This is a genomic window from Promicromonospora sp. NPDC050262 (assembly GCF_040655935.1).
In the GTDB taxonomy this organism is placed as follows: Bacteria; Actinomycetota; Actinomycetes; order Actinomycetales; family Cellulomonadaceae; genus Promicromonospora.
Genome location: NZ_JBFAKX010000005.1, coordinates 281691 through 370821 on the forward strand (window position 1 = coordinate 281691; position 89131 = coordinate 370821).

An 89131-nucleotide genomic window follows, 5' to 3' on the forward strand; every position below is an offset into this window, starting at 1 on the left:
TGTGCCCACTGGTGGGCGAGCCACGACTCGCCCACGTCGTTGCCGTCGCACGCGGGTGCTACCAGCAGCACGCTGGCCACGCGGGAGGGTACGACGGGTTCGTTGACAGCCACCCACCGATAGTGACTGCTGCCGCCCGTCGGACGCAGCCCCCGGCGGGGTGAGAACAGGGGTGAGAAATGCGCCTCCGGCAATCATTCGGGAATGACCGGATGAAATCAGGGGGCGCCGCCCCTTTCACCCCGGCCACCCCCGCCCGGGGACCCATTCCGGGGTCATACTCGCCGACGTGGCACATTCGAAAGATGTCGAGCTCGCTCCCGTCACGACGGACGACCTGCCGCGTGTGGGCGAATTCCTGAGCGTTTACCTCGACGATTCCCTCACCCCCGGGCAGTGGGCGCGGTCCCTGCGCCCCACCTGGACCACGAGCCACCCCGACCACGGGTTCCTGCTCACCTCCGAGGGCCGGGTCGTGGGCGTGTACGCGGCCCTCTACGCGGAGCCGGACGGCCCCGGCGGGCCGCGCGCCGTCTGCAACGTCGCGGCCTGGTGCGTGCTGGACGAGTACCGCCACCACTCGCTGCGGCTGCTGCGCGCCATGCTCGCCCAGCGCGACCGCGAGCTCACCGACCTGTCCCCCAGCGGCACGGTGGTGCCCCTGAACGAACGGCTCGGGTTCCACCACCTCGACACGGCGGGCGCGCTCGTGGTCAACCTCCCGCTGCCCTCGCCGGGCGTGCGCCTGCTGACGGGGCGGGCCGACATCGAGGCCGTGCTCTCCGGCGCTGACCTGGCCGCCTACCGCGACCACGCCGACTCGGCCGCCGCGCGGCACGTGGTGGCGGTCGTCGACGGGAAGCCGTGCTGGGTGGTGTTCCGCGCCGTCCGGCGCAAGCGGATGCGCCTGTTCGCCTCGGTGCTCCACGTGAGCGACCGCGAGCTGTTCCGCGCCGCCGCGCCCGCGGTGTACCGGCACGTCCTGCTCGCGCACGGGCTGCCGTTCACGCTGCTGCAGAACCGGGTCAGCGGGCCCCGCCCGTGGCACTCCGTGCCGCTGTCGGCGCAGCGGCCGACGATGTACCTGAGCCGCACCGGCCAGCCGCCGGAGTCGGTCAGCTACCTCTACAGCGAGCTGACCCAGGTGCCGTGGTGAGCGCCCGGCCGAGGTGAAACCGCCGTCGCGCGAGGCAATTCACCATTCCCTCACCGGCGGGCCGGGGATGAGTTTTGTTGTCCGCCCGGGAATTCACCTACGCACCTGATACGAAGCGATTGGCCCCGCCGCCCGTACGGCACCCCGCGATCCTTTTTTCACCCATTCTGGGTTCACCCGCTTTTTGGCCCTATTCACCCGTCACCGACCTGACGAGAATCGTCGTTCGCGCTTTACCGTGATCTTCGTGACGACCATCCATCAGCACCTCGAGCAACAGGCGCGCCTGCGGCCCGGCGCCCCCGCGCTGTCGGCCCGGGACGCGACCCTGACGTACGCGCAGCTGTGGCAGGGCGTGCGCCGGGCGGCGGCGCGCCTCGCCGGTCTCGGCGTGGCCCGCCACGACCGGGTGGCCGTCTTCCTGGAGAAGAGGTTCGAGACGGTCGAGGCCCTGTGGGGGACCTCCGTGGCCGGCGCCGTCTTCGTCCCGGTCAACCCGCTCCTGAAGGGCAGGCAGGTCGCCCACGTCGTGCGCGACTCCGGCGCCCGGGTGCTCGTCACCTCGCCCGGCCGGCTGAGCGCCGTCCGCGACCACCTCGGCGACACCGCATTGACCACCGTGCTGCTCGTGGACCCGGCCGACGGCAGCGTGCGGGACGAGCTGCCCCGCCTGCCCGGCCTGACGGTGCAGCGCTGGGCCGGGGCGTCCGACGGCACGGTGCCCGACGACGCTGTGCCTGACGCCGAACCGGTGCCCGCCGACCCCGCGCCGTCCGGCCCCGACACCGACATCGCGGCGATCCTGTACACGTCCGGCAGCACCGGCGCCCCCAAAGGCGTGGTCCTGTCGCACCGCAACCTGGTCGTGGGCGCCACCAGCGTCTCCGGCTACCTGCACAACACGGCCGACGACGTGCTGCTCGCCGTGCTGCCGCTCAGCTTCGACGCCGGCCTCAGCCAGCTCACCACCGCCTTCGCCGTCGGCGCCCACGCGGTGCTGCTCGACTACCTGCTCCCCCGGAACGTCACCGCCGCGTGCGAGAAGTACGGCGTCACCGGCATCACCGGCGTGCCGCCCCTGTGGACGCAGCTCGCGGCCGTCGAGTGGCCGTCGGCCGCCCGCTTCGCGCTGCGCTACTTCGCCAACACCGGCGGGCACATGTCCGGCGCCCTCCTGCGCGAGCTGCGCGACCTGTTCCCCGCGGCCGCGCCGTACCTGATGTACGGGCTGACCGAGTCGTTCCGGTCCACCTACCTCGACCCGACGCAGGTCGACGCGCGCCCCGACTCGATCGGACGGGCGATCCCGAACGCGGAGGTGCTGGTGCTCCGCCCGGACGGCACTCCCTGCGCTCCCGACGAGCCGGGCGAGCTGGTCCACCGCGGCAGCCTGGTCGCGCTCGGCTACTGGAACGACCCGGAGCGGACGGCGGCGCGGTTCCGCCCCGTGCCCGGGTACGACGAGCCGTGGCGTGCCGTGCCGGAGCCCGCCGTGTGGTCGGGCGACACCGTGGTGCGCGACGCCGAGGGCTACCTGTACTTCGTGGGCCGCGCCGACGAGATGATCAAGACCTCCGGGTACCGCGTGAGCCCCACCGAGGTGGAGGAGGCGGCGCTGGCCACCGGCCTGGTGCGCGAGGCGGTCGCCGTCGGCGTGCCGGACGCCCGGCTGGGGCAGCGGATCGCGCTCGCCGCGCTGGCTCCGGAGCCCGTCGACACCGACCGGCTGCTCAAGGAGATGCGGCAGACGCTGCCCACCTTCATGCTGCCGGCGGAGGTCCACGTGGCCGCCGCGTTCCCCCGCAACCCCAACGGCAAGCTGGACCGCCCGGCGATCCGTGCGGGGCTGGTCGCGGAGGTGGCCGAGTGACCGCGCAGCCGCTGGTCGCGCCGCACCCCGCCGTGGCGGCCGTGCCCGTCTCGGGCGACGAGATCCTCGTGGGCGGGGTGCCCCTGACGCGCCTGGCCGCCCGGGTCGGGTCCACGCCGTTCTTCGCGTACGACCGGCAGCGCATCACCGACCGGGTCCGCGAGGTCAAGGCCGCGCTCGGCGACGCGGTGCGGCTCGGGTACGCCGTCAAGGCCAACCCCATGCCCGCCGTGGTGCAGCACCTGGCCGGCCTGGTCGACGCGCTCGACGTCGCCTCCGCGCACGAGATGCACACCGCCCTGGACACGGGGACCGACCCGCACCGGATCAGCTTCGCGGGTCCGGGCAAGACCCCCGAGGAGATCCGCTCGGCGGTCGCGGCGGGCGTGCTCGTCGAGCTCGAGTCGCAGACCGAGGCCCGGCGGGTCGTCGCGGCCGGGGACGCGCTCGGCGTCGTCCCCCGGGTGGCGATCCGCGTGAACCCCGACTTCGCGGTACGCGGCTCGGGGATGCGCATGTCCGGCGGCCCGCAGCAGTTCGGTGTGGACGCCGAGCAGGTCCCCGACCTGCTCCGGTACCTCGGCACGACCGGCGTCGACATGGTCGGGTTCCACGTCTTCGCGGGGTCCCAGAACCTCGACGCGGAGCTCATCGCCGGCGCGCAGCGCGCCACGGCCGACCTGGTCGTCGCGCTCGCCGAGCACGCGTCCGGGCCGGTGCGGTACGTGAACCTGGGCGGCGGCCTGGGCATCCCGTACTTCCCCAAGGACCGGCCCGTCGACCTCGCCCGCGTGGGCGAGAACCTCGCGGCCGTGGTCGCCGGGCAGATCGCCCCGGCGCTGCCCGACGCCGACGTGCACATCGAGCTGGGCCGCTACCTCGTGGGCGAGGCCGGCAGCTACGTGACCCGCGTGATCGACCGCAAGGTCTCCCGCGGCCGCACCTACCTGGTGGTCGACGGCGGCATGCACCACCAGCTCGCCGCGTCCGGGAACCTCGGGCAGGTGATCCGGCGCAACTACCCGGTCCTCGTCGGCAACAGGATGGCGTCGTCGGAGACCGAGCAGGCGACCGTCGTCGGCTGCCTGTGCACCCCGCTCGACCTGCTGGCCGACGACGTCCCCCTGCCCCGGGCGGAACCCGACGACCTCGTGGTCGTGCTCCAGGCGGGGGCCTACGGCCTCACCGCCAGCCCGACCGCCTTCCTGGGCCACCCGGCACCCGCCGAGGTCCTGGTCTGATGCCTGGCCCGAGGCCCGGCACCAACCCCTGACAGGAGAGACATGATGAGCAGCGACGTGACAGACGACGCCACCGGCGAGGTGACCCTCTCCGACGTGCTCGAGGTGCTCGGCAAGGTGCTCGGGATCGAGGACCGCGTGAGCACCTTCGACGCCGGCACCCCCCTCTTCGGCGACCTGCCCGAGCTCGACTCGCTGGCCGTCCTGGAGCTCGTGACCGCCCTCGAGGACCGGTTCGGGATCACCGTGGACGACGACGAGCTCGCCGGCGGGCTGCTGGAGACCGCGGGCAGCCTGCACGCGTTCGTCGGCGCGCGGGCGCGGTGACGGGAACGCCATGAGCACCGGTGAGCAGGGGGCAGCGCGGGTCCTGGACACCGCGGACGTCGACGAGCGCGCCACGATCGGCGACGGCACCACCATCTGGCACCTGGCCCAGGTGCGCGAGGACGCCGTCGTGGGGTCCGGCTGCATCGTGGGGCGAGGCGCCTATGTAGGGCCCGGCGTGCGCGTCGGCGACGGTTGCAAGCTCCAGAACTACGCCCTCGTCTACGAGCCGGCGGTCCTGGAGGACGGCGTGTTCGTCGGCCCCGCCGCCGTGCTGACCAACGACCTCTACCCGCGGGCCATCACGCCCGACGGGACCGTCAAGACCACCGACGACTGGCAGGCCGTCGGCGTCACGATCCGCACCGGCGCCGCGATCGGCGCCCGGGCGGTGTGCGTGGCGCCGGTGACGGTCGGCCGCTGGGCGACCGTCGCGGCGGGTGCCGTCGTGACCGCCGACGTGCCGGACTTCGCGCTCGTGGCCGGGGTGCCGGCGAGGCGCATCCGCTGGGTCGGCCGTGCCGGCGTGCCGCTGGAGCGCACCACGGGGGACGGCTGGCGATGTCCCGTCACCGGGGACGAGTTCACGGAGACCGGCGGGACGCTCCGCGAAGCGCCGTCGAACGCTTCTTTTCGCCACTGAACGATGCTCAGTTATTTCTTTCCCAGCCCACCGTCTCACCCTTTCATCGAAAAGGGTGAAGTGACGGGTGAAGGCCTCGGAAAATGGCACCTGGGGCACGACAGAATACGGTGACCCTCATATTATCGTGATCAAGGAATAGCAACGAGAACCGGGCACACACAACGCCCCGAGGCTGCTGTTGCAAGGCCCGGACCACCACCCCCCGGCTCCACCAGGGCGCGTCGACGCGTCGCGATCGACTGCGCCCGAAACTCATTCCTGGCCAGAGGGAAGGAAGGAATCGACGTGGCGAGCCAGACGATAGGTGGCGGTTTCGAAATTCGCCCGCAGACCACCGAGAAAAGGGTGAAGAATGCGACGTCGCGCGGTTTTCACGACGTCCGCGCACGGCGCGCTCACCCGCAGTGGCAGGTGCGATATCGCGCACGGCTGCGCTACACGGACACGGCCGTCGTCCTCGCCTCGGTGATCCTCGCGTCGGTGCTCGACGCGACTCTCCTGTCCGGCTCCCCCGGGCACCCCGGACCGCTCCGGTCCCTCGCCGTGTCAGCCCTGGTCGCTGTGGTCTGGATCGGGGCGGTGGCCGCGCGCAGCTCGTACGACCTGCGGGTGGTGGGCCGCGACCACACGGAGTACCGGCGCATCTTCGGCGCCACCTGCACGGCGGTGAGCCTGCTCGTGCTCGCCGCCTGGCTCACCGGGTCGGTCGAGCCCCAGGACGTGCTGGCGCAGGCCGTGGTGCTGCCGCTCGGCCTCGCAGGGCTGATCGGCTCGCGCTACGCCTGGCGCCAGTGGGTGGCCCGCACGCGGCGACGCGGCACGGGCTGCATGACGCCCGTCCTGGTGGTGGGGCACCGTGAGCAGGCCGAGCGCGTGATCCGCCGGCTCAACGGCTCACCGCACAAGGGCTTCGTGGTGGTGGGCGCCTGCCTGCCGTCCGCCGAGACCCCGGCCGGTGAGACGGCCCCCGGCGGGACGCCGCCGCGCGACGGGCTGCCCGGCGACGAGGTGGGCGGCGTGCCGGTGCTCGGTGACCTGTCCCGCGTCGGCGAGGCCGCCGCCCTGGTCCGCGCGAGCGCCGTGGCGGTGAGCGCGTCCGGCAGCATCACCACGGACCTGGTGCGCCAGCTCGGCTGGCAGCTCGAACGGGTCGGCGTCGACCTCATGCTCACCACCGAGCTCGCCGACGTCTCGGCGGCCCGGATCAGCGTCTCCCCGGCGGCGGGCATCTCGCTGCTGCACGTGGCCGCGCCGCGGTTCCGGGGGCACAAGTTCCGCGTGAAACAGGGCATCGACTGGGTGCTCGCCGCCGCGATCACGGTGCTCGTGTCGCCGGTGCTGCTCGGCGTGGGGCTGGCCGTCGCGCTGACCAGCAAGGGCCCCCTGTTCTACCTGTCGGAGCGCGTGGGCCGGGACGGCAAGATCTTCCGGATGTTCAAGTTCCGCACCATGCGCGTGGGCGCCGACCGGGAGGTCAAGGCGCTGACCGCGGACAACGAGGCGGCGGGCCCCTTGTTCAAGATGCGCACCGACCCGCGCATCACCCGCGTGGGCCGGGTGCTGCGCCGGTACTCGCTCGACGAGCTGCCCCAGCTCCTCAACGTGCTCGTCGGCCACATGAGCCTCGTGGGGCCCCGGCCGGCCCTGCCGCACGAGGTCGCGGCGTACGAGGAGCGCATGCGGCGCCGGCTGCTGGTCAAGCCCGGGATGACGGGCATGTGGCAGGTCTCCGGCCGGTCCGACCTGCCCTGGGAGGAGGCGGTCCGCCTCGACGTCTACTACGCCGAGAACTGGACGCCGCTGCAGGACCTGGCGATCCTCGGGCAGACCGCCCGCGCCGTGGTCTCGGGTCGCGGAGCCTACTGAGGCCCCGGGACCCGGCCCGCTCGGGTCAGGCCTTCTCCCACACCGAGACGTGGTTCTCGGAGTCCGCGGTGAACGGCGACCGGTCCCAGCCCGCCCAGCGGTGCCGGAGCCGGAGGCCGGCGATCCGCGCCATGAGGTCCATCTCGGCGGGCCAGGCGTACCGGAACGGCACCGAGCGGAACTGCCCGGTGCCGTCGGGCCGCACGGTCACGTGGTTGGACGTGAAGAGCTGGGTCGCCACGTCGTACCGGTCGAAGCCCACGTAGCCGGTGTCCCCGGCGGCGGGTGCGACGGCGAACGGGACCGTGTCCTGGCCGGGCGGCAGACGGCGCAGGCCCGGCACGCCCACCTCGATCAGGAACAGCCCGCCGGGCCGTAGGTGCGCGGCGGCGTTGACGAAGACGTCGACCTGCCCGTCCTGCGTGGTGACGTTGCTGATCGTGTTGAAGACCAGGTAGGCCAGGGAGAAGTCGCCCGGCCGGACGGCGCCGTCGAACCCGTCGAACCGGGTGGTGGTCATGTCGCCGATGGTGACGCCCACGGCGTCGCCGCCGGGCTTGCCGGCGATCCGCGCGGCCATGGCGCGGCTCAGCTCGATGCCGCCCACCCGCACGCCGCGCGCGGCCAGCGGCGCCGCGATGCGCCCGGTGCCGACCGCCAGCTCCAGCACGGGACCGCCGGCCGCGAGCTCCTCCAGCAGGTCCACGGCGGGCGTCACGACCGCCGGGTCGTTCGCGCCGCCCGGAGCGTCGTAGCCCACGGCCACGCTCTCGGGGAACTGGCCGTCGCCGGGATCGTCGCCGGGGTGGTGGGCACGGAGGTCGGGGATGTGCTCTGCGGGGTGCGCGTCGTCGGTCACGCGCCAGACGCTATGCCCGACGGCGGCGCCGGCCCAGTCCTTTTGGGTGCGCCCTCCAGCCGGTGAACCCTCGGGCCGGTGCGCCGCTCAGGCGTGCACCCGCACGAGCCGCATCGGCGTGTGCGGGATGCCGTCGTCGAGAAAGTCGTCGCCGTCCGCGACGAACCCGTGCTTGCCGTACCAGCCCGTGAGCGGCGACTGGGCGTCCAGCACGACGTCCCGGTCGTCGCCGGCCTCGTCGATGTACTTCAGGGCCGTGCGCATGACGTCGTCGGACAGGCCCTTGCCACGGGCCTCCTTGGCCAGCGCGACCCGGCCGATCCGCCACACGTCGCCGTCGTCCAGCACGCGCGCCGTGCCGAGCACGCGGGTCCCGCCGTCGGACACGGAGTCGGGCGCGGCCTCGGCCAGCAGCACGACCTGCACGGCGCCCGGCTCGACGTCGCGGCCGTCGAGGTCGTGGTACGGGCAGTCCTGCTCCACGACGAAGACGTCCTGACGCAGCTTCCAGACCCCGTAGGCGATGGTGCTGTCGAGCCGGGCGAGCGGGGCGGTGATGATCTGCACGGGATCGATCCTCGCACGCCCCCGCCGCATCCCCACCGTGCCGCCGCGGACGAGCCGCCGCCGAGTCGGGGACCGCACGGGTGACACCTCCGCCGCGGAAACGATTTAAAAGGCCGCGTGAATACCTCGGCTCACCCATCTCACGGGTTTGTGTGCCACACCCGGACCCCCAAGTATCCCAAGAGGCCCAAGGAAGATCTTGAGCCTTTCTTGAGGGTCTTCGGCTGGGCCTTGAGTTCTGGGAAGCATGCTGAGAAAGGCCAATCAGACAGCCGCGAGAGGCATCTGGATGGCGGAGATACACGACATCACCAAAGACCGTGCATTGCCACGGGTCTCGTGATGAGCCGTACCGCACCACGCATTCCGGAAATCATCCGGAGGCGTCTTGGCGGTCATTGATCGCCCGCTGTTCAGAAGCCCTTCCCGGAGAGCATCGCAATGACCCACGTAGAAGCCCGCCAGCCGGCTCGTACCCGTCCCGTGCTCGCCGAGGCCCCGACGAGCCGCCCGACCCCCAGCCGCGTCGTGGTCCTGATCCCGGCGCACAACGAGTCAGAGGGCATCACCGAGACCGTCACGGCACTGAGCCGCCAGACCCGGCCGCCGGACGAGATCCTGGTTGTCTCGGACAACTCGACCGACGACACCGTCGACCTCGCGAGGCGCACCGGCGCCCACGTCACCGAGACGGTCGGGAACACCCACAAGAAGGCCGGGGCCCTGAACCAGGCCCTGTCCACGGTGCTTCCTCGGCTCGAAGACGACGACTTCGTGCTGGTGCAGGACGCCGACAGCGTGCTGGACCCCGGGTTCGTCGAGAGCGCGCTCGCCCACCTCACCGCCGACGACCAGCTCGGGGCCGTCGGCGGGGTGTTCCGCGGACAGGACGGCGGAGGGCTGGTCGGTCACCTGCAGCGCAACGAGTACGCGCGATATGCACGGGACGTACGGCGCCTGAAGGGGAAGTGCCTGGTCGTCACCGGCACCGCCGCGGTGTTCCGCGTCTCCACGCTGCGGCGTGTGCGGGCGGCGAGGCTGTCGCACGAGATACCCGCCGGCGATGGACGCGGCGGCGTCTACGACACGACGGTGCTGACGGAGGACAACGAGATCTCGTTCGCCCTGATGCACCTCGGCTACAAGATCCTGTCGCCCCAGGGATGCACGCTCACGACAGAGGTGATGTCGACCTGGCGGGACCTCTGGAACCAGCGCCTCCGGTGGAAGCGCGGCGCGATCGAGAACTGCGTCCAGTACGGCCTCACCCGTGTCACCGCGCCCTACTGGGGCCGACAGCTGGTGACCATGCTGGGAGTCCTGGTGACCACGGCCTACCTGGCGACGATCATCTGGTCTCTCGTGGCAGTTGGGGCACTCAACGTCCAGCCGTTCTGGCTGGCACTGACCGGCATTTTCGTCGTCGAGCGAATTATCACTCTGCGCGACCGTGGACTGGTCAGGCAGATGATCGCCGGCACACTTTACGAGCTGCCGTTCGACATCTTTCTGCAGGCATGCCACGGAAAGGCATATCTGGACACCGTGATGAACCGAGAAAGGAGATGGTGACATGTACAACGGAGCAGCACTGAGCACAATTGGAGGCGGCGGTGCGGCAGCCCTTGCCGCCACAGGCCCCGAGCATCTGCTGTGGCTCGGACTGGCGTCGTTCGCGCTCGTCGCAGCCGGAGCAGCCCTACGACGGATCGTGCCCCGCAGGGAAGCGTGACCCCTGCGCGGCCACGGGTGCCCGCCACAGGTCTCTCTGTGGCGGGCACCCGTGTGCGCGGCGCGCCAGGACCCCGCACGTGCGGCCCGCGGGCGACCGCCGCAACTCCGCGTCAGGCGACGGGCAGGTACCGCCTCCACCAGTCGAGGATGATCTCGAACCGCTGCTGCCTGTGGCGCGGGCGCCCGGAGCGGGACAGCTCGTGGTTCTCGCCCGGGAAGACCACCAGCTCCGTCTCCACGCCGTTGCCCTTGAGCGTCGAGTAGTAGCGCTCCGCCTGCGGCAGCGGGCAGCGCAGGTCCAGCTCGGAGTGCAGCACGAGCGTGGGCGTCGTCACCTGCCCGACGACGGCCTGCGGCGACTGCGCGGCCACCTGCTCGGGCTTCTCGCCCACGTACTCCAGGCCGAAGAACGAGCCGATGTCGCTGGTGCCGAAGAACACGTCGGGGTCGAGGAACCCGCGCTCCACGACCGCGCCCGCGAACCGGTGGTCGTGGGCGATGGTCCAGGCCGTGAGGTACCCGCCGTACGAACCGCCGAGCACGCCCACGCGGGACCCGTCCAGCCGCCCGTCCGCGGCGACCGCGCCGTCCAGGAAGTCCAGCACGTCGTGCAGGTCCACGGTGCCCATCGCCTGCTTGATCGTGCGTCCGTGCGCCTGCCCGTAGCCCGCCGAGCCGCGCGGGTTGCAGTAGACGACGGCGTACCCGGCGTCGACCAGCACCTGCGTCTCGTCGAACAGCCGCACGTCGTAGGACGCGTAGGGACCACCGTGGATCATCAGCAGGGTCGGGTGGGTGCCCGTCCCCTCGGGCACCGCGACCCAGCCGTGCACGGGGTACCCGTCGCGCCCGGTCACGGTCAGCTCGGTGGGGGTCACGACGCCGGCCGCGCGCAGCGGCGCGGAGAAGTCCGTGCGGGGGCGGATCTCGCCGTCCACGACGACGCCCACCTCGCCGTAGGTGCCCGCGTCGCCGTAGGCGACGGCGAGCGTCCCGCCCCCGACGCCGATGTCGGAGATGAGCACGTCGCCGCTGGTCAGCTGGGTTGTGGTGCCGTCGTCGGCGATGCGGACCACCTGCTGGGTGCCCCGGGACGCGAGCACGAGCAGCACGCCGCCGTCGGCCAGCGGCACCGGCTCGTGACCCAGCTCCTGCGTCTCCGGGTCGGTGAGCCGCCGGGGCTCCGGGTCGGCCCACGCGGACAGCACGTACAGCGCGGCGTTGCGGGCCACGAAGTCCTTGCCCTCGGGGCCGTGGTCCTGGGCGAGCACGTACAGCTCACCGCCCGGGCCGAACGCGACCGCCTGGGGACCGAGGGTCCCGAGCTCGACCTCGGAGCCGCCGCCCGCGGCCCCGGCCGCCAACGGCAGCACGCGCAGGATGCTGCGGCCCACCTGGCCCGCGCCCTGCTCACGCTCGGCGAGCACGGCGATCGAGCCGCCGTCGGGCGTGAAGGCGATCCCGCTGTGGTCGACGTCGTCCGTGGTCACCCTCCGGGGTTCCGGCACGGTGGGCCGTGGTTCGGCCGGGCCCTGCGGGGTCGCGACGGGCTGGACCACGGGCTCGGCGTCGACGTCGGGCACGTCGACGAGGTACACGTGCTGCGGGCGGTCGCGGTGGTAACCCAGGCCGTTGCGCGTCCAGCTCCACTCCGTGATGCGGCGCGGTCCCTCGGCCCCCGGCGCGATGCCCTCGACCGAGCCGTAGCGGCCCGGCTCGGGCTCGCGGCTCAGGAACGCGAGGCGCCTCCCGTCGGGCGACCAGCGGAACCCGCTCACGCCGAGCGTGCGGTCCGTGACCTGCACGGCCTCTCCGCCCCCGACCGGGAGCACCCAGAGCTGCGGGGCGCCCTGCGGCTGCGCGCGCAGGAAGGCGACCAGGGCGCCGTCGGGCGAGAAACGCGGCTCGGTGTCGCGGAAGCCGCGGGTGAGGCGGCTGGGCTCGGCACCGGCGCCGGTGGCCGGGGCCAGCGGCACCCGCCAGAGCTGCCCGACGACGGCGTCCGCCTCCAGGTCGGGGCGGGTCACCGACACGACGGCCCACATACCGTCCGGGTGGACGGCGGGCCGGGAGACGGTGCGGATCAGGGGGAGGTCGGCTGCCTGCATGAGCCGGACACTACCCTTGCGAGCATGTCCGAAACACAGCAGACCGATGCGCCGGGCGCTCACGAGGCCGCGACCGCGCACGAGGCCTGGGGCGAACCCCGCAGCCGCGACCTGACCTGGTACGACCCCCTCCGGACCGCGGCACAGGCACCGCTGACGTCCGGCGTCGAGTTCCTGCGCCGGATGCGCGACGGCCTCATCCCGCCGCCGCCGATCGCCTCCCACTTCGGCCTGGACATCGACGAGGTCGAGGAGGGGCGCGTGACCTTCCGGTGCACACCGGACGAGTCCGGCTACAACCCGATCGGCACGATCCACGGCGGCGTGCTCTGCACGCTGCTCGACACGGTGTGCGGCTGCGCCATCCAGTCGGTGCTGCCGCAGGGCAAGGGCTACACCTCGATCGAGATCAAGGTGAGCTACGTCAAGGCCGTGCGCGGCGGCGGCGGGCCGCTCACCGCCGAGGGCACGGTCGTCAAGGCCGGCTCCCGCGTGGGCTTCACCGAGGGCGTGGTGCGGGACGCGACGGGTGCGGTGGTGGCCACGGCGTCGAGCACCCTGCTGGTCTTCGACCTCCCGACGCCGGGCGCCTGACGCCGTCGACCCACCCCCTGCCGCGGCGTAGCCCACCCGCGCGCCCCGGCACGAAGTGCGCTTCTACCCAGCCATTGGGCCCGAAAACACGCTGTTTTCGGGCCCAATGGCTGGGTAGAAGCGCACCTTCGCGGCTCGGCCCGACGTTCGCCCGGCCCGACGCTCACCCCGGTGCGGCCGACCCGGCCGCGGCGTCAGCCCGTGATGAAGAGGCCGACCACCCACGCGCCCGTCGCGATCAGCGAGCCCACGAGCTGGACGCCGATCGTGATCAGCGTGGCCTGGACGGCGGCCTTGGTGGCGCCCCACGCGGCCGACACGTCCTTACGGCGCGCCCACTCCAGCAGGAAGATCGCGGCGACGAAGAACAGGAACAGGCCGATCACCGGCACCACGAAGAAGCCGATGATGCCCGCGATGCCGCCCACGGCGAGCGTCAGCACCGGTACCTCGGCCTTGCGCATGTGCTTGCCGGCCAGGATCCACTGGAACACCTCGGCGACGGCGATGGCGACGGCGGCGATGCCGAACACGACCCACGCCTCGACGCCGCCGGTGAAGATGGCCCACACGAGGATGCCGCCCAGCACGAGCACGGCGCCGGGCAACACCTGGACGACGATGCCGATCAGCCCGACCAGGATTGCGACACCGACGAGTACCTCTGCCCAAACGTCCACGGCCGCACACTAGCCTGCTGGTGCAAATCGGACACCGAGCCCGGATGGATATCCTGCTCGCCATGGAGCACGAGGCGGCCGGCTACCTGGCCCGGCTGGGCCTGGAGGCGCGGCCCCCGGCGACGGTCGGGACGCTGTTCGAGATCCACCGGCGGCACGCGGAGCGCATCCCGTACGAGAACCTGCACACCATGCTCGGCGACCCGCCCGCGATCGGCGCCGCCGCGACCCTGGCGCGCGTGGCCACGGGCGGCAACGCGGGCTACTGCTTCCACCACAACGGCGTCATGACGACGGCGCTGCGGGCGCTCGGCTACGACGTCGTCCCCGCGTGGGGGCACAACTGGGACTCCGAGGCCGAGCGTGCCGACGTGTACGTGGGGCACCTGGCACTGTCCGTGCGGGGGCTGCCCACCGCGGAGAACCCGGGCGGCGTCTGGTGGCCCGACGTCGGCTGCGGCGACGGCCTGCACGAACCGTTGCCGCTGGCCGCGGGCGAGTACCGGCAGGGCCCGTTCACCTACCGGCTCGACGTGCGCGACGACGGCTGGACGTTCCACCACGACGCCCAGGGCAGCTTCGGCGCCGTCGACCTCTTCGACGAGGCGCTCACGCCCGAGCAGGCCGACGCCGCCCACCGCCGGCTGACCGCGCCGGACGGCGGGGCGTACGCCCGCAAGCTGGTGGTGCAACGCCGTCTGCCCGACGCCGCGGAGACGCTGCGCGGCTGCCAGTTCACGCGGACCGGGTCACGCGCCGAGCAGGTCGAGCTCACGACGTACGACGACTGGCGCGACGGCCTGCGGACGCTGGGCATCACGCTGCGGGGCATCAACGACGACGCCCTGCGGGGACTGTTCGACCGCAGCCTGGCAGCGCACCGGGACTGGGTGGCGACGCGCTAGCGACGCCGTCCTGCCCGGTGCGCGCCCGGTGTCAGTTCCAGAAGACCGCGACCCCGATGTTCACCAGGGTGAGGCCGAGCACGGAGCCCTTGAGGCCCTGCGACACGTTCTCGCCCTTGCGCACCGCGATCACGGCCAGCACGGCGACGGCGAGTGCGATCACGAGCTTGACGCCGATCTTCGCCATCGACGGGCCACCGTCGTCCCAGAGGCCGCCCATCTCGGCGATGCCGACCATGATGACGCCCGCGACGACGGCCCCCATGGCACCGTGCGAGACACCCTTGTAGAGAGCCTTGGTCCGCAGCGACGCGATCGAGCCGCCGAAGACGAGAGCCCAGCTCGCGAAGTGCAGGAACACGAAGACGTTGTAGAGGAACTCCATGGTCGGCAGCCTATCCGCGGCAGGGGTTCGAATCGCCCGAATACCGCGCGACGCGCGCGGTCGTGACAATTTTCACAAGGTCTACCAGGACACACCCCGGCCGTGTTTCCCGACCGGTTAGGTCGGGAAATGCATAGGCAACATTGATGCACCCAATAGACATCCACTATATGGACATGGTCTTCCACCCGTCCGAACCCGCGGTTACGGTCTTCGCCATGACCAAGGCAGCGCGCATCTCCCTCGTGACAGCTCGTCACGAGATGCCCATGTGTGCCATGCCGACCTGTGCCTGCGACCGCTGTCGCAGCTGTCAGCCCTGACGCGCCCCTCGCCCCCTGCAAGGTCAGCGCGCGCCGCCGGCCCGCAGCGCTGAGTCCCTGGTCATCCCCGGGAACCGGCCACCTGTGCCCGCACGACGCGCACCACTCCCCCCAGCACGCCCCACGCCCGCGCGCCCCGCACCGAACAGGACCCCGCACATGGTGAACACGGCCCCCACCCCGCCCGAGACCCGTACCCCTGCACGGCGCACGCCCACGACGTCGAAGCGCCCGGCCCGGCCGAACGGCCAGTGGAAGGTCGACGGCACCGCGCCGCTGAACCACAACGAGGAGTTCAAGCAGGAGTCGGACCCGCTGGAGGTCCGCGACCGCATCGAGCGGATCTACGCCAAGGAGGGCTTCGACGCCATCCCCGGCGACGACCTGCACGGCCGGTTCCGCTGGTGGGGCCTGTACACGCAGCGCAAGCCCGGGATCGACGGCGGCAAGACCGCCACGCTGGAGCCGCACGAGCTCGAGGACAAGTTCTTCATGCTGCGCGTGCGGATCGACGGCGGCGCTCTGACCACCGAGCAGCTGCGCACCATCGCAGGCATCAGCACGGAGTTCGGCCGCGGGTCGGCGGACATCACCGACCGGCAGAACCTGCAGCTGCACTGGATCGAGGTCGAGTCGGTGCCGGAGATCTGGCGGCGGCTGGAGGCCGTGGGGCTGAGCACCACGGAGGCCTGCGGCGACGTGCCGCGCGTCATCCTCGGCAGCCCCGTGGCGGGCGTCGCCAAGGACGAGCTGATCGACCCGACGCCCGTGATCGAGCAGATCCAGGAGCGCTTCATCGGCGATCCCGCCCTGGCGAACCTGCCGCGCAAGTTCAAGTCGGCGATCACCGGCCACCCCAGCCTCGACGTCGTGCACGAGATCAACGACATCTCGTTCGTCGCCGTGGACCACCCCGAGCTGGGGATCGGCTACGACCTGTGGGTCGGCGGCGCGCTCTCGACGGCGCCGCGCCTCGCGGAGCGCCTGGGCGTGTTCGTCACGGAGGAGCAGGCGCCCGACGTCTGGCACGGCGTGGTCCGGATCTTCCGCGACTACGGCTACCGCCGGCTGCGCAACAAGGCGCGCCTGAAGTTCCTGCTGGCCGACTGGGGCACCGAAAAGTTCCGCGAAGTTCTCGAGTCGGAGTACCTGGGCTACCGGCTGCCCGAGGGCGTCGCCCCGCCGTCGCCCGCCTCGCTGGGGCTGGACGAGCGCGGCGACCACGTCGGCGTGCACGAGCAGCACGACGGCCGGTTCTACATCGGCGCCGCGCCGACCGTCGGCCGGGTGTCGGGCGAGACCCTGGCCAGGCTCGCCGACCTCGCCGAGGCCCACGGCAGCAGCCGGGTGCGCCTGACGCCGCAGCAGAAGCTGCTGGTCCTCGACGTCGCGCAGGAGCAGGTCGAGCCGCTGGTGGCCGGCCTGGCCGAGCTGGGTCTCCAGGCCCGGCCGAGCCCGTTCCGCCGCAACACCATCGCCTGCACGGGCATCGAGTACTGCAAGCTCGCGATCGTCGAGACCAAGGCGACGTCCGCCGCGGCGATCACGCAGCTCGAGGAGCGCCTCGGGGACCTGACGCACCTCAAGCCGCTGAGCCTGCACGTCAACGGCTGCCCCAACTCCTGCGCGCGGATCCAGACGGCCGACATCGGCCTCAAGGGCCAGCTCGTCATGGACGACGACGGCAACCAGGTGCCCGGCTTCCAGGTGCACCTGGGCGGCGGCCTGGCCTCGACGGACCGGGACGACGCCGGGCTCGGGCGCACCGTGCGCGGGCTCAAGGTGACCGCCGACGGCATCGGCGACTACGTGGAGCGGGTCGTGCGCCGGTTCGACGCCGACCACGACGGCGACGAGACCTTCGCCCAGTGGGCGCACCGCGCCGACGAGGAGGCCCTCCGATGACGGCCACCGACGAGGCGCCCGCCTCCTCTCTCGCGCTCTCCGGGCTCGGCCCGGGCGACAACCCGCGCCTGGCGCGGGTCCGCGCCCGCGCCGCGGCCCGCGAGAGCACCCGTGACGCCCGCCGGGCCGCCCGGGCCACGCGCCGCCGTCGGACGCCGGAGGAGCTGCGGGCCGTCGTGGAGCGCGGCCAGGCCCAGCTGCACGCCTCCCCGGGCAGCCCCGAGGCGGACGCCGCGGCCGTCATCGCCTGGGCCGTGCGCGAGTTCGGGCCGTGGATGGCCGTGGCCTCCTCGATGCAGGACACCGTGCTGTCGCACCTGGTGGCGCAGCAGCTCCCGTTCGTCGACGTGCTGTTCGGCGACACCGGCTACCACTTCGCGGAGACCCTGGGCACCCGGGGCGCCGTGGAGATCGAGCTGGACGTGAACGTCGTGGACGTGCGCCCCGAGCTGACCGTGGCCGAGCAGGACGCCGCCTACGGACCCCGGCTGCACGACACCGACCCCGAGGCCTGCTGCGCGATGCGCAAGGTCGCGCCGATGAAGAAGGCGCTGGAGGGCTACGAGGCGTGGGCCACCGGCGTGCGCCGCGAGGAGACGGTGGCGCGGGCCAACGCGCCCCTCGTGTCCTGGGACGAGCGCAACGGCGTGGTGAAGATCAACCCGATCGCGGCGTGGACGGACGACCAGGTCGCGGACTACGCGGCCCGGCACGGGCTCATCGTGAACCCGCTGCTCACCGACGGCTACCCGTCCGTCGGCTGCGAGCCCTGCACCGCGCGCCCGCTGCCGGGCCAGGACGCGCGCTCGGGCCGCTGGGCCGGCCGCGACAAGGACGAGTGTGGTCTCCATGTCTGACATCTACCCGCTGGGGCTCAAGGTCGCGGGCCGGCTCGTCGTCGTGGTCGGCGGCGGGCCCGTCGCCACACGCCGCGTCCGTTCCCTGGTCGACGCCGGCGCGCGGGTGCGCGTGGTTGCGCCGCATACGGTGCTCGGCGAGCAGGGGATCGCCGTCGCGTCGGAGACGCTCGACCCGGTGGACGAGCCTCAGCCAGGAACGATCGAGTGGGTGCGGCGCGAGTACCGCACGGGCGACCTCGACGGCGCGTGGCTCGCGCACACAGCCACGGGTTCCGCGGTCACGGACCAGCAGGTGGCCGACGACGCCGAGCGCGCCCGGGTCTTCTGCGTCACCGCGGGCGACGCGTCCGTGGGCAGCGCGTGGGTCCCGGCCGTGGCCCGGACCGCCCTGACCGACGGCGCCGAGGTGACCGTCGCCGTGACCGCCGGCCGGGACCCGCGACGTGCGCGGGCGATCCGGGACGCGGTGGCGGGCCAGCTCCAGTCGGGCGCGCTGCCGCTGCGGCGTCAGCGGGCTCGGGCAGATGCGGATGCGGACGGCGCCGCGCCCGGCCGCGTCTGGCTCGTCGGCGGCGGCCCGGGCGACACCGGCCTCATCACGGCGCGGGGCAGGAGCGTCCTGGCCCAGGCCGACGTCGTCGTCGTGGACCGGCTCGGCCCGCGTGCCCTGCTCGACGAGCTCGCGCCCGAGGTCGAGGTGATCGACGTCGGCAAGACCAGCGGGAACCACCCGGTGCCGCAGCACGAGATCAACGCGCTGCTGGTCCAGCACGCGCGGGCGGGCCGCGACGTCGTGCGCCTCAAGGGCGGCGACCCGTATGTGTTCGGCCGCGGCGGCGAGGAGCTCGCCGCGTGCCGTGCGGCGGACATCGCGGTCGAGGTGGTGCCGGGCGTGACGTCGGCGGTCTCCGTGCCGGCGGCCGTCGGCATCCCGGTGACCCACCGCGGCGTCGCCCGCGGCTTCAGCGTCCTGACCGGGCACGACGGCGCCGCGCAGGTGCCGGGCGGCCCCGACCACACGCTCGTGCTGCTCATGGGCGTGACCCACCTGGCCGACACGGCGACGGCACTGATCACCGCCGACCGCCCGGCCGACACCCCGGCCGCCGTGGTCGAGGACGGCTACGGCCCGCGCCAGCGCGTCACGGTCGGCACCCTGTCCACGATCGCGGCCCGCGCCGCGGCGGCGGGCGTCAAGCCCCCGGCCATCATCGTGGTCGGCGACGTGGTCCGCCTCAGCCCGGCCTGGCCAACCCCCTAGCTCGTTGAGTGCTGGATCTTCGCCTGCGCGAAGGCCATCAACCGGACGAACATCCAGCACTCAACGGAACCACTACAGCAGGCGGCGGGCCACCGCCCAGCGGGTCAGCTCGTACCGGGACGAGAGCTGCAGCTTGCGGAGCACCGCGCTCACGTGCGTCTCGACCGTCTTGATCGAGATGAACAGCTCGCTCGCCACCTCGCGGTAGGAGTACCCGCGCGCGATGAGCCGCATGACCTCCTGCTCGCGCTTCGAGAGGCGGTCGAGCTCGTCGTCGGCCACGGCGATGTCGTTCGCGGAGGCGCCGAACGCGTCCAGCACGAACCCGGCCAGCCGCGGCGAGAAGACGGCGTCACCACCGGCCACCTGCACCACCGCGGACGACAGCTCCGACGGCGCGATGTTCTTCGTGACATACCCTCGGGCACCCGCCCGGATGACGGAGACGACGTCCTCCGCGGCGTCGGACACGGACAGCGCGAGGAACCGGACGCCGTCCGTCAGCAGGTCGGCGCAGCGCTGCACCACCTCGGCACCGCCGCCGCCGTTGCCGCCGGGCAGGTGCACGTCGAGCAGCACCACGGGCGGGCGGTGCTCGTGCACCTGCGCCACGGCGGTGTCCACGTCGGACGCCTCGCCGACCACGGTCACGCGGTCGTCCAGCGAGGCGCGCACGCCCGTGCGGAACAGGTGGTGGTCGTCCACGAGCACCACCGGTACCGGGAGCGGCACCAGCCCGCCGCCCGACGCCGTCGCCTGGGTTGTCATCTCGTCGCACCTTCCGCTGTGGTGGGCACGGCGTCGGGAGCCGTCTCGGCCCGCGCCCTGCCGTTCTTCTCGGTCTTCTTCTCGCCGCCCGCGGGCTTGCGGTCGCCGTTCGCCGGCTTCCGATCGCCGTTCGCGGGCCGACGTTCGCCGTTCGCGGGCTTCTCCAGCGGCATCCGCAGCCGTACCTCGGTACCCCATCCTTCCCGGCTGACGACCTCGGCGGTGCCGCCACGCCGACGCACCCGCCCGAGGATCGACTCGCGGACGCCGAACCGGTCGACCGCGATCTCGTCGAGGTCGAAGCCGTCGCCGCGGTCGCGGACGAACACCTCGGCCACGGCGTCCGTGACCTCCAGGTACACCGACACGGGCGGCTTGCCGTGCTTGAACGCGTTGAGCAGCGCCTCGCGCGCGGCCTGCAGCAGCGCGGCGGTGCACTCGGTGGGCGGGCAGTCGCCCACGACCACGGTCTCGACGGTGAGCGGCGCCACGGCGTCCTCGATCTCGGCGACCAGGTCCTTCAGCTCGGCGGCCACGGACGTGCCCGGCTCCCGCCGGTCGTCGTAGAGCCAGCCGCGCAGCTCGCGCTCCTGGGCGCGGGCCATGCGGGAGACAGCCTCGGGGTCGTTGGCCTGCGACCGGATCAGGGCGAGGGTCTGCAGCACAGAGTCGTGCAGGTGGGCGGCGATGTCGGCGCGCTCGGACTCGCGGGCGCGGGCGGCGCGTTCGTCGCCGAGCTGCCGCACGAGCCGGATCCACCAGGGCACCGACACGAGCACGAGACCCGCCACCATCGCGACCGACGCGACCGTGGCCTGCATCAGCACGCTCACGGGCGTGTCCTGGCCCACGAGCATCAGCACGCCCAGCATGGTCAGCACCACGCCGCCGGCGAGCCGGAGCAGTGCCGTCCGCGAGCGCAGGAGCGAGCCGGTGCCCGACCCGCCCACCCAGCGGTCCCGGTCGGTCGCGTCGATCTGGCTCCAGGCCAGGGCCACGCCGCCGAGCCCGATGAGGGCGGGCAGCACCCAGGACGCGACCGGGTCCCAGCCCGCGCGGTACGCGACGAGCAGCGCCGCGCCGGACAGCAGGGCCACGCCGAGCCAGATGTCGCGCGCCGCGAGCCGGGAGACCGGCCCGGACAGCCGCATGCGCTCGGCGAGGGAGGCGGCGTTGCGTTCCTGCGCACCCGCGTCGGCGTCCGCGTCGGTGGTCAGGCGCGGCGCGAGACGGGCGCGGTCGGTGGGCACGGCGGCGACGGGCACGGTCGGGACGCCCGCGGGGATCGTCACCCACCAGAAGACATAGGCGACCACACCGGCCCCGGCGAACCCGCTGAGCACGACGAACGCGACCCGGACCAGCCACACCGGCAGGCCGGTGTGCGCCGCCAGGCCGGCGGCCACGCCGGCCAGCCAGCGGCCGCTGTGTCCCGGCCCGGCCTTGCCGGGTCTGCGGAGGGTGAGTCTTTGGTTCACACCCTGATCGTCACATGTCCGCACTCCCCTGAACATGGCTGAGCCTGGATCTCAGGGTCCCGCGCGGGGGTAACCAGGGTCGGTTCAGGGCAGGTCCCGATGCCGGATCCGCCGCCGGTCGACAAGCATGGATGTCATGAGCACCGACGAGACGCGTCCCGAGGACGCCACGAGAGAGCCGGGTGGCCCGGCCGACGCCAGGTCTGTCGGCCCGGACCCCGCAGACCCGGCGACGAGCCCCGCACCTGACGCAGCCGCCGACCCGAACGTCGGCCCTGCACCGGCCGCCCCCGGCCAGCAGCCCTACCCGGAGACCGGCTTCTTCGCCTCGATCCGCCGCGGCCTGTTCCCCCGCTCCGACCAGCGCTGGGTGGGCGGCGTCGCCGGCGGCGTCGCCGAGCGCATCGGCTGGGACCCGCTGCTGGTGCGCGGCCTGCTGATCATCAGCTTCTTCCTCGGCGGCCTCGGCCTCGTCGCGTACGGCGTCGCCTGGGCGCTGCTCCCCGAGCGCGACGGGCGCATCCACCTGCAGGAGGCGATCCGCGGCAACTTCGACGTCGCGATGCTCGGCGCGGTGGCCGTCTTCCTGGTCGGGTTCGCCTGGGGCGGCCCGCTGGGCTGGTGGGACGACGGCGGCTGGGAGTGGCTCGCCGTCATCTTCTGGCTCGCCGTGGTCGGGGTGGTGCTCTACCTGATCGTCCAGGGCGTGCAGCGCTCGCGGGACAACAACGTGGCCCGGCGCCAGGGCACCGCCCCCGGCGTGCCGGGGGCACCGACCCCGGGTGCGCCCACGGCGGGTACCCCCGTCGGTACCCCGACGCCGGGCACCCCGACCCCGGGCGCGCCGTCCGGCACCACCGCCCCGTTCGCACCGGCGCCGCAGGTCGACTACCGCCGCAACGAGGGCCTGGTCTACGCGAGCGGCGCCGGTCCCCGGCACCAGGGCCAGTCGCTGCAGTCCCCGAACCGCCCGGCCGCGACGCACCCGCCGCAGCCGGTCTACACCGCACCGCCGGTGCGCACGTCGCGGGGTCCGGGTGGCACCGCCGTCGGCATCACGCTCGGCGTGATCCTGCTGGCAGGCGCGCTGCTGCTGGCGGTCGAGCGCCTGGGCGGCGGCGGCTACCTGATCGACGGCGGCGTGGGGTTCCTGGCCGCCTGGCTGGGCCTCGGCACCGTGGCGCTCGGCGTCGCGATCCTCGTCTCGGGCCTGCGCGGCCGCACCAGCGGTGTGCTCGGCTTCTTCGCGATCGTCGCCCTGCTGTTCGGTGTCACGTACGTGGGCGTCGCCGGCACCCCCACCCGTGACTGGGTGGACGACGCCGTGGTGAACGGGCAGGAGATCGAGGGCATCATCACCGAGAACGACAACCCGGACGCCGCCTCGATCACCGAGGGGACGATCGCCGTCCAGACGGTGCGCGAGGCAGAGAACGGCTTCTTCGTGCAGTGGGGCGACCCGACCATCGACCTGTCGGAGCTCAACCTGTCCCGGGTCGAGCCCGGCGACCCGGTCGTGGTGCCCATCCAGCTCGGCGCGGGCCAGACCTCCGTGATCGTGCCGAAGGACGTGGCGGTCGAGGCGAACGCCTACGTCGCCGCCGGGGTCGTCCAGTGGAACGTCGACGACCAGGACCGCTCCACGAGCGGCGTCGGCTCCGACAACTACTTCGCCAGCGACGAGGTCGGCGACGACGGCGCCGTGCTCAGCCTCGACATCGAGGCCGGCGCGGGCGAGGTCATCGTCTCCGAGAGCAACTGAGGGAGCACGCCATGACCGACCAGACGAACGACCGGAAGAACCCGAGCGAGACCACCGGCGGGCCCGAGGGCCAGGACACGAGCGAGAACATGGACCACACGACCACGAACGACCCGGACACCGAGGTGCTGCCGGCCCAGGCCACCCCGCCGACCCAGAAGATCGCGCTGGACGACACCCAGCACGTGCCCGAGGCCGCCGCACCGGAGGGCGAGGTGCACCCCGCCTACGGCATCGCCGCGGCGCGGGTCGAGGCGGAGGCCGCCGCGGCCGAGGTCCACGACGCCCCCGTGCGGGACGACTCCGACCCCCTCGCGCCCCTGCGCGAGCCGGCGCCCGGGGCGACCTCGGCGCAGAGGGCGACCCCTCCGCCGTCGGGCAGCGGCCCGGCCACGGCACAGCCGGCGCCGGCCCGCCCCACCCCGGCGGTCCAGCCCGGGCAGCCGTCGGCTCCCGCCGCCCCCAGGCGCGGCCCGCGCGTGGGGACGGCGGTGTGGGGCCTGATCGTCATCGCGGTCGGGCTGGGGATCCTCGCGGTCGCGGCCGGCGTGGTGTTCGACCTGGGCGTGGCCCTGATCGTGCTGCTCGGCGCCGCGGGCGTGATCCTCGTCGCCGGTTCCGTGATCTCCAGCGTCCGACGCCGCTAGGGGGTCCGGGCCAGTCTCTGCAGTGCTCCCCCGATCACGCCCAGGACGATCCCGAGCCCGACCACCAGGGCACAGACTCCGAACGCGACCACCGAGGTGAACAGCGACGCACGCAGGAACGACGCGTCCATCACGGTGTCGCGGACGGGGTCGTCCTGCTCCAGCTCGGCGTACGTCGCCCCGCCGGACGCCTCGAGGGCGTGGTGGTTGATGATGTCCGCCTGGGCGTAGGCCGTGAGCGGTCCCTGCACCTGCTGACCTGCGAAGACGCCTCCCATGAACGTGGAGTCGTCGGAGACGGTGATCTTCTCTGCCGAGAGCTGCGTCGCGACGAGAATCCACACGGCGATCCCCGCCACGATCATGATGATCGCGGCGACGATGACGAACACACCAGCACCCTTGACCCCTCTGACGGGGACTTTCGTGTAGTCGCTCATCCTGCAACGCTAAGTACGGACCACGCGCCGCGCGCGGCGTGGCACCAGGTAGGAGGCCCGCCGGTGCGAGGATGGCGGGCGTGCGCATCACCCACGTGTCCGACACGTACCTTCCGCTGCTGGGCGGGATCGAGTCCCAGGTGAGCCGCCTGGCCGCGCAGCAGGTCGCGGCGGGGCACGACGTCGAGGTCATCACGACCACCCCCGCGGTGCCCGGCGCGCACGGAGTGAGCACCGCCGTCGAGGACGGCGTCGTCGTGCACCGGATCGCGGCTCGCATCCCGGGCGGGTGGCCGATCCACCCGCGCTCCACCGCGCACGTGACCACCCGCCTGCGGGCGGCGGTCGCCCGGGGCGAGCGACCCGACGTCGTGCACCTGCACATGGGGGTGCTCGCCCCCACCGCGCAGGCCGCGCTGCGGCCCGTGACCCGGCTGGGGCTGCCAGCGGTGCTGACCGTGCACAGCGTGTGGGGCAACGCGTCGCGTCTCTTCGCCGCCGCCGACGCCGCGGCGGGCTGGTCCCGCTGGCCCGTGCGCTGGTCGGCGGTCAGCGGGATGACGGCGGAACCCCTGCGCCGGCTGCTGCGCACCGGGGCCGACGTCGTGATCCTGCCCAACGGCCTCGACCTGGACGCCTGGCGGGTGCCGCGCACCGAACGCGCGAACCGGCCCGAGGGCGCGGCCGTGCACGTGGTGTCGGCCGCGCGGTTCGCGCCCCGCAAGCGCATGCTGCCGCTGCTCGCCGCGATCGCCGACGCCGTGGGCCGGCTCCCGGAGGGCGCGCTGTTCGTGACGCTCGCCGGTGACGGCCCGGAACGCGGCGCCGCCCGGAAGTTCGTCGCGGAGCACGGCCTGCGCGACGTCGTCTCCCTGCCCGGACGCCTCACCGCGACCGAGCTGAAGCGCCTGTACGCGCGCGCCGACGTGTACGCCGCGCCCTCCTCCGACGAGGCCTTCGGGATCGCCGCGCTGGAGGGACAAGCCGCGGGGCTGACCGTGATCGCCCACTCCCGGTCGGGCCTGGCCGAGCGCGTGGTCGACGGCGTCACCGGCCTCCTGGTGCCCGACGACGTGGCGCTGACCGCCGCGCTCGTGCGGCTCGCGGCAGAGCCCGGCCTGCTCGACGGGCTGCTCGCCGCCGCCGCGACCCCGCCGGCGGGCGTGGGCTGGCCGGACGTCCTGGCCACGACGGACCGGGTCTACGCGGAGGCGGCGACGCTGGCGCGCCGATAGCCTCCCCGGGTGAGCCCCTCCGAACCGGCCCCGACGAGCCCGGTGGAACACTTCGCCGTCCGGCACTACCGGCGCGCGCGGACCGAGGTGGCGCCCTGGGCGCGGAGCAGCGGCGTCGTCTCCCTGATCGCCGCGGTGTGGGCCGTCTGGGCGAGCGGGCCGGGCTGGCTCACGCCCGCCTACCTGGTGCTCGCGGTCGTCGGCGCGGCGCTCGGCGTGATCGACGCGCACACCCACCGGCTGCCCGACGCGCTGGTGTTTCCGCTGACCTGGGCGACGGCGGTACTGCTCGCGGTGGCCGCCCTCGGCACCGGGTCGTGGGGCGACCTCGGCCGCGCGGCGCTGGGCGGGATCGCTTTCTTCGCGCTCTACCAGGTGCTGTACCTGGTGTCCCCGCGCGGCGGGATCGGGTACGGCGACGTCAAGCTCTCGCTGAGCCTGGGCGCGTTCCTGACGTGGCACTCGTGGGGCACGCTCCTGGTCGGCGTCTTCGCCGCGCACCTGGTGGCCGGCGTGGTCGCGATCGTGCTGCTGCTGGGCCGGCGCGCGGGCTGGAAGTCGGGCATCGCGTTCGGCCCGTACCTGCTGCTCGGCACGGCGATCGGCCTGACCTGGGCCCGGCTCACCGCCTGGTGACAGACCACGGCCCCACCCCGGTGACCGGGGCGGGGCCGCAGGACGTCACTCCCACTCGATGGTGCCCGGCGGCTTGCTCGTCACGTCGAGCACCACGCGGTTGACCTCACGCACCTCGTTGGTGATGCGCGTCGAGATGGTCGACAGCACGTCGTAGGGCAGCCGGGTCCAGTCCGCCGTCATCGCGTCCTCGGACGAGACCGGGCGCAGCACGATCGGGTGGCCGTAGGTACGGCCGTCGCCCTGGACGCCCACCGAGCGGACGTCGGCGAGCAGCACCACGGGGCACTGCCAGATCTCGTTGTCGAGGCCGGCCCTGGTCAGCTCCTCGCGGGCGATCGCGTCGGCGCGGCGCAGGATCTCCAGGCGCTCTGCCGTGATCTCGCCGACGATCCGGATGCCCAGGCCCGGGCCGGGGAACGGCTGACGCGAGACGATCTCCTCGGGCACGCCGAGCTCGCGACCCACCGCGCGGACCTCGTCCTTGAACAGGGTGCGCAGGGGCTCGACCAGCTCGAAGTCCAGGTCGTCGGGCAGGCCGCCCACGTTGTGGTGGCTCTTGATGTTGGCCGCGCCCTCGCCGCCGCCGGACTCCACGACGTCCGGGTACAGGGTGCCCTGCACCAGGAACTTGACCTCCTCGCCGTGCGCGCCGGCCTCGGCGACGATGTCCCGCTGCGCGTCCTCGAACACGCGGATGAACTCGCGGCCGATGATCTTGCGCTTGGTCTCCGGGTCGCTGACGCCGGCGAGCGCCGTCAGGAAGCGCTCCTTCTCGTCGCGGACGATCAGGCGGACGCCGGTCGAGGCGACGAAGTCGGTCTCGATCTGCTCGACCTCGCCGGCCCGCATGAGGCCGTGGTCCACGTGCACGCAGGTGAGCTGGTCGCCCACGGCCTGCTGCACGAGCGCGGCGGCGACGGCGGAGTCGACGCCGCCGGACAGCGCGCAGATGACGCGGGCGTCGCCGATCTGGGCCTTGATGGCCGCGACCTGGTCGGCGATGACGTTGCCGGGGGTCCAGTCGGGCTTGAGCCCGGCGCCCTCGTACAGGAAGTGCTCCAGCACCGTCTGGCCGTGCGCCGAGTGCCGCACCTCGGGGTGCCACTGCACGCCGAACAGGCGGCGGCGGGTGTCCTCGAAGGCGGCGACGGGCGAGCCGTCCGACGTCGCGAGCACCTCGAAGCCGACCGGCGCGCGGTGCACGGCGTCGCCGTGGCTCATCCAGGCGGTCTGGTGCTCGGGGGTGTCGGCGAGCAGCACGCCCGAGGCGCACACCTCGACCTCCGTGCCGCCGAACTCGCTCAGCCCGGTCTGCGCGACCTCGCCGCCGAGCGCCTGCGCCATGGCCTGGAAGCCGTAGCAGATGCCCATGACGGGCACGCCGGCCTCGAAGAGCTTGGGGTCCACGAACGGGGCGCCGGCCGCGTACACGGACGAGGGGCCGCCGGACAGGATGATGGCCGCGGGGTCCTTGGCGAGCATCTGCTCGACCGTGAACGTGTGCGGCACGATCTCCGAGTACACCTTGGCCTCGCGCACGCGGCGCGCGATCAGCTGGGCGTACTGCGCGCCGAAGTCGACGACGATGACCGGGCGGGGGGTCTGCGGCTGGTTCTCAGGGGCAGTGGACGACACCCGGCAAGTCTATGTGCCCGACGGCGGCCCGGCGCCCCACGGCGGAGTTGGGCTCACCACTCCGCGAACGAGCCGTCCTCGTGCCGCCAGACCGGGTTGCGCCACCGGTGCCCCTCCGCGGCGCGCTCCCGGACGTAGTCCTCGTTCACCTCGATGCCCAGGCCCGGCCCCTGCGGGATGGCGACGGAGCCGTCCTCGTAGGCGAAGACGCCGGGGTCGACGATGTAGTCCAGCAGGTCGTTCGCCTTGTTGTAGTGGATGCCCAGGCTCTGCTCCTGGATCACCGCGTTGTACGCGACGGCGTCGAGCTGCAGGCAGGCAGCCAGCGCGATCGGGCCGAGCGGGCAGTGCGGCGCCATGGCGATGTCGTAGGCCTCGGCCATCGCCGCGATCTTGCGCACCTCGGTGATGCCGCCGGCGTGGGACAGGTCGGGCTGGATGATGTCGACGACGCCCGTGGTGATGACGTTCTTGAAGTCCCACCGGGAGTACAGCCGCTCCCCGAGCGCGATGGGCGTGGTCGAGTTCCGCAGCACGTCGGCGATGCCGTCGACGTGCTCGGAGAGCACGGGCTCCTCGACGAACATCAGGTGGTAGGGCGCCAGGGCGTCGAGCAGCACGCGCGCCATCGGGCGGTGCACGCGCCCGTGGAAGTCGACGCCGATGCCGATGTTCGGCCCGACGGCGTCGCGCACCGCCGCCACATTGGCGACCACCCGCTCGACCTTGTCGCGGGAGTCGACGTACTGCAGCTCCTCGGGACCGTTCATCTTGACCGCCGAGAAGCCGCGTTCGACGGCCTCCCTGGCCTGGTCCGCGGTCTCGGCGGGCCGGTCGCCGCCGATCCACGAGTAGACCTTGATCCGGTCGCGCAGCCGGCCGCCGAGCAGGTCGTGCACGGGCACGCCGAGCGCCTTGCCCTTGATGTCCCACAGCGCCTGGTCGATGCCGGCCAGGGCGCTCATGTGGATGCCCCCGCCGCGGTAGAAGCCGGAGCGGTAGAGCACTGTCCAGTGCTCCTCGATCCGGCGGGGGTCCTTGCCGATCAGGTAGTCGGACAGCTCCTCGACGGCGGCGGCGACGCTGGCCGCGCGGCCCTCCAGGACCGGCTCGCCCCAGCCGACGACGCCCTCGTCGGTCTCGATCTTGAGGAAGAGCCACCGCGGCGGCAGGACGAATGTCGTCATCGACGTGATCTTCACGGCATGCCTCTCAGTCGTTGCAGTTCTGGTGCCAGATCCGGACGAGCTCGGCGGCCCGCGCCGCGACCGACTCCGAGGTGTCGCCCGGGCGGTACAGCGAGGTACCGACGCCGGCGCCGGACGCGCCGGCCCGCGCCCAGTCGGCGAGGTTTCCGGCGTCGACGCCGCCGACCGGGACCAGCGCCGTGCCGGACGGCAGCACGCTGGCCCAGGCCCGCATGCCGTCGGTGCCGACCGCCGAGCCCGGGAAGAGCTTGATCGCCCGGGCGCCCGCGTCGAGCGCGGCGAAGGCCTCCGTCGGCGTCGCCGCCCCGGGGTAGCTCTCCAGCCCGAGCCGCACGGTCTCGGCGATCACGTCGGGCCGGGTGTTGGGCGAGACGATGAGCGAGGCCCCGGCGTCGGCCGCCCGGCGCACGTCGTCCGGGCCGAGCACGGTGCCCGCCCCGACGCGCCGGTCGGCAGGGCCCGCCGCGCGGATCCGGCGGACGGACTCCAGCGGGTCCGGGGAGTTCAGCGGTACCTCGACGGCGTCGAAGCCCGCCGCGAGGACCGCCTCCGCGACGGCGACGGCGTCGTCGGGCGTCACGCCGCGCAGGATGGCGATCAGGCCGGTGGACCGGGTGTTCATGCGTGCTGCTCCTCGGCGGGGTCGAGCGAGGCGGGGTCGAGCGAGGCGGGGTCGAGCGAGGCGGGGTCGAGCGAGGCCAGGCCCGCGTCGACGGCGACGCGCCACAGGCCGCGGGCGGTGACGTCCTCGCCGACGGAGCGGACCGTGACGCCGGACCGCTCCAGGGCGAGGCGGTAGCGGTGCGTGGTGGACGGCGACCCGCACAGGACGACGACGTCGGCCGGCTCGGCGCGCAGCGCGTGCCGCACCTCGCCGCCGATCAGCAGCCCGGACAGGTAGTCGGCCACCTCCGGGCCGGCGAGGCGACCCGCCAGCACGAGAGTGCGCGCCGTGAACAGCAGCGCCGGAAGGCCGCGCTCGTCGCCGTGCTCGGCCTCCGCCTCGAGACCCCAGGTGAAGGCGTCCGAGGCCTCCGTGCCGGGCTCCCCCTCCGCGAGCCGACCGAGGATGCTGTCCCGCAGCAGGAGGCCGTAGAGCTCTCCGGTCATGGCGGTGGTGAAGCCCGCGACGCAGCCGCCGTCGAGGCGCACCCACTTGGAGTGCGTGCCGGGCAGCACGACGGTCTGCTGGCGGTCGGGGGCGGCCGGGTGCTCAGGAGCGGGCGCGTGCTCGGGAGCGGGCGCGTGGTCCGGGGCGGGCGCGTGCTCGGGAATGGTCGTGGCCAGCGCGCCGACAAGCTGCACCTCCTCGCCACGCATGACGTCCGGGAGGGGCCCCGTGGCCCGCAGCCCCGGGACGAGGTGGACCACGGAGTCGCCCGCCGGCACCACCGTCAGCCGGTAGGCGAGGCCGCCGAGCTCCGCCGGCACGTCCAGGTACCCGGCGTCGGCCCAGCCGAGGTTCGACCCGGCCATCCCGGAGCACAGCACGGGGATGCCAGGGTGCTCGTCGAGCCAGGGCCGGCACAGCCGGGAGAACGTCGCCTCGAAGGCGGCGGCCCGCGCCCGGGCCGAGTCGGCCCGCTCCGACAGCGAGAGCGCGCCGTCCGCCGTCCGGACGCCGTCCACGACCGCACCCGTGGCGTCCAGGAGCCAGGCCCGGAACGTCGTCGTGCCCCAGTCGAGGGCCACCAGCGCGGCGTCGCGCCTCGGTGCGTCGTCAGCCATGTCCTGGACGGTAGACCCGGGTCCCGATAATCCGAACCTCATCCCTATTATCGGGACTCCGTGGCTGCTCGGGATAGCGTGGCGCGATGACCGCTCCGTCCGACTCCCCCGTGCCGCGCGTCCGGGACGAGTCCGCCGACGCCCCGCCGGGAACGCAGACCCTCGCGCGGGGCATCGCCGTCGTGAACGCCGTCGCCCGCGGCCGCACGCGCCTGCGGGACATCTCGGCGGAGACCGGGGTGGGGCGCAGCACCACCCACCGCCTGCTCCAGCTCCTCCTCGCCACCGGCTACCTGCGCCAGCACGACGACGGCGCCTACGCGCTCGGCCCCGCCCTCATCGAGCTCGGCTACCAGGCCCTCCAGGAGAACCCGGTGACCGGGGTGGGTGCGCCGGTGCTGCGCGCGCTCGCCGAGCGTGTCCACGACACCGTCCACCTCGCCATCGAGGACCGCGGGCAGGTGCTCTACCTCGACAAGATTCCCGGCACGCGCGGTGCGGTGATGCGCTCGCAGATCGGGCACCGCATGCCGCTGACCCGGACCGGGATCGGCAAGGCGCTGCTCCTGGACGAGCCGGGGCGCTGGAGCGAGCAGTTCCTTGCCGAGCGACCCGTCGGCGCGGCAGACGGACTGACGCGGGACGTGCTCACCGTCGAGGCGTTCGTGCAGGTCATGGAGGCTTCGGCGGGCCGGGGCGTCACCTTCGACCTGGAGGAGAACGAGCCGGGCATCCTCTGCGTCGCGGCCCCGGTGCGTGACACGTCGGGCGCGATCGTCGCCGCGATCAGCGTCACGGCGACCCGCCCCTACATGCCCCCGGAACGCCTGGAGACGCTGACCCCGATCGTCCGCGACGCGGCGGGCCGCATCTCGGCCGCCCTCGGCTGGCGCCCTCGTTGAGTGCTGGATATTCGCCCTTTTCTCGGCCAGGAAAGGGCGAATATCCAGCACTCAACGGAACGGGTTATTCGTGCTGCCAGCTGTGCCAGAGCTTGGCGTAGTCGCCGCCCGCGGCGACCAGCTCGTCGTGCGGGCCGATCTCCGTGATGCGGCCGCCGTCGAGCACCGCCACGCGGTCGGCGTCGTGCGCCGTGTGCAGGCGGTGGGCGATCGCCACGACCGTGCGCCCGTCGAGCACCGCGTTGAGCGAACGCTCCAGGTGCCGGGCCGCGCGCGGGTCCAGCAGGGAGGTCGCCTCGTCGAGCACGAGCGTGTGCGGGTCGAGCAGCACGAGCCGCGCGAGCGCGATCTGCTGCGCCTGCGCCGGGGTGAGCTTGTACCCGCCGGAGCCGACCTCCGTAGCGAGGCCGTCCTCCAGCGCCTCCACCCAGCCGTGCGCGTCGACGGCGCGCAGCGCGTCCATCAGCTCGGCGTCGTCGGCCTCGATCTTGGCCAGCCGCAGGTTGTCCGCGAGCGATCCCACGAACACGTGGTGCTCCTGGGTCACGAGCGCGACGTGCTTGCGCAGGTCCTCCAGCGGCAGGTCGACCAGCGGCACGCCGCCGACCTCGACCCTGCCGCCCGTGGGCGGGTGGATGCCGGCGAGCATGCGGCCGAGCGTCGACTTGCCCGAGCCGGACGGACCCACGATCGCCAGCCGCTCACCCACCTTCAGGTCGAGGTCGATGCCGTGCAGCACGTCCGTACCCGCGCGGTAGGCGTAGCGCACGTCGGTGCCGCGCACCTCCTCGTCGTCGGGCTCGGCGTCGCCCGCCGTGCGGTCCGCCGGCACGAGCCGGACACCGATGATGCGGGACAGGGACGTCGCGGCCACCTGGATCTCGTCCAGCCAGAAGATGAGCTCCCAGACCGGCCCCTGGAGCTGGTAGGTGTACATGACGATCGTGGCCACCACGCCGATGGTCACCACGTTCTCGGAGGCCAGGAAGACGCCCCACACGAGCACCGCGAGCGGCGCGACCATGAACGCGAAGTCCACGCCCGGGAACAGCACGGTCCGCAGGTTGAGCGTGCCGCGCTCGGCCTGGAAGGCCTCGCGCAGGTCGTCGTCGCCGCGCGCGGTGCGCCGGCGCCCGATCTTGAGCGCGTCGATGGTGCGCGCGCCCTCGACGGACTCGGTGACGGTGCCGTCGAGCAGCGCGTACGCCGCGGACTCGCGCTGGTAGGCCGGTGCGGCCCGCTTGAGGTACCAGCGGGCGACCGCGACGAGCACCGGCACGCCGACGAACATCGCGATCGCGACCAGGGGCGAGACCACGAGGCTGACCGCCGACGTCAGCACGAGCGTCACCACGGCGATGACCAGCCGCGGCACGCCGAAGCGCACGGCGTTCTGGATGCGGCTGACGTCGCGGGTGGTGCGCGCGATGAGGTCGCCGGTCCCCGCGGTCTCGACCGTGGACAGCGGCAGGGCCGTGACGGTCTCGACGAACTCCTCGCGCATGTCGGCGAACACCGTCTCGCCGAAGACCATGGCGCGACGCTGCGCGAACCGGGTGATCAGCGACTGCAGCACCACGGCCGCGACGGCGGCGAGCACCAGGTTGCGTGCCACCTCGAGGGTGGTGCCGTCGGTGACGGCGTCGACCAGCCTGCCCAGCACGAACGGCCCGGCCAGGCCCGCGATCGCGGCCACGGTGTTGGCCACGGTGATGATGATCAGCGGCCTGCGGTGCCGGCCGAGCAGCGTGCGCGTGTACCGCCAGGTCTCGGCGGCGTCGGCGATCGGCAGGATCTTCCCCGTGCTCATGCCTTGCCTCCTTCCCCTGCATTGGTGGTGCCTGCGTTCGTACCGCCCAGCAGCTCGTCGAGCTCGGCGTCCAGGTCGTCGTCGTCGATCGAGCGGCCCACCACCTTCCGGTAGCGGGCCGCCTCGCGCCCGCCCTCGACATGGGTGGGCAGGTCGAGCAGCTCGCGGTGGGAGCCGTGGGTGACCACGCTCCCGCCGTCCAGGAAGATCACGTCGTCCACGTGGTCGAGCACCAGCGGGCTCGCGGTGACGATCAGCGTGGTCCGGCCCTGCCGCCACTGGGTGAGCCGCTGCGCGATGCGCGCCTCGGTGTGGGCGTCGACCGCGGAGGTGGGTTCGATCAGCACCAGGATCTCCGGGTCGGTGAGCAGCGCCCGCGCGAGCGCCACCCGCTGCCGCTGACCGCCGGACAGCGAACGCCCCTTCTCGGGGATCTCGCCCTCGATGCCGTCGGGCAGCGACTCCAGCACGTCGTGCGCGTCCGCGATGTGCATGGCCCGCAGCAGCGCCTCGGCGTTCGCGGAGTCGCGCACGTCGAGCTCGCCCGCGAGGCGGCCGGAGAACAGCGCCGGCGTCGCGTCCGCGACGACGATCCGTTCGCGCAGCTCCTGCTTGTCGAGGTCGGCCAGCCGGACGCCGCCGAGCATGACCGGGGTGGCGGTCTCCGCGTCGTCGTCGAACCGGCCCATCCGGACCGCGACCTGCGCCGACTCGTCCGGGTCCGCGCTGACCAGCGCGACGACCCGGCCGGGCCGGAGCGTGACGCCCGTGGTCTCGTCGACCAGCGGCACGCCGGCCGGCGGCATCTTTGCGGTGGACCCCGCAGCGCCGGTGGCGGGCACGACCTGCAGCACCTTGACCACCTTGCCCGCCGCGACGTGGGCCTTGGTGACCACGTTGACCGACTGCACCAGCAGGTGCACCGGCCAGGACAGGAACGACGCGTACCCGTAGAACGCGACGAGCTGGCCCGTGGAGATGCGCCCCGCGATGGCCTCCGCCGCACCGAGGTAGACCACCAGCGCGATGAACAGCCCGGGCAGGAGGACCTGCAGGGCGTCGAGGATCGACTGCGTGCCGGCCACCGCGACGCCCGCCTGCCTGACCTTCTGCGACTGGTCCTGGTAGCGGCCGGTGAAGACCTTCTCGCCGCCGATGCCGCGCAGGATGCGCAGGCCGGAGACGGTGTCCGCGCCGAGCGTGGTGAGCCGGCCCTGCGCGTCGCGCTGGTTCTTCTGGTGCCTCTGGAGCGGCTTGACCAGCAGGGCGAGGATCGCCGCCACGACCGGCAGGCCGAGCGCGATGACGAGCCCCAGCGTGACCGACTGGTCCAGCATCAGCACCACCACGATGCCGTAGGTGGCGACGCTGCCGATGGTCTGCGCCGCGATGCCGAAGACCTCGCCGATGCGCATGGTGTCGTTCGCGACCGAGGACACCACCTCACCGGTGGGCAGCTCCTTGGTGATGTTGTGCCCCGACCGGGCCACGGTGCGCGTCACGAGCTGTGACGTACGGAACGCGGCGTGCATCCACGCGGTGATGTCCCACCGGTGGCCGATCGCGTTCGAGGCGATCCAGACGATGCCGACGCCCATCATGACGGCCGCCCACGTCCACGTGGTGCGGTCGAGCCCGGACGCGGAGGCGCTGTCGATGATGCGGCCCAGCAGGAACGGCTGGAAGGCGCTGCAGGTGAACGAGAGCACGCCGAAGAAGATCGCCACGAGCAGCACACGGAGCTGCTTCCTGGCGAGCCACAGGAGCAGGGTGAGCGGACCGCGCAGCGGCGGGGTGCCGGGATCGGCAAAGGGGAGGGGGCGCACGACAACCACCGTACGGAGCACCACTGACATTAATCCACGCTTTATCCACAGGGTGCGGATGGCACCCCCGCGGACGGCATATCCTCATTGGTTGTGAGCACCCCTCAGACCACTCCCGAGATCTCCGCCGAGGCGGCGGCCACCGCGATCCGCAAGGCCCGCGGCGCGATGTCCCGCTACCGCTTCATGGCTCTGGTCACCGGTGTCATGCTGCTGATCCTCTGCGTCGAGCTGGGCATCAAGTACGGCCTCGGCGCGCTGACCGACGTGGACGGCGTCATGCCGTTCATCGCGTGGGTGCCGTTCGCGCACGGCTGGATCTACGTGGTGTACCTGGTCACGGTCGCCGACCTGTGGTCCAAGATGCGCTGGGGCTTCGGCCGCCTGGTCACCATGGTGATCGCGGGCGTGATCCCGGTGATGTCGTTCGTGCTGGAGAAGAAGGTCCACGCCGAGGCCGAGGCGAAGCTCGCCACGCTCGAGGCGCGCTACCTCTCCTGACCGCGTGGGAGCGTAGAGCCATGGGCCGGAAGATCGTCATCGTGCTCGGAGTGCTCGTCGTCGTGCTGGGCCTCGGGTTCCTCGCCACGCGCATCTACGCGGCGATGCAGACGGGCGACGACGTGCCCGCGCCCGCCGTCGGCTCGTCCGCGCCCGCTGCGACGGCGGACCCCGCCGACCTCGACGGCGACTGGACCGTGGCCGACGGCTCCGAGGCCGGCTACCGCGTGGACGAGGTGCTGTCCGGCCAGGACGTCACCGTCGTCGGCCGCACCGGGCAGGTGGCGGGCTCCGGCACCGTGACCGACGGCGAGCTCACCGCCGCGGCCGTCGAGGTCGACCTCGCGAGCATCACCACCGACGAGTCCGCCCGGGACAGCCAATTCCAGGGCATCCTCGACACCCGCACCTACCCCACGGCGACCTTCGAGCTCACGGACCCCGTGGACATCACGGCGGTGGCCGACGGCGAGACCGTCTCCGTGGACGCGCCCGGCACGATGACCATCAAGGGCGTCGCCCAGGAGGTCACCGCGGACCTGGAGATCCGGCTGGCGGACGACGGCGGCGACGTCGTCGCCGAGCTCGCCGCGACCGTGCCCGTCACGTTCGCGGACTACGGCGTCGAGGCCCCCGACCTGGGCTTCGTCACGGTGGAGGACGACGGGTTCGTCGAGGCCGAGCTGACGCTCACGCACTGACCGCAGGGCCCCAAGCACTGGTCGCTAAGCACTGGTCGCTGCGCCGCCCCCGTTCGGCCTCCGGGCACCCGGACGGCGCCCGCGCCGCACCTGGTTCAATGCGAACGTGAACGCCCACCCCTTCGACGCCCTCACCGCCGACCGCCTCCGCGCGAACGGCAGCCTCAAGTGGACGGCCTTTCCCGGCACGATCGGGGCCTGGGTCGCGGAGATGGACTTCCCGACCGCCCCGCCGATCGCCGCCGCGCTGCACGACGCCGTGGACCGCAGCCTGCTCGGCTACCTCCCGCCGGCCCTCGTGACGGGCATGTCCGAGGCGTACGCGGGCTTCGCCGCCGACCGCTACTCCTGGACCGTGGACCCGGCGCGGGTGCGGCCGGTCTCCGACGTGCTCACCGCGCTGGAGCAGACGGTGGCGCACTTCAGCCGGCCCGGGTCGCCGGTGATCGTGCCCACGCCGTCGTACATGCCGTTCCACACCCTGCCCGGCGAGCTGGGCCGCAAGGTGATCCAGGTGCCGATGGCGCGGGACGCCGACGGCCGGTACTCCTACGACCTCGACGCGCTGGACGCCGCGTTCGCCGCGGGCGCGCACCTCATGATCCTGTGCAACCCGCACAACCCGATCGGCCGGGTGCTCGAACCCGCCGAGATGCTGGCCGTGGCCGAGGTCGTCGACCGGCACGGCGGCCGCGTCTTCGCCGACGAGATCCACGCCCCGCTGGTCCACCCCGGCCGCCGGCACGTCCCGTACGCGTCACTGAACGAGACGACGGCGGGCCACACCGTGACCGCCACGTCCGCGTCGAAGGCGTGGAACCTGCCGGGCCTCAAGTGCGCGCAGCTCGTCCTGTCCAACGACGCCGACGTGCGGCTCTGGGACGAGGTCGGCGAGCGCGTCGAGGAGGGCGCGTCCACCCTCGGCATCCTGGCCAACCAGGTCGCCTACACCGAGGGCCGCGACTGGCTGGACGACGTGCTCGGCTACCTGCGCGGCAACGTCACGCGGCTGGGCGAGCTGCTCGACGGGAGCGGCATCGGCTACCGCGCGCCCGAGGGCACGTACCTGACCTGGCTGGACTGTCGGGGCCTCGACCTGCCCGGCGCGCCCGCGAGCGCCGCCGCCTGGTTCCAGGAGCACGCGGGCGTCGTCCTGGTCGACGGCGCCGAGTGCGGCGACGCCGGCCGCGGCTTCGTGCGGTTCAACGCGGGCATGCCGCGCCCGCTCGTCGAGAAGGCGGCGCAGCGGATGCTGGCGGCCCTGAACGGCTGACGCTCCTCACGTTTGAGGCCCCGGATTTCTTCGCTTTCAGGGGTCTGAAAGCGAAGAAACCCGGGCCTCGAAGGTGAGGGTGCGGCTCACGCCGCGGGCAGCCCCGCGATGCCCGTGTCGGCGTCGGTCGGCGCGCCGCCGCGGCGTCCGCCGGCCATCTCGTCGCGCACGAGGCGCACCCACAGCAGCACGGCGAACCCGCCGAACAGCCACCACTGCAGCGCGTAGAAGATGTTCTGCAGGTTGGCGCCCGAGCCGCCGTCGATCGTGGGGCGCGGCAGGGCGGCGACCCCGCCCTCCTCGGGCGACCCCGGACCCGACGTCAGAACGGCGTACCCGGTGTAGATGGGCCCGCCCCACTCGTTGACCAGGGCGCTCAGGGCGATCTGCTCGGTCTGCCCGTCCTGGACGGCGGCGCTGCCCGACGTCGACTCGCCCGCCTGCAGCCAGCCCGTCACCGTGACCTCCCCCTCCGGCAGGGCCAGCGCCGCGGCGTCGGCGGGCGCGGCCACCCAGCCCTGGACGAGCGCGAGCACCGGCGCGCCGGACAGGTCGGCCCAGGACGCGCCGTCAGTGCCGTCGTCGGACACGCGGAAGGGGGTCAGGACGAGGTAGCCGACCCGGCCCTCCAGCACCCGGCCCGGGACGAGCAGCGTGCCGGACGGCTCGTACTCGCCGGCCACCCGGACCTCACGCCCGACAAGCTCGCCGGGAAAGGTCTCCTGCGGCGTGAGCACGTCGCCCAGCCAGGCCGGGCCCGCGGCGGCGGCCTCGGCCGCCTCCTGCTGCGCGGCCAGCTCCGCCCGCTCGTAGGCGCGGTCGAGCTGCCAGGCGCCCAGCCGGCCGCACACGAACGCCGCCAGCACGAACACGAGCAGCAGCCCGATCATCCGGGGCTGCCGGGCCACCTGGAGAAAGGTACGGCGCTCGGTGACGGGTTCGACGTCGATCACCTTCGAGGGGGATGTGCTGGGGGCACTGACGGGCATAGCCTCAACGGTAGCCGCCGTCGGCGGGTCAGCGGCACAGGTCACCGGGACGTTCTGTCGGACGCGTCACAGATCACCGGGCCGGGCGGTCGTCTCGCGTGTATGGCGGTTGTGCGTTCGAATGAACGGGCAGCAGACCGGCACGGATCCACACGTAACCCCAGCAGGAGCGTGAGCGATGACGACGACCACAGTCCCCGACTCCCCCGCCACCGGATGGCGCACCTCCGGTGTCGCCGAGCTGGCCCCCGCCGACCTGGAGCGCATCGACGCCTGGTGGCGGGCCGCCAACTTCCTCTCGGTGGGCCAGATCTACCTCCTGGACAACCCGCTCCTGCGTGAGCCCCTGACCGCGGACCACGTGAAGCCGCGCCTGCTGGGCCACTGGGGCACCACACCGGGGCTGAACTTCCTGTACGCGCACCTGAACCGCGCCATCAAGGAGCGTGAGCAGCAGACGGTCTACGTCACGGGCCCCGGCCACGGCGGCCCGGGGCTGGTCGCCTCCGCGTACCTGGACGGCACGTACTCCGAGGTCTACAGCGACATCACGGAGGACACGGAGGGGGTCCGGCGCCTGTTCCGGCAGTTCTCCTTCCCGGGCGGCATCCCGAGCCACGTCGCGCCCGAGACGCCGGGGTCGATCCACGAGGGCGGTGAGCTCGGCTACGCCCTGAGCCACGCCTACGGCGCGGTCTTCGACAACCCCGATCTGCTCGTCGCGGCCGTGGTGGGCGACGGCGAGGCCGAGACCGGCCCGCTGGCCACCTCCTGGCACTCGAACAAGTTCGTCAACCCGGCCCAGGACGGCGTCGTCCTGCCGATCCTGCACCTCAACGGCTACAAGATCGCCAACCCGACCGTCCTGGCGCGCATCTCGCACCGGGAGCTGAACGACCTCATGGTCGGCTACGGCCACAAGCCGTACTTCTTCGACGGCGGGTACGACGAGAACGAGGCGCCGCTCGACACGCACCGCCGGTTCGCGGCGCTGCTCGACGAGGTGCTCGACGAGATCGCGGCGATCAAGGCCCGGGCGGCGCAGGGCGACCTCAGCCGCCCGATGTGGCCCATGATCGTGTTCCGCACGCCCAAGGGGTGGAGCGGCCCGGCGGAGATCGACGGCAAGAAGACCACGGGGTCGTGGCGCGCGCACCAGGTGCCGCTCGCGAACGCGCGGGACACCCAGGAGCACCTGAAGGTCCTGGAGAACTGGCTGCGGTCCTACCGGCCGGAGGAGCTGTTCGACGCCGACGGCCGCGTGCTGCCCGAGATCACCGCGCTCGCGCCGGAGGGCGCGCTGCGGATGAGCGCCAACCCGCACGCGAACGGCGGGCTGCTGCTCAAGGACCTGCGCCTGCCGGACTTCCGCGACTACGCGGTGGACGTCCCGGTCCCCGGCGGGTCGACGTCGGAGGCGCCGCGCGTGCTGGGCCAGTGGCTCACCGACGTGATCCGGCTCAACCCCGACAACTTCCGCATCTTCGGGCCGGACGAGACGGCGTCGAACCGCCTGCAGGCCGTGTACGAGGTGACGGACAAGCAGTGGAACGCCGAGTACATCGGGCCAGAGGTGGACGAGCACATGGCCCGCGCCGGCCGGGTCATGGAGATGCTGAGCGAGCACCAGGTGCAGGGCTGGCTGGAGGGCTACCTCCTGACCGGCCGGCACGGGCTGCTGACCAGCTACGAGGCGTTCATCCACATCGTCGACTCGATGTTCAACCAGCACGCCAAGTGGCTCAAGGTCACCAACCACATCCCGTGGCGGCGGCCCATCGCGTCCCTGAACTACCTGCTGTCCAGCCACGTCTGGCGCCAGGACCACAACGGGTTCAGCCACCAGGACCCCGGGTTCATCGACCACGTGGTGAACAAGAAGGCCGAGATCGTGCGGGTGTACCTCCCGCCGGACGCCAACACCCTGCTGTCCACCTACGACCACTGCCTGCGCAGCCGCCAGTACGTCAACGTGGTGGTGTCGGGCAAGCAGCCGGCGCCGAACTTCCTGGACATGCCCACCGCGATCGAGCACTGCACGCGCGGCCTCGGCATCTGGGAGTGGGCGGGCACGGAGGTGGCGGGCGAGCAGCCCGACGTCGTCCTGGGCTGCGCGGGCGACGTGCCCACGCTGGAGGTGCTTGCCGCGGCCGACATCCTGCGCCGCGAGCTGCCGGACCTCAAGGTGCGTGTGGTCAACGTCGTGGACCTCATGCGGCTGCAGGACGCCAAGGAGCACCCGCACGGTCTCACCGACTCCGAGTTCGACGGCCTGTTCACGGCGGGCCGGCCCGTCGTCTTCGCGTACCACGGCTACCCGTGGCTCATCCACCGCCTCACCTACCGGCGCACGGGCCACGTGAACTGGCACGTGCGCGGGTACAAGGAGGAGGGCACGACGACGACGCCGTTCGACATGGTCATGCTGAACGACCTGGACCGGTACCACCTTGTGATCGATGTCATCGACCGGGTGCCGCAGCTCGGCAGCGCCCAGGCCGGGCTGCGCCAGCGCATGCAGGACGCGCGGCTCCGTGCGCGTGCCTGGACCCGGGAGCACGGCGACGACCTCCCCGAGGTGCGCGACTGGGTGTGGCCCGACGCCCAGGACCAGTCCGACGCCGGTCAGGTTGACGCTACGCTCGGCACTGGTGGAGACAACGAGTAGCAGCAAATCCCACGAAGTGAACACGGAGCGACACGTGACCGGCGCAACCCGCAGCATCGTCATCGCGAGCCCGGAGGGCGAGAGCGGAAAGTCGACGGTCGCGCTCGGCGTGCTCGACCTGCTGGTCCGCAAGGGCCAGCGGGTCGGGGTCTTCCGGCCCGTCTCGCGCGCGACCGAGGCCGAGGACTCGAGCGGCGAGCGCGACCATGTGCTGGAGCTCCTCCTGGAGCACGACGGCGTCGACATCTCGTACGACGACGCCGTCGGCGTCACCTACGCCGACCTGCACACCGACCCCGAGGACGCGCTGAGCCGCATCGTGTCCCGGTTCCACGACCTCGCCGCGCGCTGCGACTCGGTGGTGATCCTCGGCACCGACTACACCGACGTCGCCGGGCCCACCGAGCTCTCGTTCAACGCGCGCATCGCCGCGAACCTGGGCGCGCCGGTGCTGCTCGTCGTCTCGGGCCGCGAGCGCACCCCCGAGGGCGTGCGGGCCCTGGCCGACGTGAGCCTCGCCGAGCTGGCGGCGCACCACGCGCAGGCGATCGGCCTGGTGGTGAACCGCTCGGACACCCACAGCGCACGGGAGATCCGGACCGTGCTGGCCGAGGCCCAGCCCGACCTGCCCGTGTGGACCATCCCCGAGGAGCCGTTCCTGCAGGCCCCGACCGTGAGCCAGCTCCTGGAGGCCGTGGACGGCACGCTCGTGCTGGGCGACCCCGAGCTGCTCGGCCGCGAGGCCCTCGACGTGCAGGTCGGGGCCATGAGCTTCGAGCACCTCTTGGAGCGGCTGATCGACGGCGCCGTCGTGATCACCCCGGGCGACCGCACCGACCTGCTGATCGGGCTGCTCGCGACGCACATGACGCCGTCGTTCCCGTCGCTGGCCGGCATCATCCTGAACGGCGGGTTCTACCCGCAGGGCCGCCCGGCGCAGCTCCTGGAGGCCATGCGCCCCAAGCTGCCGATCATCACCACGGACCTGGGCACCTACCGCACGGCCCGCGCGGCGGCGACCACGCGCGGGCGCGTGGACAAGAACTCGGTGCGCAAGGTCGAGACGGCGCGCGCCCTGTTCGAGCGCAACGTCGACTCCGCCGCGCTGGCCGCACGCCTGGACCTGCCGCGGCCGGAGGTGGTCACGCCGCTCATGTTCGAGTACCAGCTCATCGAGCGGGCCCGCGCCGACCGGCGGCACATCGTGCTCCCGGAGGGCGGCGACGACCGCATCCTGCGCGCCGCCTCGACCGTGCTGGCCCGGCAGATCGCGGACCTGACGATCCTGGGCGCCGAGGAGCCGATCCGCGCCCGCGCCGCCGAGCTGGGCCTGGACATCGAGGCCGCGCGCGTCCTGTCGCCGCACGACCCCGAGCACGTCGAGAAGTTCGCCGCCGAGTACGCGCGGCTGCGCGCCCACAAGGGCATGACGGTCGAGCGGGCGCGAGAGATCGTCACCGACGTGTCCTACTTCGGCACGATGATGGTGCACCTGGGCCTCGCCGACGGCATGGTGTCGGGCGCGGCCCACTCGACGGCGCACACCATCCGGCCGTCGTTCGAGATCATCAAGACCAAGCCCGGCACGTCGTCGGTCTCGTCGGTGTTCCTCATGTGCCTGGAGGACCGGGTGCTCGTGTACGGCGACTGCGCCGTCATCCCCGACCCGACGTCGGAGGAGCTCGCCGACATCGCCGTCTCCTCCGCGGCCACCGCCCGCCAGTTCGGCGTGGAGCCGCGCATCGCGATGCTCTCCTACTCCACGGGCGAGTCCGGCACGGGCGCCGACGTCGACAAGGTGCGCACCGCCACGGGGCTGGTGCGGGAGCGCACGCCCGAGCTCGACGTCGAGGGCCCCATCCAGTACGACGCCGCCGTGGACGCCTCGGTCGCGGCGTCCAAGCTCCCCGGGTCCGACGTCGCCGGGCGCGCGACCGTGTTCGTCTTCCCCGACCTGAACACGGGCAACAACACGTACAAGGCGGTGCAGCGCTCGGCGGGCGCCGTCGCCGTCGGGCCGGTGCTGCAGGGCCTGAACAAGCCGGTCAACGACCTGTCGCGCGGGGCGCTGGTGCAGGACATCGTGAACACCGTGGCGATCACGGCGATCCAGGCGCTGACCAAGGAGTCCGCATGAGCACCGTCCTCGTCCTCAACTCCGGTTCCTCGTCGCTGAAGTACCAGCTCGTCGACCCTGACTCGGGCGAGGCGGTCGCCGGCGGCATCGTCGACCGGATAGGCCAGTCCTCGGGCACGGTCAAGCACGAGACGGGCGGCGAGAGGGTCGTGCGCGACCTCGACGTGCCCGACCACGGCGAGGCGCTGCGCGTCGTCAAGGGCATGTTCGACGAGGTGGGGCCGTCGCTCGCGGAGGCAGGCATCGTCGCCGTCGGGCACCGGGTGGTGCACGGTGGCGACGTCTTCTCGGCCCCGGCCCTGCTCGACGACGACGCCGTCGAGGCGATCCGCGCGCTGATCCCCCTCGCCCCGCTGCACAACCCGGCCAACGTGACCGGCATCGAGGTGGCGCGGGAGCTGCTGCACGTGCCGCACGTCGCGGTGTTCGACACCGCGTTCTTCGCCTCGCTGCCGGCCGCCGCCTCGGCGTACGCGCTGGACCGCAAGGTCGCCGCCGAGCACGGCGTGCGCCGGTACGGCTTCCACGGCACGTCGCACCAGTTCGTGTCGACGGCGGTGGCCGCGCACCCCGCCGTCGTCGCGAAGCTCGACGCCGAGGGGCGCGGCCCGGAGACGCTGCGGCAGGTGGTGCTGCACCTGGGCAACGGCGCGTCGGCGTCGGCGATCCTGGACGGGCGGCCCCTAGACACCTCGATGGGCCTGACGCCGCTGGAGGGCCTTGTCATGGGCACCCGGTCGGGCGACATCGACCCCGGCGTCGTGTTCCACCTCATGCGGGGCGGGATGTCCGGGAGCGACGTCGACACCCTGCTCAACAAGAAGTCCGGCGTGCTCGGCCTGTCCGGCGTCAGTGACATGCGCGAGCTGCGCAAGCTCGTCGCCGCCGGTGACGCCGACGCGCGCCTCGCCCGCGACGTCTACCTGCACCGGCTCCGCAAGTACGTGGGCGCGTACGCGGCGGTGCTCGGCGGGATCGACGTGCTGACGTTCACCGCGGGCGTCGGCGAGAACGATCACACGATCCGCTCGGGCGTGGTGCGGGAGCTGAAGTTCCTGGGGCTGACGATCGACCCGGCCGCCAACGAGGCGGCGTCGGGCGAGGCGCGGGTGATCTCGGCCGGGTCCGGCGCGGAGGCGCCGTTGGTGATGGTGGTGCCGACCAACGAGGAGCTGGCGATCGCGCGGCAGGCGGCTGCGCTGGTCGCGGCGGGCTAGGTCGCGGCCGGTGAAGGCACGACCGGTGGGGGCGCGGACGTCGGCGTCCTCGGCGCCGGACTCTTCCCGTCGGTGGCGATCGGGGGAAGGCCGAGGTGCGCGCGCAGCGCAGCGGTGGCCTCGCCCAGGACGTCGAGCTGCTCGTCGGTGAACGCGTCGAGGAAGGTCTCCTTGATCGCCTGCAGGTGCGGCACGGTGCTCGTGCGGAACGCGCGCTCACCCTCGTCGGTGAGCACGACCTGCGACCCGCGGGCATCCTCGGCGCACGGCTCGCGGCGCACCAGCCCGCGCTTCTCCATCCGCCCCAGGTGGCCGGAGAGCCGGCTGCGCTCCCACTCGATGTGCGCGGCCAGCGTGGACGAGCGGAGCGTGTGGTCCTCCGCCTCGCTGAGCGCCAGCAGCACCCGGTAGTCGCCGTTGGAGAGCTCCGAGTCCTGGTGCAGGCGCGCCTCGAGCCGGTTGCGGAGGATGTCGTAGGTCTCGATGTATCCCCGCCAGATCGCGAGCTCACGTCGCGTAGGCATGCTCCGGCGCTTCGACGTCGCCATCGCCCCTCCTCCGTGGGTTATTGACATGTGAACTATATGGCGAGATGATTCACGTGTCAATCAAATGAGCACCCAGAAGGGGCTGGTCATGGTGGATGTCTCGCAGATCGAGTTCGGTATCGACAGCTTCGGCGACCTGCCGCGCGACGAGCACGGTGATGTCGTCTCGCACGCGGAGGCGATCCGCGCCGTCGTCGCCGAGGCGGTCCTGGCGGACCAGGTGGGCATCGACGTCATCGCACTGGGCGAGCACCACCGCCCCGAGTACGCGATCTCCAGCCCGGAGACGGTCCTCGCCGGCATCGCGACGGCGACCGAGCGCGTCAAGCTCGCGTCGGGCGTGACCGTGCTGTCGTCGGACGACCCGGTCCGGGTCTTCCAGCGGTTCGCGACCGTCGACGCACTCTCGAACGGGCGCGCCGAGGTGATCCTGGGCCGCGGTTCCTTCACCGAGTCGTTCCCCCTGTTCGGCTACGACCTGAAGGACTACGACACGCTGTTCGAGGAGAAGATCGACCTCTTCAGCCACCTCCTCGACGAGAAGCCGGTCACGTGGGAGGGCACGATGCGCGCGTCGCTGCAGGAGGCCGACGTCTTCCCGAAGACCGAGTCCGGGCGGCTCAAGACCTGGGTCGGCGTGGGCGGGACGCCGCAGTCGGTGCTCCGCACCGCCTACTACGGTTTCGGTCTCATGCTCGCGATCATCGGCGGGCCGCCCGACCGGTTCGCACAGTACGTGGAGCTCTATCGGCGGGCGCACGAGAAGCTGGGCACCACGCCGCAGCCCGTCGGCATGCACTCGCCGGGCTTTGTCGCCGCCACGGACGAGGAGGCGAAGGAGCTGTACTACCCCGGGTACCGGGAGATCCGCGACCGGATCGGCGCGCTGCGCGGCTGGCCGCCCCTGCGCCGGGACGAGTTCGAGGCCGACGTGGAGCAGGGCTCGCTGTACGTCGGGTCGGTCGACACGGTCGCGCGCAAGATGGCGCGAGCGATCCGCGTCCTGGATGTCGGCCGGTTCGACATGATCTACTCCTCGGCCGGCTCGGTGTCGGCCGACGCGCGGCTGCGCTCGGTCGAGCTCTACGGCACCCAGGTGATCCCGCGGGTCCGGGAGCTGCTGGCAGAGCAGCCCAGCACCGCCGGGGCGGCGCTTTGAACGCCGGGACGACCATCGGAATCCTCGGGGCCGGCAAGGTCGGCACCGTCCTCGCGCGGCTGGCCGTAGCCGCCGGTTACCGCGTGCTGATCTCGGGGTCGGGCGATCCCGAGCGGATCGCGCTGACCACCGAGGTGCTCACCCCCGGGGCGTCGGCGGTGTGGCCCGCCGAGGCCGCGTCCGCCGACGTCGTCGTCCTCGCGCTCCCCCTCGGCAAGCACGACGGGCTCCCGGTCGCGGACCTCGCGGGCCGGCTCGTCGTCGACGCGATGAACCACTGGTGGGAGGTCGACGGCCCGCGCGAGGAGATCGTCCCGCGTGACCTCTCGTCGAGCGAGTTCGTGGCGCGGCTGCTGCCCGGCGCGCGGGTCGTGAAGGCCTTCAACCACATGGGCTATCACGACCTCGAGGACGGCTCCCGCCCCGCGGACGCCGTCGGGCGCAAGGCCATCGCCCTGGCCGGCGACTCCCCCGACGACCTCTCCGTCGTTGCCGAGGTAATCGACGCGCTCGGGTTCGACCCGCTCGTGATCGGTGACCTCGGAGCGGGCGCCCGGCTCGAGCCGGGTACCCCGGCGTTCGGCGCGAACGTAGGCCTCGACGAACTGCGTACGCTGACCGGGACGCCCGCGCCCACGACCGTTCTGGAGGCCTCATGAAGGACAGGACCGGCGAGTCCGTCAGCGTCACGCTGAACACGGGTCGCCCGATCGGCGCGTACGCCGTCCATGTCGACGGCGGGGCCGCGGTGGGGCGGGCCGACTTCGTGGACCCGCTCGACGGCGGTGCCGTGGGTGAAGGCGTGGGCGACGACGGCGGCGTCGGCCACGACCGGATCTTCTTCCACACCGAGGTCGACGACGCGTACGGCGGGCGCGGCCTCGCGGGCATCCTGGTGCGCGAGGCCCTCGCCGACAGCATCCGCAGGAACATCGTCGTCGTCCCGGTGTGCCCGGTGTTCGCGGCACACCTGGAGAAGCACGGCGACGAGTACGTGGCGGCGGGCGGGGCGTTCCGCCAGCCGACCAAGGATGACATCGCGCAGGTCACCCAGGCGGTACGGGAGCACCGCGCGACGTCGCAGCAGGTGGAGCGGCCGAGCGAGTAGGGCGCGGCGGACGCCGCCGGCATCGTCGACCGCGTCGTCGAGCTACGGCTTCATCACCGACAGGCCGCCTACCGGCAGCTTCTCGACGAACCAGTGCTCGCGCGCCTGCGGGATGACGATGACCGCCCACCCCTCCCAGGAGCGCTAGCCTCACCCCGTGACCCTCTTCATCGACCCGCCGGCCTGGCCCGCGCACGGGACGCTCTTCTCCCACCTGGTCTCGGACGGGTCGCTGCACGAGCTCCGGCTCTTCGCCCGGGCGGCGGGCGTGCCCGACCGCGCGCTCGACCTCGACCACTACGACATCCCCGCCGAGCGGTACGACGACCTGGTCGCTGCGGGTGCGGTGCCGATCGGGGGCAAGGAGCTGGCCCGACGCCTGGCCGAATCTGGCCTGCGCGTCTCCGGCGCCGAGCGGAACCGCTCCAAGCGGGCGGCGCTCCTGAGCCGGTGGGACGGGCTGTGGGCCGACCCGAGCCTGGCCCGCGACGCCGGCACGGACCTGGTCGACCGCTGGCGCGAGCCGCACCGGGTCTACCACACGACGTTCCACCTGGCCGCGGCCCTGGACGCGCTCGACGTCGTCGCGGCCGAGAGCCGCGTCGCCGACCGAAGCCTCTGGCGCGCTCGCCTCGCCCTCTGGTTCCACGATGCCGTGCACGACGGCGTGGCGCAGCAGGACGAGGAGCGGTCCGCCGAGCTCGTCGCCGAGCTGCTCGGCCCGCTCGCCGGCGCCGGCGTCACCAGCGCGGACATCGACGAGACCGCCCGCCTGGTCATGGTGACCGCCGACCACGCCCCGGCCGACGACGACGTCATCGGCGGCCTGGTCAGCGACGCCGACCTCGCCGTGCTGGGCGGCAGCCCGACCGTCTACACGCGGTACGCCCACCAGGTCCGCGCCGAGTACTGCGACGTGCCCGACCCCCTGTTCCGCGCCGGCCGGTCCGAGGTGCTCCGCACCCTGCTGGCGGGCGGCCCGCTCTTCCGCACCGCCCCGGGCACCACGCGCTGGCAGGACGCGGCACGCTCCAACCTGACGGCCGAGCTGGCGACCCTCGCGGCGTGAGCCGGGTACCGGCCCGGAGACGGTAGCGTTCCCCGACGTGACTCCCCTCAAGGTCTCCGCGATCGTCGCGGGCGTGCTCGCCGTTGCCTTCACCGTCCCCGTCGTCGCAGTTCAGGCCACGGGGCACGCCCGCGTGCGCAGCGACGCGAGCGAGATCGAGAAGGCCGACGCCGTCATCGTGCTCGGGGCCGGGCTCCGCAGCGACGGCACGCCGTCGACCTACCTGCGCCGCCGGGTCGAGGGCGGTGCCGAGCTGTACCGCGCGGGCGTCGCGCCCACGGTGATCCTGAGCGGCGACGCCCACGACAACGCGGACGGCACCCGGTACGACGAGCCCGCCTCGATGCGCGCCTGGCTCCTGGACAACGACCTCGGCGTGCCCGACGACGCGATCGTGCTGGACCGCGAGGGCTTCAACACCACGGCCACCTGCCGCCGGGCGCACGACCTGTACGGGGTACGCACCGCCGTCGTCGTCACGCAGGACTACCACCTGCGCCGCACGCTCTACTCCTGCGTGGAGGCCGGGCTGGACGCCGTGGGTGTCGGCGTCAGCGCCGCCAGCGTGCAGCCGGTGCAGTGGGCCTGGTGGCACGTGCGCGAGCTGCCGGCGAGCTGGAAGGCGGCGGTCCGCTCGCTGGGCCGACGCCGCCTCCGCTGACGGTTCCTGGCGAACGGGTCACTTCTTCTTCGGGGTGACCCACAGGTGGATCGTGCCCTCGACCACCACGGTCCCGTCCGCGAGCACGCCGCGCACGCGCACGGGCAGGTCCTTGTCGTCGCCGTCCCACTGCGCCTGGTCGGTCTCGGCCACGCACGTGACGTCGCCGGTCGACTTGGCGAGGTAGGACACCTCCATGCCCTTGGGCAGCCACCGCTTGTCGTCGGGCACGGTGGCCTCCGCGAGGGAGCCCATGGCCATCTCCAGCCCGTTGCAGACGGCGATCGCGTGCACCGTGCCGATGTGGTTGCGGTTGCGCCACCGGTTCGGCACGACCACCTCGCCGTAGTTCGGCCGCATGTCGACCACGCGCGGGGCGATGGTCCCGAAGTAGGGGGCCTTGAAGCTGTAGGCCACGCTGAAGATCCGCTTCCCGAGCAGCCCGCCGATCACCGGCAGCGAGTTGGCGGACTTCCAGAAGGCGTGGAGCTGCGTCGTCATGCGGGTGAGCGTACTCGCCCCGGTGACGACCGTTCACTCCTTCGACGACCGTACGGCCTTCGCCCCGGCCGTGCGGAACGCCAAGCCCTCAGGACATGCGCAGCTTGCGCATGACCCCCAGCGCCGTGGTGAGCACCCGGCTCGGGGTGTCCCCGCCCAGGCCGTAGAGGTTGTCGAGCGTGGCGCCGATGCGGGCGCCACGCGACGTCACCACGGTCTGCTGGCGCGTCAGCCCGGTGATCGACGCCGCCCCGTGCCGCCCGCCGAGCCCGGAGGCCTTCCAGCCGCCGAGCGGCGCGGAGACCGAGCCCCAGGTCATCGTGTAGCCGTCGTTGATCGCGACCGAGCCGGTCTCGATCCGCGCGGCCACCCGGCGCGCCCGGGCTACGTCCCGGGACCAGACGGCGGCGTGCAGCCCGTACTCGGTGTCGTTGATGACGGTGACGGCGTCCTCGTCGCAGTCGACCCGCGTGATCGTGACGACGGGCCCGAACGTCTCCTCGCGTGCCACCACGGCCTGCGCCGGTACGTCGTCGAGCACGGTCGGCGCGTAGAAGTACGGGCCGACGTCGGCGCGGTGCACCCCGCCGGCGAGCACCCGGGCGCCCCGGGCCAGCGCGTCGTCCACGTGCGCCGTCACCTTGTCGAGCTGCGCGGCGGAGGTCAGCGAGCCGATGTCGGCCGAGTAGTCGAGGGCCGGGCTGAGCCGCAGGTTCCGCACCGCGCGCACGAACTTCGCGACGAACTCGTCGGCGATCGCCTCGTGCACCACCAGACGTTCGACGGACACGCACAGCTGGCCCGCGTTCGAGAAGCAGGCCCGAACGATGCCGGGCACCACCGCGTCGACGTCGACGTCCTCCGCCACGTAGAGCGCGTTCTTGCCGCCGAGCTCCAGCGTGGCCCCGATGAGCCGCTCGCCGGCCCGCGCCGCGACCTTGCGGCCCGTCGCGGTCGACCCGGTGAACGCGACGTGATCCACGTGCTCGACCAGCGCCTCGCCCACCTCGGGGCCGCCGGCGACCACCTGGAACAGGCCCGCCGGCAGGCCGGCGTCGTCCAGGGCCTCGGCCGCCCACAGGGCGGTGAGCGTGGTCTGCGGGTCCGGCTTGAGCACCACGGCGTTGCCGGCCAGGAGCGCGGGCAGCGCCTCCGAGAGCGCGAGCACGAGCGGGTAGTTCCAGGGTGCGATGGCGCCGACGACGCCGACCGGCCGGCGGTGCACCTGCACGCCCGTGAGCAGCGGGACCATGCCCCCGGTCCGACGGGACGCGAGGTAGCGCTCGCCGCGCACGGCGTAGTGCCGGGCGACCTGCGCGATGTCCGCGATCTCCTCGAAGGCGGCGCGCCGCGACTTGCCGGTCTCGAGCTGGATCAGGTCGAGCGCCTCGGACTGTCTCTCCAGGACGATGCGGCCGAGCCGCAGGAGCACCCCGGCACGGTCGCGCACCGAGAGGCGCGCCCAGCCGCGCTGCGCCACCCGCGCGCGGACGACGGAAGAGGCCACGTCGTCGGCGGAGGAGATCGGAAAGGTCACGAGCGGAGCACCCGTGAACGGGCACATCGAGCGGTGCGTACCGGAAGCCTCGGACGTCGCGATCCGCGCCACGAGCGGCGCCATCACTCCGGGCTCGAGGACGAAGGTTCCCTGCGGGTGCTCAGGGTCGAGCACCCCGCCGACGGCACCACTCGCGGCTGCGTCGGCTGCTGTGTCGTCGATCATGGCGGCCACCCTACGCGCAAAACCCTGCACCACGTATTGATAGATGTGTGAAACTGACTTTCATAGCGTTTCGTCGCAGCGGCTGCGATCTCGCCACGTACCGCGCTGTCGCGGCTAGTTCGGCTCGACCCAGCGGCCCAGCACGGAGGTCTCCTGGTCGGCGTAGCCGAGCCGCTCGTAGAACCCGAGCACGTCCGTGTTGGTGGTCCGCACCATGAGCTGGATCTTGCGCGCCCCGCGTGCCACCAGCCACGCCTCGGCGGCCACGACGGCCGCCCGGCCCAGCCCGCTGCCCTGCAGCCCGGGCGCGACGGCCACGTAGTAGAGCCAGCCGCGGTGCCCGTCGTACCCGGCCATCGCGGACGCAGCCACCCGGCCGTCCACGCGCGCGACGAGGACCGTCGAACCGTCACCCGCGCGGGCGTCGGCGATGTCCAGGTGCGGGTCGTTCCAGGGCCGGGTCAGCCCGCACTCCCGCCACAGCTCGACCACCTGGTCGACGTCGGCGTCGGTGATCTCGACGAACTCGCCGTCTGCCACGGGCGCCGCGGCGAGGACCGGGGAGAGCGGCTCGCCGCTCCGCACGGCGCTCACCGGGGCTGGTACGGGGAGACGACGACCTCGACCCGCTGGAACTCCTTGAGGTCGGAGTAGCCGGTCGTGGCCATGGCCCGGCGCAGGGCACCCACGAGGTTGAGGGTGCCGTCGGCCTGCTTGCCCGGCCCGAAGAGGATCTCCTCCAGCGTGCCGACCGTGCCCACCTCGACGCGCTCGCCGCGCGGGAGCTGCGGGTGGTGCGCCTCGGGGCCCCAGTGGAAGCCCTTCCCGGGCGCCTCGGCGGCCCGTGCGAGCGCGGCGCCGAGCATGACGGCGTCCGCGCCGCAGGCCACGGCCTTGACGATGTCGCCGGAGTGCCCCACGCCGCCGTCGGCGATCACGTGCACGTACCGGCCGCCCGACTCGTCGAGGTAGTCGCGGCGGGCCGCGGCGACGTCGGCCACCGAGGTGGCCATGGGCGCGTGGATGCCGAGGCTCACGCGAGTGGTGTGGGCGGCGCCGCCGCCGAAGCCGACGAGCACGCCCGCGGCGCCCGTGCGCATGAGGTGGAGCGCCGCGGTGTACGTCGAGGCCCCGCCGACGACGACGGGCACGTCCAGCTCGTAGATGAACCGCTTGAGGTTGAGCGGCTCGGCGTTGCCCGACACGTGCTCGGCCGAGACCGTGGTGCCGCGGATGACGAACAGGTCGACACCGGCGTCGACCACCGTCTTGTAGAACTCCTGCGTGCGCTGCGGGGTGAGCGCGCCGGCCACCGTGACGCCCGCGGACCGGATCTCCTTGAGGCGCTGGGTGATCAGCTCCGGCTTGATCGGCTCCGAGTAGATCGCCTGCATCCGGTGCGTCGCCTCGTCGGCCGGCAGCTCGGCGATCTCGGCCAGCAGCGGCTCGGGCGACTCGTACCGGGTCCACAGGCCCTCGAGGTCGAGCACGCCCAGACCGCCGAACCGGCCCAGCGCGACCGCGCTGTCCGGCGTCATCACCGAGTCCATCGGGGCCGCGACGATCGGCAGGTCGAAGTGGTACGCGTCGATCTGCCAGCCGACCGAGACGTCCTTCGGGTCGCGTGTGCGCCGGGACGGCACCACCGCGATGTCGTCGAAGGAATAGGCGCGCCGCCCACGCTTGCCGCGTCCGATCTCGATCTCGTTGCTCACCCGCCAAGCCTACCCATCGCTGCTGACCCGGCGCGCAGTGTCTCGTGATGTGCGGGGTGGCACGAACCACAGTGTCAGTGACCGGTGGCAGGGTTCTCCCTGGACGCACCGGGAAACCCGGACGAGCAGGGAGGACACCATGAACGAGACCTGGATCCACAGGCCGCTGCTGGGCTTCGACACCGAGACCACAGGGGTCGACGTCACGGGCGACCGCATCGTCACGGCAGCCCTCGTGCTGCGCACGCCCGGAGCGGGCACGGAGGTCCGCACCTGGCTGATGGACCCGGGCGTGGAGATACCGGAGGAGGCCGCGGCCATCCACGGCATCTCCACCGAGCACGCGCGTGCCCACGGCGTCGCACCCCTGGAGGCGCTGGAGGAGATCGCCGCCGAGCTCGCCCGGCACCTGGCCGACGGCGTCCCCGTGGTCGCCTACAACGCGGCCTTCGACCTCTCGCTGCTCGACGCCGAGCTCCAGCGCCACGGGCTCAAGACCCTGCCCCAGCGCCTGGGCCGCCCGGTCGAGCCCGTCGTGGACCCGCTGGTCATCGACCGCTGGCTGGACCGGTACCGCGCGGGCAAGCGCCGCCTCGGCGACCTCTCGGAGTGGTACGGCGTCACCTCCGACGGCGACCTGCACACCGCCGAGGTGGACGTGCTCGCCACGCTCGACGTGCTGGAGGCGCTGGCCCGCCGGTTCCCGCAGCTCGCCCGCATGCCCCTGGCCGACCTGCACCAGCAGCAGATCGGCGCGCACCGCCAGTGGGCGGTGAGCTTCAACGCGTGGCGCCGCGAGCAGGGCCTGACCGGGCCCGACGCGTCCGGCGCGTGGCCGGTGCAGCACTCGACGATCGACTGACCGGCAGAACCGGCAGCCGCGCCCCGGGGGGACCGGGGCGCAGCCCCGGTCAGCGCGGGTACACGGCGTCGACCTCGACCTCGACGAGCCAGCCGTCCACCGGAAGGTTCTCGACCTCCAGCGCGAAACGCGACGGCCGGGCCTCGTTGACGACCATCGGTTCGGTCGTCGACGACCCGAGCTGCACGTCGAGCACCTCGCCGGTGGCCAGGTTCGTGTTGGCGAAGAACTGGCGGTAGGCCCGGTTCCACCCGGCGAAGTCCATCTTCTCCGCACCCGCCGGGTTCTGCAGGAACACGCGCATCGAGACGACGTCGTCGTAGGACAGCCCGGCCTTCTCCAGGTTCTCGCCGATCCGCATCAGGGCGTTGATGCCCTGCGCCTCCGTGAGCGTGACGCCGGCGGGCAGCTCACCACCGGGGAAGACGTCGGTGGGGATGTACCTCTGCTCGGCAGTCACCCCGGGCGTCGTGTTACGGGCAGCCGGGCCGAGACCGGAGGACTTGTACCAGGAGACGTTCTTGCCGATGGCCACGCCGTCGGCGATGAGCGGGGTGTCCCCGGTGACGAACGAATGGGCTCGCGTGGGATCAGGGCGGAAGGCGTGGGCCGCGGCGAAGGCGGTCCCGGGGACCGCAATCGCGGCGGTGAGGACGACGGCGGTGATCAGCGCGGCACGGTTCTTCATGGTGCTCCTCCATCTGGCCGGACCGGGTGCGACGGCAGCACCCGGACGTGGTGGCCCGGTCGTTCGGCACCGGGTGGCGCGGACGCTAACCACGGGGAGTTTCAGAGGGATGTCCGCTTCGGGTCGGATCGGGAACGGCTTCGGCGCGCTGCTCGAATCGTTCCTGCGCAGACGCTGACCTGCCGCGAAACCCGGAAACAACATGGTTACCACGCGCAACTACGCAGAAACGACGGGGACTCGCAGCGGTGACCTGCGGTCCCTAGCGTCCGGCTCGGCGCTGACGGCGGTTCCTGGCTCCCCCACCAGGGCACGCCGCCCGTCAGGCCTGTCGACACGAGGGGTAGGGACCGTGGTCACCGAGAAGAGCACCTCCGGCGTCTCCCGCCGCAACTTCCTGCAGGCCGTCGGCGCGGGGTCCAGCGCCGGCGTCATGTTCGCGACGATGGGCGCGATGGGGCTGGCCCCCACCGCGGCCGCCCAGCCCAGGGCCGAGTCCTGGGTCCCCCCGCGGGGCGGCGACTTCACGCTGACCGGCCGCTCCGCCAAGAAGGTCGTCGTGGTCGGGGCCGGCCCGGCCGGCCTCGCGACCGCCTACGAGCTGCAGAAGGCCGGCTACCGGGTGACCGTGCTCGAGGCACGGCACCGCCCCGGCGGGCGCACCCTGACGATACGCGGCGGGGACAGCGAGACCGACATCAACGGTGTGCGGCAGACCGCGCGGTTCCCCGACGGCATCTACATGAACGCCGGCGCGGGCCGCATCGCCCAGTGGATGGTCACCATGGACTACATCCGCGAGCTGGGTGTGCCGTACGAGGTGTTCACCAACGCGAACGCCGACGCCTACCTCTACAACGAGCGGTCCGGCGCGACGCCGGGCAACCCCGTGCGGTACCGCACCGCCAAGGCGGACGTCTTCGGCTACACCTCGGAGCTGCTCCACCACGCCACCGACCAGGGCGCCCTCGACCAGAAGCTGACCGCCGCGGACAAGGACAACCTGCGCTCCTTCCTGCGAAGCTGGGGCTCGCTCAAGTCCGACGGCACCTACAGCGGCGGGAGCAACCGCGGCTTCGACGTCTATCCGTCGGCCTGGAACGAGCACGGCACCCCCCTGCCGGGACCGGGCACCGTCTCCGAGGTGCTGGCCTCGAAGGTGGGCCAGTACTTCCCGTTCGAGATCAACTGGGAACAGTCGATGCTGATGTTCCAGCCCAAGGGCGGCATGGACACGACCTACCAGTACCTGGTGCGGGCCATCGGCTCCCACAACGTGCAGTTCGAGTCGCCCGTCACCGGGGTCGAGAACACCAGCCGCGGGGTCAAGGTCACGTACACGCCCCGCAACGGCAGGGCGCGTCAGATCGAGGCGGACTTCGCTGTCGTCGCCGCGCCGGCGGGCCTCATGCGGCGGTGGGACACCAACTGGGGCACGGAGATCGACGCGGCGCTCGGCGAGTTCGCCGTGGGCTCCCCCGCGGGCAAGATCGGTCTGCAGTACCGGTCACGGTTCTGGGAGGACGACCACCGGATCTTCGGCGGGATCACCGAGACCGACATGGACCTGGCCCACGTCTGGTACCCGTCGTACGGGTACGGCGAGCGCAAGGGGCTGGTCGTGGGCTACTACAACACCGGCACCAACGCCCGCACGTACGCCGACCTGACCCCGAAGCAGCGCGAGCTGCGCGCCGTCGAGCAGGGCGTCAAGATCCACGGCGAGAAGTACCGCAGCGAGCTGGAGAGCTCGTTCTCCATCGCCTGGCACAAGGTGCCGTACATCGAGGGTGCGTGGGCCTACCCGAACACCTCCTCGGCAGGCTTCCGGCTGCTGCAGCAGGGGGCGGGCAACGTGTACTTCGCGGGCGACTGGATGTCGGAGGTGTCCGCGTGGCAGCACGGCGCCTTCTGGTCCGCCCGCTACGCGGTGCAGGCCCTGCACGCGCGGGTCATGTCGAGCTGACCCGACCTGTCCGCTGACGCCGAGCGCCAGAGACGTGTCAGACCCACAGGTCACCCGAGTGACCTGTGGGTCTGACACGTCGTGCGGGGTCGGCCAGGTGCGGGTCAGAACCCGCTGTAGTTCGGGGCCTCGACCGTCATCTGCACGTCGTGCGGGTGGCTCTCCTTGAGCGACGCCGACGTGATGCGGACGAACCGGCCGTTCTGCTGCAGCTCGGGAACGGTCCGCGCACCGGTGTAGAACATGGTCTGGTGCAGGCCGCCGATGAGCTGGTGCGCCACGGTGGCCAGCGGCCCCTTGTACGCGACCTGGCCCTCGATGCCCTCGGGCACGATCTTGTCGTCGCTGGTGACCTCGGCCTGGAAGTACCGGTCCTTGGAGTAGGACTTCTTGCCGCGCGAGGACATGGCACCCATCGAGCCCATGCCGCGGTAGGTCTTGAACTGCTTGCCGTTGACGAGCACCAGGTCGCCCGGGGTCTCCTCGCAGCCCGCGAACAGCGAGCCGAGCATCACGGACTCGGCGCCGGCCACGATGGCCTTGCCGATCTCGCCGGAGTGCTTGAGGCCGCCGTCGGCGATGACGGGCACGCCCGCCGGCTTGCAGGCGAGCGACGCCTCGTAGACGGCGGTGATCTGCGGCACGCCCACGCCGGTCACGACCCGGGTGGTGCAGATGGAGCCCGGTCCCACGCCCACCTTCACGGCGTCGGCCCCGGCGTCGACGAACGCCTGCGCGCCCTGGCGCGTGGCGACGTTCCCGCCGATCACCTGCACGTCCTTGGTGGCCGGGTCGGACTTGAGGCGCTTGACCATGTCGATCAGCATGCGCACGTTGCCGTGCGCGGTGTCGGCCACGAGCACGTCCACGCCGGCGTCGATCAGGGCGGTGGCGCGCTGCCACGCGTCGCCGAAGTAGCCGATCGCGGCGCCGACCATGAGGCGGCCCTGGCCGTCCTTGGACGAGTTCGGGAACTGCTCGGACTTCACGAAGTCCTTGACGGTGATGAGCCCCGTGATGCGGCCGTCGGGGTCGATCAGCGGGAGCCGCTCCAGCTTGTGCTTGCGCAGCAGCAGCGTGGCGTCGTCCCGAGAGATGCCGGCCGGGCCGGTGATGAGCGGCTGCGGCGTCATCACCTCGTCCACCTTGGTGGTGGCCCACTCGGCGACGGGCGTGAAGCGCAGGTCGCGGTTGGTGACCATGCCGATGAGCTTGTTCTCGGCGTCGACCACCGGGAAGCCGGAGATCCGGAACTGGCCAGCGAGGGTGTCGAGCTCCTCGAGCGTGGCGTCCGGGCCGATCGTGACGGGGTTGGTGATGATGCCGGTCTGCGTCCGCTTCACGAGGTCGACCTGGTAGGCCTGGTCCTCGATGGAGAGGTTGCGGTGCAGCACGCCGAGGCCACCCTGACGCGCCATGGCGATCGCCATGGCCGACTCGGTGACCGTGTCCATCGCCGCTGAGATCAGCGGGATCTTGAGCGAGATCTCGCGCGTGAGGCGAGACGTCGTGTCGATGTCCGACGGCGCCAGGTCGGAGTAACCCGGCAGCAGCAGGACGTCGTCATAGGTGAGCCCGAGGAAACCGAACGGGTCGCCCGGCGAGGTCTGGTCCGTCATGCAGCAAGTCTACGGCCGCCGCGGCCGCAGATCTCGGCCGGGCCGTGGTACCGGCCCGAGGCGTGCGTCACCTCGACTTGATGACGGCGAGCACCTCGTGCAGCAGCCCCGTGAACGAGCGCACCCGCTGCACCGTGGGCCCGAACGGCAGCTCCGTCGCCGCGGCGTCGGCCCGCAGCCCCACGAAGATCGGCAGCTCCGGATAGCTCTCGTTCACCGCGTGCACGACGTCGAGGTCGGGCTTGTTCTGCGTCGTCGCCAGCACGACGGCCGTCGGGCGGACCATGGTGACCAGCTCGACCGAGCGGTGGGTGCTCGCGGGACCCGTGACGATGCGCGCCATCGAACCCTGCGCGGCCAGCGCGGCGGCGAGCGCGTGCGCGGAGAGCGGCACCACCTCGTCGGGGGCGGCGAACACCAGCACGATCTTGCGCATCCGGCTCGGGTGGTTGGCCGGCGGGCCGCCCGCCTCCACCATGACCCGCTCGAACTCCTCGATGTAGTTGCGCAGCGCGCGCAGCGCAGCCGTCGCGAGCACCACCTCGGGCATCTCGCCGGGACCGGCCAGGACCGTCCGCTCGGACAGCCGGAGCCAGGCGGGCTCGACGAGCTCGGTCCACCAGACGGCCGGGTCGCCGTCCGGGCCGAGCACGAGGAGGTTGTCGCAGGCGGTCCGGCTGTACGCCAGAGCGGCGTCGACCAGGGCGGACACCCGGCCCGACGTCGGCGCCGGGGAGGCCGCGGACCGCGGCCCGCCGGCCGCTGCCGGGGCGCCACCGCCCGTCGCGCCACCGGGCAGGGCCCGCAGGCGCGCACGGCCGCGAGGCTCCTCGGAGCGCTCACGACCGGACGGCGGGGCGGGGTCGTCGGCCTCGTCCCCGGAGGTGGACGGCGTCGCGTCCGCCGGATCGGCCTCTCCCTCGGCGTCGGCCGGGGCCTCGACCGTGCCGACGAACTGCTCCGAGAAGTCCTGCTCGTCGCCGTCCGCCCCGCCCTCGACCTGGACCGCGGGCAGCGCCGGGGCGGTGCGCGTGGCGACCTCGAGCTCCGCGTCCCCTGCCTCGACGGCGGCGCGAGCGGCGTCCACCGGCGCCACGCCCTCGAGGGTCAGGCGGCGCATCACCAGGAGCCGGGCGACGTCGTCCGGCGTGTAGCGGCGGTGCGATCCTGCGGTGCGGCCCGAGGGACCGAGGCCGTATCGGCGGTCCCACGTGCGCAGGGTCGCGGGAGCGACCCCGAGGCGGCGGGCAACGGCAGCGACAGCCAGTCCGGGGCTGGATGCACGTGACCCGCCCGAGTTCTGGGCGGGTCGCGAAGAAGTCATGGACTCGATTCTGCCGACCTGGCCCTCTCCGCGCCACTGCGAAACCCGGCGTGCCGCCGATCTCGGTGGATTTCGGTTCACAATCATACAAATCCGGTCAGTGTCGACCTGCTTCTCGCTGACCCGATTCGAACCCGATGACGCGAAACTGCCCCTTGAACAACTTCTGCACAACTTGTAGGTTGTTCGCCATGACGGAGATCTCGAGGCTTCCCGGTCCGGTGATGGAACTGTGGGAATGGCAGTACCAGGGCGCGTGCCGCGACGCGGACGACACCCTCTTCTTCCACCCCGAGGGTGAGCGTGGCTCGACCCGCCGGCGGCGCGCCGAGGCCGCCAAGGCGATCTGCCGCTCCTGCCCCGTGATGATGCAGTGCCGCGAGCAGTCGCTCCGCGTGCGCGAGCCGTACGGCGTGTGGGGCGGGCTCAGCGAGGACGAGCGGTCGGCGATCCTCGCCGGCAAGTCCGTCTCCGCCTGACCCTGGGTGCACAACTTCTGACGCTTGAGGCGTGACGCGCTTCTGCCGCACGCCCTGTTGAAAACCTGCCCACTTCGACGCCGAAGCGGTAGGACAGCAACGACCACAACGGTCTCCGGACAAGACGAAGGCCCCGCACCGGTCCGGTGCGGGGCCTTCGTCTATCTGGCGCGGGCTGGGATCAGCCCACGACCACCGCGAGGACGTCGCGGGTCGAGAGCACCAGGTACTCCTCGCCCGCGTACTTGACCTCGGTGCCGCCGTACTTGGAGTAGATCACCTTGTCACCGACGGCGACGTCCAGCGGCACACGGTTGCCGTTGTCGTCGATGCGGCCCTGGCCAACGGCCAGAACCTCGCCCTCCTGGGGCTTCTCCTTGGCGGTGTCCGGGATGACCAGGCCGGAAGCGGTCGTGGTCTCGGCTTCGAGAGCCTTGACGACGATCCGGTCCTCGAGCGGCTTGATGGGGACCGACACGTCGGACCTCCTCTTTCGTGAGCGGATCGAGTGATCAGCTGCGTGGTTGACTGAGTGGCTCGAACGTTCGACGGTCCGCCGTCGTCGCGGGTGCCGGCGGGCACGAACGTCTGGGTCCTCCGCCGAGGGCCCCGACTACCGGGATCCGCGGCGATGAACAACCCCAAATCTAGGTCGGCACTAGCACTCGGTCAAGGCGAGTGCCAATCGGGTGGACCACCTCACACGCCCGGCGCGCGACGCGCCGTCCGCACTTCGAGATCTCGCCATCTCTACGAAAAGGTTGCGTACAGCCACTCGTCATGACCTGGACAAACGTGGAAAGATCTTCCCATGGATGCGGCGATTCTGAGCAAACTCCTCAGCCCCGACGGCTGGGCCCTGCTTGCGGCTCTTCCGCCGTACGACGAGCGCGACGCGATGAAGACCGTGACCACCCTGCGCTCCCAGGGCGTCGCGGCGGACCTCGCGGCCGCCGTGGTCACCCAGTCCCGCCTGCGTGCCCGCGCGCGGGCCAAGTTCGGTGACTTCGCCGACGGGATGCTCTTCACCGCGGACGGTCTGGAGCAGGCCACGCGGCTCGTCGTCGCGGCGCTGCACGCCCGACGGTACCTCGAGGCGGGCGTGACCACCCTCGCCGACCTCACCTGCGGCATCGGCGCCGACTCCCTCGCGTTCGCCGGAACGGGGCTGCGCGTCGTCGCGACCGACCTCGACGAGTGCACGGCCGCCATCGCGCGGTGGAACCTGCGCCACTTCCCCGAGGCGGAGGTGCGGCACGCCGACGGTCTGACGCTCGACCTGCGCGCCGAGGGCATCGACGCCGTGTACGCCGATCCCGCCCGGCGCGTGCGCGGCGGCGGGGGCGGCCGCAGCAGCCGCATCTTCGACCCGCGCGCCTACGAGCCCCCGCTCGACTCCGTCTGGGCGCTGCGGGAGTCGGTGCCGGCCGTCGGCATCAAAGTGGGTCCGGGCATCGCGCACGACGGGCTGCCCGACGACGCCGAGACGCAGTGGGTCTCCGTCAACGGCGACGTGGTCGAGGCCGGGCTCTGGTTCGGCCCGCTCGCGCCCGACGGCCCCGGCCGCTCGGCGCTCGTGCTGCGCACGTTCACCGACGACGACGGCAAGGAGCACACCCTCAGCCGCACCCTGCGCGGCGACGGCACGCAGCCGGACGTCGGCGGCGTCGGGCAATACCTCTACGAGCCCGACGGCGCGGTCATCCGCGCCGGGCTCGTGGGCGAGGCGGCCGCCGAGCTGGGCGGACGCCTCGTCGACCCGACCATCGCGTACGTCACCACCGACGACCCCGCCGCGCTTCCGCCGGCGCGGCCCGCCGAGGCCGCCGGGGTGCAGGCCCCGATCGCGACCGGATACCGGGTGCTCGACACCATGCCGTTCGGCCTGAAGCGGCTCAAGTCCTATCTCCGCGACCGGAACGTCGGGCGCATCACGATCAAGAAGCGGGGCACCGCGGTGGTGCCTGAACAACTTCGCAAGCAGCTCGTGCTCACCGGAACCGAGGAGGCGACGATCGTGCTCACGCGTGTGGCAGGCAACCAACAGGTACTCCTCGTCGAACCCCTGGGAGCCGTATGAGCTCGCCGACACGGCTCGGCTTCGGCGATTCCCCACGATCGACCGTGGGCCTCGAGTGGGAGATCGGGCTCGTCGAGCCCGGCACCGCCGACCTGGCACAGGCAGGCCCGGCGGTGCTCGAGGCTCTCGCGCGCGGCGGCGGCAACCAGCAGCAGGGCCCCGCGGGCTATGCCGCGCACGTCACCGGCGAGTTCATGAAGAACACCATCGAGCTGGTCTCCGGGGTCGGCCGGACCGTCGCCGACGCCGGGGCGGACCTCAGCCGGATGCTCGAAGGCGTGCGGACGGTGACCGACCCGATGGGCCTGGAGCTCATGGGCGGCGGCACCCACCCGTTCGCGAAGGGAGCCGACCAGGAGATCGGGGAGAAGGAGCGCTACGCCCGCATCCGCGAGCGCAGCGGGGTCTGGGGTTCGCAGCTCGTCATCTGGGGGCTGCACGTCCACGTCGGCATCGAGCACCGGGACAAGGCCCTGCCGCTGATGCGCGGGATGCTCAAGTATTTTCCGCACCTGCAGGCGCTGTCCGCCGGGTCGCCGTACTGGGCCGGCGAGCACTCGGGGTACGCCTCGAACCGGTCGCTGCTGTTCCAGCAGATCCCGAGCTCTGGCCTGCCGGTCGCGTTCAAGACCTGGCAGGAGCTCGAGGCGTACGCGGGCGACATGCTGCACGTGGGCGCGGTCGAGGCGTTCAACGAGGTCCACTGGGACGTCCGCCCCTCGCCGAAGTTCGGCACGCTCGAGGTCCGGGTGTGCGACGGCCCGACCAACCTCACCGAGGCCCTCACGCTGGCCGCGCTGGTGCACTGTCTCGTGGAGCACCTGTCCACGCAGCTCGACCACGGCCGAGACCTCGTCGAGCTGCCGCCGTGGTACGTGGCGGAGAACAAGTTCCGCTCGGCCCGGTACGGGCTGGACGCCACCGTGATCCTCGACGCCGACGGCAACCAGGGGCCGGTCGCCGACGCGATCGGCAAGCTGCTGGTCGAGCTGGAGCCCGTGGCCCATCGGCTGGGTTGCGCGGCGGAGCTGGCCGGGGTGCGGGACATCCTCCGCACCGGGCCGTCGTACAAGCGACAGGAGCAGGTCGCCGCCGCGCACGACGGCGACCTGGTGCAGGTGGTACGCGCGATGCTGGAGGAGATGCGGACCGGCCGGCCGCTGCCCGGCTGACGGCGCCGCCCGGTCCCGCCGCGTCCGGTCAGATGACCTGCGCGGCGTCGTCGAAGCTCAGGCGCGGGGCGCGGGGGCGGGTGGTGTCGGCGCCGTCGGCCGCGCTGACGTTGACGACGAGGAGGCCCTTCCAGCCGTTGTCGGCGAAGAACTCCGCGTCGATCTGGTCGTAGATCCCGTGCATCGGGCCGACGGCGAGACCGGCGGCGCGCAGGCCGACGATCAGGTAGCCGGCCTGGATGAGGGCGCTGGTGCGCGCCATCTCGGCGCGCGCCCCGGCGTCGCCGGCGAACATGTCGCGAGCGCCCGGCATGTGCGGGATCAGCCGGTCGAGGTGCTCGTGGAAGTCGGTGTCGTACGCGAGCACGAGGGTGACGGGGGCGTTCCGCACGCGCTCCTGGTTGCCCTCGGGCACGCGGGCCACGAGACGCTCCCGGGCCTCCGGCGTGCGGACGACGAGCATGCGCAGCGGGCTCGTGTTCATGGCGGTCGGGCCCCACTTGACGAGGTCGTAGACGGCGGCGAGCTGCTCGTCGGTCACGTCCGACTCGGCGAAGGTGGTCACGGTCCGCGCGGTGCGGAACAGACGGTCGGCGGTCGCGTCGTCGATGGCGAGGCCCTGGGCCTCAAGAACGGTGTCGGTCATACGCGCGACAACAAGTTGCTCCAAGCGATAGTTCCAGATTCAACCGTGACGTCCCGCACGTCCGTGTGTCACATCCCGCTCGGTTCCCCGCTCACCGACGCCGGGGAACTAGGCTGGAGCACATGGCAGATCCACTGGTGCTCGGTATCGAGACCTCCTGCGACGAGACCGGCGTCGCGCTGGTCCGCGGAAACGACCTGCTGGTCGACGCGGTGGCCAGCTCGATGGAGGAGCACGCTCGCTACGGCGGAATCATCCCCGAGGTCGCCAGCCGGGCCCACCTCGAGGCGATGATCCCCACGATCCAGAAGGCCCTCGGCGAGGCTGACGTCGACCTGTCCGAGGTCGACGCCATCGCGGTCACGGCAGGACCCGGGCTCGTCGGGCCGCTCACGATCGGCGCGTCCGCCGCGAAGGCCCTGTCCATCGGCCTGAACAAGCCGCTGTACGGCGTGAACCACGTGATCGGCCACGCGTGCGTGGACCAGCTCGTGGACGGTCCCCTGCCGGAGCGGGCGATGGCGCTCGTGGTGAGCGGCGGGCACAGCTCGCTGCTGCTGGTGGACGACATCGCCACGAACGTCACGGAGCTCGGCTCCACGCTCGACGACGCCGCGGGCGAGGCCTTCGACAAGGTCGGCCGCCTGCTCGGCCTGCCCTACCCCGGCGGCCCGCACATCGACCGCCTCGCGCGCGAGGGCGACCCGACCGCCATCCGGTTCCCCCGCGGCCTCACGGCCGCGAAGGACCAGGCCAAGCACGCCTACGACTTCTCGTTCTCCGGCCTCAAGACCGCGGTGGCCCGCTGGGTCGAGGCCCGTACGGACGCCGGCCAGGAGATCCCGGTGCACGACGTCGCGGCGTCGTTCGCCGAGGCCGTCGCCGACGTGCTCACGGCCAAGACGATCGCCGCCTGCCACAAGCACGGTGTCGACACGCTCGTGGTCGGCGGCGGCTTCTCCGCCAACAGCCAGCTGCGCGAGATGGCGGCCAAGCGGTGCGCCGAGGCCGGCATCGACCTGCGCATCCCGCCGATCCGCTACTGCACGGACAACGGCGCGATGATCGCGGCGCTCGGCTCCGCCGTGGTGCGGGCCGGGGTGGCCCCGAGCGACCTGGACATCCCGGTGGACTCGTCGATGCCGCTGACGACGATCACCGTCTGACCGGCTCCGACCGCTGAGTGCGGGATATTCGCCCTTCTGGCACGCTGAAAAGGGCGAATATCCCGCACTCAGCGTCCGCGGAGGGCTCTACGCTGCCTCCCGTGTGGGTCAGGACACTGGAGAAGCTCGAGCCCGTTCCCGTCATCGAGACGGCGCGGCGGCTGTGCGACCGCATCGGCGCGCGGTTCCCCGACCGCGGCATCCACCTCGTGGCCCAGGAGCTCGTGGGCCTGACCGAACAGGTGGCGGACACCTCCGCCGGGACGCGTCGGCGCAGCCGCCTGGTCCAGGGGGCCTCGCGCGGCATGATCGCCGTCGTCGTGCTGGTCGCGCTGGTCGCGTTCGGTTTTGCCGTGGAGGCCGCGTTCACCGAGGCGCCCGACAACGGCCTGGACTGGCTGCCGCTCATCGAGAGCGCCGTGAACGACGTGGTGTTCGTCGCGATCGCCGTCATCGTGCTGCACTCGGTCCCGCAGCGCGTGCAGCGTTCCGACCTGCTGGCCAAGCTGCACCGGCTGCGCTCCCTGGCGCACATCATCGACATGCACCAGCTCACCAAGGAGCCGGAGCGGCTCCGAGACGCGTTCGCGAGCGGTGAGGGCGCCGACGTCGACCTGACGCCCGAGCAGGTCGAGTACTACCTCGAGTACTGCACCGAGCTGCTGTCGATCGTGGGCAAGGCCGCGGCGCTGTGCGCCGAGGAGTCGCAGGACGACATCGTGCTGAGCACGGTGTCGACCATCGAGTCGCTCACCCTGGGGATGTCCCGCAAGGTGTGGCAGAAGATCTTCGTGCTCGGCGACGGGCGCGCGACGCCGGCACCCTGACCTCGCCGGCCGGACGCGGCCCGGCGGATCAGCCCACCGCGACGGGCCGCGCCGGGTCGTTCGACCACTGCGACCACGAGCCCGGGTACAGGGCCGCGTCCACGCCGACGATCGCGAGGGCCGCCACCTCGTGCGACGCCGTGACGCCCGACCCGCAGTACACCCCGACGGTCCCGCCGTCCGCGACCCCGAGCTCGCCGAAGCGCCGCTTGAGGTCCCCGGTCGGCAGGAACCGGCCGTCCGGTCCCAGGTTCTCGCTGGTCGGCGCGCTGACGGCGCCGGGGACGTGCCCGGCCTGCGGGTCCACGGGCTCCACCTCGCCGCGGTACCGCTCGGCGGCCCGGGCGTCCAGGAGCAGACCCGCGCCGTCAGCCAGCTCGGCAGCCTGGTCGGCGTCGAGCACGGGCATCCCACCCGGCTGCACGACGACGTCGCCCGGCTCGGGCGTGACGTCACCCGGTTCGAGGGCGCGCCCCTGCGCGGTCCAGGCCGCGAGGCCGCCGTCGAGGATGCGCACGTCCTGCACGCCGAAGTACCGCAGCAGCCACCAGGCGCGCGCGGCGGACGTGCCGCCGACGGAGTCGTAAACCACGACCCGTGAGTCCGCCGAGACACCCCAGCGGCGCGCGGCCTGCTGGAACGCCGACGCCGAGGGCAGCGGGTGCCGCCCGTCGGCAGGCGACCCGTGCGCGGCCAGCTCGGTCTCCAGGTCCACGTACACGGCGCCCGGGAGGTGGCCGGCGCGGTACTGGTCGTGGCCGTCGGTCATGCCGAGCGCCCAGCGGACGTCGAGCACGACGGGCCGCCCCTCGACCGGGTCGGCGCCCGGGCCGACCTGGAGGTCGGCGGCCAGCGTGGCGGCGTCGACCAGAACTCGTTCCCTCATGCCGTGGCATCCCTCATCATCGGTCACCAATATGGACGGTCGAACTTGCTAAACGTACTATTCCGAGCCTCGGATTAGTACGTTTAGCAGGTTCGGGTAGGTAGTTTCGGCTGCCTCAGGCCGCGTCTCCCGTGGCGTCGTCGGGGGTGTCGTTCGGAGCGTCCACCGGGGACTCCACCGGAGCGTCCGTGGGGTGCGCGGCGGCGTTCAGGTCCAGCCGCATCGTGTACGCGTCCACGTCCTCGGGCTGGTAGTAGCGCTTGCGCACGCCCAGGATCTCGAAGCCGAAGTCCCGGTACATCTCGATGGCGGGCTGGTTGTCGACCCGCACCTCCAGCAGGACCGCCTCCGCCTTGACCTTGCGGGAGCGCTCGATGAGCGCGTCCATGAGCTGGCGGCCCACGCCGTGGCGCTGGACGTCGGGGTCCACGCCGATGGTCATGATCTGCGTGACGTCGCCGTCGAACCACAGCCCGGCGTAGCCGACGACGGGTTGCTCCCCCGCCCGGTCGAGCCGCTCCGGCTCGGCCACGATGTACCAGCGGCCCAGGCCGGCGAGCTCGTCGGCGAGCATGCCGTAGGTCCAGGCGCCCCGGCCGAAGAGCTGACGCTCCAACTGCAGCACGCGGTCGAAGTCGGCGTTGCGCAGCGGGCGCAGCCGAACCTCGGTGATCATGCGGCACCACCCGTGGCGGCCGTGGCCGTTCCACCGCCGGAGCCGGCGCCCGTGCCGGTCGGCGACCCCGGCTCGTGCACGTCCGGCCGCCGCAGGTACAGCGGCTCGGTCGGCAGCTCCTCGCCCGCGGCGCGCCGGACGAGCGCCAGCCGGGCGAGCACAGTCGCGTCAGGGACGAGCGGGGCGTCGTCGGCCACCGGGAGGAACTCGGGGTAGAGCATCGCGCCCTCGCCGACCACGACGGGCAGCGGAGCGTCGCCGGCGTCCGGCGTCGGGAGCTGGCCCTGGGCCACGAAGCCGGCCCGGTCGACGTCCGGCCCGGCGGTCCGCTCCACGACGGGGACGCCGTGCGGCCCCTCGTGCGCGACCACGCGGTAGCGCGCCCAGTAGACCTCCTTGCGGCGGGCGTCGGAGGTCGCCAGGATCTCCTGCCCCGCGCGCAGCCCGAGGTCGCTGACCGCCTGCACCGCCAGCGCGTCGAGGCTGGGCACGCCCAGCACCGGGATGCCCAGGGAGAGCGCGAGCGTGCGAGCGGTCACCAGCCCGACGCGCAGCCCCGTGAACGGGGCGGGCCCCGTGCCGGCGACGACGGCGGTCAGGTCGGTGCGCTCGATCCCTGCCTCGTCGAGGACCTCGGTGATCAGGGGCGCGAGCGACTCGGCGTGCCTGCGGCGCTCGTCGGAGGAGCGGGACGCGAGGCGCGTACCGTCCTCGTCGACGAGCGAGACGGCGACGGCTGCGGAGGTATCGAGAGCTAGAACGGCCACGTGACCAGGGTATTACTTACTGGGCGGGTCGTCTGGCACGTAACCACATCAGGCACCCCGCCGATGAACACAACTCGGCCCACATGGTTCCGTGCACCTAAGCAGTACGCCCGATTTAGGCTCAGTAGACCATTCGAACTGTGGTACCCATCCGCCACCAATTACTCCGCCGAACTCGGTCCCTCAACGAACGATCACTCTAACTGAAATAACAGTCTCGGCAGAGAGACCGTCGAGCAGAATCTCCTCGACCCGCCTTTGGTCCGAAGCGTTGACATCGCAGCGACTTTCGCCCTACTGAAGTCGGCTCATCGCACCCAGAAGGGTCAAGTAGACGCAATCAAGCACCGCCAATCGGGCAGTCACTCCTCAGCATAGTCGCCGATGGCCACGTCATTAAGGATCGTGAACCAGTACCCCGGGTCGTTGTCAAAAATCGTGGAGTCGATCGCGAGAAGCGCCTCTTTCAACGCTTCAGCCAGAACCTCTCGTTCCTCAAGCTCGCCTTCGATTGAACCACATGGGTAACGACGCGCAAACTCTTCCAGACAGGCCAAGAATTGTTCTGGCGACGCGCTCACATGCCACACGCTGCTGTCAGCCAAATTGAGGAAGACGACTTCTCCAGAGACGACGTCTACACAAAAATCCGCACCATCCCCACCTTCGCCGACTCGAATAATGGTTCGTGCGCCGCCATTGGCCTCAACTCGACGGGTGGTGGGTTCGGCGAATCCGAATAGTAGGTCCTCAGCCGGTAGCCCGACCTCGCTCAGAAACCGCTTAGCAGGCTCGTTACGCAGGTCCGCCAGGGCCTGTTTGGAGTACTTCACTCGCAATGACATTCCAGATCCATTCCAAACAATTTCAGGATAATCGTGGACGCAGACAGGCCCTGCATTTTACCAGTTCCCGGAGAGTGCGTCGGCAAATACTCCGCGCACAGCCGCCAACTAGCTAGCGCGGGAACTGCCGCTTGCGGCTGAAGTGGTCCAATTCCAAGACCAAGACCAAGACCAAGACCAAGAGGTTGGTATGCCGGAGAGAGCCGGGCCGCACAAGTTTTGGCAAGGCTGCAACTCTGAATAGATCTCGGAAATATTGTCCTTGCCGAACGCACGGATCAATTTATTCTCAGCATGGTTCCCTCGCCCCTTTGAGGAGAATGCAACTTCAATCCGCTCGTTTCCCGAAGAATCAGCCCCGCAACGCCCCGAAGTCCACGCCGACCCACCGCGGCCCCACCGCGCGGATCGTCACCCTGCGCGTCCCCGCCTCCGGGTCCTCGGCCGGCTCCACGCCGGGGTCGAACGCCGGTGCAGCACCCCGTGGCCGCTCGAGGTCGATCTCCAGGCGGTCGTCGGCGAGCGTCTCGGCGAGGCCGCGCCCCCACTCCACGACCGTCACGGAGTCCTCGAGGGACGAGTCCAGGTCGAGCGCGTCGAGCTCACCCAGCCCGCCGAGGCGGTAGGCGTCGACGTGCACCAGCCCAGGTCCGCGAGTGCCGTCCTCGCGCGGCAGGGGCGGGTGCTCGCGCGCCACGATGAAGGTGGGCGACGCCACCTGGCCGCGCACGTTCAGCGCGGCTCCGATGCCCTGGGTCAGGGTCGTCTTGCCCGCGCCGAGGTCGCCGGTGAGGATCACCAGGTCCCCGGAGCGCAGCACCCCGGCGAGCGCGGCCCCGAAGGCGCGCGTCGTATCGGCGTCGGGCAGCTCGATGACCACCGCCTCCGACGTCGAGATGTCGCTCGGTCCGTTCACTGCCCCGCTCACGCGGTCTCCCTTCCTGCCGTGCCCACGTACACACGGGGCACGCGCGCCCCGAGGCGCGTCACGATCTCGTAGCTGATGGTGCCGGCGGCCTGCGCCCAGTCCTCGGCGTTGGGCGCTCCGGCACGGGTCAGGCCGTCCGACGCCCCGAACAATGTCACCACGTCCCCGGCCTGCTCGGGTGCGTACGGGCCGAGGTCCAGCATGATCTGGTCCATGCACACCCGGCCCGCGACGCGCAGCACCCGAGCGGTGCCGAGGCCGGTCGCGGGTGCGGCGACGTCGTCCACACCCCCGCCCACCAGCACCGGCCCGCCCGGGCCGAGCGAGCCGCCGGACGCATGCCGGGGAATCCCGTCCGAGTAGCCGAGCGGCACGACGCCGAGGACCGTGTCCTGCGGCGTGACGTAGAAGTGGCCGTACGAGACGCCGTGGCCCTCTGGCACACGCTTGACCGTGGCGAGCCGCGCCTCCAGCGTCATCGCAGGCCGCAGGCCGTAGTCGCCCGGTACGCCGAGCTGCGGCACCGGCGAGAGGCCGTAGACGGCGATGCCGGGGCGCACCAGGTCGTAGTGCGCGGCCGGGTTGGTCAGGGTCGCCGCGGAGTTGGCGATGTGCCGCACCTCGAGGTCGAACCCGGCCGCCTCGACGGTCCGGACCGCGTCGTCGAACACGTGGGTCTGCATCTTCACCGACGGGTCGTCGGGCTCGTCCGCGAGCGCGTAGTGCGACATGACGCCGATGATCGCGAGCGCACCCTCGGCCTGCAGCGCCTTCGCGCGGTCGAGGACGGCGGGCAGGTCGTCGGGCATGATCCCGTTGCGGCCCAGCCCGGTGTCGACCTTGAGGTGCACGCGGGCGGTGCGACCCGCGACCCGGGCGCCGTCGGCCACCTCGTCGAGGGCCCAGGCCGCGGCCACGGCGACGTCGATGTCGTCGCGCACCAGGTCGGCCAGGGGTGCGCCGGGCGCGTAGAGCCAGGTCAGGATGCGCGGGCCGGGTCCGACGGCGGCGCGGATCGCGAGCGCCTCCGTGCTCTGCGCCGCCCCCAGCCAGGTCGCTCCGCCCGCGAGCGCCGCCCGGGCCGCGGGGGCCAGGCCGTGCCCGTACGCGTCGGCCTTGACGACGGCCATGACCTGGGCGGTCGCGGCGGTCGCCCGCAGGGCGCGCACGTTGTCGCGGATCGCGTCGAGGTCGACGACCGCGCGGGCGGGATAGTCGGGGGCGGTACTCATCGCACCGATTCTTGCACCTGTCAGATCCTGGTGGACGGGTCAGACGCTCAGGTCGCTCCGGGGACCTGGGCGTCCGGCACGTCCGGGGGTGTCGAGGGGCCCCATTCGCTGAGCACCCGGCGGGACTCGAAGCGACGGGGCAGGCCGGACAGCGGGTCCGTGAGCTCCAGGGAGCGGGACAGGAGCTGGAGCGGCCGGTCGAAGTCGTCGGGGTCGGTGGCGCGCAGCTCGGGCCAGAACGGGTCGTGCAGGATCGGCAGCCCGAGCGACGCCATGTGCAGCCGGAGCTGGTGGGTCTTGCCGGTGTGCGGCTCCAGGCGGTACAGGCCGAGGCCCCGGGTCTCGTCGACGGCGGAGAGCGTGATCAGCGACTCCGCGTTCGGCTCCCCGGGCACTTCCTCGGCGCGCGTGACGCCGCGCCGCTTCACGATGCGGCTGCGCAGGGTGACGGGCTCGCCCAGGGCCAGGCGCCCGTCCGACGGAGGCAGCGGGGCCACCGCCTCGTACACCTTGCGCACCTCGCGGCGGGCGAACGCCTCCTGGTACGCGCCGCGCACCTCGGGCCGGACCGTGAGCACCAGCACACCGGCGGTGCCGCGGTCGAGCCGGTGGGCCGGGGAGAGCTCGGGCAGGTCGAGCGTGACCCGGAGGCGCACGAGCGCCGTCTCCCGCACCCACCGCCCGCGCGGCATCGTCGCGAGGAAGTGCGGCTTGTCCACGACCAGCAGGTCCTCGTCGCGGTGCAGCACCTCGGGCTCGAACGGGATGCGGTCCTCGTGGGCGGGCGGGTCGCGGTACAGGTACAGGAACCCGCGCGGTTCGTACGGCGTGGTCGGGGTGAGGGGTTCGCCGTGGCCGGTGACGACCTCGCCCAGGGCGACCTTCTCGAGCAGCCGGTCGGAGTCGTCGCGGAACCGGTCCAGCAGGTAGTCGAGCGCGTACGGGAACCGCACGACGACGTCGGGGTCGTGCGGCAGCACGATCCGCGTGGGGTTGAGCCCGTCCCGCACGGGCAGCGGGGGCCGGTGCTTGGCGGGGCCGGGGCTACGTCGTTCGCCCGACGGCGGGTGGGTCACGTCGCCAACCTAACCCGACGGGTGCTCGCTGGTGCGCGGAGGGTTCCGTTGACCCGGACAACGGGTGGAAGATGAGCGGGTGACCCTCTACGACATTCCCTTCCACACGATGGACGGCACCGAGATCTCGCTGGCCGACCACAAGGAGGACGTCGTCCTCGTGGTGAACGTGGCCTCGCGGTGCGGCCTGGCCCCGCAGTACGCGACCCTCGAGGAGCTGCAGAAGAAGTACCAGGACCGCGGTTTCACGGTGCTGGGCTTCCCCAGCAACCAGTTCCTGCAGGAGCTGAGCTCGAACGAGAAGATCGCCGAGTTCTGCTCCATGACGTACGGCGTCACGTTCCCCGTGCTCGACAAGATCCGGCTGAACGGGCGGCACGCGCACCCGCTCTACGTGGAGCTCAAGAAGACGGAGGACGCCGCGGGGCACTCGGGCAAGATCCGCTGGAACTTCGAGAAGTTCCTGGTGCTGCCCGGCGGCGACGTGCGTCGCTACGCGCCGAAGACCCTGCCGGACGACCCGGCGATCATCGACGAGATCGAGGCGCACCTGCCCCGTTGACGCCCGGCCGGCGGGCCGGCCCTCACCCGGGGTCGCCCGCCGCGAGCGTGAGCCGCATCGCGACGGGCACCACGTCCGAGGCGTCCCCGAGCCAACCGGTCCAGACACGGGTCAGGCCCAGCTCCCGCCCCGGGTCCGGGTCCACCGGTGACAGCCGGTACCGGGTCACGAGCGGCAGGGCCGTGAGCTCGTTGACCGTCAGTATCTCGATGACCAGCACGTCCACCCGGTCCAGGCCGAATGCCAGCCAGTCCTGATCCACCCGCAGCGAGAGCGTGTCGAGCGCCGAGAGACGGGACATCACCGCGCTGAATGCTGTATTCGTCATGCACCCTTGACGCGCGAACCTCACCGAGGTCACAGCACTTCGGGAAAATGTTGCACGGCAATCTTCGCCCGCCCCTGTGCAGGTCCGGTACGCAAATCTCAGCGGTGGTGCCCTGGGTGAAGCAGGGCCGTACCCTGGGGCAATGGTCGAGTACCGATTCCGGCAGGCCACGCCCGAGGATGCGCAGGCGCTCCTGGACGTGGAGCGCGCCGCTGGGATCGCGGCGCTGGGCCACATCTTCCCGCCGGGCATGTACCCGTTCCCGTCCGACGAGGTGCTGGCCAAGTGGCAGGCAGCGGTCGTCGAGCCGGGCGTCCGCGTCCACGTGCTGGACGACGACGCCGAGCGCGCCCGCCTGGCCTGCTTCGTCGCCCACGACGAGCGGCTGCTGCGGCACCTTGCCGTGCACCCGTCGCACTGGGGCAGCGGCCTGGCCCGGGCCGCCATGGACGTGGCGGTCGCCGAGATGGACGACCCCCGGCTGTGGTGCCTCGCCGACAACGACCAGGCGATCGGCTTCTACGAGCACCTCGGCTGGCGCCGCACGGGTCGCAGCAAGACCTCGGACTACGCGCCGTTCCCGGACGAGATCGAGATGGTCCTGCGCCGGGACTGACCCGCTCCGGCGCGGGACCGTCGGCGGCGACCGGCTACAGCTCCACCAGCCCCGCCCGGTAGCCTAGCACCACGGCCTGCGTCCGGTCGCGCGCCTGCAGCTTGGCCAGCACGGATGCCACGTGCGTCCGCACCGTCTCGACGCCGACCACGAGCGCCGCGGCGATCTCCGCGTTCGTCATCCCCTGCGCCACCAGCGCCAGCACCTCCCGCTCGCGCGGCGTCAGCGCCGGCGCCCCCGCCGTCGCGCGCGGCCGCGTGCGCACCAGGTCGCGCAGCGCCTGCGGGTACAGCAGGCTCTGCCCGACGGCGACGGTCCGGACGGCCTGCACCATCTCGTCGGCCCCGGCGCGCTTGAGCAGGAACCCCGACGCCCCGGCCGTGAGCGCGTCGAGCACGTACCCGTCGTGCTCGAACGTGGTCACCACGAGCACCCGGGGCGGCTGCGGCAGCCGGAGCACCAGCTCGGTCGCGCGCAGGCCGTCCACGCCCGGCATCCGCACGTCCATGCAGACGACGTCGGGCCGCAGGCTCCGCGCCAGCTCGACCGCCCGCGCGCCGTCGCCCGCCTCGCCCACGACCTCCAGGTCGGGCTCCGCGTCCAGGATGAGGCGCAGGCCGCTGCGGACGAGCGGCTCGTCGTCGGCGAGGAGCACCCGCACGGGGGCGTCAGGCATCGGGTTCCTTCTGGTCGGTCCGGACGGGAGCACAGGGCAGGGTCGCACGGAGCACCCAGCGGTCGCCGTCGGGCCCAGCCTCCGCCGTCCCGCCGAACAGGGCGACCCGTTCCCGGACACCGGCCAGGCCGCGCCCGCCGGCGCGCCCGCCGGCCGACCGACCACCAGCGTGCCCGTCGGCCCGACGCCGCCCCGGCCCCGCACCACCGCGCACGGGGTTCACCACCTCGATCAGCACCCGATCGCCGCCCTGCCCCACGGCGAGCCCCACGGTGAGCCGCACCGGACCGGGGCCGCCGTGCCGGTGCGCGTTGGTGAGCGCCTCGGTGACGATCCGCTGCACCGTGCGGCTCAGGAGGGCGGGCAGGCCGGCCGGCAGGTCGACGGTCGCACTCAGGTCCAGGCCGGCGCGACGGTGGGCCTGGACGACGTCGTCCAGGGCGGGTGCGAGGGCCAGGGGGGCGGTGGCGTCGGCGTCGTCCCGCAGGACCGCGAGGAGCTGGTCGAGCTCGGCGAGCGCCGACCGGGCCGTGTCCTCGATGGCCGCGAGCGCGTCGGCGGCCGCGTCGGGGTTCGCCGCGACGACGCGTCGTCCGGCCGCCGCCTGCACGCTGACGACGGTCAGGGCGTGGCCGATGCCGTCGTGCAGCTCGCGCGCGAGCCGCGTGTGCTCGGCCTCGCGCCCGGCGCGGGCGAGCGCGGTCTCCATCCGGTCGTGCGGCGTGGGACCGAGCACGCGCCCGGCGAGCGCGGCGGCCGCCGCCCCGAGCGGCCAGGTGGCCACGAGCGCCAGCAGCCCGACGACGCTGCAGGCCGCCAGCCGCAGCACCGCCTCGGGCGCGCCGGCCGACAACGGGAAGCCGGACCCGAACGAGCGCCCCGCCACCGTCTCGACGGCGATCAGCACCGCGCCGGGGAGCACGGCGAACAGGCAGACGGCGACGAGCATCCCGGTCGCCAGGTGCAGCACCACCCAGGCCGCGGTCCGGACCCGGTGGGCGAGCCGGGGCCGGGCCGGGACCACGAGCTCGGTGTCGACGTCGAGCAGCGCGCGGGCCGCCGTGACCTCCAGCTCCCGGGCGCCCGGTACCAGGCCGAGCCCGACGGCGGCGGCGACCGCCACGACCGCGACCACCCACGCGGGCAGCCCCGTGACCGCGGAGAACAGCGGGCTGTACACGAGCAGCACGAGGGCCAGCCCGATCGCCGCGCCGAGCATGTGCCAGGCGAACCGCCGGGCGAGGTACCGCGCGAGGTGCCGCGTCGTCGCCTGCATGCCGTCATCCTCTCCGGTCGCCGGGGCCGCCCGCCAGGTCAGCACGTCGGGTCGGCACGTCACGTCACGCCGTGGCGGTCCTGGCGGGGGCGGCCTCGCCCGCACCGGAGGTTCGGCCCTCGGCGCCGACCGCCCCACGCTCGGTCCGGAGCCGGTGCGCCACGTACCCCCAGACGGCGAGCGCCAGGGCCGGGCCCCAGTACCAGCACGGGAAGGCGATGGCGCCGACGACCGCCTCGGCCGGGCCCTGGCCGCTGAACATGACCAGCATGGGGATCGCCGAGAAGATGAGCGTCACCGCGATCAGGCCACCGGGCACGGCGGCCGCGGCGATCGGGACCCGGCGTCCGGCGAGGCCGGGCATCCACCGGGGGAACACCTCGCCCCAGGGCCGGATCAGGCCGAGGGTGAGGAAGAACCCGAGCCACGCTCCGCTGGACAGCGTGAGCCCCCAGATCCGGGTGGACATGTCCAGGTCGAACCCGAGCTGGGGCCACGGTGTGAGCCAGGTGAGCCGGATCAGGGCGTAGGGCAGCGGTCCGGTGGCGGCCACGACGGTGATGGCCGTCCGGTGCCGCACCACCCAGTCGGTGGCCCGCTCGACGGCCGGCGTCCCGGCCAGCGCCTGCGTGCCGACGGCCGCCCAGAGCGTCCCGGTGATCAGGACCAGCAGCGACAGGAACAGCCCGGCGCGGTTCTCCACGAGGCCGGAGCCGAGCATCCGGAGGATCCCGCCGAGCGCGTCCCGGGCCAGGAAGCCGCCGACGAGGAGCAGGACCAGGCCGGGCACCCCGACCGTCCAGCGCGCCACACGGTACCGGCGGACCACCTGCACGAGCAGGACCACGACGGCGGCGGGCATCGCCATGGCGACCAGATAGCCCATGGTGGACAGCGGCCCGGTGCCCTGGAGCACCACGCCGAACACGGCGAGCTGCAGCACGGCGGTCGCGACGCGGCCGCGCGTGCCGACGGCCCCGGCGAGCGCCGCGATACCGCCGGCGACGCCGGTCAGCGCGATGACGACGTGCACGACGCTCGCTGTGCCAGGCCCGGCCAGGCCCGCCAGGAGCGCGGCCCCCGGCACCGCGTAGACGGTCGGCCAGAGATCGAGGAGCCAGGCGAGGCCGAGCACCGCGAGCGCTCCGCTCGCGACGGTGGCGCCGAGGAGCGTGGCGCGGGTGAGGCGTGACATGACGGTTCCCTCCGGTCGGTGGTGGTGCGGTATGCCTCCACGCTCCCGTCCACGGCCCGTGCCGCGTCTCCCCCGGTCGGGGGATATCCGCTGGTAGGCGGGGGACTCCCCGGGCTACGTTCGCCGGCATGACGTTCGAGGAGCAGGTCGCCGAGGGAGCCGCCGTCCCCACCGACGGCTGGGACTTCTCGTGGTTCGCGGGCCGGGCCACCGAGGAGCGCCCCGGGTGGGGTTACGTGCGGCTGTGCGGCGAGCGCCTGGGTCGGGCCGACGCCGCGCTCGACGTCGACACCGGCGGCGGCGAGGTCTTCGCCGAGGCACTGGGGCGGGCCGAGCGCGTGCCCGGCGTCGTGCGCGCCGTCGAGGGCTGGGCGCCGAACCACCGGCTGGCCTCCGCCGCGCTGGCGCCCTACGGCGGTGTGGTGACCCTGGTCGACGACGGCGCCGCCCCGCTCCCCTACGACGACGGCACGTTCGACCTCGTGCTGAGCCGCCACCCGGTCTCGTTCCCGTACGCCGAGGCGGCACGGGTGCTGGCACCCGGCGGCACGCTGCTGGTCCAGGAGGTGGGGGCGGGCTCGAACCGCGAGCTGTACGAGTTCCTCATGGGGCCGCAGGCGAACGACGACGCCGGGTACGTGGAGCGGCTGCGCGGACGGGTGACGGGGGCAGGGCTCGACGTGGTCGACCTGCGCGACGCCCGGACGCGGGTGGAGTTCTTCGACCTGGCGGCGGTCGTGCACTTCCTGCGGAAGGTCCTGTGGACGGTGCCCGGCTTCTCCGTGGACGCGTACCGGGACCGGCTGCGCGCGCTGTACGACCACATCGCGGAGCACGGCTCCTTCGTCTGCCACAGCCGCCGCACCCTGGTCGAGGCACGAAAGCCCTGACCACCCGGCTGACTCGCAGGTCCGGAGCCGGCGAGTCAGTCGTCGGGTCGGACCACCCCACTGACTCGTGGGTACGGGGTCGGCGAGTCAGTGACCCGGTCCCGCGTCCGGCTTCCCGTTCACGTCCTCGCGGGCCGGCGGCGGGTCGGCGCGCTGCGCCGTCAGGTCACGTGGCGTCAGCGTGAACCCCTGCCAGTGCATCTCCATGGGGCTCTGGTCCTCGTCGCGCGCCACGTGGTGGAAGCCGACGGCGACCCACGTGACGACGTCGGACAGCTCCGTCTCGTCCTGCGCGAAGTCGAGCACACCCGAGCCGCAGGACCCCTCCTTGTTGGCCGTCGCGTAGAGCTGACAGTCGTCCGCCTCGGTGAACGCGATGGCGTAGCCGCCGCCGGCGTCGCTGCCGCCGTGCCTGTGGTCCTGGGTGAGCTGGAAAGGCGTCGTCGCACCCAGCTCGACCTGGTAGGAGATCTCGTGCCCGTCCGCGTTGAGCACGTCGGGGTTGACCACCCGCCACCAGCGCCGGTCCGCCGCCGTGGCCGTGCCCTCGCGCGGGATCCGGGTCAGTGCCCCCTCGACCAGCGGCGCCCGCGGGCCCACCTCGCCGGTCGGCGCGGCGTCGTACTGCTCCACGACCTGGCCGCCCTGCCCGCCGAGCGCCCAGTGCACCCGCCAGACCGCGTTGTGCGAGTGGCTGGTGGCGTAGTCCGTGTCGCCGGGGCCGACGGGCCAGCCGTGGGCCGGGTCGTCCCCGTAGTCCTCGGGCGACAGGTCGCCGGTCGCGCCGAGGTCGGACCGGATGCTGCCGTCCCCGCCGAACGTGTACTGGCTGACGTACTCGTACCAGCCGACCTTCGAGATCGTCGAGAGCCGCAGGTCCGTGCGGCGGGCCACCTCGGTGCCCGTCGTGTCGCCGCTCCGGTACGCGATCCCGCCGTCGACCACCTCCTGGCACAGCACGGCGCGGCGCTCCCCGCCGCCGCCCATCGAGCCGTCGCCGATCTTGGGCACGTACGTCTCGAGCCGTTCGCCCAGGCACTCCGGCTCGGTGAGGGTCATGATGTGGCTGCCGCCGAAGCCCTGGGTCGTGATGTCCTCGGTGTTGCGCAGGCCGGTGTCGTACGGCACCTCCAGCTGCCCGATGGACAGCTCGGCGAGCACCTGCACCGGCTCGTCGCCGGCGGGCGTGAAGTACACGTCGTCGAGCACCAGCCCGCGGCTGGCGTCGATCCGCCAGCACATGGTCCACGTGGAACCGCTGAGCAGCTCCTCCGTGACCGGTTCGTTCTCCGCGCACGTCACGTGCGCGCTGCCCGACGCCCGCGTGTCCTCGCCCCGCGGGGCCGGCGCGGCAGGCAGAGCCTGTTCCACCACCATGATCGCGGCCACGACGAGCGCGACGATGGCGGTCGCCGCGACGATCGCCGGTATCAACCTGCGCTTGGACGACACCTCGCGCACGACGTTCCCCCCGATCTCAGTTCCCGGCCCCCTGCGGGCCCTGACAGGACCGGCCCGGTGCGACGATGTCGCACCGGGCCGGCCTTACCGCTCCGGACGCCTGCCTGCTGCGTCCGTCCTGCTACGTCGGCGACTCAGCCGTCAGACGGCCTTCGAGTCGTCGGACATGCGGCCCATCGCGGTGGCGAAGGCCTGGCTGATCTCGCGGCGACGCTTGATCATGACCGCACCGGCGCCGAGCAGCAGCACCGTCGCACCGATCAGGATGCCCACGTTCGCACCGGTGGCGGCGAGGCCGCCGTCACCGTTGTCGCCGTCGCCGCCGCCGACGGCGGTGGAGACAACCTCGAAGGTGGCCATGGCCGAGTCGCCCTCGACCGTGCTGACGGCGATGCCCTGGTGCTCACCGACGTTGAGCTTCTCGTCGACCGTGAAGGTCCACTGGACGTTGCCCTCGCTGTCTGCGGCCTGGGCCTGCAGCGCGAACGACGTCGAGTTGATGATGCCGACGACCTGCTCGCCGGGCTCGAAGCCCGATGCGTAGAAGGTCTGCTCGTCACCCTGCTGGACCGTCGGGTGCTCGAAACGGGCCGTCAGGTCGCGCCCGTCGCCGCCACCGGTGTTCTCGGTGACCACGATCGGCGTCTGCGCGCCCTCGCTGCCGTCCTCGGGCTGCGCGTCCACGATGATGACGCCCGGCTCGGTGCCCTCGGGAACGGTGATCGGGGTGGTGAAGCCGCAGTCCTCGTCCACCAGCACGGTGACCGGGTCACCGATCTTGTTGCCCTCGGTGTCGAAGAGCTGCACGACCACGTTCACGCCGGCCGGGAAGCCGGTGCCCGTGACCTGCACCTCGTCGCCCGCCTCGACGACGGTCGGGTCGGCCGTGATGGCCGGGTCGGTGCACTCCTCACCCTGGTTGTCCGGGTTCAGGATCTCCAGCGGTGCCTCGGCACCCTCGCTGCCGTCCTCCGGCTCTGCCTCGACCACGTGGTCGCCGGGCTCGGCGTCCTCGGGGACGGTCAGGTCCGTGATGAAGCCACAGGCGTCGTCCGGGGTGACCGTGACGGCGTCGCCCACCGGGTTGCCCTCGGCGTCGCGCAGCTGCACGACGACCGGGACGCCGGCCGGGAAGCCCTGGCCGATGACCGAGACGGTGTCGCCCGGGTAGGCGGCGTTCGGCACGACGGTCAGCGTCGGGTCCATGGCGCAGACGTCGGCGCCCGAGATCACGGCCAGCGGGGCCTCTGCGGCCTGGCCGGTCGTGTCGTCGGTGCCGACGACCGTGTAGTCGCCGAGCTCGGCGTCCGCGGGGACCGGCACCGGGGTGGTGAAGGTGCCCTCGGAGTCGGTGTCGACCGGGATGGCGTCACCCACGGGGTTGCCCTCGGGGTCGGTCAGCTGAACCGTGGCGGTCGAGTCCGGCGTGTAGCCCTCACCCGTCGCGACGGTCGACTGACCCGGAGCGACAGAGCCGGGGACCACGGTCAGGGACGGGTCGATCTCGCCCGTGCCACCGTCGCCACCGATGCGGACGGCGGCGTTGCCCAGGTTGATGCGAGCGACCTCGTTGGCCGGCAGCAGCGCGATGCTCAGCGCCGACAGCTCGAAGGAGGTCTCCGCGGCCGCGGCCTTGGTGGAGGTCTGGGTCACGCCCTCGGAGCTGACCTGACGGTTGATCGTGATGGAGAGGACCTGCGACAGGACGTCGAAGACCGGCGAGAGCAGCTCGCGGATCGGCTTCGTGATGGAGTCCGTCTTGAGGTCGTTGATCAGCAGGTTGAAGATGTTGTCACCCTCGTCGCTGATCAGCAGGTCGTACACCGGGGCCAGGATCGGCGCCAGGGCCGGGCCGAGCGTGTTGATGGTGCTGACCAGGAGCTCGGCGACCGGGGCCATCGTGCCCGTGCTGTTGTTCACGGCCTCGGGGAAGTTGCCGTTCACGGCGTCGGCCAGCGGCAGCGACCACGAGACGTCGAGGTTGCCCAGCGGGCTCTCGTCGGTGAAGGCGATGTTGATCGTCACCGAGTTCAGCGAGTCCTCGATCGCGCCGATGAGGATGTTGGTGACTTCCTCCATCAGCTCGTGCACGGTCTCCGCGATGAGCGGGTAGGTCGTGTCGTCGATGAGCTCGGTGTTCGGGTCGAGCGCGTTGATGCCGCCCTCGTTCGGGCCGTCCACGAGCTTGTCGAGGTGCACCTCGAGCTGGCCGGTCGACAGGTCGATCGTGATGAGCTGGTTCGCCGAGGTGATCGGCTCACCCACGACGGACTGGAACAGGTTCTCCTGCATGTTGCTGTCGACGGTGATCGACGGCGTCGGGACGCCCGGGATCGCGTCGAACAGGCCGGTCAGCGCGCTCTCGTCGAGGTTCTCGTTGACGAGGTCCTCGACGGTCGTGTCGATGGTGCCGCCGATGTCGTAGATCGACGAGGCAGCGTCCTCGATGACCGGCGAGTGCAGCGTCAGGTCCAGGTCGGCCACGCGGTACTGGCCGAGGCCACCCACGCCGTCCTGGTCCAGGATCACGCCGTCCTCGGCCTTGACCTCGGCCGCACCGGCGCCCGCCTCCAGCAGGAGCTGGTCGACGATCTTGTCCGTGAGGCCGTCGACGCCCAGCAGGCGCGCGACGGACAGCACGTCCACGGTGGCCTTGCCGAAGTCCTCGGTCTCGCCGTCCAGGGTCACGCCGCCGTCGGCGCCGGCCAGGCCGGAGACCGCGTACGCGTCGACCGGGGACGACGCCTCGCTCTTGCTGGCCAGCGCACCGAGCTGACCGAAGTCCAGGATCTCGTCGAGGGGAACCTCGACGTCACCGAGACGGATGAGCTCCGAGCCGAGCAGCTCGACGTTCAGGTTGCCCTCGTTCGGGCCTGCGTTCGAGACCGAGCCGGCCTCCGAGTAGGCGGCTGCGAGCAGCGCCTCCTGGAAGAGCGTCGAGTCGAGGACGCTCGCAGCGGCCTCCGACGGCTCGTCCGGGTAGTTGTCCACAGCCGCGACTGCCGGCAGGCCCGTGGTGGTCACCACGAGGGCCGACGCCGCGACCGTCACCAGAGATCGGCGCAGTACGAGGCCACCCCTTCGACGGCGTGACGGTACTTGCGTTGGGTTCAACGGAATTCACTCCTCCACGTTCGCGCTTAAGAAAAAGCGTCCGGATCGGTACGTGATCACGTCCGGATCTCGGGGCGATGGCATGAGGCACACCGGCTCCCGGCCATCAGGGAACAGTGGTTCTCAGCCGCCTGCCAGGCAGGGCCGTAATCGTGCGCTGACGCAATCCAGCGCAACGTGAAGTGCGTTCGATACGTTTCGAGGCGCGACCGAGGCAGCCACGCACACAATGCCGGGGAAACGAGAAAGACGTCCGGAATGCCGGGTGAAAAGTAGGCGCAGGAGCGGGTGAAAAATCTGCGCTCGACCGTTACCCGCCGACGAGCCAGGCGGGCGGGCGGGTCTCGGCGAGACGGACCAGATCCCTGCGGTCCCGGATGCCGAGCGTCGTGTACGCCTGGCGCAACCGGTTCACGACGGTCCGCTCGGACACGAACGTCGCCTGGGCGATCTGCGAGTTGGTCGCACCGTGCACGGCGAGCCGCACCATCTCCCGCTCGTGCCTGCCGAGCACCTCCCACTCGGGGCCCGCTCCGCCGCCGGCGTCGGTCTCGGCGAGGAACGCGTCGATGCCGCGCAGCCACCCGGTCATCCCGGCCAGCCGGACCAGCGTCCGGGCCTCGTCGAGCAGCGCCGTGCCCGTGGTGCGGGCGCCGCGCGTCACGGCGTACCGGCCGTAGGCCACCAGCATGCGCACCCGCTGCCAGGGCGACATCGGCACCGGTGCGGCGTGCAGCGCGGCCTCGAAGGCGGCCGACGGTGTGCCGTCGTCGGCCAGCAGCGCCCGCAGCCTGGACCAGGCCGCCGCGACGTCGACCGCCGACCGCTCCTCGGGCGTCACCACGGGCTGGAGCAGCCGCTCGATGCGCGGCCCCACCCGGCCGGGCGGCGTGGACGCCATGACGGCCTCGACGAGGTCGCAGCGCACCTGCACGCGGCCCCGGTACGGCCAGGCGCAGTGCTCCAGCGCGATGGTCAGCAGGGCCACGGCGCCCTCCGCCTGCCCCACGACGAGGTGCGCGGCGCCGAGGTCGGCGGCGTACTCGCCCAGCGCCCGCGCCGACCAGCTGCCCGCCTGCGCGGGCATCGTGCTCGCCGGTGCGGTGCCGTCGACGACGGCGTCCGCCGCCGCGCGCAGCCCGCGCGCGGGCAGCCACTCGTCCACCGACGGCCGCAGCTCCGCTGCGTGCGCGAGGTGCGTCCGGACGTCGACGGCGCGGCCGTCGAAGGCGGCGACCCGGGCCGCCGCGAGGTCGCGCGCGACGATCTCCGCGACCGTGCTCTCCCCCGCCGTGCCGGAGTGGTCCGCCAGCAGGCTGCGCGCGCCCACGACGTCGCCCAGCATCAGCAGGGCGTGCACCTGGATCCCGACGCCCACCCAGTCCTGGCCGGGCGTCGGCCCGAGCAGCCGGAGGTCGCCGCGGAGCGTCCCCGGGTCCGGCAGCTCGCCCGATCCCTCCAGGCGGAGCAGGGCGGCCGCCACGCGGGCACCGGCGGCACGCGCCTCCGCGGGGACGCCGGTCGCGTCGCGCCACCAGAGGTGGTCGGTCCACTCCGGCCCCACGCCGTCGGGCACCAGCGCGCCCTCGCGGTGGTCCAGCCACGTGCGGCCCGTCAGCAGGGACACGCCGACGGCGCGCGCCGACAGCCGGGGCTCGGGCGTGGCCGCCGCGACCGCCCAGGCGCGGGCCGGCAGCTCGTCGAGGTGCAGGCCGTCGAGGATGCGCTCGGCCGCGTGCGCGCCGGTCACGTCGTGCTCCGCGGCCGGTGCCTCGCGGCCGTCGACGTGGCCGTCCGCCCCGCGCGCCTCGCGGCAGAGCAGGGCCAGCAGCGGGTGCCGCACGGCCGACCGGCCGTCCCGGCGGGCCAGGGCCGCCCCGCCGAGCGGCGGGGCGCCCAGCGGCGCGGTGGCGAGCGCGGTCATGGTCGCCGGGTCCAGGCCGGCCAGCATCGCGCGGTAGACGCGCCGGGCGGCGGAGCCCGCGGTCTCGGGGCCGGTCCAGGAGGCGTCCCCGCGCAGCTCCGCGGCGCTCAGCGACCCGGCGAGCTCCAGCGCGAGCCGGGGGTTGCCGGCGCTCCACCAGCGCAGCTGCTCGACGACGTCGGCGGCGACCGGGACGCTCAGTTCCATGTCAAGCACGCGGCGCAGGGACCCGCGGTCGAGCGGCCCCAGCTCGAGCACCTCGACGTCGTCCGGCAGAGGTTCGGCGGAGATGCTCCGGACGGCGGCGATCACCCTCCAGTCCTGGCCGTACGCCTCGTCCGCCAGGTGCTGCAGCCAGCGCGCGCGCTCGGCGGTGAGCACGCCCACGTCGTCGACGAAGAGGACACGCGGGCCGGCACCGCCGTCCCCGTCCCCGTCGGCCGCCCAGGCCGACACCGCGCGCAGGAAGCCCGCCGCGTCGAAGTCGGAGTCGTGCTCCAGGTGGTCGGGCACGGACCAGGCCGACAGGTCGATGCGCCGGCTGTTCTCCAGGTCGTGCGCCGAGGGCCGGGGCGAGCACGGCCGGACCACCCGCACCGCCGACGATCCCGCGCCGACCAGCTTGAGGGCGCGGATCACCGTCGCCGTCTTGCCGATGCCGCTCAGCCCGCGCACGACGAGGACCGTCGGGTCCAGGTCCGTCGCGAAATGCCCGATGACTCGCAGTTCTCTGTCCCGCCCGTGGACCACGTGGCCCCTCCCCCTGCTACCCGCCTGGCTCCCTCGTGCCCCCGACGACGCCGTGGACATGGCCATGGAAGGCCCGTAACTAGATGGCACGCACACCCCAATTTCGTGACTTACATGAATATTGATCGGAGCGCGTCAGGGAGTCTATGACAAGAGATAAATCGTGCAGGGTGTGCCTGTGATACGGGAAATTACGGTTCTACCTGGCACATCTCGGACAGGCGAGATAAAGGCAAGTCCTCCGGAAATAAATCCGGAATGCCCAATTCCGACGAGGCGGCATCACGCCAGCGGGCCAAGCAATTCCTGCCGGTCGGACTCCGGGCGGTCCGCGCCGTCGAGCACGGCGACGATCTTCTTCTCCTCGTACCGGAAGTGCGTCTCCATGACGGCCTCGATGCCGTCGAGGTGCCGCAGCAGCTCGTCCCGGTCCGCCCCCGACAACGCGGCGCGCTGCAGCTCGCCCAGGAGGTGGTCCAGCATGGAGTGGTCCCGCTTGAGGTCGGCCACGACGGGCGCGAGGTCCGGCTCGGCCGCCAGCACGACGTCGAACAGCGTGGCGTCCTCCGCGCGGTGGTGCCCGGTCAGCGCGGCGCAGAAGCCGACGCAGTAGAGCTGCAGGTCCCGCGCCGCCGCCGGCCCGGAACCACCGCCCTCGACGGCGGACCGCGCCACGCCCAGGGCGTCGCGCAGCCGCCGGTGGATCTCGCGGAGCTCCTGCCCCCAGGCCACGACGCGCTGACTCATCGCCCGACAGCCTAGCCCGGGCCGGCCCCGGTCGGCGGTCAGCCGCCCAGCAGCTCGGCGATCACCGCGGGTACCGCGTGGGCGATCTCCAGCGCGGCGACCGGGCCGCCCGCCGAGGCGCGCGCCGCCGCCCGGCCGTGCACCACGACGGCGGCCGCGGCGAGGCGCGCCGCGAGCGTCTCGTCCGCGACGACGTCGGCCGAGCGCCCGGCCAGCAGCGTGCCCAGGACGCCCGCGAGGACGTCGCCCGCCCCCGCCGTGGCCGTCCACGCCGGGGCGTCCGCCTGCGCGTACGCGCCTCCGGGGCCGGCCACCACCGTGATCGCGCCCTTGAGCAGCACCGTCGCGCCGGTCGCCTGGTGCGCCGTGCGGGCCCAGTGCAGCGGGCGCGCCTCGACCGCCGCCCGGTCGGCGTCGTGACCCAGCCCCTGCAGCAGCTCCGCCAGCTCGCCGGCGTGCGGCGTCAGGACCGCCCAGGCGGGCAGCCGGTGCTCCAGCATCGTGAGCGCGCCGGCGTCGATCACGGCGGGCATCTTGCCACCGGTCACGTCCTCGGACAGCACGCCGGTCACGGCCGCGAGCGCCCCGAAGATCCGGCGCGCCTGACCGTCGTCGTCCGGGCCCTCCTCCGGGTCGAACGCCGGGACGCCGGGCCCCAGGACCCAGGCCTGGACGCGGCCGCCGGCCACGACCACCTCGGGCCGGGCCAGCAGAACGCGGGTGCCCACGGCCTCGGGGCCCAGGTAGCGCACCATGCCGGCCCCGGCGCGCACGGCGCCGGACGTCGCCAGCACCGCCGCGCCCGGGTAGGTGCTCGTCCCGGCGATCACGCCGACCACGCCGCGCGTGTACTTGTGGTCGTGGGCGGTCGGGGCGGGCCAGAGGGCCGCGACGTCCGCGGGCTCCATGCGCTGCACCCGGCCGGAGCCCGTGTCGGTGCCGGCCATCGCATGCCGGCCCAGGGTGACGCGCTGCGCCGCGCTGGCCCAGTGGTCGGTCCCGGAGGCGGTGGGGAAGCCGACGTCGACCAGCTCGACGTCGCCGGCGAGCTGTGCCGCCGGGGGCAGCAGGAGGCCGGGCTTGAGCGCGCCGAACGTCACCGTGCGGTCGGCGCGCAGCACGGGGCCGGGCACCACGCCGTCGTCCACCCCGATGCCGCTCGGGATGTCGACCGCGACCGTGTACGGCCACCGCCTGCCCGCGGCCTCGCGGGCCTCCGCGAGCGCGCGCACCAGGCCGCCGGCCGGCGGCCGCAGGGCGCCCCGGGCGCCGACGCCCACCAAGCCGTCGAGCACGACGTCGGACGCGAGGGCCGACCGGACCACGGCCGGGACCCGGGCGTCGGCGAGGGTCACGACGTGCCCGCCCGCCGCCTCGAAAACCGCGAGGCCCTCCTCGTGGGCGCGCGCGGACACGAGGACGGCCGTGACCGTCATTCCCCGGCGGACCAGGTGCGCGCCGGCGAACAGGGTGTCCCCGCCGTTGTTGCCGGGGCCGACCAGGAGCAGGGCGCTCGCGCCGCGGACGTCGCCGCGGGTGCCGGACGGGCGTCCGGCTCGGACGCGGGCCGCACCCGGGAGCCCGTCGGAGCCGAGGCTGCCGTGCAGCCGGGCGCCGCCCGGGCGGGCCGGCGTACGGGCCGCGACCTCCCGGAGCGCGGCCTGCGCCAGTGCGTACGCCGCCCTGGCCATGAGCGGCTCACCCGCCGCGATCAGCGGCTCCTCGGCCTTGCGTACCTCGTCGGAGCTCCATGCGTCTTTCACAGCCCTATAGTGCCGCGTCCACCAGGACCCGAGGTACCGAAACCTGACAATTTCGACCACACCTCCCCTCGGGCAACCCCGTCGGCATAGGGTCGGGCCATGCGATTCGGACTCTTCATCCCGCAGGGCTGGCGCCTCGACCTGGTCGACGTCGCGCCCGCCGACCAGTGGGCCACCATGCTCTCCCTCGTCCACCGCGCCGAGAACCAGGCGGCCGGCGAGGCCGTCCCGGGCGGCGAGTTCGCCTGGGAGTCCGCCTGGGTGTTCGACCACTTCCACACCGTCCCCGAACCCTCGACCGAGGCCACGCACGAGGCCTGGTCGCTGATGGCCGCGTTCGCGGCGGCGACCCAGCGCATCCGGCTGGGCCAGATGTGCACCTGCATGGCGTACCGCGAGCCGACCTACCTCGCCAAGGTCGCCTCGACCGTCGACACGATCTCCGGCGGCCGCGTCGAGATGGGTATCGGCGCCGGCTGGTACGAGCACGAGTGGCGCGCCTACGGCTACGGCTTCCCGACCGCGGGCGAGCGTCTGCGCGCGCTCGACGAGGGCGTGCAGATCATGGCGAGCATGTGGCGCACCGGGTCCTCGGGCACGTTCGAGGGCAAGCGCTACCAGGTCGACGGCGCGCTCTGCTACCCGCAGCCCCTCCAGCAGCTCCCGGTGGGCGACGGCGGCGCCGAGGTGCCGTCCATCCCGCTGTGGATCGCGGGCGGCGGCGAGAAGAAGACGCTGCGCATCGCCGCGCAGCACGCCCAGTACACGAACTTCGACGGCTCGCCGGAGGGCTTCGCGCACAAGTCGAGCGTGCTCGAGGCGCACTGCAAGGACGTGGGCCGGGACTTCGGCGAGATCACGCGGTCCTCGAACTACAACGTGGTGATCGGCGAGAACGACGCCGAGGTCGCCGAGCGGCTGGCCTGGATCGAGGCGCACCTGCGCAAGCAGGTCCCCGCCAAGGCCGACCGCGAGATCGAGAACTGGCGCAACGGCCTCCTGGTCGGCACGCCGGAGCTGATCATCGAGCGGCTGCAGAGCATGCGCTCGCGGGGCCTGGAGTACGCGATCACGTACTTCCAGGAGGCGGCGTACGACACCAGCGGCATCGAGCTCTTCGAGAAGCAGGTCATCCCCGAGCTCCAGTGACACCCCGGCGTGTCAGACCCTCGCCTCCGTGAGACCACCCGGCGTCGTCTTCTGCACGTGCAGCAGGAACTCGACGTTCGTCTTGGTCTTCTTGAGCTGACCGAGC

General features: G+C 72.5%; 82 protein-coding genes (1 of these 82 running past the window's edge). 39 read left to right on the top strand and 43 right to left on the bottom strand.

What is annotated here, in order from left to right; all coding sequences use genetic code 11:
• Positions 1-113: the 5' end (the start) of a glycosyltransferase family 4 protein gene (locus AB0I29_RS10575; RefSeq protein ID WP_357481309.1), read on the bottom strand. The gene continues 1150 nt to the left of window position 1, outside the view; the window shows 113 of its 1263 coding nt (coding positions 1-113); it begins with the start codon at positions 111-113; the stop codon falls past the left edge of the window.
• Positions 114-289: 176 nt separating this feature from the next.
• Here AB0I29_RS10575 and AB0I29_RS10580 point away from each other — a divergent pair, with 176 nt between their 5' ends.
• The 6 genes from AB0I29_RS10580 (at position 290) to AB0I29_RS10605 (ending at position 7106) form a co-directional block, all read left to right on the top strand.
• The gene (locus tag AB0I29_RS10580) at positions 290-1156 is read left to right on the top strand and encodes a hypothetical protein (RefSeq protein ID WP_357481312.1); all 867 of its coding nucleotides are present in this window, start codon (positions 290-292) and stop codon (positions 1154-1156) included.
• Between the two features lie 247 nt (positions 1157-1403).
• Positions 1404-3026, top strand: coding sequence for an acyl-CoA ligase (AMP-forming), exosortase A system-associated (locus tag AB0I29_RS10585; RefSeq protein WP_357481315.1), 1623 nt, complete (start codon positions 1404-1406; stop codon positions 3024-3026).
• A complete protein-coding gene (locus tag AB0I29_RS10590; RefSeq protein WP_357481318.1) occupies positions 3023-4267 on the top strand; it encodes a pyridoxal-dependent decarboxylase, exosortase A system-associated in 1245 nt (414 codons plus the stop codon). The genes AB0I29_RS10585 and AB0I29_RS10590 overlap by 4 nt, the downstream gene beginning before the upstream one ends.
• 45 nt (positions 4268-4312) lie before the next feature.
• Positions 4313-4594 (top strand): acyl carrier protein, encoded by a 282-nt coding sequence (locus AB0I29_RS10595; RefSeq protein WP_285101158.1) that lies wholly within the window; start codon positions 4313-4315, stop codon positions 4592-4594.
• 10 nt (positions 4595-4604) lie between these two features.
• Positions 4605-5237 carry an acyltransferase gene (locus AB0I29_RS10600; RefSeq protein ID WP_357481321.1) on the top strand — a complete coding sequence of 211 codons (633 nt, stop codon included), beginning with the start codon at positions 4605-4607 and terminating at the stop codon, positions 5235-5237.
• A 414-nt stretch (positions 5238-5651) separates the two neighbouring features.
• Positions 5652-7106 (top strand): sugar transferase, encoded by a 1455-nt coding sequence (locus AB0I29_RS10605; RefSeq protein ID WP_285101156.1) that lies wholly within the window; start codon positions 5652-5654, stop codon positions 7104-7106.
• 25 nt (positions 7107-7131) lie between these two features.
• Here the strand turns inward: AB0I29_RS10605 and AB0I29_RS10610 are convergent, their stop codons facing one another.
• Positions 7132-7965 carry a methyltransferase domain-containing protein gene (locus tag AB0I29_RS10610; RefSeq protein ID WP_357481325.1) on the bottom strand — a complete coding sequence of 278 codons (834 nt, stop codon included), beginning with the start codon at positions 7963-7965 and terminating at the stop codon, positions 7132-7134.
• 87 nt (positions 7966-8052) lie between these two features.
• A complete protein-coding gene (locus AB0I29_RS10615) occupies positions 8053-8532 on the bottom strand; it encodes a GNAT family N-acetyltransferase (protein ID WP_285101154.1) in 480 nt (159 codons plus the stop codon).
• 441 nt (positions 8533-8973) lie between these two features.
• Between AB0I29_RS10615 and AB0I29_RS10620 the strand changes: the two genes are divergently transcribed.
• Entirely contained in the window at positions 8974-10104 is a 1131-nt protein-coding gene (locus AB0I29_RS10620; RefSeq protein ID WP_357481328.1) for a glycosyltransferase family 2 protein, read from the top strand.
• Between the two features lie 272 nt (positions 10105-10376).
• Here the strand turns inward: AB0I29_RS10620 and AB0I29_RS10625 are convergent, their stop codons facing one another.
• Positions 10377-12374 (bottom strand): S9 family peptidase, encoded by a 1998-nt coding sequence (locus AB0I29_RS10625; RefSeq protein WP_357481331.1) that lies wholly within the window; start codon positions 12372-12374, stop codon positions 10377-10379.
• A 24-nt stretch (positions 12375-12398) separates the two neighbouring features.
• On the opposite strand from AB0I29_RS10625, the gene AB0I29_RS10630 reads away from it, so the two are divergent.
• On the top strand, positions 12399-12968 hold the full coding sequence (locus AB0I29_RS10630; protein ID WP_285101151.1) for a PaaI family thioesterase: 570 nt from the start codon (positions 12399-12401) through the stop codon (positions 12966-12968).
• Positions 12969-13162: 194 nt separating this feature from the next.
• Here AB0I29_RS10630 and AB0I29_RS10635 read toward each other — a convergent pair whose 3' ends face one another.
• Positions 13163-13648, bottom strand: a complete 486-nt coding sequence (locus AB0I29_RS10635; protein WP_285101150.1) for a DUF456 domain-containing protein — start codon at positions 13646-13648, stop codon at positions 13163-13165.
• Between the two features lie 44 nt (positions 13649-13692).
• Here AB0I29_RS10635 and AB0I29_RS10640 point away from each other — a divergent pair, with 44 nt between their 5' ends.
• Positions 13693-14553, top strand: a complete 861-nt coding sequence (locus AB0I29_RS10640; RefSeq protein ID WP_357481335.1) for an arylamine N-acetyltransferase — start codon at positions 13693-13695, stop codon at positions 14551-14553.
• Between the two features lie 31 nt (positions 14554-14584).
• Here the strand turns inward: AB0I29_RS10640 and AB0I29_RS10645 are convergent, their stop codons facing one another.
• Positions 14585-14938 (bottom strand): hypothetical protein, encoded by a 354-nt coding sequence (locus AB0I29_RS10645; protein ID WP_285101147.1) that lies wholly within the window; start codon positions 14936-14938, stop codon positions 14585-14587.
• A 482-nt stretch (positions 14939-15420) separates the two neighbouring features.
• Between AB0I29_RS10645 and AB0I29_RS10650 the strand changes: the two genes are divergently transcribed.
• The 3 genes from AB0I29_RS10650 to cobA are packed head-to-tail and all read left to right on the top strand — an operon-like array spanning position 15421 to position 19287.
• Positions 15421-17166 (top strand): nitrite/sulfite reductase, encoded by a 1746-nt coding sequence (locus AB0I29_RS10650; RefSeq protein ID WP_357481338.1) that lies wholly within the window; start codon positions 15421-15423, stop codon positions 17164-17166.
• Positions 17163-18023 carry a phosphoadenylyl-sulfate reductase gene (locus AB0I29_RS10655; protein ID WP_357481341.1) on the top strand — a complete coding sequence of 287 codons (861 nt, stop codon included), beginning with the start codon at positions 17163-17165 and terminating at the stop codon, positions 18021-18023. Before AB0I29_RS10650 ends, AB0I29_RS10655 begins: the two co-directional genes overlap by 4 nt.
• Complete coding sequence (cobA, locus tag AB0I29_RS10660; RefSeq protein ID WP_357481344.1) at positions 18016-19287, top strand: uroporphyrinogen-III C-methyltransferase; 1272 nt, start codon at positions 18016-18018, stop codon at positions 19285-19287. Before AB0I29_RS10655 ends, cobA begins: the two co-directional genes overlap by 8 nt.
• A 72-nt stretch (positions 19288-19359) precedes the next feature.
• On the opposite strand, the gene AB0I29_RS10665 is transcribed toward cobA, so the two are convergent.
• Entirely contained in the window at positions 19360-20055 is a 696-nt protein-coding gene (locus tag AB0I29_RS10665; RefSeq protein ID WP_285101140.1) for a response regulator transcription factor, read from the bottom strand.
• Positions 20052-21533: a PspC domain-containing protein gene (locus AB0I29_RS10670; RefSeq protein WP_357481347.1), complete on the bottom strand. Its 1482-nt coding sequence runs from the start codon at positions 21531-21533 to the stop codon at positions 20052-20054. Before AB0I29_RS10670 ends, AB0I29_RS10665 begins: the two co-directional genes overlap by 4 nt.
• Positions 21534-21669: 136 nt before the next feature.
• Here AB0I29_RS10670 and AB0I29_RS10675 point away from each other — a divergent pair, with 136 nt between their 5' ends.
• The gene (locus AB0I29_RS10675) at positions 21670-23295 is read left to right on the top strand and encodes a PspC domain-containing protein (protein WP_357481350.1); all 1626 of its coding nucleotides are present in this window, start codon (positions 21670-21672) and stop codon (positions 23293-23295) included.
• An 11-nt stretch (positions 23296-23306) separates the two neighbouring features.
• Positions 23307-23942, top strand: a complete 636-nt coding sequence (locus AB0I29_RS10680; protein WP_357481353.1) for a hypothetical protein — start codon at positions 23307-23309, stop codon at positions 23940-23942.
• Here the strand turns inward: AB0I29_RS10680 and AB0I29_RS10685 are convergent.
• Entirely contained in the window at positions 23939-24382 is a 444-nt protein-coding gene (locus tag AB0I29_RS10685) for an aromatic ring-opening dioxygenase LigA (RefSeq protein WP_285101132.1), read from the bottom strand. The two genes, AB0I29_RS10680 and AB0I29_RS10685, sit on opposite strands and share 4 nt — an antisense overlap.
• A gap of 80 nt (positions 24383-24462) precedes the next feature.
• On the opposite strand from AB0I29_RS10685, the gene AB0I29_RS10690 reads away from it, so the two are divergent.
• Both AB0I29_RS10690 and AB0I29_RS10695 read left to right on the top strand, forming a co-directional pair.
• Entirely contained in the window at positions 24463-25617 is a 1155-nt protein-coding gene (locus AB0I29_RS10690) for a glycosyltransferase family 4 protein (protein WP_357481357.1), read from the top strand.
• A 9-nt stretch (positions 25618-25626) separates the two neighbouring features.
• On the top strand, positions 25627-26253 hold the full coding sequence (locus AB0I29_RS10695; protein WP_357481360.1) for an A24 family peptidase: 627 nt from the start codon (positions 25627-25629) through the stop codon (positions 26251-26253).
• Between the two features lie 45 nt (positions 26254-26298).
• Here AB0I29_RS10695 and guaA read toward each other — a convergent pair whose 3' ends face one another.
• From guaA to AB0I29_RS10715, 4 genes are read right to left on the bottom strand one after another with little or no spacing between them, the layout of a single operon-like run.
• Positions 26299-27891: a glutamine-hydrolyzing GMP synthase gene (gene guaA, locus AB0I29_RS10700; protein WP_285101126.1), complete on the bottom strand. Its 1593-nt coding sequence runs from the start codon at positions 27889-27891 to the stop codon at positions 26299-26301.
• Between the two features lie 53 nt (positions 27892-27944).
• Complete coding sequence (gene dgoD / locus AB0I29_RS10705; protein ID WP_357481363.1) at positions 27945-29093, bottom strand: galactonate dehydratase; 1149 nt, start codon at positions 29091-29093, stop codon at positions 27945-27947.
• Between the two features lie 10 nt (positions 29094-29103).
• Positions 29104-29721 carry a 2-dehydro-3-deoxy-6-phosphogalactonate aldolase gene (locus AB0I29_RS10710; protein ID WP_357481367.1) on the bottom strand — a complete coding sequence of 206 codons (618 nt, stop codon included), beginning with the start codon at positions 29719-29721 and terminating at the stop codon, positions 29104-29106.
• A complete protein-coding gene (locus AB0I29_RS10715) occupies positions 29718-30827 on the bottom strand; it encodes a 2-dehydro-3-deoxygalactonokinase (RefSeq protein WP_357481370.1) in 1110 nt (369 codons plus the stop codon). Before AB0I29_RS10715 ends, AB0I29_RS10710 begins: the two co-directional genes overlap by 4 nt.
• An 86-nt stretch (positions 30828-30913) precedes the next feature.
• Here AB0I29_RS10715 and AB0I29_RS10720 point away from each other — a divergent pair, with 86 nt between their 5' ends.
• Positions 30914-31729, top strand: a complete 816-nt coding sequence (locus AB0I29_RS10720; RefSeq protein ID WP_357481373.1) for an IclR family transcriptional regulator — start codon at positions 30914-30916, stop codon at positions 31727-31729.
• Between the two features lie 64 nt (positions 31730-31793).
• On the opposite strand, the gene AB0I29_RS10725 is transcribed toward AB0I29_RS10720, so the two are convergent.
• Complete coding sequence (locus tag AB0I29_RS10725; protein WP_357481376.1) at positions 31794-33539, bottom strand: ABC transporter ATP-binding protein; 1746 nt, start codon at positions 33537-33539, stop codon at positions 31794-31796.
• Positions 33536-35365 carry an ABC transporter ATP-binding protein gene (locus AB0I29_RS10730; RefSeq protein WP_357481379.1) on the bottom strand — a complete coding sequence of 610 codons (1830 nt, stop codon included), beginning with the start codon at positions 35363-35365 and terminating at the stop codon, positions 33536-33538. Before AB0I29_RS10730 ends, AB0I29_RS10725 begins: the two co-directional genes overlap by 4 nt.
• Before the next feature lie 93 nt (positions 35366-35458).
• On the opposite strand from AB0I29_RS10730, the gene AB0I29_RS10735 reads away from it, so the two are divergent.
• The 3 genes from AB0I29_RS10735 (at position 35459) to AB0I29_RS10745 (ending at position 37840) form a co-directional block, all read left to right on the top strand.
• Positions 35459-35866 carry a DUF3817 domain-containing protein gene (locus AB0I29_RS10735; protein WP_357481381.1) on the top strand — a complete coding sequence of 136 codons (408 nt, stop codon included), beginning with the start codon at positions 35459-35461 and terminating at the stop codon, positions 35864-35866.
• 20 nt (positions 35867-35886) lie between these two features.
• On the top strand, positions 35887-36567 hold the full coding sequence (locus AB0I29_RS10740; RefSeq protein ID WP_357481384.1) for a YceI family protein: 681 nt from the start codon (positions 35887-35889) through the stop codon (positions 36565-36567).
• Positions 36568-36673: 106 nt separating this feature from the next.
• Complete coding sequence (locus tag AB0I29_RS10745) at positions 36674-37840, top strand: aminotransferase class I/II-fold pyridoxal phosphate-dependent enzyme (RefSeq protein ID WP_357481388.1); 1167 nt, start codon at positions 36674-36676, stop codon at positions 37838-37840.
• A gap of 86 nt (positions 37841-37926) precedes the next feature.
• Here AB0I29_RS10745 and AB0I29_RS10750 read toward each other — a convergent pair whose 3' ends face one another.
• Positions 37927-38829 (bottom strand): SURF1 family protein, encoded by a 903-nt coding sequence (locus AB0I29_RS10750; RefSeq protein WP_357481391.1) that lies wholly within the window; start codon positions 38827-38829, stop codon positions 37927-37929.
• A 178-nt stretch (positions 38830-39007) separates the two neighbouring features.
• On the opposite strand from AB0I29_RS10750, the gene AB0I29_RS10755 reads away from it, so the two are divergent.
• The 3 genes from AB0I29_RS10755 to AB0I29_RS10765 are packed head-to-tail and all read left to right on the top strand — an operon-like array spanning position 39008 to position 44851.
• Entirely contained in the window at positions 39008-41497 is a 2490-nt protein-coding gene (locus AB0I29_RS10755; protein ID WP_357481394.1) for a phosphoketolase family protein, read from the top strand.
• Between the two features lie 34 nt (positions 41498-41531).
• Positions 41532-43634 (top strand): phosphate acetyltransferase, encoded by a 2103-nt coding sequence (gene pta, locus AB0I29_RS10760; protein ID WP_357481397.1) that lies wholly within the window; start codon positions 41532-41534, stop codon positions 43632-43634.
• The gene (locus AB0I29_RS10765; protein WP_357481400.1) at positions 43631-44851 is read left to right on the top strand and encodes an acetate kinase; all 1221 of its coding nucleotides are present in this window, start codon (positions 43631-43633) and stop codon (positions 44849-44851) included. Before pta ends, AB0I29_RS10765 begins: the two co-directional genes overlap by 4 nt.
• Here the strand turns inward: AB0I29_RS10765 and AB0I29_RS10770 are convergent.
• Positions 44848-45399 (bottom strand): MarR family transcriptional regulator, encoded by a 552-nt coding sequence (locus AB0I29_RS10770; protein WP_357481403.1) that lies wholly within the window; start codon positions 45397-45399, stop codon positions 44848-44850. The two genes, AB0I29_RS10765 and AB0I29_RS10770, sit on opposite strands and share 4 nt — an antisense overlap.
• Positions 45400-45463: 64 nt before the next feature.
• On the opposite strand from AB0I29_RS10770, the gene AB0I29_RS10775 reads away from it, so the two are divergent.
• The 5 genes from AB0I29_RS10775 to AB0I29_RS10795 all read left to right on the top strand — a co-directional run bounded on the left by AB0I29_RS10775 (position 45464) and on the right by AB0I29_RS10795 (position 49396).
• Positions 45464-46558, top strand: a complete 1095-nt coding sequence (locus tag AB0I29_RS10775; RefSeq protein ID WP_357481406.1) for an LLM class flavin-dependent oxidoreductase — start codon at positions 45464-45466, stop codon at positions 46556-46558.
• On the top strand, positions 46555-47217 hold the full coding sequence (locus AB0I29_RS10780; RefSeq protein ID WP_357481409.1) for an NAD(P)-binding domain-containing protein: 663 nt from the start codon (positions 46555-46557) through the stop codon (positions 47215-47217). Before AB0I29_RS10775 ends, AB0I29_RS10780 begins: the two co-directional genes overlap by 4 nt.
• Positions 47214-47666, top strand: a complete 453-nt coding sequence (locus AB0I29_RS10785) for a GNAT family N-acetyltransferase (protein WP_357481412.1) — start codon at positions 47214-47216, stop codon at positions 47664-47666. The genes AB0I29_RS10780 and AB0I29_RS10785 overlap by 4 nt, the downstream gene beginning before the upstream one ends.
• A 157-nt stretch (positions 47667-47823) precedes the next feature.
• Positions 47824-48735, top strand: coding sequence for a DUF4031 domain-containing protein (locus AB0I29_RS10790; protein WP_357481414.1), 912 nt, complete (start codon positions 47824-47826; stop codon positions 48733-48735).
• Positions 48736-48772: 37 nt separating this feature from the next.
• On the top strand, positions 48773-49396 hold the full coding sequence (locus AB0I29_RS10795) for a YdcF family protein (protein WP_285101090.1): 624 nt from the start codon (positions 48773-48775) through the stop codon (positions 49394-49396).
• Between the two features lie 18 nt (positions 49397-49414).
• On the opposite strand, the gene AB0I29_RS10800 is transcribed toward AB0I29_RS10795, so the two are convergent.
• From AB0I29_RS10800 to AB0I29_RS10815, 4 genes are all read right to left on the bottom strand, one after another.
• Positions 49415-49897: a hotdog fold domain-containing protein gene (locus AB0I29_RS10800; protein WP_357481418.1), complete on the bottom strand. Its 483-nt coding sequence runs from the start codon at positions 49895-49897 to the stop codon at positions 49415-49417.
• A gap of 88 nt (positions 49898-49985) precedes the next feature.
• Entirely contained in the window at positions 49986-51620 is a 1635-nt protein-coding gene (locus AB0I29_RS10805) for a succinic semialdehyde dehydrogenase (protein ID WP_285101086.1), read from the bottom strand.
• 114 nt (positions 51621-51734) lie between these two features.
• Positions 51735-52214, bottom strand: a complete 480-nt coding sequence (locus AB0I29_RS10810; protein ID WP_285101085.1) for a GNAT family acetyltransferase — start codon at positions 52212-52214, stop codon at positions 51735-51737.
• Positions 52211-53335, bottom strand: a complete 1125-nt coding sequence (locus AB0I29_RS10815; protein WP_285101083.1) for a GuaB3 family IMP dehydrogenase-related protein — start codon at positions 53333-53335, stop codon at positions 52211-52213. Before AB0I29_RS10815 ends, AB0I29_RS10810 begins: the two co-directional genes overlap by 4 nt.
• A 139-nt stretch (positions 53336-53474) precedes the next feature.
• On the opposite strand from AB0I29_RS10815, the gene AB0I29_RS10820 reads away from it, so the two are divergent.
• Positions 53475-54197, top strand: coding sequence for an exonuclease domain-containing protein (locus tag AB0I29_RS10820; protein WP_285101082.1), 723 nt, complete (start codon positions 53475-53477; stop codon positions 54195-54197).
• Positions 54198-54246: 49 nt separating this feature from the next.
• Here AB0I29_RS10820 and AB0I29_RS10825 read toward each other — a convergent pair whose 3' ends face one another.
• Positions 54247-54885, bottom strand: a complete 639-nt coding sequence (locus tag AB0I29_RS10825; RefSeq protein ID WP_285101081.1) for a Rid family hydrolase — start codon at positions 54883-54885, stop codon at positions 54247-54249.
• Positions 54886-55237: 352 nt separating this feature from the next.
• On the opposite strand from AB0I29_RS10825, the gene AB0I29_RS10830 reads away from it, so the two are divergent.
• Complete coding sequence (locus tag AB0I29_RS10830) at positions 55238-56851, top strand: FAD-dependent oxidoreductase (protein WP_285101079.1); 1614 nt, start codon at positions 55238-55240, stop codon at positions 56849-56851.
• Positions 56852-56955: 104 nt separating this feature from the next.
• Here AB0I29_RS10830 and guaB read toward each other — a convergent pair whose 3' ends face one another.
• Complete coding sequence (gene guaB / locus AB0I29_RS10835; RefSeq protein WP_285101077.1) at positions 56956-58470, bottom strand: IMP dehydrogenase; 1515 nt, start codon at positions 58468-58470, stop codon at positions 56956-56958.
• Between the two features lie 67 nt (positions 58471-58537).
• Positions 58538-59794, bottom strand: a complete 1257-nt coding sequence (locus tag AB0I29_RS10840; RefSeq protein WP_285101075.1) for a MerR family transcriptional regulator — start codon at positions 59792-59794, stop codon at positions 58538-58540.
• 191 nt (positions 59795-59985) lie between these two features.
• On the opposite strand from AB0I29_RS10840, the gene AB0I29_RS10845 reads away from it, so the two are divergent.
• Entirely contained in the window at positions 59986-60273 is a 288-nt protein-coding gene (locus AB0I29_RS10845) for a WhiB family transcriptional regulator (RefSeq protein ID WP_020016179.1), read from the top strand.
• 181 nt (positions 60274-60454) lie between these two features.
• Here AB0I29_RS10845 and groES read toward each other — a convergent pair whose 3' ends face one another.
• The gene (groES, locus tag AB0I29_RS10850) at positions 60455-60751 is read right to left on the bottom strand and encodes a co-chaperone GroES (RefSeq protein WP_020016178.1); all 297 of its coding nucleotides are present in this window, start codon (positions 60749-60751) and stop codon (positions 60455-60457) included.
• Positions 60752-61084: 333 nt separating this feature from the next.
• On the opposite strand from groES, the gene AB0I29_RS10855 reads away from it, so the two are divergent.
• A complete protein-coding gene (locus AB0I29_RS10855) occupies positions 61085-62353 on the top strand; it encodes a class I SAM-dependent methyltransferase (protein WP_357481427.1) in 1269 nt (422 codons plus the stop codon).
• Complete coding sequence (locus AB0I29_RS10860) at positions 62350-63525, top strand: glutamate--cysteine ligase (RefSeq protein ID WP_285101071.1); 1176 nt, start codon at positions 62350-62352, stop codon at positions 63523-63525. Before AB0I29_RS10855 ends, AB0I29_RS10860 begins: the two co-directional genes overlap by 4 nt.
• Positions 63526-63553: 28 nt before the next feature.
• Here AB0I29_RS10860 and AB0I29_RS10865 read toward each other — a convergent pair whose 3' ends face one another.
• Positions 63554-64171 (bottom strand): malonic semialdehyde reductase, encoded by a 618-nt coding sequence (locus AB0I29_RS10865; RefSeq protein ID WP_285101069.1) that lies wholly within the window; start codon positions 64169-64171, stop codon positions 63554-63556.
• A gap of 122 nt (positions 64172-64293) precedes the next feature.
• On the opposite strand from AB0I29_RS10865, the gene tsaD reads away from it, so the two are divergent.
• Positions 64294-65337: a tRNA (adenosine(37)-N6)-threonylcarbamoyltransferase complex transferase subunit TsaD gene (gene tsaD, locus AB0I29_RS10870; protein WP_357481432.1), complete on the top strand. Its 1044-nt coding sequence runs from the start codon at positions 64294-64296 to the stop codon at positions 65335-65337.
• A 101-nt stretch (positions 65338-65438) separates the two neighbouring features.
• Entirely contained in the window at positions 65439-66164 is a 726-nt protein-coding gene (locus tag AB0I29_RS10875) for a hypothetical protein (protein WP_357481434.1), read from the top strand.
• A gap of 28 nt (positions 66165-66192) precedes the next feature.
• On the opposite strand, the gene AB0I29_RS10880 is transcribed toward AB0I29_RS10875, so the two are convergent.
• The 8 genes from AB0I29_RS10880 to AB0I29_RS10915 form a co-directional block, all read right to left on the bottom strand.
• Positions 66193-67050, bottom strand: coding sequence for a sulfurtransferase (locus AB0I29_RS10880; RefSeq protein WP_357481437.1), 858 nt, complete (start codon positions 67048-67050; stop codon positions 66193-66195).
• Between the two features lie 115 nt (positions 67051-67165).
• The gene (gene rimI, locus AB0I29_RS10885) at positions 67166-67726 is read right to left on the bottom strand and encodes a ribosomal protein S18-alanine N-acetyltransferase (RefSeq protein WP_357481440.1); all 561 of its coding nucleotides are present in this window, start codon (positions 67724-67726) and stop codon (positions 67166-67168) included.
• Complete coding sequence (gene tsaB, locus AB0I29_RS10890) at positions 67723-68493, bottom strand: tRNA (adenosine(37)-N6)-threonylcarbamoyltransferase complex dimerization subunit type 1 TsaB (RefSeq protein ID WP_285101060.1); 771 nt, start codon at positions 68491-68493, stop codon at positions 67723-67725. Before tsaB ends, rimI begins: the two co-directional genes overlap by 4 nt.
• 362 nt (positions 68494-68855) lie before the next feature.
• Positions 68856-69338: an SUKH-4 family immunity protein gene (locus tag AB0I29_RS10895; RefSeq protein ID WP_357481443.1), complete on the bottom strand. Its 483-nt coding sequence runs from the start codon at positions 69336-69338 to the stop codon at positions 68856-68858.
• A gap of 108 nt (positions 69339-69446) precedes the next feature.
• Positions 69447-69671 (bottom strand): nucleic acid/nucleotide deaminase domain-containing protein, encoded by a 225-nt coding sequence (locus AB0I29_RS10900; protein WP_357481479.1) that lies wholly within the window; start codon positions 69669-69671, stop codon positions 69447-69449.
• Positions 69672-69690: 19 nt separating this feature from the next.
• Positions 69691-70266 carry a tRNA (adenosine(37)-N6)-threonylcarbamoyltransferase complex ATPase subunit type 1 TsaE gene (gene tsaE / locus AB0I29_RS10905; protein WP_357481445.1) on the bottom strand — a complete coding sequence of 192 codons (576 nt, stop codon included), beginning with the start codon at positions 70264-70266 and terminating at the stop codon, positions 69691-69693.
• On the bottom strand, positions 70263-71498 hold the full coding sequence (alr, locus tag AB0I29_RS10910) for an alanine racemase (RefSeq protein WP_357481447.1): 1236 nt from the start codon (positions 71496-71498) through the stop codon (positions 70263-70265). The genes tsaE and alr overlap by 4 nt, the downstream gene beginning before the upstream one ends.
• Before the next feature lie 47 nt (positions 71499-71545).
• Entirely contained in the window at positions 71546-72574 is a 1029-nt protein-coding gene (locus tag AB0I29_RS10915; RefSeq protein ID WP_357481449.1) for a pseudouridine synthase, read from the bottom strand.
• A 79-nt stretch (positions 72575-72653) separates the two neighbouring features.
• On the opposite strand from AB0I29_RS10915, the gene AB0I29_RS10920 reads away from it, so the two are divergent.
• Positions 72654-73136 (top strand): glutathione peroxidase, encoded by a 483-nt coding sequence (locus tag AB0I29_RS10920; RefSeq protein WP_357481451.1) that lies wholly within the window; start codon positions 72654-72656, stop codon positions 73134-73136.
• 22 nt (positions 73137-73158) lie between these two features.
• On the opposite strand, the gene AB0I29_RS10925 is transcribed toward AB0I29_RS10920, so the two are convergent.
• Positions 73159-73464, bottom strand: coding sequence for a hypothetical protein (locus tag AB0I29_RS10925; protein WP_285101048.1), 306 nt, complete (start codon positions 73462-73464; stop codon positions 73159-73161).
• A gap of 142 nt (positions 73465-73606) precedes the next feature.
• Between AB0I29_RS10925 and AB0I29_RS10930 the strand changes: the two genes are divergently transcribed.
• Complete coding sequence (locus tag AB0I29_RS10930) at positions 73607-74080, top strand: GNAT family N-acetyltransferase (RefSeq protein WP_357481453.1); 474 nt, start codon at positions 73607-73609, stop codon at positions 74078-74080.
• 34 nt (positions 74081-74114) lie between these two features.
• Here AB0I29_RS10930 and AB0I29_RS10935 read toward each other — a convergent pair whose 3' ends face one another.
• The 3 genes from AB0I29_RS10935 to AB0I29_RS10945 form a co-directional block, all read right to left on the bottom strand.
• Positions 74115-74756, bottom strand: coding sequence for a response regulator transcription factor (locus AB0I29_RS10935; RefSeq protein ID WP_357481455.1), 642 nt, complete (start codon positions 74754-74756; stop codon positions 74115-74117).
• Positions 74749-76032 carry a histidine kinase gene (locus AB0I29_RS10940; protein WP_357481457.1) on the bottom strand — a complete coding sequence of 428 codons (1284 nt, stop codon included), beginning with the start codon at positions 76030-76032 and terminating at the stop codon, positions 74749-74751. The genes AB0I29_RS10935 and AB0I29_RS10940 overlap by 8 nt, the downstream gene beginning before the upstream one ends.
• Positions 76033-76096: 64 nt before the next feature.
• Positions 76097-77227 (bottom strand): hypothetical protein, encoded by a 1131-nt coding sequence (locus tag AB0I29_RS10945; protein ID WP_357481459.1) that lies wholly within the window; start codon positions 77225-77227, stop codon positions 76097-76099.
• A gap of 128 nt (positions 77228-77355) precedes the next feature.
• Here AB0I29_RS10945 and AB0I29_RS10950 point away from each other — a divergent pair, with 128 nt between their 5' ends.
• The gene (locus AB0I29_RS10950) at positions 77356-78117 is read left to right on the top strand and encodes a methyltransferase domain-containing protein (RefSeq protein ID WP_357481461.1); all 762 of its coding nucleotides are present in this window, start codon (positions 77356-77358) and stop codon (positions 78115-78117) included.
• Positions 78118-78204: 87 nt separating this feature from the next.
• Here the strand turns inward: AB0I29_RS10950 and AB0I29_RS10955 are convergent, their stop codons facing one another.
• The 5 genes from AB0I29_RS10955 to AB0I29_RS10975 form a co-directional block, all read right to left on the bottom strand.
• On the bottom strand, positions 78205-79578 hold the full coding sequence (locus AB0I29_RS10955; RefSeq protein WP_357481463.1) for a copper amine oxidase: 1374 nt from the start codon (positions 79576-79578) through the stop codon (positions 78205-78207).
• A gap of 141 nt (positions 79579-79719) precedes the next feature.
• On the bottom strand, positions 79720-82629 hold the full coding sequence (locus AB0I29_RS10960; RefSeq protein WP_357481465.1) for a choice-of-anchor G family protein: 2910 nt from the start codon (positions 82627-82629) through the stop codon (positions 79720-79722).
• 373 nt (positions 82630-83002) lie between these two features.
• Positions 83003-85291 carry a helix-turn-helix transcriptional regulator gene (locus AB0I29_RS10965; RefSeq protein ID WP_357481467.1) on the bottom strand — a complete coding sequence of 763 codons (2289 nt, stop codon included), beginning with the start codon at positions 85289-85291 and terminating at the stop codon, positions 83003-83005.
• A gap of 357 nt (positions 85292-85648) precedes the next feature.
• Positions 85649-86113: a hemerythrin domain-containing protein gene (locus AB0I29_RS10970; protein ID WP_357481469.1), complete on the bottom strand. Its 465-nt coding sequence runs from the start codon at positions 86111-86113 to the stop codon at positions 85649-85651.
• Between the two features lie 38 nt (positions 86114-86151).
• A complete protein-coding gene (locus tag AB0I29_RS10975) occupies positions 86152-87876 on the bottom strand; it encodes an NAD(P)H-hydrate dehydratase (protein WP_357481471.1) in 1725 nt (574 codons plus the stop codon).
• Between the two features lie 99 nt (positions 87877-87975).
• On the opposite strand from AB0I29_RS10975, the gene AB0I29_RS10980 reads away from it, so the two are divergent.
• Positions 87976-89025 (top strand): LLM class F420-dependent oxidoreductase, encoded by a 1050-nt coding sequence (locus tag AB0I29_RS10980; RefSeq protein ID WP_357481473.1) that lies wholly within the window; start codon positions 87976-87978, stop codon positions 89023-89025.
• Positions 89026-89131: the final 106 nt, after the last annotated feature.

Coding starts and splice junctions, on each gene's coding strand:
- AB0I29_RS10625 (WP_357481331.1), bottom strand. CDS start 12,374: ATGCAGGCAGCCGACCTCCCCCTGATCCGCACCGTCTCCCGGCCCGCC.
- AB0I29_RS10880 (WP_357481437.1), bottom strand. CDS start 67,050: ATGAGGGAACGAGTTCTGGTCGACGCCGCCACGCTGGCCGCCGACCTC.
- AB0I29_RS10680 (WP_357481353.1), top strand. CDS start 23,307: ATGACCGACCAGACGAACGACCGGAAGAACCCGAGCGAGACCACCGGC.
- AB0I29_RS10775 (WP_357481406.1), top strand. CDS start 45,464: ATGAGCACCCAGAAGGGGCTGGTCATGGTGGATGTCTCGCAGATCGAG.
- AB0I29_RS10860 (WP_285101071.1), top strand. CDS start 62,350: ATGAGCTCGCCGACACGGCTCGGCTTCGGCGATTCCCCACGATCGACC.
- alr (WP_357481447.1), bottom strand. CDS start 71,498: ATGAGTACCGCCCCCGACTATCCCGCCCGCGCGGTCGTCGACCTCGAC.
- AB0I29_RS10740 (WP_357481384.1), top strand. CDS start 35,887: ATGGGCCGGAAGATCGTCATCGTGCTCGGAGTGCTCGTCGTCGTGCTG.
- AB0I29_RS10785 (WP_357481412.1), top strand. CDS start 47,214: ATGAAGGACAGGACCGGCGAGTCCGTCAGCGTCACGCTGAACACGGGT.
- AB0I29_RS10940 (WP_357481457.1), bottom strand. CDS start 76,032: ATGCAGGCGACGACGCGGCACCTCGCGCGGTACCTCGCCCGGCGGTTC.
- AB0I29_RS10805 (WP_285101086.1), bottom strand. CDS start 51,620: ATGATCGACGACACAGCAGCCGACGCAGCCGCGAGTGGTGCCGTCGGC.
- AB0I29_RS10765 (WP_357481400.1), top strand. CDS start 43,631: ATGAGCACCGTCCTCGTCCTCAACTCCGGTTCCTCGTCGCTGAAGTAC.
- AB0I29_RS10595 (WP_285101158.1), top strand. CDS start 4,313: ATGAGCAGCGACGTGACAGACGACGCCACCGGCGAGGTGACCCTCTCC.
- AB0I29_RS10720 (WP_357481373.1), top strand. CDS start 30,914: ATGACCGCTCCGTCCGACTCCCCCGTGCCGCGCGTCCGGGACGAGTCC.
- AB0I29_RS10755 (WP_357481394.1), top strand. CDS start 39,008: ATGACGACGACCACAGTCCCCGACTCCCCCGCCACCGGATGGCGCACC.
- AB0I29_RS10710 (WP_357481367.1), bottom strand. CDS start 29,721: ATGAACACCCGGTCCACCGGCCTGATCGCCATCCTGCGCGGCGTGACG.
- AB0I29_RS10865 (WP_285101069.1), bottom strand. CDS start 64,171: ATGACCGACACCGTTCTTGAGGCCCAGGGCCTCGCCATCGACGACGCG.
- AB0I29_RS10665 (WP_285101140.1), bottom strand. CDS start 20,055: ATGACAACCCAGGCGACGGCGTCGGGCGGCGGGCTGGTGCCGCTCCCG.
- AB0I29_RS10620 (WP_357481328.1), top strand. CDS start 8,974: ATGACCCACGTAGAAGCCCGCCAGCCGGCTCGTACCCGTCCCGTGCTC.
- AB0I29_RS10640 (WP_357481335.1), top strand. CDS start 13,693: ATGGATATCCTGCTCGCCATGGAGCACGAGGCGGCCGGCTACCTGGCC.
- AB0I29_RS10930 (WP_357481453.1), top strand. CDS start 73,607: ATGGTCGAGTACCGATTCCGGCAGGCCACGCCCGAGGATGCGCAGGCG.
- AB0I29_RS10600 (WP_357481321.1), top strand. CDS start 4,605: ATGAGCACCGGTGAGCAGGGGGCAGCGCGGGTCCTGGACACCGCGGAC.
- AB0I29_RS10630 (WP_285101151.1), top strand. CDS start 12,399: ATGTCCGAAACACAGCAGACCGATGCGCCGGGCGCTCACGAGGCCGCG.
- AB0I29_RS10800 (WP_357481418.1), bottom strand. CDS start 49,897: ATGACGACGCAGCTCCACGCCTTCTGGAAGTCCGCCAACTCGCTGCCG.
- AB0I29_RS10895 (WP_357481443.1), bottom strand. CDS start 69,338: ATGTCATTGCGAGTGAAGTACTCCAAACAGGCCCTGGCGGACCTGCGT.
- AB0I29_RS10820 (WP_285101082.1), top strand. CDS start 53,475: ATGAACGAGACCTGGATCCACAGGCCGCTGCTGGGCTTCGACACCGAG.
- AB0I29_RS10980 (WP_357481473.1), top strand. CDS start 87,976: ATGCGATTCGGACTCTTCATCCCGCAGGGCTGGCGCCTCGACCTGGTC.
- AB0I29_RS10970 (WP_357481469.1), bottom strand. CDS start 86,113: ATGAGTCAGCGCGTCGTGGCCTGGGGGCAGGAGCTCCGCGAGATCCAC.
- AB0I29_RS10750 (WP_357481391.1), bottom strand. CDS start 38,829: ATGCCCGTCAGTGCCCCCAGCACATCCCCCTCGAAGGTGATCGACGTC.
- guaB (WP_285101077.1), bottom strand. CDS start 58,470: ATGACGGACCAGACCTCGCCGGGCGACCCGTTCGGTTTCCTCGGGCTC.
- AB0I29_RS10935 (WP_357481455.1), bottom strand. CDS start 74,756: ATGCCTGACGCCCCCGTGCGGGTGCTCCTCGCCGACGACGAGCCGCTC.
- cobA (WP_357481344.1), top strand. CDS start 18,016: ATGTCTGACATCTACCCGCTGGGGCTCAAGGTCGCGGGCCGGCTCGTC.
- rimI (WP_357481440.1), bottom strand. CDS start 67,726: ATGATCACCGAGGTTCGGCTGCGCCCGCTGCGCAACGCCGACTTCGAC.
- AB0I29_RS10655 (WP_357481341.1), top strand. CDS start 17,163: ATGACGGCCACCGACGAGGCGCCCGCCTCCTCTCTCGCGCTCTCCGGG.
- AB0I29_RS10855 (WP_357481427.1), top strand. CDS start 61,085: ATGGATGCGGCGATTCTGAGCAAACTCCTCAGCCCCGACGGCTGGGCC.
- AB0I29_RS10950 (WP_357481461.1), top strand. CDS start 77,356: ATGACGTTCGAGGAGCAGGTCGCCGAGGGAGCCGCCGTCCCCACCGAC.
- AB0I29_RS10725 (WP_357481376.1), bottom strand. CDS start 33,539: ATGAGCACGGGGAAGATCCTGCCGATCGCCGACGCCGCCGAGACCTGG.
- AB0I29_RS10945 (WP_357481459.1), bottom strand. CDS start 77,227: ATGTCACGCCTCACCCGCGCCACGCTCCTCGGCGCCACCGTCGCGAGC.
- AB0I29_RS10825 (WP_285101081.1), bottom strand. CDS start 54,885: ATGAAGAACCGTGCCGCGCTGATCACCGCCGTCGTCCTCACCGCCGCG.
- AB0I29_RS10675 (WP_357481350.1), top strand. CDS start 21,670: ATGAGCACCGACGAGACGCGTCCCGAGGACGCCACGAGAGAGCCGGGT.
- tsaD (WP_357481432.1), top strand. CDS start 64,294: ATGGCAGATCCACTGGTGCTCGGTATCGAGACCTCCTGCGACGAGACC.
- AB0I29_RS10715 (WP_357481370.1), bottom strand. CDS start 30,827: ATGGCTGACGACGCACCGAGGCGCGACGCCGCGCTGGTGGCCCTCGAC.
- AB0I29_RS10645 (WP_285101147.1), bottom strand. CDS start 14,938: ATGGAGTTCCTCTACAACGTCTTCGTGTTCCTGCACTTCGCGAGCTGG.
- AB0I29_RS10770 (WP_357481403.1), bottom strand. CDS start 45,399: ATGGCGACGTCGAAGCGCCGGAGCATGCCTACGCGACGTGAGCTCGCG.
- AB0I29_RS10845 (WP_020016179.1), top strand. CDS start 59,986: ATGACGGAGATCTCGAGGCTTCCCGGTCCGGTGATGGAACTGTGGGAA.
- AB0I29_RS10925 (WP_285101048.1), bottom strand. CDS start 73,464: ATGACGAATACAGCATTCAGCGCGGTGATGTCCCGTCTCTCGGCGCTC.
- AB0I29_RS10650 (WP_357481338.1), top strand. CDS start 15,421: ATGGTGAACACGGCCCCCACCCCGCCCGAGACCCGTACCCCTGCACGG.
- AB0I29_RS10840 (WP_285101075.1), bottom strand. CDS start 59,794: ATGACTTCTTCGCGACCCGCCCAGAACTCGGGCGGGTCACGTGCATCC.
- AB0I29_RS10685 (WP_285101132.1), bottom strand. CDS start 24,382: ATGAGCGACTACACGAAAGTCCCCGTCAGAGGGGTCAAGGGTGCTGGT.